General features: G+C 59.4%; 98 protein-coding genes and 3 pseudogenes (2 of these 101 running past the window's edge). 55 read left to right on the top strand and 46 right to left on the bottom strand.

Annotated elements, in window-relative coordinates:
* On the bottom strand, nucleotides 1–657 hold the 5' portion of the coding sequence (lptF, locus tag QWI18_RS06945; RefSeq protein ID WP_369318489.1) for an LPS export ABC transporter permease LptF. 462 nt of this gene lie to the left of the window's left edge; 657 of the gene's 1,119 nt are visible here — the first part of the coding sequence; its start codon is at nucleotides 655–657; its stop codon lies off the left edge, out of view.
* A gap of 305 nt (nucleotides 658–962) precedes the next feature.
* Between lptF and QWI18_RS06950 the strand changes: the two genes are divergently transcribed.
* From QWI18_RS06950 to rlmF, 5 genes are all read left to right on the top strand, one after another.
* Nucleotides 963–2,453, top strand: a complete 1,491-nt coding sequence (locus tag QWI18_RS06950) for a leucyl aminopeptidase (RefSeq protein ID WP_296308722.1) — start codon at nucleotides 963–965, stop codon at nucleotides 2,451–2,453.
* Nucleotides 2,454–2,510: 57 nt separating this feature from the next.
* Complete coding sequence (locus QWI18_RS06955; RefSeq protein ID WP_133772097.1) at nucleotides 2,511–2,939, top strand: DNA polymerase III subunit chi; 429 nt, start codon at nucleotides 2,511–2,513, stop codon at nucleotides 2,937–2,939.
* 7 nt (nucleotides 2,940–2,946) lie between these two features.
* Nucleotides 2,947–3,387 (top strand): DNA polymerase III subunit chi, encoded by a 441-nt coding sequence (locus QWI18_RS06960; protein ID WP_369318490.1) that lies wholly within the window; start codon nucleotides 2,947–2,949, stop codon nucleotides 3,385–3,387.
* 174 nt (nucleotides 3,388–3,561) lie between these two features.
* Nucleotides 3,562–6,408: a valine--tRNA ligase gene (locus QWI18_RS06965; RefSeq protein ID WP_296308729.1), complete on the top strand. Its 2,847-nt coding sequence runs from the start codon at nucleotides 3,562–3,564 to the stop codon at nucleotides 6,406–6,408.
* 172 nt (nucleotides 6,409–6,580) lie between these two features.
* Complete coding sequence (gene rlmF, locus QWI18_RS06970; RefSeq protein WP_369318491.1) at nucleotides 6,581–7,618, top strand: 23S rRNA (adenine(1618)-N(6))-methyltransferase RlmF; 1,038 nt, start codon at nucleotides 6,581–6,583, stop codon at nucleotides 7,616–7,618.
* 98 nt (nucleotides 7,619–7,716) lie between these two features.
* Here rlmF and QWI18_RS06975 read toward each other — a convergent pair whose 3' ends face one another.
* Nucleotides 7,717–7,998, bottom strand: a complete 282-nt coding sequence (locus QWI18_RS06975) for an HU family DNA-binding protein (protein WP_037014905.1) — start codon at nucleotides 7,996–7,998, stop codon at nucleotides 7,717–7,719.
* A 354-nt stretch (nucleotides 7,999–8,352) separates the two neighbouring features.
* On the opposite strand from QWI18_RS06975, the gene yejK reads away from it, so the two are divergent.
* Entirely contained in the window at nucleotides 8,353–9,354 is a 1,002-nt protein-coding gene (gene yejK, locus QWI18_RS06980) for a nucleoid-associated protein YejK (RefSeq protein ID WP_369318492.1), read from the top strand.
* Nucleotides 9,355–9,379: 25 nt separating this feature from the next.
* Nucleotides 9,380–9,730 (top strand): glutaredoxin family protein, encoded by a 351-nt coding sequence (locus QWI18_RS06985; RefSeq protein ID WP_065991995.1) that lies wholly within the window; start codon nucleotides 9,380–9,382, stop codon nucleotides 9,728–9,730.
* A 15-nt stretch (nucleotides 9,731–9,745) separates the two neighbouring features.
* Here the strand turns inward: QWI18_RS06985 and QWI18_RS06990 are convergent, their stop codons facing one another.
* Entirely contained in the window at nucleotides 9,746–10,762 is a 1,017-nt protein-coding gene (locus tag QWI18_RS06990; RefSeq protein ID WP_369318493.1) for a hypothetical protein, read from the bottom strand.
* Between the two features lie 1,017 nt (nucleotides 10,763–11,779).
* Between QWI18_RS06990 and QWI18_RS06995 the strand changes: the two genes are divergently transcribed.
* Both QWI18_RS06995 and QWI18_RS07000 read left to right on the top strand, forming a co-directional pair.
* Nucleotides 11,780–12,220: a hypothetical protein gene (locus QWI18_RS06995; RefSeq protein WP_369318494.1), complete on the top strand. Its 441-nt coding sequence runs from the start codon at nucleotides 11,780–11,782 to the stop codon at nucleotides 12,218–12,220.
* A gap of 90 nt (nucleotides 12,221–12,310) precedes the next feature.
* Nucleotides 12,311–13,288 (top strand): hypothetical protein, encoded by a 978-nt coding sequence (locus QWI18_RS07000; protein WP_192132669.1) that lies wholly within the window; start codon nucleotides 12,311–12,313, stop codon nucleotides 13,286–13,288.
* A gap of 42 nt (nucleotides 13,289–13,330) precedes the next feature.
* Here QWI18_RS07000 and QWI18_RS07005 read toward each other — a convergent pair whose 3' ends face one another.
* The 8 genes from QWI18_RS07005 to QWI18_RS07040 all read right to left on the bottom strand — a co-directional run bounded on the left by QWI18_RS07005 (nucleotide 13,331) and on the right by QWI18_RS07040 (nucleotide 20,973).
* Nucleotides 13,331–14,263: a glutathione S-transferase family protein gene (locus tag QWI18_RS07005; RefSeq protein ID WP_369318495.1), complete on the bottom strand. Its 933-nt coding sequence runs from the start codon at nucleotides 14,261–14,263 to the stop codon at nucleotides 13,331–13,333.
* A 49-nt stretch (nucleotides 14,264–14,312) separates the two neighbouring features.
* The gene (locus QWI18_RS07010; protein WP_296314948.1) at nucleotides 14,313–14,654 is read right to left on the bottom strand and encodes a GIY-YIG nuclease family protein; all 342 of its coding nucleotides are present in this window, start codon (nucleotides 14,652–14,654) and stop codon (nucleotides 14,313–14,315) included.
* 46 nt (nucleotides 14,655–14,700) lie between these two features.
* Complete coding sequence (locus QWI18_RS07015) at nucleotides 14,701–15,186, bottom strand: nuclear transport factor 2 family protein (RefSeq protein ID WP_065991979.1); 486 nt, start codon at nucleotides 15,184–15,186, stop codon at nucleotides 14,701–14,703.
* Between the two features lie 88 nt (nucleotides 15,187–15,274).
* Nucleotides 15,275–16,582 carry a CynX/NimT family MFS transporter gene (locus tag QWI18_RS07020; RefSeq protein ID WP_369318496.1) on the bottom strand — a complete coding sequence of 436 codons (1,308 nt, stop codon included), beginning with the start codon at nucleotides 16,580–16,582 and terminating at the stop codon, nucleotides 15,275–15,277.
* 229 nt (nucleotides 16,583–16,811) lie between these two features.
* The gene (locus QWI18_RS07025) at nucleotides 16,812–17,576 is read right to left on the bottom strand and encodes an amino acid ABC transporter ATP-binding protein (RefSeq protein ID WP_037014923.1); all 765 of its coding nucleotides are present in this window, start codon (nucleotides 17,574–17,576) and stop codon (nucleotides 16,812–16,814) included.
* Nucleotides 17,577–17,586: 10 nt separating this feature from the next.
* A complete protein-coding gene (locus QWI18_RS07030) occupies nucleotides 17,587–18,684 on the bottom strand; it encodes an amino acid ABC transporter permease (RefSeq protein WP_369318497.1) in 1,098 nt (365 codons plus the stop codon).
* Nucleotides 18,685–18,694: 10 nt separating this feature from the next.
* Nucleotides 18,695–19,876 carry an amino acid ABC transporter permease gene (locus QWI18_RS07035; RefSeq protein WP_369318498.1) on the bottom strand — a complete coding sequence of 394 codons (1,182 nt, stop codon included), beginning with the start codon at nucleotides 19,874–19,876 and terminating at the stop codon, nucleotides 18,695–18,697.
* A gap of 65 nt (nucleotides 19,877–19,941) precedes the next feature.
* Complete coding sequence (locus tag QWI18_RS07040; RefSeq protein ID WP_065991973.1) at nucleotides 19,942–20,973, bottom strand: amino acid ABC transporter substrate-binding protein; 1,032 nt, start codon at nucleotides 20,971–20,973, stop codon at nucleotides 19,942–19,944.
* A gap of 489 nt (nucleotides 20,974–21,462) precedes the next feature.
* On the opposite strand from QWI18_RS07040, the gene QWI18_RS07045 reads away from it, so the two are divergent.
* Together QWI18_RS07045 and rhlB are read left to right on the top strand one after the other, a co-directional pair.
* Complete coding sequence (locus tag QWI18_RS07045; RefSeq protein ID WP_369318499.1) at nucleotides 21,463–22,119, top strand: alpha/beta hydrolase; 657 nt, start codon at nucleotides 21,463–21,465, stop codon at nucleotides 22,117–22,119.
* A gap of 114 nt (nucleotides 22,120–22,233) precedes the next feature.
* Complete coding sequence (gene rhlB, locus QWI18_RS07050; RefSeq protein WP_369318500.1) at nucleotides 22,234–23,700, top strand: ATP-dependent RNA helicase RhlB; 1,467 nt, start codon at nucleotides 22,234–22,236, stop codon at nucleotides 23,698–23,700.
* A 58-nt stretch (nucleotides 23,701–23,758) separates the two neighbouring features.
* Here rhlB and QWI18_RS07055 read toward each other — a convergent pair whose 3' ends face one another.
* The 8 genes from QWI18_RS07055 to QWI18_RS07090 form a co-directional block, all read right to left on the bottom strand.
* The gene (locus tag QWI18_RS07055; protein ID WP_065991957.1) at nucleotides 23,759–24,418 is read right to left on the bottom strand and encodes a DUF799 domain-containing protein; all 660 of its coding nucleotides are present in this window, start codon (nucleotides 24,416–24,418) and stop codon (nucleotides 23,759–23,761) included.
* On the bottom strand, nucleotides 24,415–24,750 hold the full coding sequence (locus QWI18_RS07060) for a DUF4810 domain-containing protein (protein ID WP_192132844.1): 336 nt from the start codon (nucleotides 24,748–24,750) through the stop codon (nucleotides 24,415–24,417). Before QWI18_RS07060 ends, QWI18_RS07055 begins: the two co-directional genes overlap by 4 nt.
* A 59-nt stretch (nucleotides 24,751–24,809) precedes the next feature.
* Nucleotides 24,810–25,460 carry a CsgG/HfaB family protein gene (locus QWI18_RS07065; protein WP_083233272.1) on the bottom strand — a complete coding sequence of 217 codons (651 nt, stop codon included), beginning with the start codon at nucleotides 25,458–25,460 and terminating at the stop codon, nucleotides 24,810–24,812.
* Between the two features lie 307 nt (nucleotides 25,461–25,767).
* A complete protein-coding gene (moaE, locus tag QWI18_RS07070; protein WP_065991953.1) occupies nucleotides 25,768–26,217 on the bottom strand; it encodes a molybdopterin synthase catalytic subunit MoaE in 450 nt (149 codons plus the stop codon).
* A gap of 1 nt (nucleotide 26,218) precedes the next feature.
* Nucleotides 26,219–26,464: a MoaD/ThiS family protein gene (locus QWI18_RS07075; RefSeq protein ID WP_369318562.1), complete on the bottom strand. Its 246-nt coding sequence runs from the start codon at nucleotides 26,462–26,464 to the stop codon at nucleotides 26,219–26,221.
* Nucleotides 26,465–26,466: 2 nt separating this feature from the next.
* The gene (gene moaC, locus QWI18_RS07080) at nucleotides 26,467–26,952 is read right to left on the bottom strand and encodes a cyclic pyranopterin monophosphate synthase MoaC (protein ID WP_065991948.1); all 486 of its coding nucleotides are present in this window, start codon (nucleotides 26,950–26,952) and stop codon (nucleotides 26,467–26,469) included.
* Nucleotides 26,953–27,100: 148 nt separating this feature from the next.
* Nucleotides 27,101–28,495, bottom strand: coding sequence for a PhoH family protein (locus QWI18_RS07085; protein ID WP_065991946.1), 1,395 nt, complete (start codon nucleotides 28,493–28,495; stop codon nucleotides 27,101–27,103).
* Nucleotides 28,496–28,810: 315 nt separating this feature from the next.
* Nucleotides 28,811–30,064, bottom strand: a complete 1,254-nt coding sequence (locus QWI18_RS07090) for a polysaccharide deacetylase family protein (RefSeq protein WP_369318501.1) — start codon at nucleotides 30,062–30,064, stop codon at nucleotides 28,811–28,813.
* Between the two features lie 183 nt (nucleotides 30,065–30,247).
* Here QWI18_RS07090 and yaaA point away from each other — a divergent pair, with 183 nt between their 5' ends.
* The 14 genes from yaaA to QWI18_RS07160 all read left to right on the top strand — a co-directional run bounded on the left by yaaA (nucleotide 30,248) and on the right by QWI18_RS07160 (nucleotide 49,295).
* A complete protein-coding gene (gene yaaA, locus QWI18_RS07095; RefSeq protein ID WP_065991940.1) occupies nucleotides 30,248–31,027 on the top strand; it encodes a peroxide stress protein YaaA in 780 nt (259 codons plus the stop codon).
* Between the two features lie 997 nt (nucleotides 31,028–32,024).
* Entirely contained in the window at nucleotides 32,025–33,341 is a 1,317-nt protein-coding gene (locus QWI18_RS07100; RefSeq protein WP_065991938.1) for a nucleotide sugar dehydrogenase, read from the top strand.
* Between the two features lie 129 nt (nucleotides 33,342–33,470).
* Nucleotides 33,471–34,952, top strand: a complete 1,482-nt coding sequence (alg8, locus tag QWI18_RS07105; RefSeq protein WP_065991936.1) for a mannuronan synthase — start codon at nucleotides 33,471–33,473, stop codon at nucleotides 34,950–34,952.
* 53 nt (nucleotides 34,953–35,005) lie between these two features.
* Nucleotides 35,006–36,178, top strand: a complete 1,173-nt coding sequence (locus QWI18_RS07110; protein ID WP_065991934.1) for an alginate biosynthesis protein Alg44 — start codon at nucleotides 35,006–35,008, stop codon at nucleotides 36,176–36,178.
* A 2-nt stretch (nucleotides 36,179–36,180) separates the two neighbouring features.
* A complete protein-coding gene (algK, locus tag QWI18_RS07115) occupies nucleotides 36,181–37,593 on the top strand; it encodes an alginate biosynthesis TPR repeat lipoprotein AlgK (RefSeq protein ID WP_065991932.1) in 1,413 nt (470 codons plus the stop codon).
* Nucleotides 37,590–39,095: an alginate export family protein gene (locus QWI18_RS07120; protein WP_065991930.1), complete on the top strand. Its 1,506-nt coding sequence runs from the start codon at nucleotides 37,590–37,592 to the stop codon at nucleotides 39,093–39,095. The genes algK and QWI18_RS07120 overlap by 4 nt, the downstream gene beginning before the upstream one ends.
* A gap of 27 nt (nucleotides 39,096–39,122) precedes the next feature.
* Nucleotides 39,123–40,772, top strand: a complete 1,650-nt coding sequence (gene algG, locus QWI18_RS07125; protein ID WP_369318502.1) for a mannuronan 5-epimerase AlgG — start codon at nucleotides 39,123–39,125, stop codon at nucleotides 40,770–40,772.
* Between the two features lie 13 nt (nucleotides 40,773–40,785).
* A complete protein-coding gene (locus tag QWI18_RS07130; RefSeq protein WP_065991928.1) occupies nucleotides 40,786–42,225 on the top strand; it encodes an alginate O-acetyltransferase in 1,440 nt (479 codons plus the stop codon).
* Nucleotides 42,226–42,232: 7 nt separating this feature from the next.
* Complete coding sequence (locus QWI18_RS07135) at nucleotides 42,233–43,378, top strand: mannuronate-specific alginate lyase (protein ID WP_369318503.1); 1,146 nt, start codon at nucleotides 42,233–42,235, stop codon at nucleotides 43,376–43,378.
* Between the two features lie 233 nt (nucleotides 43,379–43,611).
* Nucleotides 43,612–45,174: an MBOAT family protein gene (locus QWI18_RS07140; RefSeq protein ID WP_369318504.1), complete on the top strand. Its 1,563-nt coding sequence runs from the start codon at nucleotides 43,612–43,614 to the stop codon at nucleotides 45,172–45,174.
* 10 nt (nucleotides 45,175–45,184) lie between these two features.
* Nucleotides 45,185–46,360, top strand: coding sequence for an alginate O-acetyltransferase (locus QWI18_RS07145; RefSeq protein WP_369318505.1), 1,176 nt, complete (start codon nucleotides 45,185–45,187; stop codon nucleotides 46,358–46,360).
* Nucleotides 46,361–46,393: 33 nt separating this feature from the next.
* Nucleotides 46,394–47,050 carry an alginate O-acetyltransferase AlgF gene (locus tag QWI18_RS07150; RefSeq protein WP_065993158.1) on the top strand — a complete coding sequence of 219 codons (657 nt, stop codon included), beginning with the start codon at nucleotides 46,394–46,396 and terminating at the stop codon, nucleotides 47,048–47,050.
* A gap of 205 nt (nucleotides 47,051–47,255) precedes the next feature.
* Nucleotides 47,256–48,710, top strand: a complete 1,455-nt coding sequence (locus QWI18_RS07155; RefSeq protein ID WP_065991920.1) for a mannose-1-phosphate guanylyltransferase/mannose-6-phosphate isomerase — start codon at nucleotides 47,256–47,258, stop codon at nucleotides 48,708–48,710.
* A gap of 237 nt (nucleotides 48,711–48,947) precedes the next feature.
* Nucleotides 48,948–49,295 carry a hypothetical protein gene (locus QWI18_RS07160; protein WP_192132642.1) on the top strand — a complete coding sequence of 116 codons (348 nt, stop codon included), beginning with the start codon at nucleotides 48,948–48,950 and terminating at the stop codon, nucleotides 49,293–49,295.
* Nucleotides 49,296–49,667: 372 nt separating this feature from the next.
* Here QWI18_RS07160 and QWI18_RS07165 read toward each other — a convergent pair whose 3' ends face one another.
* Complete coding sequence (locus tag QWI18_RS07165; protein WP_369318506.1) at nucleotides 49,668–52,340, bottom strand: RHS repeat domain-containing protein; 2,673 nt, start codon at nucleotides 52,338–52,340, stop codon at nucleotides 49,668–49,670.
* Nucleotides 52,341–52,625: 285 nt separating this feature from the next.
* Here QWI18_RS07165 and QWI18_RS07170 point away from each other — a divergent pair, with 285 nt between their 5' ends.
* Both QWI18_RS07170 and QWI18_RS07175 read left to right on the top strand, forming a co-directional pair.
* Nucleotides 52,626–53,090: a multidrug transporter gene (locus tag QWI18_RS07170; protein ID WP_065991909.1), complete on the top strand. Its 465-nt coding sequence runs from the start codon at nucleotides 52,626–52,628 to the stop codon at nucleotides 53,088–53,090.
* Nucleotides 53,091–53,123: 33 nt separating this feature from the next.
* Nucleotides 53,124–53,948: an SDR family oxidoreductase gene (locus QWI18_RS07175; protein ID WP_296311719.1), complete on the top strand. Its 825-nt coding sequence runs from the start codon at nucleotides 53,124–53,126 to the stop codon at nucleotides 53,946–53,948.
* Between the two features lie 195 nt (nucleotides 53,949–54,143).
* On the opposite strand, the gene QWI18_RS07180 is transcribed toward QWI18_RS07175, so the two are convergent.
* From QWI18_RS07180 to QWI18_RS07195, 4 genes are read right to left on the bottom strand one after another with little or no spacing between them, the layout of a single operon-like run.
* The gene (locus QWI18_RS07180; RefSeq protein WP_296311722.1) at nucleotides 54,144–55,028 is read right to left on the bottom strand and encodes an HlyD family secretion protein; all 885 of its coding nucleotides are present in this window, start codon (nucleotides 55,026–55,028) and stop codon (nucleotides 54,144–54,146) included.
* A 3-nt stretch (nucleotides 55,029–55,031) separates the two neighbouring features.
* Nucleotides 55,032–55,232: a DUF1656 domain-containing protein gene (locus QWI18_RS07185; RefSeq protein ID WP_065991906.1), complete on the bottom strand. Its 201-nt coding sequence runs from the start codon at nucleotides 55,230–55,232 to the stop codon at nucleotides 55,032–55,034.
* Nucleotides 55,222–57,420 (bottom strand): FUSC family protein, encoded by a 2,199-nt coding sequence (locus tag QWI18_RS07190; protein ID WP_369318507.1) that lies wholly within the window; start codon nucleotides 57,418–57,420, stop codon nucleotides 55,222–55,224. Before QWI18_RS07190 ends, QWI18_RS07185 begins: the two co-directional genes overlap by 11 nt.
* A 22-nt stretch (nucleotides 57,421–57,442) precedes the next feature.
* A complete protein-coding gene (locus QWI18_RS07195; protein WP_369318508.1) occupies nucleotides 57,443–58,954 on the bottom strand; it encodes an efflux transporter outer membrane subunit in 1,512 nt (503 codons plus the stop codon).
* 181 nt (nucleotides 58,955–59,135) lie between these two features.
* On the opposite strand from QWI18_RS07195, the gene QWI18_RS07200 reads away from it, so the two are divergent.
* Nucleotides 59,136–60,083, top strand: a complete 948-nt coding sequence (locus QWI18_RS07200; RefSeq protein ID WP_133772022.1) for a LysR family transcriptional regulator — start codon at nucleotides 59,136–59,138, stop codon at nucleotides 60,081–60,083.
* Nucleotides 60,084–60,188: 105 nt separating this feature from the next.
* Nucleotides 60,189–61,163: a 2-hydroxyacid dehydrogenase gene (locus QWI18_RS07205; protein WP_369318509.1), complete on the top strand. Its 975-nt coding sequence runs from the start codon at nucleotides 60,189–60,191 to the stop codon at nucleotides 61,161–61,163.
* Nucleotides 61,164–61,223: 60 nt separating this feature from the next.
* Here QWI18_RS07205 and QWI18_RS07210 read toward each other — a convergent pair whose 3' ends face one another.
* Nucleotides 61,224–62,123 carry a DMT family transporter gene (locus QWI18_RS07210; RefSeq protein WP_065991895.1) on the bottom strand — a complete coding sequence of 300 codons (900 nt, stop codon included), beginning with the start codon at nucleotides 62,121–62,123 and terminating at the stop codon, nucleotides 61,224–61,226.
* A gap of 133 nt (nucleotides 62,124–62,256) precedes the next feature.
* On the opposite strand from QWI18_RS07210, the gene QWI18_RS07215 reads away from it, so the two are divergent.
* Entirely contained in the window at nucleotides 62,257–63,135 is an 879-nt protein-coding gene (locus QWI18_RS07215) for a helix-turn-helix domain-containing protein (RefSeq protein WP_369318510.1), read from the top strand.
* On the opposite strand, the gene QWI18_RS07220 is transcribed toward QWI18_RS07215, so the two are convergent.
* From QWI18_RS07220 to QWI18_RS07230, 3 genes are all read right to left on the bottom strand, one after another.
* Nucleotides 63,132–65,489 carry a TonB-dependent siderophore receptor gene (locus QWI18_RS07220; protein WP_369318563.1) on the bottom strand — a complete coding sequence of 786 codons (2,358 nt, stop codon included), beginning with the start codon at nucleotides 65,487–65,489 and terminating at the stop codon, nucleotides 63,132–63,134. The genes QWI18_RS07215 and QWI18_RS07220 overlap by 4 nt on opposite strands.
* Before the next feature lie 72 nt (nucleotides 65,490–65,561).
* Nucleotides 65,562–66,545 (bottom strand): FecR domain-containing protein, encoded by a 984-nt coding sequence (locus QWI18_RS07225; protein WP_369318511.1) that lies wholly within the window; start codon nucleotides 66,543–66,545, stop codon nucleotides 65,562–65,564.
* The gene (locus tag QWI18_RS07230; RefSeq protein ID WP_192132623.1) at nucleotides 66,542–67,147 is read right to left on the bottom strand and encodes an RNA polymerase sigma factor; all 606 of its coding nucleotides are present in this window, start codon (nucleotides 67,145–67,147) and stop codon (nucleotides 66,542–66,544) included. Before QWI18_RS07230 ends, QWI18_RS07225 begins: the two co-directional genes overlap by 4 nt.
* A 293-nt stretch (nucleotides 67,148–67,440) precedes the next feature.
* On the opposite strand from QWI18_RS07230, the gene QWI18_RS07235 reads away from it, so the two are divergent.
* The 3 genes from QWI18_RS07235 to QWI18_RS07245 all read left to right on the top strand — a co-directional run bounded on the left by QWI18_RS07235 (nucleotide 67,441) and on the right by QWI18_RS07245 (nucleotide 69,324).
* Nucleotides 67,441–67,863 (top strand): HPF/RaiA family ribosome-associated protein, encoded by a 423-nt coding sequence (locus tag QWI18_RS07235; RefSeq protein ID WP_065991892.1) that lies wholly within the window; start codon nucleotides 67,441–67,443, stop codon nucleotides 67,861–67,863.
* Between the two features lie 539 nt (nucleotides 67,864–68,402).
* Nucleotides 68,403–68,732: a DUF3509 domain-containing protein gene (locus QWI18_RS07240; protein WP_065991891.1), complete on the top strand. Its 330-nt coding sequence runs from the start codon at nucleotides 68,403–68,405 to the stop codon at nucleotides 68,730–68,732.
* A gap of 247 nt (nucleotides 68,733–68,979) precedes the next feature.
* Nucleotides 68,980–69,324, top strand: a complete 345-nt coding sequence (locus tag QWI18_RS07245; RefSeq protein ID WP_065991889.1) for a YXWGXW repeat-containing protein — start codon at nucleotides 68,980–68,982, stop codon at nucleotides 69,322–69,324.
* An 87-nt stretch (nucleotides 69,325–69,411) separates the two neighbouring features.
* On the opposite strand, the gene QWI18_RS07250 is transcribed toward QWI18_RS07245, so the two are convergent.
* Complete coding sequence (locus QWI18_RS07250) at nucleotides 69,412–69,858, bottom strand: phosphate-starvation-inducible protein PsiE (RefSeq protein ID WP_065991885.1); 447 nt, start codon at nucleotides 69,856–69,858, stop codon at nucleotides 69,412–69,414.
* 420 nt (nucleotides 69,859–70,278) lie between these two features.
* Here QWI18_RS07250 and QWI18_RS07255 point away from each other — a divergent pair, with 420 nt between their 5' ends.
* Nucleotides 70,279–70,545, top strand: a complete 267-nt coding sequence (locus QWI18_RS07255; RefSeq protein WP_369318512.1) for a YebG family protein — start codon at nucleotides 70,279–70,281, stop codon at nucleotides 70,543–70,545.
* Between the two features lie 56 nt (nucleotides 70,546–70,601).
* Here the strand turns inward: QWI18_RS07255 and QWI18_RS07260 are convergent, their stop codons facing one another.
* Nucleotides 70,602–71,624 (bottom strand): Glu/Leu/Phe/Val dehydrogenase, encoded by a 1,023-nt coding sequence (locus tag QWI18_RS07260; RefSeq protein ID WP_192132620.1) that lies wholly within the window; start codon nucleotides 71,622–71,624, stop codon nucleotides 70,602–70,604.
* Nucleotides 71,625–71,819: 195 nt separating this feature from the next.
* Between QWI18_RS07260 and QWI18_RS07265 the strand changes: the two genes are divergently transcribed.
* Nucleotides 71,820–72,623, top strand: a complete 804-nt coding sequence (locus QWI18_RS07265; RefSeq protein WP_369318513.1) for a SirB1 family protein — start codon at nucleotides 71,820–71,822, stop codon at nucleotides 72,621–72,623.
* Here the strand turns inward: QWI18_RS07265 and QWI18_RS07270 are convergent.
* Entirely contained in the window at nucleotides 72,620–76,096 is a 3,477-nt protein-coding gene (locus QWI18_RS07270; RefSeq protein WP_369318514.1) for a DUF6543 domain-containing protein, read from the bottom strand. The two genes, QWI18_RS07265 and QWI18_RS07270, sit on opposite strands and share 4 nt — an antisense overlap.
* 389 nt (nucleotides 76,097–76,485) lie before the next feature.
* Here QWI18_RS07270 and QWI18_RS07275 point away from each other — a divergent pair.
* Nucleotides 76,486–76,701, top strand: a pseudogene (locus QWI18_RS07275) (tetratricopeptide repeat protein); the annotation flags it as partial.
* On the opposite strand, the gene QWI18_RS07280 reads toward QWI18_RS07275, so the two are convergent.
* Nucleotides 76,702–80,151, bottom strand: coding sequence for a DUF6543 domain-containing protein (locus tag QWI18_RS07280; RefSeq protein WP_369318515.1), 3,450 nt, complete (start codon nucleotides 80,149–80,151; stop codon nucleotides 76,702–76,704).
* A gap of 606 nt (nucleotides 80,152–80,757) precedes the next feature.
* On the opposite strand from QWI18_RS07280, the gene QWI18_RS07285 reads away from it, so the two are divergent.
* Nucleotides 80,758–81,156, top strand: a complete 399-nt coding sequence (locus tag QWI18_RS07285) for a hypothetical protein (protein WP_192132610.1) — start codon at nucleotides 80,758–80,760, stop codon at nucleotides 81,154–81,156.
* Between the two features lie 52 nt (nucleotides 81,157–81,208).
* Here QWI18_RS07285 and QWI18_RS07290 read toward each other — a convergent pair whose 3' ends face one another.
* From QWI18_RS07290 to QWI18_RS07300, 3 genes are all read right to left on the bottom strand, one after another.
* On the bottom strand, nucleotides 81,209–81,733 hold the full coding sequence (locus QWI18_RS07290; RefSeq protein WP_369318516.1) for a hypothetical protein: 525 nt from the start codon (nucleotides 81,731–81,733) through the stop codon (nucleotides 81,209–81,211).
* A gap of 184 nt (nucleotides 81,734–81,917) precedes the next feature.
* Nucleotides 81,918–82,826, bottom strand: coding sequence for an SDR family oxidoreductase (locus QWI18_RS07295; RefSeq protein ID WP_369318517.1), 909 nt, complete (start codon nucleotides 82,824–82,826; stop codon nucleotides 81,918–81,920).
* Nucleotides 82,827–83,044: 218 nt separating this feature from the next.
* Entirely contained in the window at nucleotides 83,045–83,500 is a 456-nt protein-coding gene (locus tag QWI18_RS07300) for a flavodoxin (RefSeq protein ID WP_192132606.1), read from the bottom strand.
* A gap of 340 nt (nucleotides 83,501–83,840) precedes the next feature.
* On the opposite strand from QWI18_RS07300, the gene QWI18_RS07305 reads away from it, so the two are divergent.
* The 7 genes from QWI18_RS07305 to QWI18_RS07335 all read left to right on the top strand — a co-directional run bounded on the left by QWI18_RS07305 (nucleotide 83,841) and on the right by QWI18_RS07335 (nucleotide 87,822).
* Entirely contained in the window at nucleotides 83,841–84,446 is a 606-nt protein-coding gene (locus QWI18_RS07305) for a hypothetical protein (protein WP_065991868.1), read from the top strand.
* Between the two features lie 187 nt (nucleotides 84,447–84,633).
* Complete coding sequence (locus QWI18_RS07310) at nucleotides 84,634–85,203, top strand: antibiotic biosynthesis monooxygenase (RefSeq protein ID WP_065991866.1); 570 nt, start codon at nucleotides 84,634–84,636, stop codon at nucleotides 85,201–85,203.
* A gap of 232 nt (nucleotides 85,204–85,435) precedes the next feature.
* Nucleotides 85,436–86,146, top strand: coding sequence for a dihydromonapterin reductase (gene folM, locus QWI18_RS07315; protein WP_065991864.1), 711 nt, complete (start codon nucleotides 85,436–85,438; stop codon nucleotides 86,144–86,146).
* A 20-nt stretch (nucleotides 86,147–86,166) separates the two neighbouring features.
* Nucleotides 86,167–86,727, top strand: a complete 561-nt coding sequence (gene folE, locus QWI18_RS07320; protein WP_192132604.1) for a GTP cyclohydrolase I FolE — start codon at nucleotides 86,167–86,169, stop codon at nucleotides 86,725–86,727.
* A 3-nt stretch (nucleotides 86,728–86,730) separates the two neighbouring features.
* Nucleotides 86,731–87,102, top strand: a complete 372-nt coding sequence (gene folX, locus QWI18_RS07325; RefSeq protein WP_065991860.1) for a dihydroneopterin triphosphate 2'-epimerase — start codon at nucleotides 86,731–86,733, stop codon at nucleotides 87,100–87,102.
* An 89-nt stretch (nucleotides 87,103–87,191) separates the two neighbouring features.
* Entirely contained in the window at nucleotides 87,192–87,488 is a 297-nt protein-coding gene (locus QWI18_RS07330; protein ID WP_065991857.1) for a DUF1244 domain-containing protein, read from the top strand.
* Nucleotides 87,481–87,822 (top strand): HopJ type III effector protein, encoded by a 342-nt coding sequence (locus QWI18_RS07335; protein ID WP_065991855.1) that lies wholly within the window; start codon nucleotides 87,481–87,483, stop codon nucleotides 87,820–87,822. The genes QWI18_RS07330 and QWI18_RS07335 overlap by 8 nt, the downstream gene beginning before the upstream one ends.
* 85 nt (nucleotides 87,823–87,907) lie before the next feature.
* Here QWI18_RS07335 and trxB read toward each other — a convergent pair whose 3' ends face one another.
* Nucleotides 87,908–88,870, bottom strand: a complete 963-nt coding sequence (trxB, locus tag QWI18_RS07340) for a thioredoxin-disulfide reductase (RefSeq protein ID WP_296311850.1) — start codon at nucleotides 88,868–88,870, stop codon at nucleotides 87,908–87,910.
* Between the two features lie 384 nt (nucleotides 88,871–89,254).
* Between trxB and cysZ the strand changes: the two genes are divergently transcribed.
* From cysZ to QWI18_RS07365, 5 genes and pseudogenes are all read left to right on the top strand, one after another.
* Nucleotides 89,255–90,010, top strand: a complete 756-nt coding sequence (gene cysZ / locus QWI18_RS07345) for a sulfate transporter CysZ (protein WP_369318518.1) — start codon at nucleotides 89,255–89,257, stop codon at nucleotides 90,008–90,010.
* 388 nt (nucleotides 90,011–90,398) lie between these two features.
* Nucleotides 90,399–92,714 (top strand): annotated as a pseudogene (locus tag QWI18_RS07350) (type VI secretion system Vgr family protein); the annotation flags it as partial.
* 1,690 nt (nucleotides 92,715–94,404) lie between these two features.
* Nucleotides 94,405–95,079: a DUF2931 family protein gene (locus QWI18_RS07355; protein ID WP_296306659.1), complete on the top strand. Its 675-nt coding sequence runs from the start codon at nucleotides 94,405–94,407 to the stop codon at nucleotides 95,077–95,079.
* 237 nt (nucleotides 95,080–95,316) lie between these two features.
* Entirely contained in the window at nucleotides 95,317–95,988 is a 672-nt protein-coding gene (locus QWI18_RS07360) for a DUF2931 family protein (RefSeq protein ID WP_369318519.1), read from the top strand.
* Between the two features lie 93 nt (nucleotides 95,989–96,081).
* Complete coding sequence (locus QWI18_RS07365; protein ID WP_369318520.1) at nucleotides 96,082–97,194, top strand: hypothetical protein; 1,113 nt, start codon at nucleotides 96,082–96,084, stop codon at nucleotides 97,192–97,194.
* 185 nt (nucleotides 97,195–97,379) lie between these two features.
* Here the strand turns inward: QWI18_RS07365 and QWI18_RS07370 are convergent, their stop codons facing one another.
* The gene (locus QWI18_RS07370; protein WP_192132598.1) at nucleotides 97,380–97,937 is read right to left on the bottom strand and encodes a hypothetical protein; all 558 of its coding nucleotides are present in this window, start codon (nucleotides 97,935–97,937) and stop codon (nucleotides 97,380–97,382) included.
* 279 nt (nucleotides 97,938–98,216) lie between these two features.
* Here QWI18_RS07370 and QWI18_RS07375 point away from each other — a divergent pair, with 279 nt between their 5' ends.
* Nucleotides 98,217–98,522 carry a hypothetical protein gene (locus QWI18_RS07375; RefSeq protein WP_192132596.1) on the top strand — a complete coding sequence of 102 codons (306 nt, stop codon included), beginning with the start codon at nucleotides 98,217–98,219 and terminating at the stop codon, nucleotides 98,520–98,522.
* Between the two features lie 169 nt (nucleotides 98,523–98,691).
* The gene (locus QWI18_RS07380; protein ID WP_192132594.1) at nucleotides 98,692–99,858 is read left to right on the top strand and encodes a glycosyltransferase family 1 protein; all 1,167 of its coding nucleotides are present in this window, start codon (nucleotides 98,692–98,694) and stop codon (nucleotides 99,856–99,858) included.
* Between the two features lie 173 nt (nucleotides 99,859–100,031).
* On the opposite strand, the gene QWI18_RS07385 is transcribed toward QWI18_RS07380, so the two are convergent.
* From QWI18_RS07385 to QWI18_RS07395, 3 genes are all read right to left on the bottom strand, one after another.
* Nucleotides 100,032–101,135, bottom strand: a complete 1,104-nt coding sequence (locus QWI18_RS07385; protein ID WP_192132593.1) for an NADH:flavin oxidoreductase — start codon at nucleotides 101,133–101,135, stop codon at nucleotides 100,032–100,034.
* 124 nt (nucleotides 101,136–101,259) lie between these two features.
* Entirely contained in the window at nucleotides 101,260–101,742 is a 483-nt protein-coding gene (locus QWI18_RS07390; RefSeq protein WP_065991844.1) for a glutathione peroxidase, read from the bottom strand.
* A 114-nt stretch (nucleotides 101,743–101,856) separates the two neighbouring features.
* Complete coding sequence (locus tag QWI18_RS07395) at nucleotides 101,857–102,342, bottom strand: peptidylprolyl isomerase (protein ID WP_065991842.1); 486 nt, start codon at nucleotides 102,340–102,342, stop codon at nucleotides 101,857–101,859.
* Between QWI18_RS07395 and QWI18_RS07400 the strand changes: the two are divergent.
* From QWI18_RS07400 to QWI18_RS07410, 3 genes and pseudogenes are all read left to right on the top strand, one after another.
* Nucleotides 102,311–102,672: pseudogene (locus tag QWI18_RS07400) on the top strand (DUF3565 domain-containing protein). The gene QWI18_RS07395 and the pseudogene QWI18_RS07400 sit on opposite strands and share 32 nt — an antisense overlap.
* 94 nt (nucleotides 102,673–102,766) lie before the next feature.
* The gene (gene pta / locus QWI18_RS07405; RefSeq protein WP_192132591.1) at nucleotides 102,767–104,860 is read left to right on the top strand and encodes a phosphate acetyltransferase; all 2,094 of its coding nucleotides are present in this window, start codon (nucleotides 102,767–102,769) and stop codon (nucleotides 104,858–104,860) included.
* A gap of 81 nt (nucleotides 104,861–104,941) precedes the next feature.
* Nucleotides 104,942–105,841 (top strand): acyltransferase, encoded by a 900-nt coding sequence (locus QWI18_RS07410; protein ID WP_369318521.1) that lies wholly within the window; start codon nucleotides 104,942–104,944, stop codon nucleotides 105,839–105,841.
* Nucleotides 105,842–105,908: 67 nt separating this feature from the next.
* On the opposite strand, the gene QWI18_RS07415 is transcribed toward QWI18_RS07410, so the two are convergent.
* Nucleotides 105,909–106,610 carry an OmpA family protein gene (locus tag QWI18_RS07415; protein ID WP_369318522.1) on the bottom strand — a complete coding sequence of 234 codons (702 nt, stop codon included), beginning with the start codon at nucleotides 106,608–106,610 and terminating at the stop codon, nucleotides 105,909–105,911.
* A gap of 423 nt (nucleotides 106,611–107,033) precedes the next feature.
* Between QWI18_RS07415 and QWI18_RS07420 the strand changes: the two genes are divergently transcribed.
* Nucleotides 107,034–108,233, top strand: a complete 1,200-nt coding sequence (locus QWI18_RS07420; RefSeq protein ID WP_369318523.1) for an HD-GYP domain-containing protein — start codon at nucleotides 107,034–107,036, stop codon at nucleotides 108,231–108,233.
* 24 nt (nucleotides 108,234–108,257) lie between these two features.
* On the opposite strand, the gene QWI18_RS07425 is transcribed toward QWI18_RS07420, so the two are convergent.
* From QWI18_RS07425 to QWI18_RS07445, 5 genes are all read right to left on the bottom strand, one after another.
* Nucleotides 108,258–108,548: a helix-turn-helix domain-containing protein gene (locus tag QWI18_RS07425; protein ID WP_369318524.1), complete on the bottom strand. Its 291-nt coding sequence runs from the start codon at nucleotides 108,546–108,548 to the stop codon at nucleotides 108,258–108,260.
* Nucleotides 108,545–109,867 (bottom strand): type II toxin-antitoxin system HipA family toxin, encoded by a 1,323-nt coding sequence (locus QWI18_RS07430; RefSeq protein ID WP_369318525.1) that lies wholly within the window; start codon nucleotides 109,865–109,867, stop codon nucleotides 108,545–108,547. Before QWI18_RS07430 ends, QWI18_RS07425 begins: the two co-directional genes overlap by 4 nt.
* 114 nt (nucleotides 109,868–109,981) lie before the next feature.
* Nucleotides 109,982–112,744, bottom strand: a complete 2,763-nt coding sequence (locus QWI18_RS07435; RefSeq protein ID WP_369318526.1) for a LuxR C-terminal-related transcriptional regulator — start codon at nucleotides 112,742–112,744, stop codon at nucleotides 109,982–109,984.
* A 370-nt stretch (nucleotides 112,745–113,114) separates the two neighbouring features.
* Nucleotides 113,115–114,479 (bottom strand): DUF1329 domain-containing protein, encoded by a 1,365-nt coding sequence (locus QWI18_RS07440; protein ID WP_369318527.1) that lies wholly within the window; start codon nucleotides 114,477–114,479, stop codon nucleotides 113,115–113,117.
* A gap of 14 nt (nucleotides 114,480–114,493) precedes the next feature.
* On the bottom strand, nucleotides 114,494–115,343 hold the end of the coding sequence (locus QWI18_RS07445; RefSeq protein WP_065991819.1) for a DUF1302 domain-containing protein. 1,073 nt of this gene lie beyond the right edge of the window; only the last 850 of its 1,923 coding nucleotides appear in the window; its start codon lies off the right edge, out of view — the gene reads right to left on this strand; its stop codon occupies nucleotides 114,494–114,496.

The raw sequence follows: 115,343 nt of genomic DNA on the forward strand, positions 1-115,343 counted from the left end.
GCCGTCGTAGCGATAGCCGTTATCGAGAATCAGGTAGCGCGAGCCGTCGGGCTTGATTTCCTGCCGGCCTTTTTCCGCCACCAGCACGGTGATGCCGTGGTCTTTCTTCTCGTCGAGTTTCTTTTCGGAGATGAACACGCCACCCAAATTGATGCGGTCGTCGCTCATGGTTTCGGTGTAGGTCACGCGGCTGCCGTCACGCAGCAGCTGGAAACGACCCGGCACGAGCGTGTCGAATTCGGTCATCGCGTCCTGCTTGTTGATCAGCAGCTGGAACTGGGTCGCGCCCTGGGGGGCGAGGCTGAAGCTGAGCCAGGCCACCAGCAGTGACACCAGCGCAGCCGGCGCCAGGGTGATCAGCAACAGACGTTGCTGGCTCATGCCGGTGGCGGCCAGTACGGTCATTTCGCTTTCGAGGTACAACCGGCCGTACGCCAGAAGAATCCCCAGGAATAACCCCAGCGGGAGGATCAGCTGCAGGAAGCCCGGCAGACGGAAACCCATGATCAGAAACAGCACACCCGGATCGAGTGCACCCGATGCAGCCTGGGCCAGGTATTTGATGAAGCGGCCACTCATGATGATTACCAGCAGCACAGCACTGACAGCGCTCAGGGTAACCAGCACTTCTCGGGACAGGTAACGGAAGACAATCAAACCAGACACTCCAGGGTTGTCACGCTAAGGCGGCATGACAATGAAATGGATCAGCCATGATGCGCGCGACGGCGAACCACCAAAAAAATATGCGGCATTATCCTGTGATTGGGTGTGTCTGTCACTGCGCGCGCGGGATACTTCTGTAACCGGCACACCGGCGCACCCGGACGGGGTTGTCATCCATTGGCTCGCAGGGTCAAACTGCGGGCCTTGCCGCAGGCATGCCGGTGTAAATACCTCTGCGCCGCTGCCGAGCCGTGTGCTCAAGTGCGATAACTCACAGTTTATTCGGGGACCCCGACATGGAATTGGTTGTTAAAAGCGTCAGTGCAGAAACCTTGAAGACCGCCACACTGGTGGTCGCTGTCGGTGAAGGCCGCACGCTGAGCGACACCGCGAGCACCCTCGACACCCTGAGCGGCGGCGCCATCAGCGCTGTCCTCAAACGCGGCGACCTGTCGGGCAAGATCGGCCAGAGCCTGTTGCTGCACAGCCTGCCCAACCTGAAAGCCGAACGCGTACTGCTGGTCGGTTCGGGTAAAGAGCCGGAATTGAACGATCGTCAGTTCCGCAAAATCATCAGCGGCGCACTCAGCACCCTGAAAAGCCTGGGTGGCGTTGATGCCGGTTTCGACCTTGACCAACTGAACGTCAAGAATCGCGATGTTTATGGCAAGAACCGCCTGCTGGTCGAAACCCTGGCCGATGGCGAATACGTCTTCGATCGCTTCAAGAGCCAGAAAGTCGATCCTCGCGCCCTGAAAAAAATCACCCTGCTGACCGCCAAAGCCAACGTCGCCGACGTTGAACGTGCGGCCAAACACGCACAGGCCATCGCTGCCGGCATGGCGGTGACCCGCGACCTGGGCAACATGCCGCCGAACATCTGCCACCCGACCTATCTGGGCGAGCAGGCCAAGGCGATGGGCAAAGCCAACAAGGGCCTCAAGGTCGAGATCTTCGATGAAAAAGACATCGAAAAGCTGGGCATGGGCTCGTTCCTCGCGGTCGGTCAAGGCAGCGCTCAGCCGCCACGCCTGATCGTCATGCAGTACTCCAACGGCAAGAAAAGCGAAAAGCCTTTCGTGCTCGTCGGCAAGGGCATCACCTTCGACACCGGCGGGATCAGCCTCAAGCCGGGACTGGGGATGGACGAAATGAAGTTCGACATGTGCGGCGCGGCGAGCGTGTTCGGCACGTTGAACGCCGTGCTCGAACTGCAACTGCCGATCAACCTGGTGTGCATCGTCGCGGCAGCTGAAAACATGCCGAGCGGCAACGCAACCCGCCCGGGTGACATCGTCAAGACCATGAGCGGCCAGACCGTCGAGATCCTCAACACCGACGCCGAAGGCCGTCTGGTGCTGTGCGACGCGCTGACCTACGCCGAACGCTTCAAGCCACAGGCCGTTATCGACATCGCCACGCTGACCGGTGCTTGCGTCGTCGCGCTGGGCGGTCACACCTCGGGCTTGCTGGGCAACAGCGACGCCTTGATCAGCCAAGTGCTGGAAGCCGGCAAACGCGCCGACGACCGTGCCTGGCAACTGCCGTTGTTCGATGAGTACCAGGAGCAGCTGGACAGCCCGTTTGCCGACATCGCCAACATCGGCGGCCCGAAGGCCGGCACCATCACCGCGGCCTGCTTCCTCTCGCGCTTCGCCAAAGCCTACGAGTGGGCGCACCTGGACATCGCCGGCACGGCATGGCTGAGCGGCGGCAAGGACAAGGGCGCAACGGGCCGTCCGGTTCCGCTGCTGACCCAATACCTGATCGACCGCGCCGGCGTTTAAGCCGCTGCCAACGCGCTGGCCTCCCCGGTCGGCGCGTTCAGCGTTCTGGAATCACCCATGACCCAAGTCGATTTCTACATTCTGCCGAGTGCCGACCCTGTCGCGCGCCTGGACTTCGCCTGCAAACTCACCGACAAGGCCTGGCGCCTCGGCCATCGGGTGTACCTGCATTGCAGCGATGCCGGGCAACGCGAGGAGCTGGACGCCCGACTGTGGCGCTTCCGGGGCGAAGCGTTCGTGCCCCATGGCTCGGTCGAGGACGATCAGGACGCTCCGGTGGCGCTGGGTATCGGCAGCGACCCCGGCCAACATCAGGATCTGCTGGTCAATCTTGACCTGCGCATCCCGGAATTCTTCAAACGATTCGCGCGTGTCGCCGAGATCGTTGTCGAGGACCCAGCCATCCGCCTCGCGGCACGCGAGAGTTTTCGCTTCTACCGCGAACAGGGCTATCCTCTGCAAGATCACCGGCTGCAGCGTCTTTGAGCACACGATGGATAATTCAAAACACCTGAAAGATTCAGCGCACCTGCTGGATGACCTCGAATCGATTCGCCAGCTGTTGGGCGATGACCCGGCCCAGGCTCCCCTGCTGACCGAGTCCGTGCACAGCGACGAGCAGATCCCGCTGCTGTTTGACGTGGTCACCGGCCAGGTCGTGACGCTCGATGAGCACGATGCCAACCTCAATGACATTCCCCTGCTCACGCCCGAGCCGGCCGCGGCGGTTACACCTGCCGCACCTGCGGCCAACGCTTCGACCTCCAAGGCGCCGAACGCTGACGCGCTGCTGCACCTGGATGGGGAACTGCGTGCCGCTGCGCAGTTGATCATGCAAGACGTGATCGACGACTTCGCCCCACACATCGAGAACGAAATCAAACGCCGTCTGGATGCGCGGATGGAACGGCTGTTGAGTCAATACAACAGCTGAACCTGTCCTCTTTCCGACCCGGGATCGCGGGTAAGCGCAGTCCTACAGGTGCCCGCGACGATTCCGGGCATCACCGCTCGTAGCACCCGACCTAGCGCTTGTAGCTTGACGCCGCCTTGAAAAGCTATACTCGTCGGCTTTTCCGACTCAAAGCAGATCAGGTTCCCGCCTCGCATGGACAAGACCTACCAGCCGCACGCCATCGAAACTTCCTGGTACCAGACCTGGGAGTCCGAAAACTATTTCGCTCCGCAAGGCGCGGGCGACTCGTACACCATCATGATTCCGCCGCCGAACGTCACCGGCAGCCTGCACATGGGCCACGGTTTCAATAACGCGATCATGGACGCCCTGATCCGCTTCCGCCGCATGCAGGGTCGCAACACCCTGTGGCAGCCGGGCACCGACCACGCCGGTATCGCCACGCAGATGCTGGTGGAGCGCCAACTCGAAGCCTTGGGTCAAAGCCGTCACGATCTGGGTCGCGACAAATTTCTCGAAAAAGTCTGGGAGTGGAAGGATCAGTCAGGTGGCAACATCAGCCGCCAGATCCGTCGCCTGGGCTCGTCGGTCGACTGGAGCCGCGAGCGCTTCACGATGGACGACGGCTTGTCCGAAGCCGTTAAGGAAGCCTTCGTGCGCCTGCATGAAGACGGCCTGATCTACCGTGGCAAACGGCTGGTCAACTGGGACACCAAGCTGCACACCGCAATCTCCGACCTCGAAGTGGAAAACCACGACGAGAAAGGCCACCTGTGGAACCTGCGCTACCCGTTGGCCGATGGCGCAAAGACCGCTGAAGGTCTGGACTATCTGATCGTCGCGACAACCCGCCCGGAAACCATGCTCGGTGATGCGGCCGTTGCCGTGAACCCGAACGATGAGCGCTACAAGGCGCTGATCGGCCAGTTCGTTGAGCTGCCGCTGGTAGGCCGTCGCATTCCGATCATCGCGGACGACTATTGCGACCCTGAGTTCGGCACCGGCTGCGTGAAGATCACCCCGGCCCACGACTTCAACGACTACGACGTCGGCAAGCGACACAACCTGCCGCTGCTGAACATCTTCGACAAGAACGCTGCCGTTCTGCCCGCTGCCCAGGTATTCAACCTCGACGGCACGCTGAACGACACCGTCGATGGCACCCTCCCCGCCGAATACGCCGGCCTCGACCGCTTCGAAGCGCGCAAGCAGATCGTGGCTGCGTTCGACGCCGCCGGCCTTTTGGTCAGCGTCGACGACCACGCCTTGAAAGTACCGAAGGGCGACCGCTCCGGGACCATCATCGAGCCGTGGCTGACGGATCAGTGGTACGTGTCGACCAAGCCGCTGGCCGAACCTGCCATCGCCGCCGTTGAAGATGGCCGAATCGCCTTCGTGCCCAAGCAATACGAAAACATGTACTTCTCCTGGATGCGCGACATTCAGGACTGGTGCATCAGCCGTCAGCTCTGGTGGGGCCACCGCATTCCGGCCTGGTACGACGAGTCCGGCAAGGTCTACGTCGGCCGCGACGAAGCCGAAGTCCGCGCCAAGCACAACCTCGGTCCTGATGTTGCCCTGCAGCAGGACAACGACGTGCTCGACACCTGGTTCAGTTCCGGCCTGTGGACGTTCTCCACCCTGGGCTGGCCGGAGCAGACCGATTTCCTGAAAACCTTCCACCCGACCGATGTACTGGTTACCGGTTTCGACATCATTTTCTTCTGGGTCGCCCGGATGATCATGCTCACCATGCACTTGGTGAAGAACGAAGACGGCACGGCGCAGGTGCCGTTCAAGACCGTGTACGTTCACGGTCTGGTGCGAGATGGCCAAGGCCAGAAGATGTCCAAGTCCAAGGGCAACGTCCTTGATCCCCTGGACATCATCGACGGCATCGAGCTTGAAGCCCTGGTGCAGAAACGCACCTCCGGCATGATGCAGCCCAAGCTGGCCAAGAAGATCGAGAAGCAGACCCGCGACGAATTCGCCGACGGCATCGCCAGCTACGGCACCGATGCCCTGCGCTTCACCTTCTGCTCGCTGGCTTCCACGGGCCGTGACATCAAGTTCGACATGGGCCGCGTCGAAGGCTATCGCAACTTCTGCAACAAAATCTGGAACGCCGCGCGCTACGTCCTCGACAAGGGCGAGGACTGCGGTCAGAACGGCGAGGCGTTCGAGCTCTCGCTGCCGGATCGCTGGATCATCTCGCAGCTGCAACGCACTGAAGCCGAAGTAACCCGCCAGCTGGATCAGTTCCGTTTCGACCTCGCGGCGCAGGCGCTGTACGAGTTCATCTGGAACCAGTATTGCGACTGGTACCTGGAGCTGTCCAAGCCGGTTCTGTGGGACGAGACGGCGCCGATCGAGCGTCAGCGCGGCACCCGTCGCACGTTGGTGCGCGTGCTGGAAGTCGCACTGCGCCTGGCGCATCCGTTCATGCCCTTCATCACCGAAGAAATCTGGCAGCGCCTCGCGCCGCTGGCGGGCGTTGAAGGCAAGACCATCATGCTGCAACCATGGCCGGTGGCGAATGAAGCGCGCATCGACGTCGCAGCAGAAGGCGACATCGAGTGGCTCAAGAGCCTGATGCTCGGCGTGCGCAATATCCGTGGCGAAATGAACATCGGCCCGGGCAAGCCGCTGCAGCTGTTCCTCAAGAACGTCAGCGCCGAAGACCAACGCCGCCTGAACGAGAACGAGCACCTGCTGAAGAAGCTGGCCAAGCTTGAATCGTTCACCGTGCTGGAAGCCGGCGCTGAGGCACCCCTGTCGGCGACCGCACTGGTCGGTGAGATGGAAGTGCTGGTACCGATGGCCGGCCTGATCGACAAGGACGCCGAACTGGCGCGTCTGGACAAGGAAATCCAGCGTCTGCAGGGTGAAGTGCAGCGGGTGGGCGGCAAGCTGTCCAATGCCGCGTTCGTCGACAAGGCGCCGCCTGAGGTGATCGCCAAGGAACGCGCGAAGATGGCCGAAGCGGAACAGGCGCTGGGCAAACTGGCAGAGCAGCACGCGCGGATCGCGAGCCTGTAATCCGATCAGATCAGCCGGCCTGAATTGCAGGCCGGTTGACGACCATGACCCCTGTAGGAGTGAGCTTGCTCGCGATATCGGTCTATCAGCAACCCAACCGTTGACTGACACACGATGATCGCGAGCAAGCTCACGCCTACAGGGGTTGTGCTTTCATGAGAATGCATCACCGATGACCAGCCCCGACGCCCCCAAACCGCCACGCAATCCCCCGCGCAAGAAAGCCAAACCTGCTCAACAGGCCAAGCCTTCCACGCCACGCGAGAAAGCCACTCTGCACCCGCGCAACCGCCATCAAGGCCATTACGACTTTCCGCGCCTGATCAAAAGCAGCCCCGAACTGGGCACATTTGTGATCCTCAACCCCTATGGCAAAGAAAGCATCGATTTTGCCAACCCGGCAGCCGTGAGGGTGTTCAACCGCGCCTTGCTTAAAGCGTTCTACGGCATTGCCCATTGGGATATTCCGGCGGACTACCTTTGCCCGCCAATCCCGGGACGGGCGGACTACCTGCACTTTCTCGCGGATCTGCTGGCGGAACGCAACGACGGGGTCATCCCGCGCGGGGCGTCCGTCACTGCGCTGGACATTGGCACCGGCGCCAACTGCATCTACCCGCTGATCGGTCAGGGCGAGTACGGCTGGTCGTTCCTGGGCTCGGACATCGACAAGGTCGCCCTTGCCTCGGCAACGACCATCGTCAAAGCCAACGGCTTGAGCAAGAGCATCAGCTTTCGGCATCAGACTGACCAAAAGCACATCCTGACCCACTTGCTGCAGCCCGATGAGCGCTTCGACATCAGCGTGTGTAACCCGCCCTTCCACGCCTCGGCTGCGGAAGCGTTGAGCGGCAGCCAGCGTAAATGGCGAGCCCTTGGCAAGGCAGATCCCAAACGCAAATTGCCGGTGTTGAATTTCGGCGGTCAGGCGGCGGAGTTGTGGTGCGAAGGGGGCGAGGCGCGCTTTGTGACCCAGTTGATCAGCGAAAGTGCGCACGTCGCGAAACAGGTGCTGTGGTTCAGCACGCTGGTGTCCAAAGCGTCGAATCTGCCGCTGATTCAGAGCGCCCTGAAAAAAGCCGGTGCGGTTGAAAGCCAGACGGTCGAAATGGGGCAAGGGCAGAAACAGAGTCGCTTCGTTGCCTGGACCTTCCAGGACAAGCCGCAGCAAGCCGCCTGGCGGGCAACGCGTTGGGTTTCACCGCGCTAGGTCGCCGACGACCGAAGCGATAACCGAATCGCAGGCACAAAAAAACCGTGTCCGGATCGCTCCGTCACACGGTTTCCTCAACCAAGCAGCGTTTTCGCTTACTTGTTGACCGAGTCAGTCAGTACTTTGGCTGGTACGAACTTGACGACTTTCTTGGCAGCGATTTCGATGGCTGCGCCAGTCGAAGGGTTGCGGCCAGTGCGTGCTGGACGCTCGGTGACTTTCAGTTTGCCGATGCCTGGCAGAGTGATTTCACTACCGTTTTCCAGTTGGTCAGCGACGATTTGACCCAATTGGTCGAGAGCGTTGCGCGCGGTGGTTTTCGGCGCGTCGATTGCTTCTGCGATATCGGCGATCAATTGGTCTTTAGTCAGAGCCATGGTGGTGTTCCTTCCCTATCAAATTCGAATGGTTTGCAGAGTGTGGTACAGACGCGAAATGTAGATACTGTAAACGGCCTTTGGTTCGGCCGAACGCCCACAAACTGCACGCCTGGCGCGCTTGGGCGCTCAGGACCGGGCAAAACTAGCACAGCGCAACGCAAATATCCGCCCCTACCTACCCATTTGGTCAGCTTTATCGCCCGAGAGGCGTAAAAAAGTCATATTAATGGGCTCAGGTCAGCGTTTTCGGCCCTCCCAGAGCGTTCCGCCCCCCGTCTGCGGTACACTTGCCGACTTTCGCACGGGCCTGGTCTGGTCCCGTTCAGTTCCACTTCAGCCGCCGAGAATTCCATGCCGATCCGTCACGCCATCGTCCACCTGATCGACAAAAAACCTGACGGCACGCCCGCCGTGCTCCATGCCCGGGACTCGGAACTCGCCGAATCGCAGGCCATCGAGAACATGCTGGCGGACCTTAACGAGAGCTATAACGCTAAACAGGGCAAGGCCTGGGGTTTATTCCATGCCGAATCCGGCGCGCACCCGTTCAGTGGCTGGCTGAAGGAATACCTGGATCAGGGCAAGGATTTCACCCAGTTCAGCCGCATCGCGGTCGAGCATCTGCAGAAGCTGATGGAAGAGTCGAACCTGTCGGTCGGCGGTCACGTACTGTTTGCGCACTATCAACAAGGCATGACGGAGTACCTGGCAATCGCGTTGCTGCACCACAGCGAAGGCGTGGCGGTAAACGAGGCGCTGGACGTGACGCCGTCGCGGCATCTGGACCTGGGTCAACTCCACCTTGCGGCCCGCATCAATATTTCCGAGTGGCAGAACAACAAAGCGTCCAAGCAGTACATCTCGTTTATCAAAGGCAAGAACGGCAAGAAGGTTTCCGAGTACTTCCGCGACTTCATCGGCTGCCAGGAAGGCGTCGACGGACCGGGCGAGACCCGCACCCTGCTCAAGGCTTTCAGTGATTTTGTCGAGAGCGAAGACCTGCCGGAAGAATCGACCCGCGAGAAAACCAAGGCGCTGGTCGACTACGCGAGCAGCCAGAGCAAAATGGGCGAGCCCATCGCCCTGGAAGAGTTGTCGGGCCTGATCGACGAGGATCGCCCGCGGGCTTTCTACGATCACATCCGCAACAAGGATTACGGCCTGTCGCCCGAGATCCCGGCCGATAAGCGCACGCTCAATCAGTTCCGTCGCTTCACTGGCCGCGCCGAAGGTCTGTCGATCAGCTTTGAAGCGCACCTGCTGGGCGACAAGATCGAGTACGACGAAGAGAAAGGCACGCTGATCATCAAAGGGCTGCCCACTCAGTTGACCGATCAGCTCAAACGCCGCTGACCCCTGCCGAGGAGCCGAGACCCACATGTTCGTTCGTACCCTGAAGAAGTGCTTGCTCGTCATGCTGGTGGTGGTCGTCTACCAGAACTGGGGCAAAATCGAAAACCTGGTTCACCCCTCCTCCGCGTTGTCGGAGCAGGCGCAGGCCAATGCGAAGGTGACGTTGTACGCCACGGACTGGTGTGGCTACTGCAAACAGACCCGGCGCTTTCTCGACAGCCAGGGTATTCGCTATACCGAGTACGATATCGAGAAAGACGCCGCAGGGCGCAAAGCCTATGAAGCACTGGGTGGCCGCGGCATTCCCCTGATCGACGTGAATGGCACGTTGATCAGGGGGTTTAGCGAAGAGCAGATTCTGGCGGCGTTGAAGTAGGCTCTCCAAGACTGATTACGGATAAGCGCCTGCCACCTGATCGCCGGCCAGAAACTGAAATCGCTCAGAGGCCGCTGCGTTAAAGTCGATTCGAAGAATAGGCACGTGTTTTCCGGTGTTGGCCATCTTCTGCTGGAACGCCTTGGCGTCGGATAAAGCACCTGGTTTCGCTACGTCGTAGAAGAACGCGACAGTCCACTTGCGCATCGCTTCGTTTGCCACGCTGACCCATTCCGTCCCACCCCAATTTTTGAGCATGACTTCGTTCCAGAAGCTTTGGCCCGAAATGCTGTTATGCGAGGCTATCGAGTTACGCCAGCCTTGCGCGTTGTCAGAGCTCCACGAACATTGGTTATAGTTGACCTGGTTATGCTGACGGAAGTCCCATTCCCACTGCGCCGAGGTGGTATATCCAAGCTTTTTATCGCAGATACCCCAAGGCGCATAGCTGGGGTAACCGACGCCCCCGGGCACTCCCTCGTAATTACATCCGCCATACGGCCTGTTCATCGTTCGCGTTGTCCAGGCATCGAATGGATAAACACACGTGACGGCTGGATCCTGCTCAGGATTTGCAACGTGCAAGTCGGTTATCCCGGGCACCGCCCCGGCCAAAGTGTCTGCCGAATTGAGCAATATGAACCCGGCACGTTTGAAAAAGCCGGAGGTATGAAGATCATGCCTGATCCACGAAAAAGAAGTCCCCTGCAATGCAAGCGCCGTCGGACTGGCCTCCCACGGCATGAAATTTCCGTTATCCGTAGTCCTCAACAAAACCCCGGTGCAAAAATAGTAGCCCCGTGATGCCCCTGTGTTGTAGTCGATACAAGAAGTCGTATCTTCGTTGTAATTCATGTTAATCAACGCGGCGATACCCACACCATCACTGAGCTCTGTCTGTTTAGCCGCCCTCGGCGCAAGTGCAGACGGCCCGCCGGGTGCAGGGGGAGGCTCGACATCCTTGGTTACCTGAGATGAACACCCCGCCAACAGCGCCAATACAAGCGCTGCAAAATATGACTTCCTTTTCATGTCACTCTCCTGATGGCCCATCGCTCAGTACAAAAACTAATTGAATCGTAGGCACGCTTTCTTCGACCTTCTAGATTTCTTGGCGATAAGACTAATTGCAACTCGCTATATGTCGAAGCCCGAAGCCAAACCCGGCGCACCCTTGCAAACAACTAACGAGCAATTCGCTATATCAACATACGCTGATATTTCGATTGCACTAGCGCATCAATCAAACGCCGCATCCGAGGCGACCAACCTTACTTGGCGCTGTAATCGCTAGTTTGTTTCGCGATGTAAACCCAACGCCTATAAGCCTGCGACTGCCACAGGCACTTAGCTTCGAAATAAACAACCTGCCCCCTAATCGCCAATAGCGATCAAAAGGCAGCCAACGGCTGATTGACAACTCATACCCGCCCTCACTAAGGCCTGAGTTACAGACTTGACAAACATCCGGAAGATTACTTAATTCAAATGACCCTTACTCTGATGGATCAGACGTCATGAAGCCTCTTCCCGGCGCACTCGCCTTACTTTTATCTTTTTTAGTGGGTTGCAGTACAGCCGTGCGTCAAGCCGACACCCCTGAAGTCAATGTCCCTCAAACCAACGTCCCTGCGACGAGAAGTGTGGCGCCTCGTGTGGCTAGCACCTATATCTACAATCCCCCCCTTGCGCCATCGGTGGGCTTGCCTCTACTGAATAAAAACTACAATGACAACTCAACAGCGTGCAGCGGAAACCAGCCGTTATTTCGATGCTCAGGCGTGTTTTTAAGAACTGTCGATAACGGCAACTTCGACCCCTGGACTGCCAGCGCGAGTGCCAATGCGCTCGGTTCCTCATCCTTCACCTGGCTGAGGCACGACCTGAGTACCAAAACCCTTTATCACCGCGCCGGATACATCCGGATGAACCCCGACGACATCAATAAGTATTACTCCGACGGACAGGCCAACTGGTCCGGGGTCAATTGCCTTTATCCTTTTGACGCCTACACGGTCAGAAAACCCCGAAACTATAACGGGTGTGACTTTGAGCGCGCACCGGGTGCACCCGGCACCCCCAACCCATTACATTGTATGGGGCTCATGCGACAACAAACTCGGCTATACCACCGCTGCCCAATGGAATGCTCACTATCAAAGCAACGGCCAAACTGAGTATTCGCAGTGTTCCTGGTCGTCCGGCAAAGCCAGCAACTGGATGGCGATGATTGCTTCCCATGAAAGCTTTCCGGCCAAAACATCGTGGAACGAGATTCTGGTGCCGACGGTTGGAGTCATCGAAGATGTTTTAGTGATGGCGTTTTTCTACGACGTCAATAAACCCGGTGCGCGCGATGACGCCCGGGCTTTCCAGTCCAAACTGGCAAGCAAAAAAGCCAGGCGTGTGCCCATCTACTCCATCAACTTTAATGCCGCACCCTCGAGTCGTTTCGGGTACTCGGCGAGTGACCAGATTGCTTATCCGTGAAGGCAATGACGTTATCGAACGCTGAGCAACTTCATGCACGGCGCTCATTCCACATACCAGGACTATCAACGCGCTAGAAGGATTCCGGCCATGATCCGTCAATTAACAAGTCGCTATGTGTTAATGCTCACGCTGATACTGAGCGCTTGCTCCAATCAGCCCCTTCCCCCGATGGAGCCACCACCGCCTGCGCCATCAACAACACAGGCGCCGGCCTATGCTCCCCGCGCACAGTTGCAGAAACCCGAGCAAGTTCTCGCCGACGTCAATAAAAACTACAAAGAAACCATCACGGATTGCCGTGAATACGGCACCAACAAACCACGTGGCCATTATTATTGCAGCGGCGTAACGTTGCGGACGGTGGACGACGGTAATTTCAATCCCTGGATGTACAGCTCAAACGCCCTGGCGATAGGCGCGACTTCTTATTCATGGCTACGCAGAGGCGTGATTCAGACCCGGTTGTACCATCCTGCAGGGTTTATCCTGCGCAACCGCATCGATGCCATTGCATACGGTCTGCCGGGGCTGGAATCCGGCTTTATCTGTCTGTATCCCTATGACGCGTCGACGTCGACCGCCAACGGCCATAAGGGCTGCGGCTACCGGGGCAAGCAGTACCCGCCCAGCGCACCAGCGAAGCCTGACGATGATAATTCTGCTTACGCGTGGGGTTCTTGCGAAGGCATGAACATCACCACCGCAACCCAATGGGATCAACACTTTCAAAGCGTTGGCCAACAGATGTACAGACAGTGTTCCTGGAACATCGACAGTCAGCACGGTTGGAACAACATGATTGCCTCCAGAGATGACTTCCCTCAACACCAGTCAGTCTGGAATGAAATTTTGCTCAACAACTTAGGCGGCGGCGAGCAGATGCCAAAGTACATCGCCGCCTATTTTTATGACGTGAGCAAGGCGGGAGGGCTGGCCGCCGCCCGAAACTTTCAGGTGAAGATGAATAACGCCGGCTACAACGTGCCAATCCTGCGGCTGAACTTCGCCAATGCCGGCGGGGATATCTTCAGCTACAGCGCTGCGGACCAGGCCGTTGCGCAGTAGCTGAAACACCCCGGCTCATGAATGACGAGCCGGGGTCTGTTTTCAGGCGGCTTTGATTTGAAAACCAACGCGCGGGAAGTGCACATGCACGGTACCCGCGCGTTCATCTTCACGACGCAGGATGATCTCTTCGCGGCCGCTGAACACCAACTCTCCCGCCACTGCATCAACGCCGTAATCCACGGCAGACACGGTGACCTGCTGGCCGACGGTAAAACCGTTGGGCTCGCTGAAATCTTCGTCAGGCACCGATGCCGGGGTAGCCGCACGCGCGATTTCAACGGCATCGCCCGAACTCAACTCGCTCGGTGCACCATGGCCGAATCCAATAACGCGCTCGTACCAGTTCAACACCGCCGGGTAGGCGTCCACGAGGGGGGATGTGACAGGCGTTTGCTTCAGGAACCACAGGGTGTGGGCCACCGAGAAATCGGCAATCGAGGGCGCGCCCAAGAGGAAATCACCGTTGCGCTCCAGCTGGGTTTCCAGACGCGCCATCAGCGTCGGCCATTGATGCTGAGCCACTTCCAGCGGCACGCGATTGGCGCTGCCGCCATCGAACAGCGTGGCGCGGTCGGCAACGAATGCCTTCACAGCCTCAGGCGGGACTTTGGCGAAACGCACAGCGAGGGAGGCCGGTTGAAACACCAGGCTGACAGCGTGCAGGAACAGCACCGAATCCGCCCAGGCCGCGAGGCTGGCCGCCGTGAACTCCTGGCCTTCGGGATAAAAGGTCGGCGAAGACTTTTCCTGCTCCAGCCGGCGCGCGATCAACGCGGTGTCGCAGTAGATGTCGGCGCCCACTTGCAGAACCGGGGTTTTGCGATAGCCGCCGGTGAGGGGCATGAGGTCGGGCTTTGGCATGATCGACGGGATGATGACCGAGCGCCATGACAGGCCTTTGAAACCCAGCATCAGTCGGGCTTTCTCGGCGAACAGGGACATTGGATAGTGATGAAGAATCAACTCAGACATGCTTCGGGCCATCCGCAGGGGGAAAGCCCCAGCTTAGCCTCCTGCACGCTTACGGCATACCCGCTCGGCCTGATGGCGTGGCATCACTCGGCTGGATATAGGTGGCAGCCAGGCATTCCTTGGCGCTTTTGCGCAGCTTTTTGATCAGGCGCTCCTGCCGCAATGCGTCGCCCTTGTCGCGGCAAGCTTCGACGTAAACCAGCGCCACCGCCGGGCTGGAGCTGAAGAAACGCGCGCCTTTGCCGCTCTGATGTTGAGCGAATCGGCGCTGCGGGTCATTGCTGATACCGCAGTACAAAGAACCGTTGGCCGCGCGCACCAAGTACACGAACCAGGATTTGACCGGCACGGCTTCGGGCACAGGTGCGGTGGCGATTTCGGCGTCAGACATGCAGGACCGTGGCGCATTAGCGAGGGGAGCGGATTTTAACAAAGCGTCAGCGACTGGCCTGAAAAGCCTTCAGCCCTTTCTGGCCCTGTGCACGGATGGCATTTTGCACAAACGGCGCCCAGCCCAGCAATGCACCTCGCGTACCGAGGGCCTGACGCGCCCAGCGCCACAGATCGAACTGATCGTGGTGTTCGCAGATCTTGCCGTCGCGAAAAACAAACCGCGCCTGGATGTCGTTGACCACCGTGCGGCCGGTCTGGCTGAACAGGTAGGTCGCGACCCAGTGGGCAGCGCCCGTCGTGGCGTCGGCACGGACGTGATCGAACACCACCGAAAAGTCACGGGCGCGGGACGTCAGCATGCGCCACATGTCGCCGGCATCCCGCCCGTGCAACTCGCCAAACACCGGGTCGGAAAACACCACGTCTTCGCTGTAGCACGCGGCCATCGCCTCGGCGTCCAGACGACTGAACGCCTCGTAAAAGCGCGTGATCAGCGCGCTGTTGTGTTCGCTGGTAAAGGTCTCGCTCATGGGAACGCCGTCCATGGAAATAGGATGCATGCACGATAAGCGGCCGCACTGCGTTTTGCCACGGGCATTCGCAGGGGAAATGCCGGCCTCAGACTTTCTCGCTGGTGACGCCCACGTACAGGGCGCGCCCGGCGCCAAGGCCAGCGATGATCGCGGCGATGCCGATGATGCCGAAGATCCAGCCCACCGAGTCCCAGTTGCCGGTCCAGTCATGCACGACGCCCACCGCGAAAGGCCCGAGCGACGCCAGGGTGTAGCCGAAGCCCTGGGCCATGCTCGACAGGTTCGCGGCGACGTGGGAGTCCCGCGAGCGCAACACGATCAGGGTCAGCGCCAGGCTGAACGTCCCGCCCTGGCCCAGCCCAAGCACGATGGCCCAGGCCCACAATTGCTCAAGCGGTGCATACAGACAGCCGAACAGACCCGCCAGGGTCAGCAGCATCACCAGCACAATCGCGACCCGCTGATCCTTGCCTCGCGTTGCGAGCCATGGCGCGGTCAGCGAGCTGACCAGTTGCACCATGATCGAACCGGACAACAGCAGCCCGGCTTCAGTGGCAGTCAGTCCGCGCCCGATGAGGATCGACGGCAGCCAGCCAAACACGATGTAGGCCAGCGACGATTGCAGCCCCATATAAAGGGTGACTTGCCAGGCCAGAGGATCGCGGCGCAAACCGCGCACCCGGTAGGCCACCTGATGCTGACCATGACGCTGACGCGTTTGCGGCCACCAGAAGATCGCGGCGAGAATCGCCGGCACGATCCAGAAGCCCAGGCCTAAGGTCCAATCGCTGCCATTGCCGTTACCCAGCGCCTCGCTAAACGGAACCGTTGAACCCGCCGCAACGGCAGCGCCCAGGCACAGCGCCATGGTGTACACGCCCGTCATGGCGCCGGCCTGTTTGGCGAAGTCGCGTTTGACGATGCCGGGCAGCAATACCCCGATGATACCAATGCTGGCCCCGGCCATGATGCTGCCCGCAAACAGACCGAACTCGCCGAGCGAGCTGCGCAGAACGATCCCGCACGCCAGGGTCAGCAGAATGCCGAGTACCACGCGCTCGCTGCCGAACCGTCGCGCAAGAATCGGCGCAAGCGGTGCAAACAGGCCCAGACACAACACCGGCAGCGTGGTTAGCAAACCGGCCGTGGCCGCAGAAAGCCCCAGGCTTCGTGACACTTCGCTCAATAATGGCGCCATGCTCGACAACGCCGGACGCAGGTTCAGCGCCACCAGCACCAGGCCCAACAACAGGAACCACGGGCGCTTCAGGACGGGGTGTAGCTGCTGAACTTGCTCGTCATCGGCTTCTGCATCGATCAGCAGTTGGTCGATGTCGTGAGGGGTCGAAGCATTGGAACGGGAACTGCTCGCCGTCGGCGCCTTGGTCGTCATGGGATTCTCGTGGGGGGCAGGAGGATGTAACAGCGCATTGCGCAAAGCAGTAATCCTGTTGGAGATCGGCAGAGAACACAAGTTTTACGGGGATTGGGTACAGTTTTGCGGTGTCGTAAGCCCACACCCCTCAAACATGATGACGCCGCTGATCTATCTGCCAGCAATCTCCCACAAAGTAAAAAACCCGGGCACTTGGGCCCGGGCTCTTTGTGAAGCGGCTACTGACTCAGTGCAGAATCTGACTCAGGAACAGGCGCGTGCGATCACTCTGCGGATTATCGAAGAAGTCGTTTGGCGCGGCTTGCTCGACGATTTCGCCTTTGTCCATGAAGATCACGCGGTTGGCCACGGTGCGGGCGAAGCCCATTTCGTGGGTCACGCAGAGCATGGTCATGCCCTCTTCCGCCAGGCCGACCATGGTGTCGAGCACCTCTTTCACCATTTCCGGGTCGAGGGCCGAGGTCGGCTCGTCGAACAGCATGATCTTAGGCTTCATGCACAGCGCGCGGGCGATCGCCACACGCTGTTGCTGACCGCCGGAGAGCTGACCCGGGTATTTGTGGGCCTGCTCCGGAATACGCACGCGCTCCAGATAATGCATGGCGATTTCTTCGGCCTTGCGCTTGGGCATCTTGCGCACCCACATCGGCGCCAGCGTGCAGTTCTGCAGGATGGTCAGGTGCGGGAACAGGTTGAAGTGCTGGAACACCATGCCGACTTCGCGACGAATCGTCTCGATCTGCTTCAGGTCCGAGGTCAGCTCGGTGCCATCCACCACGATGCGACCCTGCTGGTGTTCTTCCAGACGATTGAGGCAGCGAATGGTCGTCGACTTGCCCGAACCCGACGGACCGCACAACACGATGCGCTCGCCCTGACGCACGTTCAGGTTGATGTCTTTCAACACGTGGAACTGGCCGTACCACTTGTGCACGCCTTCCATCCGGATCATGCCTTCGGCGCCCAGAGGCTTACTGATAGCTTCACTCATCACAAAACTCCTAACGCTTGTGGCCTGTGTCCAACTTACGCTCCAAATGCATGGAGTAGCGGGACATGCCGAAACAGAAGATCCAGAACACCAGGGCCGCGAACACGTAACCCTCGGTCGCCATGCCAAGCCACTTGGGGTCGGCGGCAGCTTGTTTGACGCTGTTGAGCAGGTCGAACAGGCCGATGATGATCACAAGGCTCGTGTCCTTGAACAATGCGATCACGGTGTTGACCAGACCGGGAATGACCAGCTTCAAGGCCTGCGGCAGAATCACCAGCCCCATGCGCCGCCAGTAACCGAGACCCATTGCCGCAGCCGCTTCGTACTGACCTTTCGGAATGGCCTGCATGCCGCCTCGAACCACCTCGGCCACGTACGCCGACTGGAACAGGATCACGCCGATCAGTGCGCGCAGCAGTTTGTCGAAGTTCATGCCTTCAGGCAGGAACAACGGCAGCATCACCGACGACATGAACAGCACAGTGATCAGTGGAACGCCTCGCCAGAACTCGATGAACGTCACGCACATCACGCGGATGGCCGGCATTTCGGAGCGACGCCCCAAGGCCAGCACCACACCCAGCGGCAACGCGCCGGCGATACCCACCGTGGCGATCACCAGGGTCAGCATCAAGCCGCCCCACTGGCTGGTGGCGACCTGATCCAGGCCGAACACGCCGCCATGCAGCAGAAAGTAGGCAATGATCGGGTAGATGAACAGAAACGACAGGCCATAGATCGCCTTGCGCGGCATCACTTTGATGAACAGCGGCGCCACGCCGATGATCGCCAGCCAGACGGTCAGATCAACCCTCCAGCGCAGTGCCTGCGGGTAGTAGCCGTACATGAACTGGCCGAAGCGCTGTTCAATGAACACCCAGCAGGCGCCGGCCTTGGTGCAGTCGGCGCGCGTGGTGCCGACCCAGTTGGCATCGAAGATGGCCCAGCTCAGCAGCGGTGGAACAACCAGCCAGATCAGGTAGATCGCGAACAGGGTCAACAGCGTGTTGATCCGGCTCGAGAACAGGTTCTGGCGCATCCATGCCACCGGGCCGAAGACTTTGCTCGGCGGTGGCATGTCGGGTTTGAAAGTATGGGATGTCATGCGCGTTTCCTCACCGCTCGATCAGCGCAATGCGCTTGTTGTACCAGTTCATCAGCAGGGAAATGCTGATACTGATCGCCAGGTACACGCTCATGGTGATGGCAATGACTTCGATGGCCTGACCGGTCTGGTTGAGCACGGTACCGGCGAACAGCGAAACCATTTCCGGGTAACCGATACCGGCGGCCAGCGACGAGTTCTTCGCCAGGTTCAGGTATTGGCTGGTCAATGGCGGGATGATCACCCGCAGCGCCTGCGGAATGATGACCTTGCGCAGCGTCGGGCCTGGACGCAGGCCCAGCGAGCGAGCTGCTTCAGTCTGGCCATGGCTCACGGACTTGATGCCCGAGCGCACGATTTCAGCGATGAATGCCGCCGTGTAAACCGTCAGCGCCAGCGTCAGCGCCAGCAGTTCAGGGATCAACACCCAGCCGCCCACGAAGTTGAAGCCTTTCAGCTCAGGCAGTTCCCAATGCACCGGTGCACCGAAGATCAGCGCGCAGAGCGTGGGAATCACGATGAACAGCCCAAGGCCCGCCCAGAACTTGTGAAACGGCACGCCCGTGGCTTCGAAGCGCTTGTTCGCCCAGCGCGTCATGAACACGATGGCGACAATGGCCAGTGCCACGCTGATCACGAATGGCCACGCCGCATCGGTGGCAATCGCGGCCGGCATGTTCAGGCCACGGCTGCTGACGAAGAACGAACCGAGAAACCCGTGGGCCGCCCGCGGACCCGGCAGGGTCAGGAACACCGCGAAGTACCAGAACAGGATCTGCAACAGCGGCGGAATGTTACGGAAGACTTCAACGTAAACCGTTGCCAGTTTGTTGATGATCCAGTTGTTGGACAAACGCGCGACGCCGACGATGAAACCCAGCAGGGTCGCGAGGATCACGCCGATGAACGTCACCAGCAGCGTGTTGAGCAAACCGATCAGGAAAACCCGCGCGTAGGTGTCCGACTCCGTGAACGGAATCAGGTGCTGCGCGATGCCGAAGCCGGCACTGTTTTCAAGGAAACCGAAACCTGAGGTGATACCCCGGTGTTGCAGGTTGGTCTGGGTGTTATCGAACAGATACCAACCCATCGCGACTACGGCGACAACTGTAATTATCTGAAATAGCCACGCACGCACTTTAGGGTCGCTGAGGCTGAGCCTCTGCTTGGGTGCGCTGATTTGATTTTGCATGGAGTGCCCCGGAAGAAATGCAACAAAGCGCCCGGCTACGATTTACGCAGCCGGGCGCAGGTCAATCAACGCACTGGTGGTGCGTATTGAATGCCGCCAGCGTTCCACAGAGCGTTCTGACCGCGAGCAATCTCCAGAGGAGTGCCTGCGCCCAGGTTCTTCTCGAACATTTCGCCGTAGTTACCGACTTGCTTGACGACCTGCACGACCCAGTCTTTCTTCAGCTTCAGCTGAGTACCGTAGTCGCCGTCGGCACCCAGCAAGCGGGCCACGTCAGGGTTCTTGGTCGACTTGGCTTCGGCTTCAACGTTTTTCGAGGTGACGCCTGCTTCTTCCGCGTTCAGCAGCGCGTAGCCGACCCAGCGAACGATGGTGCTGAAGTCTTCATCGCCACGGGCGACAACCGGGCCCAGCGGTTCTTTGGAGATGGTTTCAGGCAGAACGACGTAGTCCTTCGGCGAGGCCAGCTTGGAGCGCTGTGCGTAGAGCTGGGATTTGTCGGAGGTCAGTACGTCGCAACGACCGGATTCCAGCGACTTGGCGCTTTCATCGGAGGTGTCGAACGTGATCGGGGTGTACTTGAGGTTGTTGGCGCGGAAGTAGTCCGACACGTTCAGCTCAGTGGTGGTACCGGCTTGAATACAGATCGTCGCGCCGTCCAGCTCCTTGGCACTTTTCACGCCCAGCTTGCTGTTGGCCAGGAAGCCAACGCCGTCGTAATAAGTGACGAAGCCCGGGAACACCAGACCCATGCTCGCGTCGCGGGAGCTGGTCCAGGTGGTGTTACGCGACAGAATGTCGATTTCGCCGGACTGCAGCGCAGTGAAACGCTCTTTGGCGTTCAGCTGGCTGAATTTGACCTTGGTCGCGTCGCCAAACACTGCGGCAGCAACAGCGCGGCAGAAGTCGGCGTCGATGCCCTGGATCTTGCCGCTTGCGTCCGGAACCGAGAAGCCTGGCAGACCGTCACTGACGCCGCACTGAATAAAGCCCTTCTTCTGAATGGCGTCCAGCTTGGCACCCGCTTGAGCGAACCCGGTCAGACCGAGCGCTGCAGCGGCGGCCACTACAGCCAGGGTGGATTTCAACATCTTCATTCGAACCTCCAGTTTGCTCTTTGTTGTGTAGGAGCCTCAGCCCCGTCGCACCCTTGTGAGGCATTCATAACCCGTGCTGGCTTGTTTTTGGGTCATGCGACGTCGAACCCGTTTACCGCCACCGACGCCAGGCATCTGGTCATCGCGTGTTCGGCATGTGGCGAGCCCAGCAGACTGAAGCCCCATGATGTCCTTGAACCCCGAGGTTCAAAGCGAATCGTGCCGGGAATCCTGTTCGATGATTCCTTGCTGCCTCTGACGCAACACTCGGCTGTCTGCTTGATAGCCTATTAGTGTTACCGCCCGAGGTGAGCGCCTTCACTCCGCGGGTTGTGTAGCAAAGCCCGTACCACCATGCTGGCAATGTCGAATTAGCGACAGGTCAAGATCAAAACTTGTAACCTTGCGACATCTTTCAAACGCCGCCAACAGCCCGACGCACCGCCTTAAAGCGCTGCGCCGACGGCATCGCACACTAATGGAGCACACATGTCTGAACCGTTGATCCTCGAACCGGAATTGGCAGTCGATGCCTGCGTGATCTGGCTGCACGGCCTGGGGGCTGATCGCTACGATTTCCTGCCGGTGGCAGAGATGCTGCAGAAGACGCTGAAGACCACGCGCTTCGTTCTGCCGCAGGCACCGACCCGGGCCGTGACCATCAACGGTGGCTACGCAATGCCCAGCTGGTATGACATCAAGGCCATGAGCCCGGCCCGCGCCATCGACAGCGACGAGCTGGAAGGCTCGGCGCAAGACGTCATCAAGCTGATCGAACAGCAGCGCGACAGCGGCATCGACCCGGCCCGAACCTTCCTGGCCGGGTTTTCCCAAGGCGGCGCCGTGGTGTTGCACACCGCCTTCCTTCGCTGGGAAGGCCCCCTTGGCGGCGTGCTCGCGCTGTCCACGTACGGACCGACGTTCAGCGACGAAATGCGTCTGTCCGCCAGCCAGCAACGCATTCCGGCCTATTGCTTGCACGGCAGCAATGACCCGGTGGTTCTGCATGCCATGGGCCGCGCGGCTTACGAATATCTGGAAGCGCAGGGCGTCACCGTGACATGGCAGGAATACCCAATGGAGCACGAAGTGTTACCGCAGGAAATTTCCGACATAGGTGTCTGGCTCGCGGATAAGCTTCGCTAGTCCACTCATTTGATCCTTCCAATTGCGCTGCGGATTTGCTAGGACACTACGCTGCGCCGGGTTCTTGCTTTACACTCCCCGGCGTACATTCCTAAATCAATCGATGAGATCACCGTGCTCAAAGCACTTAAAAAGATGTTCGGAAAAAGCGAGGCTGAGCCGCTCGCGCCGGCTGCTCCCCTCTCCGTCCCCCAGCGCCAGACCGAAACTGTCTCGCGGGAACCGTCAGCAGCAGAAGTGCACGCGCCAGTGCCAGAGCATTCGGCAGCCGCTGCGCCGGTCGTCACTTCGCCTACCAGGGCAGAACGCCCGCGCCGTGAACGTGCGCCCAAGCCCGTCGTCATTCCCTGGAAACCCGAAGACTTCGTCGTCGAACCCCAGGAAGGCAAAACCCGCTTTCACGATTTCCCTCTCGCCCCCGAACTGATGCACGCCATTCAGGACCTGGGTTTCCCGTACTGCACGCCGATCCAGGCGGGCGTTCTGGGTTACACCCTCAAAGGCCGCGATGCCATCGGCCGCGCCCAGACCGGCACCGGCAAGACCGCCGCGTTCCTGATTTCCATCATCACGCAGCTGACCCAGACGCCTCCGCCGAAAGAGCGCTACATGGGTGAACCCCGCGCGCTGATCATTGCGCCGACTCGCGAGCTGGTGGTGCAGATCGCCAAGGACGCCGAGGCGCTGACCAAATACACCGACCTCAACGTGATGACGTTTGTTGGTGGCATGGATTTCGACAAGCAGCTCAAACACCTCGAAGCGCGCCACTGCGACATTCTGGTCGCCACGCCTGGCCGTCTGCTGGACTTCGCCCAGCGCGGCGAAGTGCACCTGGACATGGTTGAAGTCATGGTGCTGGACGAAGCCGACCGCATGCTCGACATGGGCTTCATCCCTCAAGTGCGCTCGATCATTCGCCAGACCCCGCACAAGGGCGAGCGTCAGACGCTGCTGTTCTCTGCCACTTTCACCGACGACGTGATGAACCTGGCCAAGCAGTGGACGACAGAACCGGCGATCGTCGAGATCGAGTCGCTGAACGTCGCCAGCGATACCGTCGAGCAACACATTTATGCCGTCGCCGGCGCCGACAAATACAAGCTGCTGTTCAACCTGATCAACGACCACGGTTGGGAGCGGGTGATGGTCTTCGCCAACCGCAAGGATGAAGTGCGGCGTATCGAGGAGCGCCTCGTGCGTGACGGCATCAATGCCGCGCAGCTCTCAGGCGACGTGCCCCAGCACAAGCGCATCAAAACGCTGGAAGGTTTCCGGGAAGGCAAGATTCGCGTGCTGGTGGCCACTGACGTCGCGGGTCGAGGAATTCACATCGACGGCATCAGCCACGTGATCAACTTCACCCTGCCGGAAGTACCGGACGACTACGTACACCGCATCGGCCGGACCGGTCGTGCGGGTGCAGATGGCGTGTCGATCAGCTTCGCCGGTGAAGACGATTCGTATCAGCTGCCGTCGATCGAAGAAAAGCTGGGCCGCAAGATCAGCTGCGAAACGCCACCGACCGTGTTGCTGCGGCCAGTCGTGCGCGTGCAGCGGGCGGTTCCTGCGGCGGAGTAAGCCGCAAAAAAAAGCGCAACCCTGGAAGGGGTTGCGCTTTTTTTGTGCCTGATCGGTGTCAGTCAGTGCCGTAACGAGGCGAACGCGGGCCATATAACAGACCTGCTGGCTTGCCGGCCGAGAGCAAACGCTGGCTGGCGATACCGGCGATAGGATGGCCTGCATCGGTTGAGCTATTGATGATCTGCTTGACCGCCGCAGTGATCAGCATGCCAACCAACCCGCCGCCGCTATTGTTGCCGCCTTCATCACTGGACGCACTGGCAGTGCCGGTCCACAGCGTCGTTCCGCTGCGCAGGTCGACCAGCTTGGCGGTGGCCGCCACGATCGTTTGACTGCTGATGACCATGTAACTGGTGCCGTACTGCGTCACCTTGACGTACATCGCCGCATCCGCACCGAAGATTTCCCGCAGTTTGGCCGGGGATGTTTCCTGAATCTCGTTTGCGCTGGTCAGGCCGTTCTGCTTGAACGTCTCGTCGACCAGTGCCACTGGCAAGACGTAGTAACCGGCCTCCGCCAGCGGGAACGTGACTTGGGACAGCAGGCTGTATGTCGCCTTGACGTCGGGTGACTCGTTAACCGGTGGCAGCACCAGGATCGAGCGGGGTTTGCTTTCCTTGAAGGCCGAATAATCGACGGTCTTCGGCGCTACGCAGCCGCCCAGCAGGGTGGCTGCAAGCAGGCTGGCGGCCAGCGTCAGATAACGTGCGCTCATTTGGAGGCGACTCCTGTCTTGACGTTTCTAAGCAGAAAATCCATGTAGGTCGCCGACTCGGGGAACAGCCCCTTCTCGGTCCGAAACTCCTGCACCATCTGATCATCCTTGCCCAGACTGCCGTACAACATGCCCAACTGAGCGTGGTAGCCCGGTGGCGGATTGCCGTTGGTGGAACGTATCTTCTGCAGGTCTTCCTCCAGCTTGGCGACTTGGGCCTCTTTGGATTCACCCTTGAAGTATTCGTAGACCTCGGGCTGATAGCTGCCCCACTGGTACAGGGTCTTGGGTTGTTGAGCGCAGCCGGCAAGCCACAGGCTTGCTGCCGCCATCGCGATTAACCGGAACTGACGGGTACTGTTTTGCATGTGAAACGAACTCCCTGTAGTGATCAGTTGGCAACCGGCTTCCAGCCACCGGCATCAATCGCCCGCACCATGTTGTTGACGGCTTCGCGCATGGCCAGATCCAGCACCTTGCCGTTGAGCGTCGAGTCATAGCTGGCAGTCCCGCCGAAACCGATGACCTCGCGGTTGGACAACTGATACTCGCCCGCGCCCTGAGTGGAATACACCACCTCGGACGTGCTGATGTTGACGATATTCAAGGCGACCTTGGCGTAGGCGATCTGGGACTTGCCACGACCCAGCAAACCAAACAGTTGCTGGTCTCCTACTTCTTTACGGCCAAACTCTGTGACGTCACCGGTCACCACATAATCAGCCCCACGGAGCCGCTGCGTTGTCTTTTTGATCGCCGCTTCCTGGCCGATCTCGGCCATGTTGTCGCGGTCCAGCACGTTGAAGCGATTGGTCTGCTGCATGTGGGTGATGAGAATGGTTTTGGCCTGTCCGCCAAGGCGGTCAACGCCGTCGGAAAAGATCCCGCGCATGTAGCTTGAACGGTTATCGAACTTGCCCACCGCGATCGGCGTACGTACGCCGGCGTAGGGAGTGTTGTAACTCTCGACCTTTTCCACCGGCATCGCCCGCGAGCTCTCCGTGGCACAACCGCTGACTACAACCAGCGTTGCCGCTGCCATCCCTGAAACGAACACCTGCTGCAATCGGTTCACACCCACACTCCGTATTTTCAGATTCATGTCCGTCCGTTGGCCTCAACTGCGCCTGCTCAGGCACGGTTGATCGCCCGCAAGGTGCGGTGATTTGGGGCAAACGGAGGGGTTTTGACGAGATTGACGCGCAGGAACCGGAATACGGTTCCTGATAGACGAGCTCATTCCCTGAGGGATATCACAGTGATATCAATCCGGCCGCAATGCTAAGACGCCAGCTTACTGGCGTCAACCACTCTAAACAGCGCCTGTTTAACGGGCCTCTCAAACCGGCTTATTTCCAGCGATCCGCGGCCTTGTGGTCACTGTCGCGGCCCTCCACCCAACGGGCCCCTTCTGACGTGTTTTCCTTCTTCCAGAACGGCGCTCGGGTCTTCAGGTAGTCCATGACGAAGTCGCAGGCTTCGAATGCCGCCTGGCGATGGGCGCTGGCGGCTGCGACGAACACGATAGGCTCGCCCGGTTTCAATTCGCCCACCCGGTGAATCACTTCCAGCTTGAGCAGCGGCCAGCGCTGCTGCGCTTCATCGACGATCTTGAGCAGCGCTTTCTCGGTCATGCCGGGGTAGTGTTCAAGGAACATCCCTGCCACTTCAAGGCCGTCGTTGAAGTCGCGGACGTAGCCGACAAAGCTGACCACCGCACCCACGCCGACGTTGGCGTCGTGCATGGCATTCACTTCCGCGCCGGGATCGAACGCTGCGGCTTGCACTCGCACGCCCATATCAGCCTCCGGTGACGGTCGGGAAGAACGCCACCTCGTCGCCCGGCTCAACAGGCGTGTCCAGGGAGCACAGCTCCTGATTACGGGCGCACATGATGCCTTTCTCGCTGAGCACCTCCCACACACCACCGCGCGCGAGCAAATGCTGGCGCACGGCGTCGATGGTGGCGAACGCGCCTTCGAGCGTCTCACTCTCGGTGCCGAGGGTTTCGCGAAAACGCGCGAAGAACTGGACTTGCACGTGAATGGTCATTGGGCGTTCACCTGCTCGTCGGCGATGAAGTGCCCGCTTTTGCCACCGAGTTTTTCGAGCAGTCGCACGTGCTCGATGGTCATGCCTCGGTCCACGGCCTTGCACATGTCGTAGATGGTCAGGGCGGCGATGCTGGCGGCGGTCAGCGCTTCCATTTCCACGCCGGTCTGGCCGGAGAGTTTGCAGCGGGCAAGGATATGCACGGTGTCAGGGCTTTCGGCGGTGAGTTCGACCTTTACGCCCGTGAGCATCAACGGGTGGCAGAGGGGAATCAGATCGCTGGTTTTCTTCGCGGCCTGAATGCCGGCGATGCGTGCGACGGCAAATACGTCACCTTTGGGGTGCCCGCCTTCGACGATCATTTGCAGGGTTTCGGGCAGCATGCGCACGCGCGCTTCGGCCACGGCTTCACGGAACGTCACGTCTTTTTCAGTGACGTCGACCATGTGGGCGCGACCTTGGGAATCGAGATGAGTGAGCACGGGATGACTCCTGAACAGGAGCGGGGATTGTAGGGAGTTATGGCTAGAAGCCACAAGCTGCAAGCTGCAAGCTGCAAGCTAACGACCTTAAGCGGACGTCGGCTTGCAGCTTGAGGCTAGAAGCTTGAAGCTTGAAGCTGATGTCACGTTACAAATGGCTCTCCGCGTATTCAGCCAGGATCGAGCGTGGAACACCTTGCAGACTGATGTGCACGCCGTTGGGGAAGTCCTTGAAACGCTCCGTCAGGTAGGTCAGCCCCGAACTGGTGGCCGACAGATAAGGGGTGTCGATCTGCGCCAGGTTGCCCAGGCAGACCACCTTTGAACCGGCGCCGGCACGGGTGATGATGGTTTTCATCTGGTGCGGCGTGAGGTTCTGGCATTCATCGATCAGGATCAGGCTCTGCTGGAAGCTTCGGCCACGAATGTAGTTGAGGGATTTGAACTGCAGCGGCACCTTGCTCAGGATGTAATCGACGCTGCCATGGGTGTTTTCATCGTCCATGTGCAACGCTTCCAGGTTGTCGGTGATCGCGCCAAGCCATGGCTCCATCTTTTCTGCTTCGGTGCCGGGCAGAAAACCGATCTCCTGGTCCAGCCCCTGCACGCTGCGGGTGGCGATGATGCGGCGATAACGCTTGCTGACCATGGTCTGCTCGATGGCAGCGGCCAGGGCGAGAATGGTCTTGCCCGAACCGGCCGCGCCGGACAGGTTGACCAGATGAATGTCCGGATCGAGCAGCGCGAACAGCGCCAGGCCTTGATAGATGTCGCGCGGCTTCAGCCCCCATGCTTCCTGATGCAGCAGCGGCTCTTGATGCATGTCCAGCAACAGCAACTCATCTGGCTTGACGCCTTTGACCCAACCGACGAAGCCTTGCTCATCGATGATGAATTCGTTGATGTGCACAGACGGAATCTGCTCGATCATCTGCACTTTGTGCCAGGTACGGCCGTGATCCTGGCGGGTATCGACCTTGCTCACCCGGTCCCAGAAAGAGCCGGTCATGGTGTGGTAGCCGCGGGACAGCATCGACACGTCGTCGACCAGTTGGTCGGTGCTGTAATCCTCGGCCTCGATGCCGCAGGCACGTGCCTTGAGGCGCATGTTGATGTCTTTGGTGACCAATACGATGCGCGTGTCCTTTTTCCGCGCATGCAGGTCAATCAACTGATTGATGATGATGTTGTCATTGAGGTTGTCGGGCAGCACCCGGTTGGGCTCTTGCCGCTTGTTCATGAGGATGGACAGATAGCCCTTGAAAACACCTGTACCGCGATCGATCGGTACGCCTTTTTCGACCTCCTCCGGGGTCGCTTCGCCGAGTGTCTTGTCAATCAAACGGATCGCCTGCCGACATTCGGCAGCCACCGAGTGCTTGCCCGCCTTGAGCTTGTCCAGTTCTTCGAGGACCGTCATGGGGAGTGCAACGTGGTGTTCTTCGAAATTCAGAAGCGCGTTTGGATCATGGATCAATACGTTGGTATCGAGCACGTAAAGGATTGGCTGGTTAGAGGAAGGGGTGCGTCCGTGGTCATCCATACTCGCTCACCTTTGTAGTAGCCGGGTGGCGCAACACACAGCGATGTTGCGTCACGAAAAGGCCGCCGAGGCTTTCCCCTTGAGGCAGGAGAAAATTGCGCAAAGTGGGGTCTGGAATGACGCCACCTGTGTTGCAGGGTTCGGCGGTCTGTTGTCGTAATACCGCAAAACCGATGACATAAAAACGCGTTTCAGCGCTTTTTGAAGTTTATTTTTCAGGGGGCGAATTAGGCCTTGGCGGATGGGGCAACCGCGTTTAAAGTCGGAAGTCCGGTCTGGGATAAATCCTCAGAAATTTCCGACATCTCCCCCTCTCTATTCCTTTTCTTTCGCGGCCGGCGCCGTCTGATCTGTCGCTGCACCCGGCTGCTCGGCGGGCTCTTCTGCGGCGTCATCGTCTGGCGTGTCATCTTCCTCATCCGGCACATCTTCTTCGTCCGCCAACTGCTGCGGATAAATATGGCAATCCTCCCAGATCACACCGCTTTGCGCGGTATTGGCCATCAGCCATGGGACCGCCTGTTGCGGCTTGTCCGTGCTGTCATGAAACACCACATTGCCGCGCCGCCACAGCAGCATCAGCGTCAGCACCCGGTTGGCAGCCTGCTCGGCGCTGATGCGTCCGGTGCTGTCCTGGGAATCGATGTTCCACAGCGACACCCGCAGCTGCTGATCGCGGAAGAACGGCGCGCTGTCGGCACGACGATGCCCGTAAGGCGGACGGAACAGCGGCACGAAATTGTCCGGCAGCACCTGCTGAACCAGCGCGGCCGTGCGCTGGATGGAGTCTTGCCAGTCGCGCCAATGGGCATGGGACCTGAACTCCCAGCCTTGCAGGCCGACGCATTGCTGCCGGTAGACGTTTTGCAGCGCTGGCGCTGAAGTGCTGTCGAGACGACTTTGCAGGCTTTTGCCCAGGACGAAGAAGGTCGCGGTGATCTTCTGTTGGCGCATGAAGTCAGCCAGCCAGTCCGTGGCCCCATCAGCAACCGTCGGACCGCTCTCGAAATTGAGCAGGAAGGTCCGGTCCGGCATTTCTTCGCCGCTGAGTTCGTCGGAGTTATAGCGCTCGATCTCGCTGCTGGTCTGCGGGAACAGGGCGGCCATGCGCAACAGTTCGTTGAGATAACGCTGGCTGAAGGCATCGGCCGGCGCCGCCCACTGCGCATAGAAGGAATCATCGGCCACTTTGTATTCGGCGGCGCGCTGACGCAGCATCGGCACGTCGTCGACCAGCACGCAGAACGAGGCGTCGGCTTCACAGGTTTTTTCAGCGAATGTCCAGTTCTCGAACAGGCGCGTCCACAACCGTGTGCGGATCAGGTTCACCGTCGGCAGGTTGATCTGGCGCAGCCCCAGGCGCGCACTCAGCTGGGCATCGCTGAGCTTTTCGCTTTCCAGCAATTGATGGGCGAAGCTGAGAATCTGGGCGCGAGAAGCGACGTCGAACAGCTGCGGCGTTTCCAGAGCCTCCGGCCAGACTGCGCGATCCAGCATCGCGATATCCCCCGTGGCCGCCTGTGCGTTGAGCCCCAGCAAACAGGCTCCGATCAATAACAGCATGCGCAAAACGACGTGCTCCCAATCCTTGATAAAGAGGCCGAAAACCGGCGAGGCACTATAGCGGATTTGCCCAGGGCCAGATGGCCGGATTCGGGCACGGCTTCCGTAGGAACGCGCCTATCGACACCATAGCTGGAGTGAACCGCACGCAACCCCTAGAATCGCCCGACGATTAAAGGAGACCTGCCCATGCTGATGGTGATTTCCCCAGCCAAAACCCTCGATTTCGAAACGCCGCCTACCACCAAGCGCCATACGCTGCCGCAATTTCTGGATCATTCTCAGGAGCTCATCAGCCAGCTGCGCGACCTGACCCCCGCGCAGATCGGCGAGCTGATGCACCTGTCCGACAAGCTCTCGGGCCTCAATGCTGCCCGCTTCGGCAGCTGGGATCCGGCGTTCACCCCCAAAAACGCCAAACAGGCACTGCTGGCATTCAAGGGCGATGTGTATACAGGGCTCGACGCCGACACCCTGAGCGGACCCGATCTGACTTACGCCCAGAAGCACCTGCGCATGTTGTCCGGGCTCTATGGGTTGCTGCGCCCCTTGGACCTGATGCAACCGTATCGGCTGGAAATGGGCACAAAACTGGCGAACGCCAGGGGCAAGGATCTTTATGCATTCTGGGGCGACCGCATCAGCGAGTGGCTGAACGATGCGCTGAAAGAACAAGGCGACGACGTGCTGCTTAACCTTGCGTCGAACGAGTACTTTTCGGCGGTCAAGCGGCCGGCACTTAATGCCCGCGTGATCGAAACCGAGTTCCGCGACCAGAAAAACGGCCAGTACAAGATCATCAGCTTCTATGCCAAGAAAGCCCGGGGCATGATGACCCGCTTCGTCATTTCCGAGCGCATCAGCAAGCCCAAAGACCTGGCCCAGTTCGATGCCCACGGCTATCGATACAGCAAAGAACTGTCCTCCCCGGACAAGCTCATTTTCCTGCGCGATGAGCAAGATGCCTGATTGGCACCTGCCCTTTCCTGCGACCAAATGCCTGCCCGTCTTCAACCAATGACGGGCATCGCGACGCCATTTCATCCCTACTTCAGTGCACTGCTCAGCGCACATTTCTCGTGATTTTAGTGCGAGCAGGCAAACACCATCATTCGAATGCGTCTGTCCATCCAACCGAAAGCAAACAAAAACAGTGACTCTGTTCGCAAATTCCCACACTTACTTAGTTCATAAGCTACAGTTTGCACGGACGAACGGTAGTGCTGACAGCTAATTGGCGCCAACTAACAGTCGAAAACTAACGGCTCTTTTTTTTCTCAAAAAATTAACAACTTTTTTTGCAGATTTCGGCTCGTGAATTTGAACTAGTGACACCCCACCCTGCAGGCCGGCCAAAGCCTTATAAACTAAGGCTCAAACCTTGATCGCCAGCCCGCTGGATCCCGCCAGAAAGCACCGAGTGTTACGAAAAATCTCAAAAAGAGGACGAGCGGCCCGGAACTTATGGGGATTGCCCACGCTCCTACATCCCGTAACAATTCTCGTCCCCCATGTAGGACATCTCTTACATGGCACATGGACAGATCTGGAAGTTGCTTCTCAACGAAGTTAGACCCTTGGGTCAAGTGGTACGTACAAGGAGTCACGCACCAAACTAGTTGAAGTGAATTGAGCTAGCACCATTCGGGTGCCCGCAGTCGTGAATCGGGGCAGATTCATCGGGAGACGGCCAAAAGCCTTGTCCTTGATCGCCTGAGCACGACGCGCAAATCATCCGTCGGAGTGCCTGCCACATCCCAGATCGGGAACCTATATAAATATGTATGGGCTACTCGACACTTTTGATCTGTAAGATTCGGGTTTACCTTTCATCCAGGTAACTCACCCTTAATTCTGCCTGTGCTTGTCACGCGACATTCATTTGCCGTGCGTACGAGTGCGCGAAAAGTTGTAAGACAGTTTTTATATTCGGCCAACTAATGGCGTAAACATTGAGGAGATTACTATGCGTATCAGCATCTTTGGTTTGGGCTATGTCGGTGCAGTCTGCGCAGGCTGCCTCTCGGCGCGTGGTCATGATGTTGTTGGCGTGGACATCTCCGCTGCCAAGATCGATCTGATCAACAAAGGCAAGTCGCCAATCGTTGAGCCAGGTCTGGGCGAGTTGCTGGAAACCGGCATCAAGACCGGCAAACTGCGTGGCACCACCGACTTCTCCGAAGCGATCCGCGACACTGACCTGTCGATGATCTGCGTCGGCACGCCAAGCAAGAAGAACGGCGATCTGGAGCTGGACTTCATTGAATCGGTCTGCCGTGAAATCGGCTTCGTACTGCGTGACAAGAGCACCCGTCACACCATCGTCGTGCGCAGCACCGTTCTGCCAGGTACCGTCGCAAACGTTGTCATCCCGATCCTCGAAGACTGCTCGGGCAAGAAAGCCGGCGTTGACTTCGGTGTCGCGGTCAACCCTGAATTCCTGCGTGAAAGCACCGCGATCGCTGACTACGACCATCCTCCGATGACCGTTATCGGCGAATTCGACAAGGCGTCCGGTGACGTTCTGCAATCCCTGTACGAAGAACTCGACGCACCGATCATCCGCAAGGACATCGCCGTTGCCGAAATGATCAAGTACACCTGCAACGTATGGCACGCGACCAAGGTCACTTTCGCCAACGAAATCGGCAACATCGCCAAGGCAGTCGGCGTCGACGGCCGCGAAGTGATGGACGTGGTCTGCCAGGACAAGGCTCTGAACCTGTCGCAGTACTACATGCGCCCAGGCTTCGCTTTCGGCGGTTCCTGCCTGCCGAAGGACGTGCGCGCCCTGACCTACCGCGCCAGCACTCTGGACGTTGAAGCACCTCTGCTCAACTCCCTGATGCGCAGCAACGTTTCCCAGGTTCAGAACGCTTTCGACATCGTTGCTGCCAGCGACACTCGCAAAGTTGCCCTGCTGGGTCTGAGCTTCAAGGCCGGTACCGATGACCTGCGCGAAAGCCCACTGGTCGAGCTGGCAGAAATGCTGATCGGTAAAGGCTACGACCTGAGCATCTTCGACAGCAACGTCGAATACGCTCGCGTTCACGGCGCCAACAAAGACTACATCGAGTCCAAGATCCCGCACGTTTCATCCCTGCTGAACTCGGACTTCGACGCGGTCATCAACAACTCCGACGTGATCATCCTGGGTAACCGCGACGAGCGCTTCCGTGCACTCGCCAACAACGCGCCAGCCGGCAAGCGTGTGATTGACCTGGTGGGCTTCATGAAAGGCACCACCACCGAAAACGGTCAAATCGAAGGTATCTGCTGGTAACACACAGCGAGCTGCAAGCCACGAGCTGCAAGTTTCAGGCTTCATCCCTCCCGTCCCAGGCGTCAGCGCCTGCGACGGGAGGTTTGAAGCTTGCGGCTTGAGGTTGCAACTGACTTAGGGATACACACTATGCAAAGGCTGAAGCACGGCTTCCTCCAGGCCGCAGGTTGGCTGTTTTATCTAACTTTGCTGGCTGCCATTGCCATGGCGCTGCCTGCATCGCTGTTTGACTCGCACTCCAAAGATTTCATTTTCCTGATCGGTATCGTCGGCATCTGGCGCTACTCGATGGGCGCAACGCACTTCGTGCGCGGCATGATCTTCCTGTACATCGTCTACCCGCACCTGCGCCGCAAAGTGCGCAAGCTGGGCAAGGCCGCCGATCCGTCCCACGTGTTCCTGATGGTCACCAGCTTTCGTATCGATGCGCTGACCACCGCTCAGGTGTACAGCTCGGTGATTCGCGAAGCCATCAACTGCGGCTTCCCGACCACCATCGTGTGCTCCCTGGTGGAAATGTCCGACGAGCTGCTGGTCAAGGCACTGTGGGCCAAGTACAACCCGCCGGAGCACGTCAAGCTAGACTTCGTGCGCATCGCCGGTACCGGCAAGCGTGATGGTCTGGCGTTCGGTTTCCGCGCCATCTCCCGCCACATGCCGGACGACCGCTCCGTCGTTGCGGTGATCGACGGCGACACCGTTCTCGCTGAAGGCGTTGTGCAGAAAACAGTTCCGTGGTTCCAGCTGTTCGGCAACGTCGGCGGCCTGACCACCAACGAATTCTGTGAAGTACGCGGCGGCTACATCATGAGCGAGTGGCACAAGCTGCGTTTCGCTCAGCGTCACATCAACATGTGCTCGATGGCGCTGTCCAAGCGCGTGCTGACCATGACCGGCCGTATGTCGGTGTTCCGCGCCACCGTGGTGACGGACCCGATGTTCATCGCTGACGTGGAAAGCGATTCGCTGCAGCACTGGCGTCTGGGCCGCTTCAAGTTCCTGACCGGCGACGACAAGTCCAGCTGGTTCAGCCTGATGCGCCTGGGCTACGACACGTTCTACGTGCCGGATGCCGCCATCAACACCGTTGAACACCCGCCGGAAAAGAGCTTCCTGAAAGCCAGCCGCAAGCTGATGTATCGCTGGTACGGCAACAACCTTCGGCAGAACTCCCGTGCGCTGGGTCTGGGCTTCGGTCGTCTTGGGGTCTTCACCAGCATCGTGCTGTTCGACCAGCGCGTATCGATGTGGACATCGATCCTCGGCCTGACCGTTGCCATGCTGGCAAGCCTCAAGTTCGGCATCGAATACCTGCTGGCTTACCTGCTGTGGATCGGTATCACCCGTCTGATCCTGACCCTGCTGCTGTCGTGCAGCGGGCACAAGATCGGGCCGGCGTATCCGATGATTCTCTATTACAACCAGATCGTCGGCGCACTGATGAAGATCTACGTCTTCTTCCGTCTCGACCGACAGTCCTGGACCCGACAGGACACAAAACTGAGCCGCGACATGGCCAGCTTCCAGGGTTGGTTCAACACCTGGTCGTCGCGGACCATGACTTTCTCGGCTGGCAGCATCTTCGTTGCCGTGCTGCTGACAATGGTCTGACCGGGCCTTTGACCGAAACAATGGATCAACTCGATTAATCAGGAATTACCACCATGAATACAGCCGTGAATGCCAATGTCGTACATGAATCCGAAGCCCAGCGTCAGCACGCACGGGTCAAGATCCCGGCCAAACTGCGACTGCTCAATGGTCAGCCGAACGCCCCGCTGGTGCGTGTCGAAGACCTTTCCGCAGGCGGTCTGAGCTTTGTCGCTCCTGCCAACCTGCGTCCAGGCGTCGGTGAAGTCATCAAGGGTCGTCTGCAGTTCCTGATCGACAACCTCGGTCTGGCAATGGACGTCGACCTGCAAGTGCGCACCATCGATTCGAGCACCGGCCGTGTCGGCTGCCAGTTCCAGAATCTGGAATCCCAGGACATCTCGACGCTGCGTCACCTGATCACCTCGCACCTGTCGGGCGACCTCATCAGCATGGGCGAAGTGCTGGCGACCCTGCAGCGCGACAACTTCACCAAGGCCCGCAAATCCAAAGATGGCGGCAGCGGCCTGAGCGCCTTCGGTCGCCTGCGCGCCGTGACCTTCAGCGTCGGTATCTTCGCTGTCGGTTTGATTGCGTTCGGCTTCGTCGCGAAATCGGTCTACGGCATGTACTTCGTCAGCCACTCCACCTCGGGCCTGGTCAGCGTCCCTAGCCTGGATGTCACCATGCCTCGTGAAGGCACCGTGACCAGCCTGGTAACGCCAAACGGCAACGTCGCCAAAGGCGCTCCGCTGGCGACTTTCAACACCAGCATGCTGGACATGTTGAAAGGCAACCTGGACCCGGACGAAATGCAGCCGGCCAAAATCGAAGAGCTGTTTGGTCGTCAACTGGCCGGCACCATGACCAGCCCGTGCGATTGCGTCGTGGCCAAGCAACTGGTCGCCGACGGTCAGTACGCAAGCAAAGGTCAGGTCATCTTCCAGATGGTCCCGCGCAACGTTGCCGCCAATGTCGATGCTCGCTTCACCTACCGTCAGTTCGCCGATGTACAGCCGGGCGCTCGCGTGACCTTCCAGGTTGCCGGCGAAGACGGCGACCACAGCGGCAAGATCGTCAGCGCCACGGCTCTGAGCCCTGCTGACCTGTCTTCCGACATCCGCGTTCAGATCCAGCCTGACGAAGCCATCAACAGCAGCCTGGCAGGTCGTCCGGTTGAAGTGGTAAGCACCCGCGGCCCGTCGCTGAACTGGTTGATCGATAAAGCCACGGCGGCAGGTTTCTAAACATGGCTAGCCCACTACGAAGCTTGTCAGCCCCTACAGTGTTGAGCCTGGCGATCGCTATCGGTTTGGGCGGCTGTGCCGGCCTGCCCGATCAGCGCTTGGCCAACGAAGCCCTGAAACGCGGCGACACCGCGATGGCGGAGCAAAACTATCGGCAACTGGCGGACCTGGGCTATAGCGATGCGCAGGTCGGCCTTGCGGACATCCAGGTGGGTACTCGCGACCCCGAGCTGATCAAGCAGGCCGAGGCGACGTATCGCGCTGCTGCCGCCACTTCGCCTCGGGCGCAATCGCGTCTGGGCAAGTTGCTGGCGGTCAAGCCGAACTCCACCGAAGCCGAGCAACGTGAAGCCGAAGGTCTGTTGAAGAAGGCCTTCGCCAATGGCGAAGCCGGCACGCTGATCCCGCTGGCGATGCTCTATCTGCAGTACCCGCACACGTTCCCGAACGTGAATGCGCAGCAGAAGATCAACGAATGGCGCGCGACCGGTTACCCGGAAGCGGGTCTGGCCCAGGTGCTGCTGTACCGCACCCAGGGCACCTACGACCAGCATCTGGCTGAAGTCGAAAGCATCTGCAAGCAAGCGCTGCGCACCACTGACGTTTGCTACACCGAGCTGGCGACGGTCTACCAGAAGCGCGGCGAAGCCGACAAACAGGCGGCGCTGATCGAGCAGATGCAAAGCGGCTACGCGATGGGCAGCGTGCCTGCCATGCGGGTCGACAGCGTCGCTCGCGTGCTGGCGGATTCGACCCTCGGCAAGCCGGACGAAAAGACCGCGCAGTCGCTGCTGGAGAAAGTTGCCCCTGGTTACCCCGCTTCCTGGGTCAGCCTGGCGCAATTGCTGTACGACTTCCCCGAGCTGGGTGACGTCAACAAGATGATGGAATACCTGGACAACGGCCGTGCTGCGGATCAACCCCGCGCCGAACTGCTGCTGGGCAAGCTGTATTACGAAGGCAAGCTGGTCTTGCCGGATGCGAAGAAAGCCGAAGAGCACCTGACCAAGGCGGCTGCGACGCAAATCTCCGCGCATTACTACCTGGGTCAGCTGTATCGCCGGGGCTATCTGGGCCATCCAGACCCGCAGAAAGCGGTCGACCAGTTGCTGACCTCCGCACGCGGTGGCCAGAACAGCGCCGACTTCGCCCTCGCGCAGTTGTTCTCGCAAGGCAAAGGTATCAAGCCTGATCCGGTCAACGCATGGGTCTTCGGCCAGCTCGCACTGGCCCAGGGCACACCGCAAGCGACGGATCTTGCGCAACAACTGAACGAACAATTGCCGCCTGAGAAGCGCGCCCAGGCGCAGAGTCTTCTCCAGCGAGAACAGCAGGTCCGCGGCACAACCGCGCAAAACGCGTTGGCCTTGCAGACACTGCAAGAAGAAAAAGACGGCGGGGACGCACCTCTATGAAGCTTAAGTTGAACCCTCTGATGGCGGCCGGATTCGGCCTGGGCTTCTCCCTGATCTGGGCCACGCCGACACTGGCCGCCCTGACCGACACTCAGAATTTCGGCATCGAAGTCAAAGCGACCGGCCAGATGGAAGACGACCGTGACCTCGGCACCCGCAGCGGTGGCGACGTCAACGGTGTCGGTCTGGATCTGCGTCCGTGGGCGTATGGCGAGTGGGGCAACTGGAGCGGTTACGCGATGGGCCAGGTCGTCACCGCGACCGACACCATCCAGACCGACCCGCTGGACCAGCAGGTCACCGACGCAAACGGCCAAAGCGCCCAGCGCTCGCGCAGCACGTCGAACAGCCGCAAAGTCGATGACAGCTACGCGGCCCTGCGAGAGTTCTGGATCGGCTACAGCGGTTTCACGCCCTACCCCGGCGAGATCCTGAAAGTCGGTCGTCAGCGTCTGCGCAATGACGATGGTCAGTGGCACGACACCAACATCGAAGCGGTGAACTGGACCTTCGACACCACCCTGCTCAAGGCAGAAGTGGGCGCCGCCCAGCGCTTCAGCGAATACCGCACCGACCTGACCGAACTGTCGGCACAGGACAAGGATCGCTCGCATCTTTATGGCGACGTGGAATACCAGTGGACGCCGGGCCAGTGGGCAGGCGTTCGTGCGCACCACAGTCATGACGGCGGCAGCCTGAAACAACAGGGCTCGGCCATCGACGACCTGGACAAGACCTCGCGCGGCGACCTGACCTGGCTGGGTCTGCAGGCCAACAGCGATGCGTACAACTACCGCAACCTGAACACCGTCAACTATTGGGGCAGCCTGACCTGGCTGACCGGCGATCGTGACCGCATCGGCACCACCTATGACGCCATTGGCGATCAGTACGTGGCCGGTGAGAAGAACAGCGAAAACGTCAACGGCTGGGCGACCGACCTGGGCCTGCGTTTCCGTCTGGACCCGATGTGGCAAGTGGGCGGCGCCTACTCCCGCGCCAGCAAGAACTACGAGCAGAACGGTCTGGAAAGCAACCGCTCGAACTGGACCGGTACCCGCTCGCGCGTGCATCGCTTCGGTGAAGCGTTCCAGGGCGAAATGGCCAACGTAGAGTCCGGCTCGCTGTTCGCTTCGTGGCAGATGCAGGACGAGTACGACGCCTCGCTGATCTACCACAAGTTCCGTCGTGTCGACGGCCATTCGGGCATCGGCGGCGCGGGTATCAACCCGGCTCAGGAAAATGTCGACTCCGATGGCGTCAGCACATTCGCCTCGCTGCCGCTCGAAGACGGCCGCAAGGACCTGGGCCAGGAAATGGACCTCGTCGTCACCAAGTACTTCAAGCAAGGCCTGCTGCCTGCTGCGGTGAGCCAGTCGTTCGACGAACCGTCGGCGCTGATTCGTCTGCGTGCAGGCGTGTTCAAACCGGGCGATGCGTATCACAGCGGTGTAGATGATTACATGCACCGCGCCATCGTCGACGTCATCTGGCGCTTCTGATGCAAGCCGCGATAGGAGTGCAATGAGATGAACAGTCAAGCAAGCAGATTGCGTCACCGGGCATGGCCGCATGCCCTGCTGGAAAGCTCTGTGCTGAAATGCGCAGTGTTGAGCAGCGTCATGCTGCTCTCCAGCACTGCGGCCATGGCCAACAACCCGTTGCCGGTTCCTGCCCCTGCGGCGCATCCGGCGGATGACAAGGAAGTGGTGGTCAAGGGCCTGCATCAGGCCAAGACCTACACCATCAGCAGCCCGCCCATCGAACCGCTGTTGATGGACAAGCCCAAGCTGCCTGACCTCTCGGGTTACACCGAGCAGGCCATGCAGAAGAAGATCGTGCGCAGCAAGCCGGGCAAGGTCGCGATCAAACGCATGATGCAGGAAGACTCGCTGAAGGAATTCATCGGCGGTGACAACAAGATGGCCGAATGGGTAGCCCGTCAGCACGGCATTCCCCAGGCCATCTTCATCGAAGACGGCTACATGACGTTGCAGGACCTCGCGAAAAAGGTGCCTAAACAGTACCTGAGCGAGACCTCGCCGGGCGTGTTCCTGGCTCGTCTGCCGATCGTCGTGGGCAAGAACGGCATCCTCGAAGTCGACAAGAAAACCACCGAACTGCGCCTGTCTCAGGACGCCGGTGCGTTTCTGGTCAACGACAACCTGCTGTTCATGTCGGACACCAAACTGACCGGCTGGAGCGAGAAATCCAACGGCCCGTCGACGTTCAAGGCGCCGAAGGAATTCCGTCCGTTCCTGCTGTCCTGGGGTGGTACGCAGACCTACATGTTCAACACCAAAGTGGCGAGCCTGGGTTACAACAACAGCAAGTCGTACGGGATCAGTATTTCGCAGTACACGCCGAACATGAAGGCTCAGATGAACCGCGCCGAGCCAACCGGCTGGATCGTCAACTCTGAATTCTCGGACATGTGGTACGGCTTCTACTGCTATGAAACCCGTGACTTCGTGGTCAAGGGCAGCACCTACCACGACAACATCATCTACGGCATCGACCCCCATGACCGTTCCCACGGTCTGATCATTGCCGAAAACACGGTGTACGGGACCAAGAAAAAGCACGGGATCATCGTCTCCCGTGAGGTGAACGACAGCTTCATCATCAACAACAAAAGCTACGACAACCACCTGTCCGGCATCGTCCTTGACCGTAACAGCGTGAACAACCTGGTGGCGTACAACGAGATCTACCGCAACCACACCGACGGCATCACCTTGTATGAGAGTGCCGACAACCTGCTGTGGGGTAACCGTGTGTTCGCCAACAAGCGTCACGGCATCCGGGTTCGCAACAGCACCAACATCAAGCTGTACGAAAACCTGGCCATCGGTAACGGTTTGATGGGCGTTTACGGCCACATCAAGGACCTGTCTGACACTGACCGCGACATCAAGCTCGATCCATTCGATGCCGAAGTCTCGCTGATCATGGTCGGCGGCGAACTGACCTCCAACGGTTCAGGCCCCCTGTCCATCGACTCGCCTCTGAGCGTCGAGCTGTACAAGGTGTCGATGCTTGCACCGACCAAAGCCAGCGGGATCAGCTTCAACGGTGTACTGGGCGATCGTCAGGACGAAATCCTCGATCTGCTGGTGCGCCAACAGAAAGCCGTGTTGATCGACCCGGTCGAAAGCCAGAAACAACTCCGGGACTGAGGAAGATATTTCTATGCACGCACATTTGATCAAACTGCTCAGCCTCTCGGGCCTGACCGCTGCACTGTTCGCCGCCAGCAATGGCGCGTATGCAGCGGACACCACAGCCCCGACCTTCACTGCCGAGCCTTGCTGCAGTCTGTGCCCAGAAGCGCATGACGAAAAAAACTACGTCAGCCGCTATCAGCAGAACTTCACCACGCTGGTTCAGGCCCAGGGCGACTGGCTGTTCCGGACCCGTGAAGACCTGCGCACCGAATTCGATACCACGCCTGAAGGATATCGCCGCATGCAAATGCTGCACGACGCCTTCAAGAGCAAGGGTGTAGAGCTGGTGGTCGTGTACCAACCCACCCGCGGGCTGGTTGATCGCAACAAGCTGTTCCCGGCCGAACGCGACAAGTTCGACTACAACACCGCACTGCGCAACTACCAGGCCATGCTCGGTCGTTTCGCAAAAATGGGCTACACCGTGCCTGACCTGTCGCCGTTGACCAACGAGCAACAGGCCCACGATTTCTACTTCCGCGGTGACCAGCACTGGACGCCGTACGGCGCTCAGCGCACGGCTAAAATCGTCGCTGATTCCGTGAAGAAGATGCAGGCCTTTGCCGGCGTTCCGCGCCGTGAATTCGAGACCCATTTGTCAGGTCGCATGGGCAAGAAGGGCACTCTTCACAATATGGCCGGTCAATTGTGCGGCACGAGCTATGCCATCCAGTACATGGACCAGTTTGAGACGGAACCCAAAGGCGAAGCAGCCGACGGCGACCTGTTTGGTGACTCCGGCAACCCGGAAATCACCCTGGTCGGTACCAGTCACAGCGGCAAGAACTACAACTTTGCCGGCTTTTTGCAGGAATACATTGGTGCTGATGTGCTGAACGTCGCCTTCCCGGGCGGCGGCCTTGAAGGTTCGATGCTGCAGTACCTGGGCAGCGAAGACTTCCAGAAACACCCACCGAAGATTCTCATCTGGGAATTCTCGCCGCTTTATCGCCTCGACCAGGAGACCATCTATCGCCAGATGATGTCGCTGCTGGACAACGGCTGTGAAGGCAAGCCGGCAATCATGAGCACTAGCACCACCCTCAAACCAGGGATCAACGAGTTGCTGGTCAACGGCAAAAACGGCATCAAGGATGTGCGCAACGGCAGTAATCAGATCGACATCAAGTTCGCCGACAACTCGGTGAAAACCCTTCAGGCGCGCCTCTGGTACATGAACGGTCGCCACGAAGACTTGAAGATCGAGAAACCTGAAACATCTGAAACCGACGGGCGCTTCTCCTTCGAACTGCGCGATGACAAAGACTGGGCTGACCAGCAATTGCTCGCACTGGAAGTGCAGGGTCCGGAAGCGGGCACTGCGCCACAGCAGGTCGAAGCGAAAGTATGCAAACGCAACGTGTTCCCGAATGTCGCGCATCAAACCGCGCAAGCCGGGTTATGAGGCTCCTATGCACACTCCAAAACTGATGCTCCCTACCCTTCTGTCGCTGGCGATGATGTCCTCGGCACTGTTCGCCACCGGCGCCAGCGCTGCGTCGACACTCGTGCCGCCGCAGGGTTACTACGAAGGTGTCGAGAAATTCAAGACAGGCCAGGGCAAGTTCAGCTGTGACTCGATCCCGCAGCCTTACACCGGTCCGCTGCAGTTTCGCAGCAAATACGAAGGCTCGGACAAGGCCCGCGCAACGTTGAACATGGTTTCGGACCAGGCGTTCCGTGATGCGACCAAAGACATCACCACCATGGAGCGTGCCACCAGTAAGGTGGTGATGCAGTACATGCGTGACGGTCGCCCGGAACAGCTCGATTGCGCGCTGAACATGCTGACCACTTGGGCCAAGGCCGATGCGCTGGAGTCCACCGACTTCAACCACACCGGCAAGTCGATGCGCAAATGGGCACTGGGCAGCATGTCGTCCGCTTATCTGCGCCTGAAGTTCTCCGAGTCGCACCCTCTGGCTACCCGCCAGCAGGAGACGCAGGTCATCGAAGCCTGGTTCAGCAAACTGGCGGATCACGTGGTCAGCGACTGGAACAATCTGCCGCTTGAGAAGACCAATAACCACTCGTACTGGGCCGCTTGGGCCGTGATGTCCACGGCAGTGGCGACCAATCGCCAGGACCTGTTCGATTGGGCCGTGAAGGAATTCAAGATCGGCGCCAACCAGATCGACCCGCAAGGTTTCCTGCCGAACGAGCTCAAGCGCAAGCAACGCGCGCTGGCCTACCACAACTATGCGCTTCCGCCGTTGGCGATGATCGCGAGTTTCGCCCAGGCCAACGGTGTCGATCTGCGTCAGGAAAACAACGGTGCGCTCAAGCGTCTGGGTGATCGCGTCCTGGCTGGCGTGAAGAATTCGGGCAGCGAATTCGCAGCACGTGACGGCGAAAAGCAGGACATGACGGACCTGAAAACCGACATGAAATTCGCCTGGCTGGAACCGTATTGCTCGCTGTATGACTGCGGCCCGGATGTGCTTGAACAGAAACACAAGATGCAACCATTCAAGAACTTCCGCCTCGGCGGCGACCTGACCCGCACTTATGACCCGACGCACGACAAGGGTGACAAGGGCGACAAGGGCGGTTCCTGAGAGCAGAGATTCCGGCCGGGTTTGCCATGGTGTGATCCACAGCAAACCCACTGTAGGAGTGAGCTTGCTCGCGATAGCGGTTGATCAGTCAGAGCGGCACCGACCGGGCTGACGTATCGCGAGCAAGCTCACTCCTGCAAAGAGTTGGCAGATGCATGTTTCACCCCTCCATTTTTCGTGGGGGGTTTGGGGGGGCTTCGGCCCTTGATGTTGGACAAATGGAGAGGTAAAGGATGGTTTTCTCATCCAACGTGTTCCTGTTCCTGTTCTTGCCGGTGTTTCTCGGCTTGTACTACCTGAGCGGGCAACGCTATCGCAACCTGCTGCTGCTGGTCGCCAGCTACGTGTTCTACGCGTGGTGGCGAGTGGACTTCCTGGCACTGTTCGCAGGTGTGACGCTGTGGAACTACTGGATCGGCCTGCGCGTAGGCGCTGCCGGGGTCAGAACCAAACCGGCACAGCGCTGGCTGCTGCTCGGCGTGGTGGTCGACCTGGGCATCCTTGGTTACTTCAAGTACGCCAACTTCGGCGTGGACAGCATCAACGCGATGATGACGTCGATCGGTCTTGAGCCGTTCATCCTCACCCATGTGTTGCTGCCGATCGGTATCTCGTTCTACATCTTCGAGTCCATCAGCTACATCATCGACGTCTACCGTGGGGACACCCCGGCGACGCGCAACCTCATCGACTTCGCAGCATTTGTGGCGATTTTCCCGCACCTGATCGCAGGACCGGTGCTGCGTTTCCGCGACCTGGTGGACCAGTTCAACAACCGCACGCACACCCTCGACAAGTTCTCCGAAGGCTGCACGCGGTTCATGCAGGGTTTCATCAAGAAGGTCTTTATTGCCGACACGCTGGCGGTGGTCGCCGACCATTGCTTTGCCCTGCAGAACCCGACCACGGGTGACGCCTGGCTCGGCGCGCTGGCGTACACCGCTCAGCTGTACTTCGACTTCTCCGGCTACAGCGACATGGCCATCGGCCTGGGCCTGATGATGGGTTTCCGCTTCATGGAAAACTTCAAACAGCCCTACATCAGTCAGTCGATCACCGAGTTCTGGCGTCGCTGGCACATCAGCCTGTCCACCTGGCTGCGTGACTATCTGTACATCACGCTGGGCGGCAACCGTGGCGGCAAAGTCGCGACCTACCGCAACCTGTTCCTGACCATGCTGCTGGGTGGTCTGTGGCACGGCGCCAACATCACTTACATCGTCTGGGGTGCCTGGCACGGTGTGTGGCTGGCGATTGAAAAAGCCATCGGCCTTAACACTGCGCCCCGCACGTTCAACGTTGTTCGCTGGGCCTTTACCTTCCTGCTGGTGGTCATGGGCTGGGTCATCTTCCGCTCGGAAAACCTGCACGTTGCCGCCCGCATGTACGGCGCCATGTTCAGCTTCAGAGATCTCGGTCTGTCGGAGCTCAACCGCGCCAGCCTCACCGGCCTGCAAGTAGCAACGCTGGTCGTGGCATACATCACCCTCGCCTTCTTTGGCCTGCGTGATTTCTACCGCAACCGTGCGCCGTCCAAGCCGACCGACAAAGCCGTGCAGGCCGATGGCCCTGCCGCTGCCGAGCCTGGCCTGATCAAGGCCGTGCCGGGCGACAAGCCGGGCAGCATTCATCAACCGGGTTACATCGTCGGCACCGAAGCGCAGGTTCAGCCTGCCTACTGGACCGCCGACTGGTCGCGCTATGCCATGCGCGCCCTGATCCTGCTGATGTTCGTTGCATCGATCCTGAAACTCTCGGCGGCCAGTTTCTCGCCGTTCCTTTACTTCCAGTTCTGAGGAGCCTGACATGACCCGTTCATTACGTTTCCTCTACATCTTCCTGTTCCTGGCGATTCTGCTGGTGCTGGGTCTGTGGTCGTTGCGCAGCTTCGTCGGCTTCTCGACGTCGAAGGAAACCACCGTGCTGAATGGTCACTGGACCAAGGCGGTGGAAACCCACTACGACGAAGCATTTCCGATCAAGCGTCTGGGCACCAACCTTTGGGCGGCGCTGGACTACAAGCTGTTCAACGAAGGTCGTCCGGGCGTGATCTTGGGCAAAGACCAGTGGCTGTACACCGACGAAGAGTTCGACGCCGTTGCCAACAGCGAGCAGAACGAAGCAGACAACCTGGCAATCATTCAGGGCGTGCGTGACACCCTGAAAAAGCAAGGCACGCAACTGGTGCTGGCGATTATCCCGGCCAAGACCCGTCTGTACCCGGAGCACGTCGGTGACAATAAGCCGTCGACGCTGCACACCGATCTGTATCAGCAGTTCCACGCTCAAGTGAATCAGGCCGGCATCCTCGCCCCTGATTTGCTCACGCCGCTGCAAAGCGCCAAGGAGAAGGGCCAGGTGTTCCTGCGCACCGACACCCACTGGACGCCGATGGGCGCGGAAATCGTCGCCCAGCAGTTGGGTGACGTGATCAGCAAGCAAGTGCCGCTGAACGTTGAACCGCAGAACTTCGTCACCGAAGCCAAGACGACCGAACCCTACAAGGGCGATCTGACCAACTTCCTGCCGCTGGATCCGCTGTTCACCAACCTGCTGCCCAAGCCGGATGACCTGCAGCAGCGCAGCACCAACCCGGCTCAGGCTGGCGCCGAAAGCGATGATGCCCTGTTCGCGGACAATTCCGTTGCAGTGGGTCTGGTCGGCACTAGCTACAGCGCCAACCCCAACTGGAACTTTGCCGGCGCGCTTAAACAGGCCCTGCACGCAGACGTCGTGAATTACGCCGAAGACGGCCATGGCCCGATCCTGCCGATGCTCAAGTATCTGCAGACCGACGCCTTCAAGAGCAGCCCACCGCAGGTGCTGATCTGGGAATTTCCGGAACGCTACCTGCCCGCTCACAACGACCTGACCGAGTTCGACCCACAGTGGATCGCTGAACTCAAAAAGGCCCGTGACCCCCAACAGAATCTGGCGGACAACGCCAACAACTCCAAGTCGCCCACCCGGGCGCAAAACTGAGAGGACTCTTTGACTATGACTTCGCAGAACCCGATGCCAGTTCGTTCGAGCAAAACCAACCTGCTGAAAACCTGCGTGCTGGCCGCGAGCCTGGGCTTCGTCTCCCTTTCCGCCTTCGCCGGTGGCGATGCCGCCCTGTATGGCCCGACCGCACCGAAAGGCTCGACCTTCGTGCGTGTTTACAACGCCAGCAGCAGCGAAATCTCGGCCAGCGTCGGCAACACCAGCCTCAACGAAATCGGCCCATTGGCCAGCAGTGACTTCGGCTTCATGCCACAGGGCGACTACACGGCCAAAGTCGGCAGCCAGTCCCTGCCGGTGAAACTGGCCAGCGATCACTACTACACCATCGTCAACAACACTTCGGGCGCACCTCAGCTGGTTGAAGAGCCTCCGTTCAAGAACAAGCAGAAGTCCCTGGTTCGCGTACAGAACCTGAGCGACAAGGCGCTGACCCTGAAAACCGCTGATGGCAAGACCGACGTGGTCAAGGCTGTGTCTGCCAAGGGCACCGGCGAGCGTGAAATCAACCCGGTCAAAGTCAGCTTCGCGCTGTTTGACGGCGACAAGAAAGTGGCTGACCTGAAGCCGGTTGCACTGGAGCGCGGTGAAGCCGCCGTTCTGTACGTGACCGGTAGCGGCAGCAGCCTGTCGCCAGTCTGGGTCAAGCGCCCGACCGGCACTCAGTAACAGATTCGAACCTGGCCGAGAGGCCGCAGGCAGCGCGCGGGATTACTCGCGCGCTGCCACGGATTTACGGGATTAAGCGTTCGGCGTCAGGCACTGCGGAGCAAGCAGACCGCCAAGAGGACGCCGGGCGATGCAAGACAAAAACCAGAAAGACCGAAAAGACCTACAGCCCATTCGAACGATTTTTGCTTAACGGAGAAACAAAATGATTCCAGTGATCTTGTCAGGTGGTAGCGGTTCCCGACTCTGGCCTCTTTCGCGTAAACAGTTTCCTAAACAGTTCCTGGCGCTGACCGGCGAACACACCCTTTTCCAGCAGACCGTCGAGCGCCTGCAATTCGACGGCATGCAGCACCCTGTCGTGGTCTGCAACAAGGACCACCGCTTTATCGTCACCGAGCAGCTCGGTGCGCTGGGTCTGGAAACTCAGGCCGTCATCATGGAACCGTTTGGCCGCAACACTGCGCCAGCCGTTGCCATCACCGCGATGATGCTCGCCAACGAAGGTCGCGACGAGTTGATGCTGGTCCTGCCAGCCGACCACGTGATCGACGATCAGAAAGCCCTGCAACGCGCACTGGCTTTGGCCACCGTCGCTGCAGAGCGCGGCGAAATGGTGCTGTTCGGTATCCCGGCGACCAAGCCTGAAACCGGCTACGGCTACATCAAGTCCACCGCCGATGCCTTGCTGCCGGAAGGCGTCAGCCGCGTTCAGCAGTTCGTCGAAAAGCCTGATGAGCAACGCGCTCAGGAATTCGTCCAGGCCGGCGGGTATTACTGGAACAGCGGCATGTTCCTGTTCCGTGCCAGCCGTTATCTGGAAGAGCTGAAAAAGCACGATCCGGACATCTACGACAACTGCCTGCTGACCCTCGAGCGCAGCAAGCAGGAAGGCGACAGCATCTCCCTGGACGAGGCGAGCTTCGCCTGCTGCCCGGACAACTCCATCGACTACGCCGTCATGGAAAAAACCCAGCGCGCGTGCGTCGTACCACTTGATGCGGGCTGGAGCGATGTCGGCTGCTGGTCGTCCCTGTGGGACGTGCACGCCAAAGACGAGAACGGCAACGTTGCCAAGGGCGACGTCGTTATCCAGGACAGCCGCAACTGCATGATTCAGGGCAACGGCAAACTGGTCACCGTGATCGGCCTGGACAACATCGTTGTCGTCGAAACCAAAGACGCCATGATGATCGTTCACAAAGACAAGGTTCAGGGCGTCAAGCAACTGGTCAACACGCTGAACGAGCAAGGCCGCAGCGAAACCCAGAACCACCTCGAAGTCTATCGCCCATGGGGCTCGTACGACTCCGTGGACATGGGCGGCCGTTTCCAGGTCAAGCGCATTTCCGTCAAGCCGGGCGCCAGCCTGTCGCTGCAGATGCATCACCACCGCGCTGAGCACTGGATCGTCGTATCGGGTACCGCTCAGGTCACCTGCGACGACAACGTGTTCCTGCTGACCGAGAACCAGTCGACCTACATCCCGATTGCCTCGGTTCACCGTCTGCGCAACCCAGGCAAAATCCCGTTGGAAATCATCGAAGTTCAATCGGGTAGCTACCTGGGCGAAGACGACATCGAGCGTTTCGAAGACGTCTACGGCCGCTCCACCCCAGGCATCGAAGCCGGCGTGAAGACCCAGACCATCGCCCGTTAATACCGCTTCACCCAGTAGTACCAGCCCCCGTCAATCCTCTGCGTATTCCCCATCCGCAGAGGGTTTTCGGGGGCTTTTTTTATGATCTTTGCTGCACCCGTCGGAGTATTCGCCCCCATCATTATCGCCAATTCATCTTGGTACTGTCATTTGTAACAGTATTCAGAAGGTCGGATGGGTCGTACTTTAAGGACGAGGTCAATTCACACTCAAATGCAATTACAAGGATGATGAATCATGAGTGCTAACAGCAAAGCATACCCAACGCCCGTCTTCGACCGGCCAAATTACACGCTTGTTCGCGGTGAGGATGTGGAGGCCGTTTTCCCGCCTTACCCGACCAAGGCTCAAAATGAAATTACCCACATCAACTTCAAAGCGCTTGGTAAGGGCGATTCTGGTGAGTACGATGTCGGCCCTACGATTCTCCAGCCTTTTAATTCCAACGGGGAGACAAGGGCAAGATTTCCCGCAAGCTCCTTCGATATTATTAAAGGTAAAGAAGTGTTTTTGACCGCAGAGCCGACTAACGCCACTGGCCACGGCACCGTCACGAACGAAAAACCTTATTTGTTCGACAAGTAACTTGTGGTTGCGGAGACTGCGCACGATGAGGTGCCAGTCTCCATCACCATGTTGACCCTGCCAACACGCATGCTTTCAGACACTCCGTTGTGAGGGTCAAACCGGGTTCGCCATCGAGCCGGCTCCTACGGATCAAGGTTGAAACATACAAACCATCATTAGCTCAAGCCCCTCCCCTTTCGGTACGACGCCCTCATCTGCAATCGCAAGATCGACACGATGATTTCCGGCGCCGTACTCCTGTTCACCTGGCTGGTCCTGCTTCTGCGTTATCCCTCCAAAGCGTTGCCCCGTTTCCCTGCCAACTGCACACGAACCTGCCTGGGCTGACCGGCCACAGTCACGCCAAATGACTGAATGTTGACCTATTTGTCAGACCTGCCTGCGCAACCATCTTTCAGGAAATCGGGTGGCGTTGACCAACGCGGGAAAAGTGTCTGCATTCATCCGTAACAGCGAGGATCTCACGCTCCCATTGCCCACAAAGGTGGCCTTGCGTTGATGCCGGTTAGCCGCGTCATCTGTTAAACCTTGCATGCTGGTCTCGTATACAGGAGCACTGCCATGCTTCTCGTAAGGACCTGATCTGACAACTCGCGACAAGGACCTTCTTATTTGTTTGCTCCAGCCTCCGACAGCCTCAGGGGTAGCATCGGCCTCGAGTCTCGGCTGCTCGTAATAATGGCTATCAACGGTGAAATTGACTGCATGAGAAGTTTCATGGATCAACGTCCAGGCAACATTGAGCACATGATCCTGCTCAAGATGGGTGCGTGAAACTCCGAAGCTCTTGACCACATCTTCGAACTCTCCCGCCAGTAAAGTACGTCCCTTAAGCCTGGATGGACCGTCAAAAAGCTCGATATCAAGGTCCGCGTGCGGCTTACCGAATGCCGTCAACATGTTCCTATAACTGTCGAGGCTTTCTACGACGGCCTCTATCGTGTCAGCGCGAATGGGTGCCGGCAGTTCACCAAACGTCGCGTCGAAGGCCTTGACTACATCCTGGCGGGGTGACGCTTCGCGAAGTTGATCACGCGTTCCAGCCACCAGATAACTTGCAGCGTCCAGCGCCTGCCTCATCTTCGCCTGCTGTGGCGGGCTGAAATCCCCCATTCCTGCGGCTACCACCACGACCTGAGGAACATCGTATGGGGCTGCGCCTTGGGAGTCGCGATAGCGGATCGGTGAGTTACTGCAAAAGCAAAACAGATTCACCCCGCCTTGTTCACCCGTCGGATCCGGATTGATCCAGCGCATCAGCCACGGTGCGTAATACCGCAGGCCATAGTAGTAAAGCCCGGTCGCATCCCGCTCTTTTCCTGAATAACGCACGGTTTTGTAGTGCGCTTCAATTTGGCATCGGCCTGCCCACCAGGCTGTGCCTCCAAAGGGGTAATAACTTTCCTGACTGATCAACCGGCATTGCTGATCCAGCTCCATCAGGCTTGACCCCAAATGATCACTCAGCGTGTAGCGCGTCTGATCGTTGCCTATCGTCTCCGGTTTGCCCTCTACCCAATGCAGAACCCGCACCGCGTTGCGTCCACCGGGAGCGGTGATGACGTGCAGCGTTTCGCCAGTCGCGCTATTGGCGCGGATTTCCAGGCCCGGCAGATAACGTACGTCGTTCACATGGACGACATTTTTAGCCTGAACCGTCCGAATCTTGCGCACACGCAGGCCGGTTGCGTCATAGACGTAAACCTCACTGTCATCCGCTCCCGAAGGCCTGGCCACCAGGGTTACCCTGCGCAACTGGTTACGCGGGTTCCACTCAATGTTTTGCCCGGGCGCCAGCCGCTGCAAATTACCGTTGGCATCGAATGCGGCAGCAATCTCGGCGTCAGTTGGCGGCGTGTCAGTCAGTTGAGCCAGACACCGGTTGCTACCGTTGGCCGCCGCCAGCCATTGCGAATGATCTTGCACGCCAACGTGACTGCGCTTGAGCAAATTGCCGCCCGCATCGTATTCGTAGTTCTGTCGGTAATTCGTCAGTCGGGAGGGGTCGATCGGCGATTGGAACACCGCGAGATCCGGGCCTCGATTGACCGACGCCAGCTCCCGACCGGTGGCCTCGATGAGTTGATACAGCGTGTCGTACGTGAATGTGCTGATGGACTTGGTGAGCTGATTGACGAAATGGCTTTGAGGGAGCGAAGCATCTGCAATGCTGATCACGTTGCCGACCGGATCGTAGGCGTAACGCAGATCCTGCCGTCTTTCCCCATCGGGAAGCGTCGACTGGACGTTCACCAGACGAGCGTCTTGTGTTGAATAAGCCGCAGAGGTGACGACGCCATTTCCGGCGGTTTCTGAAACCGCGCGATTGAAGGCGTCGTATTGAATATCGCCCACCAGCGTTTCCGCTGGCAGGCCGGCCAGCTGCAAGCGGGTTTGCTTGAGCAGCCCGGCGACGGTCTGGGCAAAAAACTGGGTGTTTCCCATGGCATCGCGCTGTTCGGACATTTCGCCTGTGGGAGCGAATCGCCAGGCCATCCGGGCGCCGTCTCCGGGTTCCAGAAGCTGGTCGCAAGCTTCGGCGGCGTCCGGCCAACTGGACATGTTCGGATCATTGAGAAAACGCCGCGCCTGCGAGAGCGCATTCCGGTTTATATCGAACGACGTATTGCACAGCGAGCCGGCCGGATCGTAATGCCTGACGATTTGATTGCATTGGTTGGCGTGATGCTCATCAGGCCCTCCATAGCTCAAGCGCTCGACGCAGGTTCGCGCCGTACCGTCCCGTGCGCCCTGCTCTTCAAACAAGGCAGTCGGCCGCAGCTGCTTGTCGTATTCGACCCGCTGAACCACTCCGCGTCCGTCCCAGCCCCCGTCACGCTGCCCGCCTTCCCCCACTGATTGAAGGCGCCACCCCGCATCGACGCTCTCATAAAGCAGCCGCTCCCCGCTGAGCGAGAAGACCACACTCACATTGCTCGTCGCGTCCGATGCCAGATCGGCGGCAGCCCATAGTCGTGGGTCCCAACGCGCCGTTTGCCTTCCTGCGGGGTCATAGGCAAGGCGGTCAACCCGCGCGGTCATGGGCGCATCCGTTTGAGCCACGTAGAAGGACACCGTACGAACAGGTAGCCTGCGCGGCTCTATTACCGTGAGTGTCGGAGTATGGGTATGTAGCGAGCAGGAGTGAGCCATGACCTGTGCAATCCGTTGCAGGAAATACCCTAAGACTAGTTTGGCTCCGGATTTCTGACTGACCGCCGGTCCGGCTGGACGGTTGCGCTGAGCGGTTCGGTTGAGCCCAATCCATTAGCCCAACTCCTCCCCTTTCGGTACGATGCCCTCATCTGCAATCGCGAGATCGACACGATGATTTTCGGCGCCGTACTCCTGTTCACCTGGCTGGTCCTGCTTCTGCGCTATCCCTCCAAAGCGTTGCCTGTTTCCCTGGCTGCCGCAGTCGGGCTGGGCGTCGTGGCGGCGTTTGTGGTCTGGGAAGACAGCCGCGACGAACAGCGCCTTGAGCGCCTGCAATTGCGCGTGGACTATGCGCCGCAACAGTGTCCTACGGGGCGTCCGCTGCTGGTACTGATCGATAACGGCAACACCGTTTCGCTCAGCGAACTGCGCTGGAAAATCGCGGCCTACGCGCCGGGCGATACCGTCAATCTGGCCGAAGACACGTACACCGCGCCGCGTTATCGCGGGCCGGGCGATTTGTTGCCCGGCAGTCAGTGGCAGGATTGCTTGCCGATGCCACCGTTGCGCCCAGGTTACCGGCCTCAGACCCTCGAGTTTCGTGCCGAGCGCCTGCAAGGCACGTTCTCCGGCTGAGCGCCGCCTTTCTCTTTTTTCAAGGACTGAACCATGTCTGTGGTGTTGATCACCGGTTGTTCCAGCGGCATTGGCCGTGCCATGGCGGATGCCTTCAAAGCGGCGGGCCATGAAGTCTGGACAACCGCACGCAAGCCGGCCGACGTGCAAGCGCTGACCGCGGCAGGTTTTCGTGCCGTGACGCTGGACGTCAATGACAGCGCTGCGATTGATCGACTGGTTTCCGAGCTGGATCAACACGGCAAAGGGCTCGACGTGCTGATCAACAACGCAGGCTACGGTGGCATTGGCCCGCTGCTGGATGGCGGTGTCGAGGCCATGCGCAGGCAATTCGGGACCAATGTGTTTTCCGTGGTCGGCGTGACGCGCGCGCTGTTTCCGATGCTGCGCCGCAACAAGGGGTTGGTGGTGAATATCGGCAGCGTTTCGGGCGTGCTGGTCACCCCATTCGCGGGCGCGTACTGCGCGTCAAAAGCCGCCGTTCATGCCATGACTGAAGCACTGCGCATGGAACTGGCACCCTTCGGGATTCGGGTGATGGAAGTCCAGCCCGGCGCTATCGATACCCACTTCGCACAAAACGCCAGCCACGAGGCCGAGCAGGTGATTCACCAGGATTCGCCGTGGTGGCCGTGGCGTGAAGGCATCCGCGCCCGGGCCAATGCGTCACAGGGCAACCCGACACCCGCTGCCGACTTCGCCCGCGACGTGCTCGACGCCGTGCAACGCAGCCATCCACCGCGCCTATTGCGCTCCGGCAACGGCAGCCGCGCGCTGCCCCTGATGGAACGGCTGCTGCCCAAGGCATTACTGGAGTGGATTCTGAGCAAGCGCTTCAAGCTGGATAAAAAAGGCTGACACCACCGCCGGCTTCTGTAGGAGCGTGGCTTGTCCCGCGAACTGGCGCGAAGCGGCAGCAAGACCAAGCGCCCCGGTTATAACTGATGCACCGCAATCACTGTTATTACTGTCGCTGCGCAACAGATCGCGGGACAAGCCACGCTCCTGCATCCTCCGGCGCGACACATCTGGCGTATCGCGCAGCTCAACGTGCTATCGCATTGAATCTTGCGTTTCGGGATTCACAATCACCGTGCACGTAATCCCCGCCGCCAGCACCACCCCTTCCGGCACCTGATCCAGGTGGATGCGCACGGGCACGCGCTGCGCCAGTCGTACCCAGTTGAAGGTCGGGTTGACGTCGGCGATGAGTTCGCGGCTCTCCGGGTTGTCGCGGTCGTAGATGGCGCGAGCGATGCTTTCGACGTGGCCCTTCATCACCTCTCCGCTCATCAACTGCATGTCCGCCGGATCGCCAATCCTGACGTGGGGCAGCTTGGTCTCTTCGAAGAAGCCGTACACCCAGAACGAGTTCCTGTCGACGACGGCCATCTTCGCTTCGCCGATGCGCGCGTAGTCGCCGCGATGCACGTTGAGGTTGGTGACGTAGCCGTCTACCGCGGCCAGCACCTTGGTGCGTTGCAGGTTCAATTGCGCGGCTTCAAGCTGCGCGACCGCCAGTTGATAATCCGCCTGGGCAGAGGTGGCGATATTGCTGGCGTCCTCGCGGCTTTCGGCGGAGATCACCAGGGCGTCCATGTCCTTGCGTCGATTGGCGTTGACCTTGCGCATCTCCCACGTGGCCTTGCGCGACGCCACCATGGCCTCGGCCTGCTTCACTGCCAGCTGATAATGCTCAGGGTCGATCTGCATCAACAGGTCGCCTTTTTTCACTGGCTGGTTGTCCTTCACCGGCACATCGATCACCACGCCGCTGACATCGGCGGCGACATTGATCACGTCGGCGCGCACCCGGCCGTCGCGGGTCCACGGCGTGTCCATATAATGAATCCACAGCAGCCGGCCGATCCAGATGGCCAGCGCCAGAATCAACAAAGTCGCGATCAGACTGAAGAGCTTTTTCATCTCAACCAACATGCCTCAACGGTAAACAGTGAGCGCCATGGCGCCGAAAATGCAGCTGAACAGGCTCAGACGCAGCAGCGCCGGATGCCAGAAGAAACGGTAGAGGTCGAGGCCGGACATGAACCGGTCCAGCGCCCAGGAAAGCACCATGGCGACCAGAAACATGACGGTCACGGTCGGCATGTAAACGCCGTGGAAGGCGAGTTCACGAGGCATTGAGTTGTCCTTGCGGCGAGGCCACAGACGCCGGCTCTGACGGAACGCCCGCCAGCGGCGATTGCGGGTCCAGCAGGCAGGTGCGGATGAAGTGCAGGTAGCTTTTCACCCGGCGCAACGCCGAGGTGTCGAAGTGCGGAGCAAAGGGCTCGTCGGTGTTCTGCACGCAGATGATGGCGTGATCGACGGCCGACAGGCTGCGCGCCAGATTGTGGGGATCGGGCTGGATGAACAGACGAATCAACGAGCGGCCCATGGCGCGAATCGCCTGCCGCCAGGGCTGCCATTCGGCGTAACTCGGGTGCACCGGCAGAATGGCCTGCTCGCGGCGCAACTCGATGATCGCGTGGCCGATCTCCAGCACCACGAACATCCAGCGCAGCAGGTTGCGTTGCACCTCGGGCTTACCGGCGGCCAGGCCATAGGCCTGATGCATCAGGTCACGGGTGCGGCTTTCGAAGCTGGAGCGAATCCCGCGCAGCGGCGCGCTGATGGCGAAACTCACTTGCTGGCGTAGATTGCCTTCCAGCCGCTGCCACAGCCAGCGACTGTTCGGCGGCAGAATGATCGCCCCCGCCGCCGCACACAACAGCATGCCGAGGACCATGGCGATGTAGTCATTGATGAACGCATACGGGTTGTAGACCGTGAGGTTGTCCGGCGCCGAACCGATGCTGAAGAAAATCAGCAGCCCCAGTCCGTATCCCACCCATTGCGGCCGTGTGGTCAGGAAGGTGCCGAGCACGAACACCGGCGCCAGCACCATGCACAACAGGGGGAAACCATCGATGCGCGGCAGCACGAAAAAGGTGATGAAAAACCCCAGCAGCGCACCCAGAAAGGTCCCGCACGCCATCTGAAACGACATGCGCCTCGGGTTCGAGGTCGTCGCGGAAAGCGCCACCGTGGCGGCGGACACCAGGGTCATCGACGCGCCGCTCGGCCACGCCGTGGCCACCCAGTACACCGACATGACCGCGAGAATAAAGGTCGCGCGCACGCCGGAGGCCAGCGAAGACAGCCAACTGGTGGTGGACACGAAGGGCTCGACCCATTTCTCCCGCGCATGGCGGTGATCGGCCAAAGACGCATGGGTCTGGGCGTAGTCGTGCATGTCGTCGACGAAGCGATACAGCAACTCGTAAGCGGTATGGAAATCCAGCAGGTCGGCGTCGCTGGGCTCGGTCTTGAAGAACTCGGCCCGCAGGCTGCGCACGTGGTCGGGCAGGTCGGCCTTGTACACGCTCAACCGATTGGCGAGCAGTGCGGCGTCGGCGTTGGTCAGCGCGCGCCCGGCGAAGGGCTCCAGCAATCCAGTCAGCGCATTCAGGCCAGGCTCGATGGCCTGAACAGCTGGCGTCACGCCCCGCCGACGGAGGCGTTCGAGCAACTGATGCAGGGCGTTGAAGCGCGTGGTGATGGTCATGAATTCGCTGTTCAGGCGATTCAATCGACCGTTGCGGCGGCGCATGTGCGGGTCTTCGAACACGGTGACCGCGCGCAGGCCTTCGAGCCCTACGGCATCGGCGATGAAGCGCACGTTACTGGCCTCGAACGACGCCGGATCGCTCTCGCCGCGCAGGCCGGTGATGACGAACTGAGCGAAGGTGCCAAAGCGCTGATACAAGGTGTTGCGCATCGCCGCGCCGACGCTTTGCGGCAGGATCGCGGCGCTGACCAGTGTCGAGCAGACGATGCCGAGGGAGATTTCCAGCACCCGCCACATGGCGGCCATAAACGAGGTGTCCGGGTGAGCGAGCGCTGGCAGCCCGGTCATCGCGGCGGTGTAGCCGGCCAGCACAAAACCGTAGGCGCGGAAGTTGCGATAGCGCGCGGCGCCGGCGCAGCAGAAGCCGACCCAGATCGCCAGACTGCCGAGGAACAGCTCGCTGTTTTGCGCGAACAGTGCCATCAGCGTGACCATGACCACGGAGCCGGCGAGCGTGCCGAGCAAGCGGTAGAAACTCTTGGCGAACACCTGACCGCTCTGGGGCTGCATGACGATGAACACGGTGATCATGGCCGTGCGCGGCTGCGGCAGTTCCAGGCGCATGGCGATCCAGTACGTGAGGAATGCCGCAGTCAGCACCTTGCTGATGTAGATCCACGTCACGCCATCGCTGCGCGCCCAATCGTTGAGGCCTCGACGCCACTCCAGTGACCTGAGCCAGTTAAAAGCGGCGTTCATCGCCAGGCCCTGCCGGAGCGTTTCATTGATCAAACACCGCCAGCGACGCCGGCGTTTTCGGCACGGCGGTCTTTGCCGGTGCGGGAGAATCATTGCCGGCCATCAACCCGCCGCCCAGCGCCACCACCAGCTCAGCATGCACCGTCAGACGTTCGGCCTGGACGTGTTGCTGCACCTGCTGCTGATGGAACAACAACGTCTGCGCGTTGAGCACATTGAGGTAATCGGTCAGGCCGCGTTTATAGGCAACCATCGCGATGTCGTAGGTTTTTTGTGCGGCGGCCACTGATTGATCGGCGAACTGCTGTTGCTTGTCCATCGACTCACGACGAATCAGCTGATCGGAGATGCTCTTCAGCGCCATCACCAGGGTCTGGTTGTACTGCGCGACAGCTTCGTCATAGCCCGCCGACGCCACGCCCAGTTCGGAACGCAAACGCCCACCGTCGAAGATCGGCAAGGTGATCGCCGGCCCCACGCTGTAGTTGAATTTCTTGCCGGCGAGGAATGCCAGCATGCCGCCGCCAGTGGCCATGTAACCAAGGCTGCCCATCAGATCAACGTTCGGATAGAAGCCGGCATGGGCCACATCGATGCCTCGCGCCTGCGCCGCCACTCGCCAGCGGCTGGCGACCACATCCGGACGCTGCCCCAGCAATTCGGCGGGCAGCGCGGAGGGCAACGTCAACGCCGCGTTCAGTGACAGCGTCGGCCGCTGCAGACGTGCGCCCTCGCCCGGTCCTTTGCCCGCCAGCGCCGCGATCTGATTGCGGCTCAGGGCAATCGCCTCGTCCAGGGCGTCAATCTGACGATGGGTTTCGGGCAGCGGGGTTTGCGCCTGGCTGACTTCAAAATGGGTGCCGATGCCGCCGTTCAGACGACGCTGGGCCAGATCAACGATCTGCTGCTGTTGCGCGAGGGTCGCTTCGGCGATGTCGCGCTGGGCGTAGTTGAGCGACAGCTGGATGTAGGCGCGGACGATGTTGTCCTGCAATTCCAGCTGCGCCTGACGCTCCTGGGCCGCGCTCAGGTGCGCCATGTCCAGCGCCTGTTCGGAGTGATTGCTTTCCTGGCCCCACAGGTCAAGGGAATAACTCAGGCCCAGCGAAGCGTTGTTGTCCCACGTGCTGGTGTTCGACATCTCACCCGGGCCGTAGAACTGATCCGTCGGCCAGTTGTGTCGTTTCAGGCTGCTGTCGCCGGAGATGTGCAGGGATTCCGCCGACTCCGCGATGCCCGCCATGGCCTTGGCCTGACGCACTCGCGCGGCAGCGATCGCCAGGCTGGGGCTGCCCATCGCGGCCAGTTCGATCCAGCGATTGAGTTGTTCGTCGCCATAGGCACGCCACCACTGACCAGCCGGCCAGTGGGCGTCTTTGTCGGCCGCCTTGATGGCGTCGTCGGTGGCCAGCGCGTCGGGCGACAACGCTGTGCCTTGTGGGGCGATTCCGCCAGTTCCGATGCAGCCGCTGATGAGTAACGTTAAAGCGCACACACTTAGGGATTTGAGCCCTCTGACGAGACGACGCGGCACTGCTGCAATTACCTGAATGGAGGGGGAATCGATGATGCGGCGATTCTAGGGGGCGTCTAGCCCGGCGATAAGCCGGGACTTCTGCGAATCTTTGTTACGGAACCGGAGATAATCCTTTGGTATGGCTGACATGGATCAGTTACTTCATGTCACAATTTGCTATCTCATCTGAGAACGGCCAATGGACACTCTGCAAAACATGCGCGCCTTTACTTGCGTGGCGCAAGCGGGCAGCTTCACCGCTGCCGCTGCTCAACTGGACACCACCACCGCAAACGTTTCGCGCGCTGTCTCCAACCTCGAAGCCCACCTGCAGACCCGGCTCCTCAACCGCACCACGCGACGCATCGCCCTGACTGAAGCGGGCAAGCGTTACCTGCTGCGCTGCGAGCAGATTCTCGGTTACGTCGAAGAGGCGGAAGCCGAAGCCAGCGACGCCCATGCGCGTCCGGCCGGGCAGCTGAAAGTCCATTCGATGACCGGCGTGGGCCAGCATTACGTCATCGACGCGATTGCCCGCTACCGGCGCAATCACCCGGACGTGTCGTTCGACCTGACCATGACCAACCGCGTCCCGGACCTGCTCGAAGAGGGGTACGACGTGTCCATCGTGCTCGCCAGCGAGCTGCCGGATTCGGGCTTCGTCTCCCAGCGACTGGGCATCACCTACAGCATCGTTTGCGCCTCGCCCGCCTACATCAAGGCGTTCGGCATGGCGCACCGGCCGGCTGATTTGCTCAATCATGCCTGCCTGCGCCTGGTCAGCCCGGTGTTCCCGCTGGAAAAGTGGGCCTTCGACGGCCCCGAAGGCCAGGAAACCGTGACCATCGGCAACTCGCCGTTTCTGGTGAATTCGGCCGACGCCATGCAGGCGGCGATCAGCAGCGGCATGGGCATCGGCATTCTGCCGATCTACTCGGCCATCGAAGGCTTGCGTAACGGCTCGCTGGTGCGGGTATTGCCCCAGTACCGGTCCCACGAGCTGAACCTGTACGCGATCTACCCGTCGCGGCAGTACCTGGATGCGAAGATCAAAACCTGGGTCGAGTACCTGCGCGGCTCGCTGCCGGAAATCATGGCCGCCCATGAAGCGGACCTGCAGACCCATGTATTGCCGGAGACGGTTTAACGCTCTGCCGCAACGGGCAACGTATCCATCCACCTCGCCAATCCCTCGGCAAGAATGTTAGCGTGCTACGTAATGCCCTTCTGAACTGCCGAGAGAAGCTATCCGATGAAAAAGACCGTCCTTGCCTTCAGCCGCGTGTCTCCGGAAATGGCCGAGCGCCTGCAGCAAGACTTCAACGTGATCATCCCCGACCCGAAAAAGGGTGATCTGAACGCGCAGTTCAACGAAGCCCTGCCCCACAGCCACGGCATGATCGGCGCTGGCCGCAAGCTGGGGCGCGAACAACTGGAGAATGCAAAGCAGCTGGAAGTGGTGTCGAGCATTTCGGTCGGTTACGACAACTACGACGTCGACTACCTCACCGAACGCGGCGTCATGCTGACCAACACCCCCGACGTGCTGACGGAAAGCACCGCCGACCTGGGCTTCTCGCTGATCATGAGCAGCGCCCGCCGCGTCGCCGAACTGGACGCCTACACCAAGGCTGGCAACTGGAAACGCAGCATCGAGGCGCCGCACTTTGGCACCGATGTCTACGGCAAGACGCTGGGTATCGTGGGCATGGGCAATATCGGCGCGGCAGTCGCACGGCGGGGTCGTCTGGGCTTCAACATGCCGGTCCTGTACAGCGGCAACAGCCGCAAGATCGCCATCGAGCAGGAACTGGGCGCGCAATTCCGTACGCTGGATCAGTTGCTGGCCGAGTCGGATTTCGTCTGCCTGGTGGTGCCGCTCAGCGAAAAGACCCAGCACATGATCAGCACCCGCGAGCTATCGCTGATGAAGAAGAGCGCCATTCTGGTGAACATCGCCCGCGGCCCGATCGTCGACGAACCGGCGCTGATCAAGGCGCTGCAGGACGGCACGATTCGCGGCGCCGGCCTGGATGTCTACGAGAAAGAGCCGTTGGCTGAATCGCCGCTGTTTGCGCTGAGCAATGCGGTAACGCTGCCTCACATCGGCTCGGCGACTGACGAAACCCGTCAGGCCATGGCCGACCGCGCCTACGCCAACCTGCGCGCCGCGCTGTTGGGCGAGAAGCCGCAGGATCTGGTGAATGCGCAGGTGTGGAAGGGCTGAGCTCACTGTGACGATCGTTCCCACGGTCCCAGTGGGAACAATCAAAGGTTTCAGCCCGCCTTAAGCCAGCTTCGCCCCCACAGGCACAATCACCCTGGGCTTCCTGAACACCAGCACGTTCCCCGCCATCACCAACACCAGCCCCATCAGCGCGGGGGCGGTCCATTGATAGCCTTCGGCGAACGCCGATACATTCAACGCCACCACCGGGAACAGCACCGTGCAATACGCCGCGCGCTCCGGGCCCATGCGGCCGACCAGGGTGAGATAGGCGGTAAAGCCAATCACCGATCCCGGCACCACCAGATACAACAGCGAGCCGATGTACCGCGCGTTCCACTCAAACCCGAACGGCGTGCCGCTCAGCAGGCAATACACGCACAGCATCGTCGCGCCATACAGCATGCCGTAGGCATTGGTGGTCAGCGGACGCAGGCCGGCCTTCTGTTGCAGGCTGGAGAGCATGTTTCCCGCAGAGAAACACAGCGTGCCGAGCAGGGTCAGCGCTAGACCGATCAAGGTCTCGCGGCTGGCGCTGTGCCCGGCCAATTCCGGCCAGAACAGGCACGCCAGCCCCATCAGCCCCAGCGTGCCGCCCAACACGACGTTGCGCGCAATTTGCTGCTTGAAGAAGATTCGGGCGTTGAGCGCGTTCCACAATGTCGCAGTGGAAAACACCACCGCCACCAGACCGGTCGGAATCCACTGGCTGGCGGTGTAGAAGCACATGAAATTTACGCAGAACAGGCACAGCCCCTGCGCCAGGCAGATGAGCTGCCCGCGGCGATTGACCTTCTGCAGTTTCCCGGTCCCTAGCAACAAGGCGAAGAGGATGAGCGCCGCGAGGCCAAAGCGGTAGACGATCGACACCGGGATGGCGACCTCGCCCAGTTGCAGTTTCAAGGCGATCCAGGTCGTGCCCCAGATTAAAACGGTCAGCAGATACAGCGTGATGTTCATGTCGAGCTCCCCAGTGAGGCCTCAGTCTGGCGGCGCGGGTCTGCCCTCACTTGCAGAAACTTGCGCATTTGATCGTCACCCCGCTGGCAGGGGGCAGCGCTCGGAGTAGGATGCGAGGCGCAGAGGAGTCCCCATGTCGTCACTTGAAACCATCCAGGTCTTTCAATCCCTGAACAGCTCGCCCCACGCGCAGCTGGAGAAGTGCGCGCCTCTGGGCGACGGGGTGATGGCGGCGCTGTGGAACAACCGTCATGACGCGCAGAACTACCACGCGCCGACGCACCACACGCTGTCGTGCTACATCGACGGCGGCACGGGAACATTCCGCCGCGATCAGCCGGGCAAGAAAGGCGCTCCGGACAAGATCTGCACGCTGCCCGCCGGCCATCAGTCCTCCTGGGTGGTGAACGGTGAAATCCGTCTGGCGCATTTGTATATCAGCCCCGAACAGTTCGCCCTCAACTGCGTCACGCTGCTGGATCGCGAGCCACGCCAGTTGGCGTTGCAGGAGCACACGTTTCTGGATGATCCGCTGCAGGCCGAGCGTTTTCATCGCGTGATCCGCATGGACTGGCGAGAGCCCGGCGAGCGCATGCTCACCAGCAGCCTGGCCCATGAGCTGCTCGACCACATGGTTCTGCGCCAGGTCGGGCTGCGTGAAGGGTTGCGTTTGAAAGGCGGACTGGCGCCGCACCTGCGCCGGCATTTGGTGGAGTTCATTGAGCTGAACATGGCCGAGCCCTTAAGCCTCGGGCAATTGGCGGGCATGTGCGCGTTGTCGGAATACCACTTCGCGCGGATGTTCCGCGAAAGCTTCGGCCTGCCGCCCCATCAATACCTGCTCGCCCGACGCCTCAACCGAGCCCGCGAACTGCTGCGCTCGACCCGCAAGCCGTTTGGCGAGATCGCCCTGGAATGCGGCTTCGCGAGTGCCAGCCACTTCAGCAACCGGTTCAAACAGTCAGTCGGCGCGACGGCGGGCGAATACCGGGCTGCGTTTGAGTCGCGTTAAAACTCCAGTGTCGTCGCCATCACCACCTGCCGCGAATCCCCCAGGGACACGAAATAACGGCTCACCGCCGAGCTGTAGTAGGTGCGATCAAAGAGGTTTTTCACGTTCAGCTGGAACTTCAATTTCTGCCCGTCCAGACGGGTTTCGTAGGTCGCGAAGGCATCGGCGACGGTGTAGCCCGGCAGATCAAAATCATTGTCCGGATTGCCCGGGCGTTCGCCGACGTAATGGGCGCCCGCTCCCGTCCGCAGCCGATCCGCGCCCAGCACCGCGCCAAAGTCATACACCGCCGAAACCGAGCCGCTGTGCCGGGGTACGTTCTGCAAGCGGTTGCCCTTCAGGGTCGGATCATCAACCACCCAGGCCTCGGTGAAGGCATAGCCGCCAATCAGACTCCAGCGATCTGACAGCTGCCCGCTCACGTCCAGCTCCACACCCCGCGAGCGCACCTGACCCGCCGTGGTGTACACCGTGTTCGCCGTCAGCGAGTCGAAATTCGCCACCAGCACGTTGCGCTTTCTGATGTCGAACAGCGCCAACGTCGCACTGATGCCATCTGAGGAATCCCACTTGGCGCCCAGCTCCCACGCTTTCGATTCTTCGGGCAGCGTCGCCGAATCCAGCACGGTGCCCCCCGCCAGCGTAGCGATGCTGGAGTTGGGCTTGAACGCCTCGGTGTAACTGCCATACAACGAAAGCTCATCGCTGTAGCGGTAAACGAGGCCCGCTCGGGGAATCCACTTTTGCCCGTTCAAATCGGTATTGCGCGTGAACGGCGAGCCTTTGCCAGCCTGCTGATCGAAGACTTGATAACGCGCGCCCGCGACGAAAATCCAGCGATCGGTGAGGTGCACGGAGTCCTGAGCAAACACCGAGTCGCTGCGCAGGATATCGAGCTGATGGCTGTCCGCCGCACTGACCTGAGTGCCCTCCGCTTCCTGGCCATACACCGGATTCACGTAGCTGAACGTGCTCTGGCTTTTCTGGCGGATCAGCTCACCGCGCGCGACTTTGCGGTATTCGTCGTCGACGCCCATTAGCACCTCGTGCCGCAAGCCCGCCAGCGAGGTGTCGCCGCTCAACGTGAGCGTGGTGAAGCGATCCGTGCTCAGGGCGTTGCCGGTCCCGTCGATGGAGCGGGTCAGCGTGCCGGTGGCCGGATCGACGGCGGTCACGCGCACCTGACTGGCGTCGTAGGTCTCGCGGTTGTAGCTGTAACCGAGGTGGCCTCTCCAGGTGTCGTCGAAGGTGTGATCGACCTCGAATCGATACAGGTCCGAGCGCCCTTCCATTGTGTTGAAGGGCTCGTCCAGACGCCGGGTCGCGGGGATGTTCAACGGACGGTTTGTGCGAGGATCGATTGCCGTGCCGCGATCAAACGGCGAGAGAAATTCCCGGTGTTCGTAGGACGCCAGCACTTCGGTGTCATCGCCATACCAGGCGAGCGATGGGGCGATCAGCGATTCACGGTGTACGCCGTAATTGCGCCAGTAATCTTCGTCTTCGTGGTCGACGATCAAGCGGTATGCCAGCCCGGTGGACGCCCCTTCAGCGCCATCAATCGCGCCGGTGCTATCGAACGTTCCGCCGCTGCCGTTTTTGCCTGCGCCGTAGCTTGAACCCCGTGCCGTCAGCGAGTTGGCCGACTGTAACTGCGGACGCTTGCTGACCACGTTGATCACCCCGCCGGGGTCCTGAATGCCATACAACAGCGACGCCGGCCCCTTGAGAACTTCGACGCGCTCGGCGGTGACATTGAGGTTGCGGCCCTGGACCACCGGCATCCCGTCGCGCATGATCGAACCGTCGCGATTCTCGCCAAAACCCCGCTTCATCAGCGTGTCCTGTGTGCTGCCGAGGGTGTTGCCCTGGGTTACGCCACTCACGTTGGCCAGCACATCGTCGAGATTGCGCGGCGCCTGATCCCTCAACACCTGCGCCGGAACAACGCTGACCGCCTGCGGGGTTTCAAGGCGCGGTGTCGCGCTGCGCATCACCGATGTCACTGCAGGCGGCTGATAGCTGTAAACGGCACTGAGAGTGGAGTCGATCTGCGTCGCGCCAAGGGTGACCGCACCCTCGACGGGGCGGGATTGCAGCGTGAAGGTGTCGTCTGTGGCACGGCGGAATGTGAGGCCAGACGTGCCCAGCAGAATACGTAACGCCTGTTCCGCACTGAACGAGCCCATCAATGCCGGGGCATCCACCGCGTAAGGCACGTCCTGGGTGTAAATAACCCCCTGCCCTGTGACTCGACTGAAATCCCTGAGCGACTGGGACAGCGGTTTGGCCGGAATCGAAAAGTCGTAGGCCGGCGCGGCTGCCTGAGCGCAGGCGCTCCAGACCGCTACCACCGAAAAGCCAAACCCACTTCTCACATCGATCACCCCGTTTGAATGCGATACACCTCAACAGCTCGCCTGCGATCAACGGATCACAATGACCCGCCCGAGCGCTTGGTATTGCTCAAAACCAACCACGGATTTCAACGCCGCCAGCACGGCCTGCGGATCGCGGCTCGGGAAGCTGCCGCTGACGGTCTTCGCGGCCAGTTGGTCGTTGAGCAAAATGATCCGGCCCGGGTAATAACGGTTCAGGTCGCTGATCACATCAGCGAGGGGGGCGCGGGCGTAATTGAGCCAGCCCTGACGCCAGGCCAACTGGCTTTCGCTGTCGACAGACTGCGGAGCGCCGGTTCGCTCACGGTCATAACGGACCCGCTGACCTGCCGTCAGGATCTGCTGCGGGGCATCGGCGGCCGCTTTGACCCCGACACGTCCCGACAGCACAGTGACTTGCGCACCAGGCGGCTGCAGCCGTACTTCGAATTGCGTGCCCAGCACCCGGGTTTCGCCACGTCCGCCATCGACCACAAACGGCTCGCCGGTGTGGGTAACGTGAAAGAATGCGGCGCCACGGCGCAACTCGACGTGCCGCTCTCCGTCGCCAAAATGCACGGCGATTGCGCTGTCGGCGTCCATCGTTACCTGCGACCCGTCTGACAGGATCAACGTCCGGACCTGCCCCGGCGCCGACACATAATCGGCATTCAAGTCCTCTGCCCAGCGCTGGGGATTCCAGCCCAGCCCCGCGCTGATCATCAGCACCAGACACGCCGCCATCGCCAGCGCCGCTCCCCTGCGCGGCAGCCTGCGCGGCTTGGGTGCGTTCATTTTCCGCAGCAAGGCATTGAGTGCGGCGGCGTCTTCGCTGGCCAGTGTGGCGGCAGGCTCTTCGCTCAGTTCCCACACGACCTGAGCCTGGGCGTACGCTTCGGCATGAGCCGGATCAGCGTGCAACCAGCGGCTGAAGCGCGCCTGATCGGCAATCGTCGGCTGGTTGTGCAACACACTGAGCCAATTCAGGGCCATGGAATGGGGATCGGCAGTCGGATCAGGAACGGCATTCATCGGCGTATGCCCCCGGATTTCCCGGCAAGCGGCGCAACCCGAGTAACGTCCTGATTGATGCTCGCCTTGCAGACCTGCAGGGCGCGCATCATGTGTTTCTCCACGGCACTCTGCGAAAGGCCCATGGCCTTGGCGATTTCGGCGTACTTGCGCCCGTGGATTCGGTTGAGCAGGAAAATCTGCCGGGTTTTCTCCGGCAATCCGCGCAACGCCGCTTCGATGTGGCGCAGATCGTTGCTCGCTTCCAGCGCCGCCTGGGGTTCGTCAGTCTCGGTCCAGTGCGATTCCGGCAGCCGCTCATCGCTGAGCCGGGCGCGGGTGCTTTCATTGCGCAGATGGTCAATGGCGATATTGCCAGCACAGCGCAGCAGGTAGGTGTTGAGCTCCTCGACCTGCACCAGCGGACGTCGCCAGAACCTGAGAAACAAGTCCTGCACCAGATCCGCCGCCGTCGCCCGACAACCCACCCTTCGGCTGACCAGCGCCTCCATTTGCGGACGCTGGGACAGAAACACCTCCAGAAACCGCGCGCGTGCAGCCTTCGGAGTCTCGTGGTCGAGGTCCTGGCACACTGAGTTCAAGGACGGAGGCGGATCGATCATGATTCAGGCACGGGCTGGGGGAGGATGCGAGGCGCGATATTAATGATAAATATTCTCATGCGCAAAAGATGTCCGACGAATCTCGCAACAAATCTGCAGCGGCCGAAGGTTGCCCCCAAAAAGGCGCGGCCCAGCAAAACTGGACTTGCCGGTCGAGTTCCCCCTTTCGCGAAATATATTCTCGGTTCCAAGGGGTTGAATTGTTCGTGGATCGGCGCCAACACTGTGAATGAGGGCAGACGAAAAACACCTCGTCCAGACTCTCCCGAGCAAGCCAAAGTAAGGGAAGAACTATGCAAATCCAGGTCAACAGCGATAACCACATCGAAAACAGCGTCCGTCTGGAGGAGTGGGTACGAACCACGGTTGAAACTACGCTCGAACGATACGAAGAGGATCTGACCCGCGTTGAGGTCCACATCAACGACGAAAACGGCGACAAGCCAGGCCCGCATGACATCCGCTGCCAGATGGAAGCCCGGCCAAAAGGACACCAACCCATTTCTGTGACCCACAAGGCCGATTCGATCGATCAGGCAGTGGATGGCGCAGCGGTCAAACTGGACCACGCCCTGGAACATCTTTTCGGAAAACTGCGCGGCAACAAACGCGGCGCGGCTCCGGTGATTGAAAGCGATCTGGATGACGAGCCGGTCAGTGCTGACGCGTTGCTCGAAGAAGAATTTCTCGAGAAGGACGAAGCGTTGCACGGCTGATGCAGCAGCTCTGAAACACTGAACGACTGAAAGAGGGGCTGGCCTGGAAACGGGCCCGCCCTTTTTTTGCGCCGTCGTCAGGCAACCAGCGCTTGAATGGTGAGCCGCGCTAAACGGGTGGCTGATTCAAGCGGCCGACCTTTCGCACACAAAGAACGCATGAGGCGCGCAAATGGTGCCGAGCGGGAATGGGCCAAGCCCTTGGCCAGTACAAGACGGACGCTGAAACCATGAACTGCTTCTCGTTTCCGGGCCCTTGGGTCCAGCGATCGGGACCATTTACACCTTTCGTCCGTTGTGGCCCAAACCCTGCAAGCTTTGTATCGTCGAGCTTACACCTCACCTGCACGCCGCAGGCCTGCTGGCCTCGGACGCAGTGACTCGCTCAATACGACGACGTTTCAACGGACCACTGATGGAAATCACCGCGATTTCAGCGAGCGCGGCCAGGGCAGGAATCGTTAACCGTTGATCGGCTTCGAGAACTAAAGGGATTCACCCCCAGTCAATTCATGCAGATCGTTAACAGGTAACAGGCCATGGATAACCCTTTTCAACTGATCACCGACGCCTTCCATCCCGACTACCGAGTCAACCTGAGTATCCAGGGCCTCGACGGGACCATCATGCTGACGCTGTCGAATGAGTCAGGTGTGGTCGCCAAACGGCTGATCAGTGCCGAGCAACGCAACTCGCCCAAGCGGCTGCGCCGTCTGATCGAAAGCATCCAGTTCGGCATCGCCATCGAACAAGGCCATAGCGCCATCAAGATCCTGGCAGCCATGACGGATGGCGACCTCAAACAACTCTCGCCTCCGCCTACCCGAACCCGCTTCCTTGGCCGTCCGCAGTTGACTGCCGGCCTCTGATTTTTTGATGCGCAGGGCATGAGGCGATAGTGATTGCCTCTCCAGCGCAGTCTTTTCGCGGCATCATTCTCGACCCGCTCCGTCCCCCGCCGACGATCGCCAACGTGCCTGTAATGCCCGCCGATTCAGCCCTCAGACAGAAAGCACCTGCTACAACGAACCTGTAGCAACAAACCTGTAGCAAGCCGGCTGCCCCGTTACATAACAACGGCGAGCAGCAGAGTCTGGACAAGTCTGAGGTGACGATATGTCTCTACGATACATAGCGCTGATTGGCGCGCTGGCGCTCGCGACCGGCTGCGTGGAAGAAAGAGTGGTGCACGAACGCCGAGTGGTCGACCGACCCGCGCCCCGCGCCGAATACGTCGAAGTCGTCGCCCCGCAAGCGCCGCCCGTGCGCGTGGTCGAAGAAGAACCGGCTCCGCGCCCGGGCTATGTCTGGTCCCGCGGCTACTGGCGCTGGAACGGCAACCGCTACGTCGCCGAACACGGCCACTGGGAAGCGGTACGGCCTGGCTATCGTTATCAACATCCGTACTGGGAAAGTCGAGGCGATGGCTGGCATTACCATGTTGGGGTGTGGGTGAACTGACCGTTCTTCGCACATGAAAATGCCCCGCTGAGACGGGGCATTTTTTGATTGGATCACCGATGGCCTGGCTCTGACTCAGTAGATGGCTTACTCCACTTTCTCCTGCACCGACGGATACCTCGACGAGGAATACCTCACCACCAGAATCGAGAACGCCAGCAACAGCACGCCGCCGCAGACATAAATAATCCCCAGATCCGGCGCTTTGTGATGGGACACGTCACTGATCAGCAAGCGGATCAAGGCGGTCACCCCAATGTAGAGCAAGAACCGCAGCGGCATGTGGTTCGTCTTGAAATAGATCCCGACCATCGCGCCCAGTTCGAGGTAGATGAACAACAGCAGAATATCGTCCACCGCGATGTAGTCCTGCCCGAGCATGCCGATGAACGCTTTTATCGCGGCGTATGCGGTGACTGCCCCAATACCGAACAGCGCCAGATAGTGAAACGCTTCAACGGCCAGATTACCCAGGCTGTTGGCGCCGCCGTGAAGCTTCGCCCGCATCCGATCTGCCCATCTCACACCAGCCATCCCTCACCTCCCCTGACCAAAACAAAAGTGTTCATAACGAGCGCTGCGATTGAGCGCAGCGGTGGATCTGTCGACGCAGGGCGTTGGCCGCGTTGATGTTCACGATGTACTTCCTTGGGTGATCCGGACGGGATGATGCGCCGCGCGCATGACGATTTGCCCGTGCGCAGCCTGGTTGTAGGCAAGCATTAATAGGGCCATCGGCTAAGGTTGAGAACGTGACCAGATGTCGCAAGGCTGCGCCTGGTAAAAAAGTGAGCGCCCACCCCCTACCCAAGCCGAGGCGATTCACCTATGCTGCGCACTGTATAAATACACAGTAAAAAGACGGAGCACGCTGTCTTTGCATCATCCGTCGGCCGAAGCGTTGAGCGCCCGGGCTGATCCCTTACAACTCTGGAAATGACGACGAGGCCAACAATGGCTGTTGAAACCCTTTACCGCAGTACCCGTGATTTGGAGACTACGTTCGTGGACCGCAAACTCGCCGATGCCCATGATCAGATGCTGGAACTGGCAGAGCTGCTCACCGATGTGCTGATGAAGAACGTCGCCGGGCTCTCCGAAAAACACGCCGAAGACGCCAGTATTTTCATGGCGAAGAACCGCGCCGTCTTCGCTGCCGCTTTCAAGAGCAACGCCCTTGCCCTCAACGAGCTGGCACCCGCGGCGGAGCAGACTGAGTAATCAGCCCAGCGACTTTGGCTTCAGCCAGTTGAAGGCAGATTTGCCACGAAGGCGATTCACTCCATGTCCAGCAGCCGTTCTGCCAGCTCATCCGCCACCCGCGCGGGTGAGCGCTTTTCAGCTTGCGCATGGGCGAACACCTCGGTCAGCCGCGTGCCGATCTGAGACAGATGCGCGGTGATGTTACCCGGGCTTTGCCCCTGATGATGCAGCGCGACATAGATCAGGCCACCGGAATTGATCACGTAATCCGGGGCATACAGAATGCCGCGCGCCTCCAGTTGGTCGGCGATCGCGGCACAGCTCAGCTGGTTATTGGCGCCACCCGCGACGGCGGCGCAGCGCAACTTGGTGACACTGTGGCTGTTGAGTACGCCGCCCAGCCCGCACGGCGCAAGGATGTCGCAAGGCGTGCTGAGCAACGCTTCGCTGGCAATCGGCTTGGCGCCCAATTGCTCCATGGCGAGTTGCACCTTGCCACTGTCCAGATCTGCGACCAACAACTCGGCGCCCGCCCCATGGAGCTGTTCCGCGAGCGCATAACCCACATGCCCCAATCCCTGAATGGCCACGCGCAAACCTTCAAGGTTATCGCTGCCCAGCCTGGCCATGGCCGTGGTCCGAATCCCCGCGTACAAACCCAATGCGGTGTGCGCAGAAGAGTCGCCGGCCGCCGTGGTGCCGGTGACATGCTGAGTGGATTGGGCTATGCAGTCCATGTCCTCTCTGGAAGTGCCACTGTCCATGGCCGTGACATAACGTCCGTCGAGGGTCTGCACGAACCGTCCGAACGCCTCGAACAGGGCAGCGCGATCAGGCACGTGGGCCGGGCGCATGATCACGGCCGTTCCACCGCCCAATGACAATCCGGCGAGCACGGCTTTGTAGCTCATGTTCCTTGCCAGCTGGATGGCGTCCTCGATGGCGCTCTCTTCGTTTGGGTAGGAGAGGTAGCGACAGCCCCCCATCGCCGGACCTTTCTGGCTGCTGTGGATCGCGATCACCGCTTTCAGGCCGGTGCGCGGCTCAACCATCATGTGCAGTGATTGCACGCGTGAGCTTTGCATGAGAGCGAACATGGGCACTGCTCCCCTTTTTCGTACTGGCGAGTATAGGCGCTGAATGAAAAAAAGAAGGTCGGGCCGAGCGGATCCGGACGACAGACTGCCGTTGGCCACGCGCGATGAATCAACGCTGGACGAAGGCAGCGGCCAAGGCTAAAACAGAGTCATCCTTTAATTCTTCTCAGCCGTCTTATCCTGCCGGAGAAGTCGATGAATCCGCGCCAGCAATGCATTGCCTGTCTAGAACGAAACCCGCCCTCCACATTCGACGCTGCGGTATGGATCGCTGCGGAGCACGACGGGGAGGTTGATGTTCAGGTTATTCGCGATCAGCTCGCCGCACTGGAGCGCAGTGTCAGTGCGGCATTACCTTTATTGCCGGTCGCCGAGCTTGCCCAGCCCTTGCTTCGGCAACTGGCGACGCTGGGGTTCCAGCAAGACGATGCCGCTCAGCCCAAACCCCAGGCTGCCTTGATTCACAAAGTGCTTGAACGTCATCGCGGCCAGCCGCTGGGGCTGGCGCTGGTTGCGCTGGAGATAGCGAGGCGACTGGAGATTCCCCTCGAAGGCGTGAACTTCCCGGGGCATTTTCTGCTGCGGGTGCCCGGCGCCGACCATACCCTGGACCCTTGCGGCGGACGCAGGCTCTACCCCAAGGACTGCCGTGAGTTGCTCCTGCGTCAGTTCGGCGCGGACATGCCGCTCAAGGCCGAGCACATGAAAACCGCGACGCCTGCAGCCATGCTTCAACGCCTCTCGCGAAACCTGCGCTATCTGCATCAGTTAAACGATGATTTGCTCGCGGCACTTAAAGACGCAACCCGCGTGATGGAACTGGGCCAGGCCAGCACCAGCGATTACCTCGCCCGTGCCAGCCTGTACCAGCATCTGGACTGCCCCCAGGCCGAACGTTTCGACCTGGAGCATGCGTTGATGTTGAGTGATGACCCGTTGCAGAAGTTGCGCCTGACGCAGCGTCTGCAGTCTCTGCCGAGTGGGCGCGCCATCCATTAAACGGTCTGGGCTGCCAGTTTTTTTACCGCCCACTGACCGACTTTGATGACCAGTGCCTGATCATGAGTCAGGACTGTCTTGACGCCGGTGCCTCCCAGTATTGATCCAAAGACAGCAGATCCAAAAAACCAGGACGCGGTCGCGCGGTCTCCGTCGTGATAGGCGAGCAAGCCTCGTTGTATATCGATGGCGGTGTGAAGCACTGTCCATGCAAGCGCTCCACCGGGAAACGGCATCAGCAGCACGGAGCCGAGTAACCTTACAACCGAATAAACCTTCTCGACCCAGCGCTCCGTCCGGCTTTTGGTCTGAGCATCGACATCGGCAATGATGCGACTGATTTGTTCGTTGTAAAGATCATGGATGTCAGTGATTCGATCGGTATTCTGGTGCTCCCTGTTTTCAACGCGGACCCACTGCACCGGGAGATTGCGGTCCATGGCATCGAAACGAGACCCCACACTCGGCTGCCCTTTGTAGGGAACACGAAGGTAGTAATAGTGGCGCATGTCAGGCGAGCGCATAAGTTGCACGTAGTCGGTCACCTTTCGGAAGCTGACGCCATCGGGAGCATCAGGGGTATATAACAGATTGAAGTCGCCATCCGAGGAGCTGAAATCCCGGAGCATATAAACACCTTGAACGATGTAACCGGCAAAGCGGAACATTGAAGCGCTGCTGCGGCTGATACGGCGTTGCAGCCCCTCGTCTTTGTCGAGCACCTGCTTATCCAGCGAAACAATCAATGGCACCAACCATTGATATTGCGCAGTGGATAAATTGCCTTTCAAAAATTCTCGCATCGCCGCTGAGCGCATATCGAACTGCAGACGCCTGCCAAATAACGCCCTGCGATAGCGATACTGCTCGTGAGAGGTGTCCAGGAACTCTCTCCTGATCCACTGGATGTAACGCTCACCCAACGCCGCTTCCCGCAACGATTTGTCCACTCGTTGGACGAAGTACAAGGGCAGCGCCCTGAGGTCCTGCCCTACCGAGGAGTACATCGGCGCCGCAGGAGTAAAAGCGTACTGGTCGGAAAACCCTTCCATGAACAGGCTGGTCAAGGACCTCAGCCGCGTGTACGCACTGAAGTCCGGATTCGCGACGTACGCAGCGTTCTCCAGATCCACGAAGATCGTATCGGTATCGACGCGCTCGTTGATGCCTTGGCTGGCAATGTAGTCATTGAGCAGCTTGCTGCCTTCGCTCCTGGCGAATTGCTCGAAAGACACCATCGCCTGCGTTGTGTGCACAAACGCCTTGTTCAGTTCGCTGACCCGATGATCAAGCAATGCAAGGGCGCCACGGTTCGCATAAGCAGTTTCCATGGTGAACCCCAACAAATCAGCATCATCCCGAGTCAGCGTCCGGTCGACCTTATGACGAATTGCATCTGAGAGACGATCTTCGAAGTTGTCCCCTTCCAGCTCATGGAAAACGACACTGGACTCATCCCACAACGTGCCCTTGAGACGAACTTTTTCCAGAAAATCGGAATGGTCAGCCTCGGCGGTTAAAGCCGTCTGGTCTTGCACATAATTGCCGCCCGCATCGGTCGCCAGCCAGCTGCCGACTTCGAAGGACAACTGGCGCCACGAGCTGAACCCGAACATATCCTGGCCGCCTGGCGCACCGGGTGCGTAAAGAACGTAATGATCGTCGCCTGCCGCATCCTGCTTACGGAACACCAGCAGATCTTTGAAGCGCATGCCGTTGACAGCCAGTTTCAGGCTGCCCAGCGTCATCACTGCACCGTCTTGAATAATGTCGGCGCGCACCAGATGGATGAGGTCCTGGCTTCGGTCGTCCATCAGATGGCCTTGCAGCACAGCAGCCCAAGCACTCAGCGCCAACGCGGCGTCTCGCCTGTGGGTCAGGGCTCGCAAGGTCTCTTCATGGGTAAACTGCGCCCTGAGCTGCTGCAGGTAACGGCGCTGCACATCCAGCTCATCAAGCATTGTTTTCACAAACTCGAATGTAAACGCAGGATTCGAATACGCATCAGGGACCATCACCTTGCCGGGACCTGAAACTGCCGGCAGGCCATGCATCGCGAAATCAAGCAGCGACTTGCGGTGGTTCGCCGAAAAAGTGCCGCCCTGAAGGTCGAACTCATCCGGCACGCTGATCATTATTTGCTGCGCGTCGATCGAATAGCCCAGATGCCTGCGCACATAGCGATCAATCTCATGACGGGCAAATACTTCCAACGATTCCAGCCCCTCAAACAGCGCATCAACTGCACGCTTGCGTTCGCTGAATTGGTTATTGAGGTTCGCATAGTGCTCGCGCTTCTCGGGGGCCGCGTATTTAAGCCATTGAGGCTGAGTGAGATCCTCGGCACGAATGGAAAGGCTCCTGAATCGGTGCCCCATCCCTTCATCAATATGAGCACACACCTGCACTTCACTGACTTTTTTCAAAAAGGTGTGATTGCCCTCGCTGTTCGCTCTGGCCTGTTGCACCAGAAACTCGAAGTCCATGGCCTGCTTGTTACGAAGTCCCTGAACATGGCAGTGCAGCAGTGGCTCGATACAAGGCTCGTATTCAAGATCGTCGTTGCCGAAAACGTGATTTTCGGGCAATCCCGCAAGATCCGATAAATAAAGGTTTTTCAGCAACGGCTCCTTACCCGATGGCCAGGACAGTCGCCGAGCCAGCTGGCTGTTGAGCTCAGAAAAAGACTCATACCGCTCAACTCCGCCTGCGGCCATGACCAGATAACAGGGTCCGGAGGCGTGGCGGACATCGACCGCCTGTTCATCCTGCGCGACCGCGAAGACCGAGAGCAGCGGTGCTGTCATTTCGCGCGGCAGACGCAGGGATATCTTGAAAAGCCCGCCAGTGGGTTGGTGACTCAATGCATGCAGCAGGCGTTTTTTTTCCTCGTCGTTGAGTCGCTGCTCAATAACCTGAAACTCAATGTCGTGCTTGAGTGCCGAATGATGATGCGCACTGACGATTTCGTGGCGCGCCGCACTTTTGCCGCCCGCCGGGGAATGCTCACGGCTGTCCCATGCCCAGCCAAGCGCCGCGTGATAAGCCCCGGGAAACATCGCCAGCACTTGGCCAAAAATACTTTTGATCGTGGAGAAATCTTTTTCTGCCACCAGGTGCTGCACCTCGGTGCTGTCGTGGCGGTAATACAGGCGCTGGGAATCTTGATCGAAGGCGCTGGCCCCTTGCGTCATTGCCTGAATCAGGGCATCAGTAAGTGAACGCGAACTTTGCACCGCTCCGGACGCGGACGCGGTGTTCAGAAAAATAATGTCCGGGTTCCACACTGATACATTCCCGCGCAGAAAGCTTGAAAGGCGGTCAAAAGCGACATCACGAAGCGAGGGGAGCTTGTCCAGTACCGAGGTGCATTGCGAGCACGCCGTGGTAAAGGCGAGAAAGTGCCGGGTGGTGGCGTGCTGCTGAAGCGCACCTTGGTTATTGAAGGGAATTGCAGCAGATAGATCATTCATGGATACAGCTCCGATAAAGAACCGTCACGCCCACCGGCATCCGGCCAATGGGTACAACGTGAGCGGTTCGAGCGGGCTATTTTCCGACGTTTGCTCAGCTTGGTAAGCGGTACATATTGCTTGGCTCATGAGGCTGGACGGACGCAGTTCGCAGGAAATGAACACCGTACTCGACTGACTGGAGTCTTCTCCTACTGTTGAGATGTCAGAGTGCACAGCGGAAATCCAGCCGTCTGCGACACCCGAAAACATCGATGGGCGCATTCAAAGTTGAGGGTTTGAAGTCTGATGAATGACTGATTTTTCTTAATGGCTGAAGCAGTCACTCAACGCTGTATTGTTAGCGCCTGAATCAACGTTTGGTTTGCGCTGCTGCGATTGCTGATGGGCTTGCCTCAGTCAAGAGCGCCAATCGAGTGATAGTACTGGGCCAGGCCAGCACCAGCGATTACCTCGCCCGTGCCAGCCTGTACCAGCATCTGGACTGCCCCCAGGCCGAACGTTTCGACCTGGAGCATGCGTTGATGTTGAGTGATGACTCGGTTCAACGGGTGCGACTCACTCAATGTCTGGTTCAGCTCCCCGGAATGGGTGCGCTGCATTGATCATTGGAACTGCGGCAGCCCAACCGACGACGGCTTTGACGTCTTGCCCAGGCGCTTCAATTTCTCCGCCTTACGGATCTTGCGGACTTGCTTGGCGGTTTTGTAGGCGCCCTTCGCAGCATCGATGAAGTAGCGTTTCGCGCGTTCATGGTTGCCGTCCTGGTAGGCGTAAATGCCCCGAAACAGATCGACCGTCGCGTGCAGGGCTGTCCACACCGCTTTGGTTTTCGGGTTCAGATTTGCAACATAGCCGCCGTATTTGCGAACAAAGTTGTACGTCTTGAGCAAGCGCCGCTCGTTGACACTCTCGGTCTGAGCATCAATGTCCACCATCAAGTGGGTCACGATGAAGTCGTGCAGATCTTCGAAGTTCCTGACCGACGGCACTGAGCGAGCAACCTTGTAGAATGTGTTCCCCACCATGGGCGACTGTTCAAGTTTTTGCAGCAATGGGCCGATGGTGCCCTGAGCCCTGAAGTTCGCGCGGTCGTAGTAATACCGGTTCATGCCAGGGCGCGACACCGAGCGAACAATGTCGTCCTCCTGACGAAACAGATGACCATCAGGCGCGTCAGGCGTATAGGCCAGCGTCCCAAAGCGGGCGTGGGTGGCGTCCGGTTTGAAGAGGTAGATATCGACAAGTGTCTTGTGCTCCATCACCAACCGATGAAACGTTCCCGGAGTCTCCACCGTATTCCCGACAATGCTGCCATCCAGCCCTGCAATCATCCGTACGAGCCAGTTGTACTGATCGAGCGCAAGGCGCCCGGCGACATATTCGTCCAGCGCGTCACGGCGCATCTGGTAATGAGTCTTGCGGGAGAACAAGGCGACGATCGTCTCGGGCGGGGAATTGGAAATGCTCCAGGTATGTCGGCGCAGCTGCGTCAGGTACTCATCCGCGTAATTTGAGCCGCGGATCATGCTGTCAACGATTGCGCCGGAAAGAGCGGACAGGTCCTGGCCGATGGATGAGTACAACGTGGCGGCGGGGTGAAAGGCGTACTCTTCCTCCGAGTAACCCACCATGAACAGATCTGTCAGGCACTTGAGCGTGGTATAGCGGCCAAAATCGGGCTGACCCTCAGCCGTTGCGTTCTCCAGATCGCAGAACACGGTATCCGGGTCGATACTTCCCGGTATGCCGGAGGCCCTCAAGTGCGCAGTGATCAAGCGTTCGCATTCACGTCGGGCCGCTTCACGCCAAGGCGTGATGCCGAATTTGTCGTAAGCGGCATTCAGTGCCTCAATCCGGTGGTCCAGCAACACCTGCGCGGTCCGCTGCTGATCGGTAACGTGCTGCATCCGCGCACTGGACACACTCGGATCCCGCGCCAGAATCTGCTCGATCTTGTAATAACTCAGGCCCGACAGCGCATCCGTGAGGAAGGAGCCATTGATGGAGATGAACTGCACGCTGTCGGCAGTCCACTCCGAGGGCACCAACTGAACTCTCGCGATATAAGGGACGACGTGATGATCCGGGTTGACGACCGTTTGATCCAGCAAGTACTGCGCGCCCTGTGGGGTCGCCAGCCAACTGCGGATTTCAAACGACAATTCACGCCAGGTGGAGAAATCGAACAGATCGCGGCCGCTCGGGTGGCCGGGCGCATAAAGCACATAGAATTCATCCTTGCCGCGGATCTCACGCAGAACAACCACATCCTCGAGCCTCCGGTTGCCGCCCTTGAGATACAGGGCTCCGATTTTCAACGTGCTGTCTCTGCCTAGATTGGCCTGCACGCGCTCAATCAGCGCCTGGCCACGTTCCGACAGCTGCCCTTGCAGCGTTGCCGCACAGGCACTCAATGCGATATCGCTCGCGCGCAAGGCACTCAGGGCTTTCAGGGTGTCCTGCTCGCGGTAGCGACGCTCCAACTCGAGCCCGTAGCGGCGCTTCAAATCGAGGTCTCGCACCAAGCGGCAGACAAAATCGAAATTCAGGCGTAGATGGGAGTACGCGGGGTCAATCTCAATACTCGGCCCCAGGCGAAGCTCGACCTCGGGCATGCCTTCGAGGGCAAATCCAAGCAATGTATTCGTGTAAACGCTTCTCAGCGGCGCATCAGCGAAGGACATTTCATCCGGTAGATTGATCCTCAGGCTGGAAGGATCGAACGTATAGCCCAGGTGCTTCATGAGGTAGGCGGCGATTTCTCGACGCGCATGGATTTCAGCCGTTTCGGTGCCAACCAGTTGCGCCTGCACACGCTCTTCACAACGCGCCTGCTCTTGCGCGAGCGCGTCATAGCGCTGACGGTCAACAGCAGGGGCGGACATGAGCCAATCCGGCAGGCTGCGCTCCTGCACGAATGCCAGCAGCGCCAGATAGCGAACATTCAGGGCCTGCTCCAGATCATCCAGGCGGCTGACGTCGTCGAACATCCGCAGCAGTGCCTGCGAGTCGCCACTGCTCAGCGATGCCTGGGCACTGAGGTGATCGAAGTCATTGATCTGTTTCTCTTGCAAGCTCGCGATAAAGCGCGCAGCGGGCGTATCGTTTAGCGGCGAGTAACTCAGCTGCACCGAGCCCGGGGCGGCCTCGGCGATCAGCAACTGGTGTTCGAGCGAGAGGTAACCCGCCAAGAGTTCGCGTGAGTCCTCTTCGCCAAGGCGGTGATACAGAGAAGCCTCCATCGCCCCAAGCGTAGCGAACTTTTCCACCCCGCCCGCAGGGGTCATGAGGAACACGGGTGAGCTGTTTCCATCGGCAGCCAGGGACGAGCTGTCGGTATTTTCAGCGGTTGCCACAAAAGCGCCGATCAGCGGGAGCGCAGCGCCTTCCGATGTGCGCAACGACAAGGCATAACGACCTTTGCAATCGACATCGTCAACCACCTGTCGCAGCCGAGTCCGGTCCGCCCCGTCCAGCTCACGTTCGCCGACGGCCAACTGGATGGCATGGTGGAAAACCCAGGACTGCAGCTTCTCCAGCACAACATCGCGCGTACCCGTCACAGCGTCCTCGCCGGGAATGGGCGTGAAGGTCTGCTCCTCGAAGGTCCAGTACTCGTCGAGACTGAACTTGAAGAAACCCGGCAGCTTGCTCAGCAGGCTCGGAAACAGCGTCCTGATGGCTTCGATGTCCCAGCCCGGCAAGGCGTGAGCAGGATGAGCAGAGTCTCGACGGGTGGACACCACGGCCTGTTTATCGTCGAGGTACGCGCGGTCCCCGATAAAGGCGTGCAGCAGCGCCTGAGTCAGCGCAAGCGGCTGCGGATCAAACCCGGCCGTGTTTTTCCTGTGAATGAACAGCGCGTCAGGGTTTGGAAACCGGGTGCTTCGAGCAAGGGCGTCGACCAGCATCTGCCTCGCTGCCTCCTGCAAGGTGGGGGCTTGGCGCAGTTGCTCGACGATCGACGCCGACAGCTCGCCTTCGCTTTTTGCATGATCGAGCAGGGAGCCCGCATTCTGGCGGGCACTGTTTTCAACAGAACGATGAGTCATCTTTACAGCTCCAGGATAACCATCCACGCCACCCAGGCATCCAGCCAAAGTGTGAAAAACGTGAACAGTCCAAATGAGCTGTCATCTAACCCGCTGAGTCGCAGAACGATGGAATAACTATTGATTGAGATGAGCGACAGGCGCCGACCCGTTGTGCAGGAAATAAAGTTGAACATCGCCTCTTTGTGGTGCCGTCCTACTGTTGCTGTGGCGGTAACACTGCTTGTCACAAACTGCGCTTTTTCGCTTACAGCAAACCCCTTAACCTTCGCGCCATCCGAGCAGCCCCTCACCCTCTGCCAACCGTGGCAAAGGAAGGGGGTGCTCAATCGTCGTCACCGACGTTGTGTTTTGAAGCTCCTGGATTCAACGTCTTATTTGGCCGCTGCGATTGCAGCGGCTTTTTTTTGCTTTGGGGTCAGTAACGATTTCCGGAAGCCTTTTATGCTTGAGGGTCCATCCTTCCGCTCAAAAACAAAGCTCAGAAAAATCCCACAGCATGTCTAGCGACATTCCTACGCAACGTTCTGTTTAAACATTAGTCATCGGCGAGGTGGAGACACCACGCGACGATACCCAACAAAAAATGGCTAATGGAGCTCTAATATGTTCAAGAAAAAAATGACCTCACTGATTCTGGTGGCAAGCCTGGTGTCGCTTGCTGGTGCAACTGCTGCGCAACCTATTGCAAGCACGATGAATTTCTGCACGAAAGTTTCGGGCGCTATACCGGCCGGCACCGTAAACCCAGGTGAGCAACAGGTGATCTATGGTCCGTACACGGTCACATGCGGGACGACTTCCCATCACTTCAATGTGACCGGCGCTTCAGGACAAGTTCCTGTGTTCGTCCAACAGCTTCAAGGTGGCAGTTGGTCTTCGGTGACTGGTAAAACGTACGACCCATCAGGCTTGTTCGGCGCTGGCACATTTCGACTGGTAATCGATAACGTACAAAGTCCTGTGCCGACCAGTTACTCAGGGAGTTACGTCGTCCCCATGTAACAGCTGAAAGCTTGGGGCACTCTAGTGGTGCCCCACGCCCGAACTCATATCCTCAGGCGCGAATATTCACCAATGAACGCTCGCGAGGTCGCTTAGCATGCTCCTCCAGCGCCATCAGCACAGAAACCGCGGTGTTCAAATCCACCACGGCGCCTTTTGCCATCTCATTGCCTTGCTTGATAGCGCCCTGCAGTCGAACAAAGTGGTCGGTAAAAAATTCGTACGCATTGACCTCCTTGTCGATATTGATTTCTTTTCCCAGCGCATCGAACTCGACATTGATGCCGCCCAGAGTGCCAATAAGGTCTCCATCAATAATTCCTTGCTCGGCCAGTAGAGCGCCGATATCCCTCAACTGCCGGTTACTGGTCTTACGCGGATCAAATCCAGCCAGATTGATGTTCAAGCCCTCCAGCTTTTTAACATCAGGAATGCTCTTGTCCGCCCAGTACTGACGTACTTTCTGCTTCACCGCTTCCTCTTGAGGGTTGAGGCCGGAGCGCACGTTAAATTGCTTGTCCGGGACAGCGCTGTATACCCTCAGCCGCTCTTGCACCTTACTCAAATTGCCAATCATAAAACCTCCTGAAAATCGGTTGATCCTCAGGCATGTCGGGCGACTGGGGGCGGGGTTTAGGCTGAAAAAGTGAAGACGGAATCATTGCCTCATTCAGAGACCGTTCCTACGTCGCGGCAAATAACCTTCCTACAAAAACGGCCAGTTCGATCGCCGAACTGGCCGCTTATTGATCAAAGCCTGATCAGGCAAATCTCTGCAGATTGGCCATCATTTCCTTGAGCGCTTCGACGTTGTCAGCAGGATGCACCGCATCGCTGAAGTCACTGATGGTTTGCCATTGCGCCGCGACGTCTTCCGGCGAAAAGCCTGCGTGCGGGTCGAATCCGGCGCCCAGGCTGCGCTCCCAGCGGACCTTGCCGATCCAGCCGCCGCCTACTTCATACAGGCCGGCGCTGTCCTGACACTGCTCGCTGCCCAGGTACACCACGAGTGGGCTGACCAGTTCAGGCTTGAGCAGCTCGAACACGCTGGCGGGGATCAGGCCTTCAGTCATGCGTGTGCCGCCGGTGGGGGCGATGGCGTTGACGAGGATGTTGTTCTTGCGCCCTTCAACCGCGAGCGTGCGCGTCAAACCATATAGACCGAGTTTGGCCATGCCGTAGTTGGCCTGACCGAAGTTGCCGTAAATGCCGGAAGTGGACGAGGTGAAGATGATACGGCCGTAGCCCTGATCCCGGAGATGGGGCCACGCTGCGCGGGTGACTTTGTAGGCGCCTTCGACGTGGACGCGGTAAACCAGGTCCCAGTCGGCGTCTTCCATTTTGGCGAAGCTTTTGTCGCGCAGAATGCCGGCGTTGTTGACCACGACGTCGACGCGGCCGAAGGCATCCAGAGCGTTCTGCACGATCTTGTCGCCGTCGGTGACCGAATCATGATTGGCAACCGCTTCGCCGCCCGCTTCACGGATTTCCGCGACCACCCGATCCGCCGCCGAGGCATTGGCCCCTTCGCCATGGGCCGAACCGCCGAGGTCGTTGACGATCACCCGCGCGCCGTGTTTCGCGAACAACAATGCGTGGGCTCTTCCCAACCCGCCGCCCGCACCGGTGACGATTACCACTTTGCCTTCGAAACGTACGGACTCGCTCATGCTGCTCTCCCCGATGATGAAGCCGGCGCTGCGCCCACGGCCCCTGACTCATCAGGAGCCATGAAGGGCAGCAGACGCGGGCGTGATGGTCATCGAGTGTCAACGACTCGGCGCCGGGTCACAATCAACAGGGGACACGCTGAATGGTGGTCGATAACGCCGGGGGATGGCTCTGTCATGCCTCGGCAGAGACGGGCATGGGCGCGCCATTCAGCTATTCAGCTATCAAGCCGGCCGATGAACTCCGCCAGCCACGGCTCGGCATCGCTTTCCGGGGTCACGGTTTCGCTGGCATCGAGTCGCAGCATTTCCTGCACCTCGCGGATCCCCAGTTCGCCGAACAGCTCGCGCATCAACTCGCCGCCCGCACAAAACGTGTCGCCATAACTCGCGTCGCCCAGGGCGATGACGCCGCCAGGCAGCCCGCGCCATCCTGCAGGCAGTACGTCACGGATCTGGTGATAGAGCGGCTGAATGTTGTCCGGCAGCTCGCCCATTCCGGTGGTGGAGCTCACTGCCAGCAGAGCCTGGGGTGCAAAGGCCTGCAGATCGGCAAGGGCAGCGCGCGGATTGAACAGCACCTCGTGCCCTGCATCCTTGATGATCTGTTGGGCGTGGCGAGCGACCTCTTCAGCCGAGCCATACACCGAGCCCGCAATAATCGCGACTTTCATGGGTTAATCCTGTGACGGGTAAAATCGTGCGGCATTATGCCCCAGCGCGGCGCGATGATGCCTGATAGGAGCGCCAGGTGATCAGAGCACCGCTGATGCAAATGGTTTTCAACGATGTCGGTCATCTCCTGTCCTATACTCTCAAGCAGTTCACGTTCAGATCGTCGCCGCTGATCCACAGCACGCCGAGTGAAAAGCCTCAAGTTAAGTGATCAACGGGCACACGCTCGGCTAGAGATGAAAATCCTGAAAGAGTAACATCCTGCAACTGACGAACGGTCGCAACCAACATGCGAACCATCTGTCTGCTCTCTCAATAACCGGTTAATCGAGCTTGGCCATGCAGCGCGACAATATCCTCACGCCGGATGAACTGGAGTTTATCCAGAACATGCAGCACAACCCCACGCTGAATTTGCGAGACAAATCCAGCAGTCTGGTGGTTAACGGCGGCGTGCAGATTCAAGATCTGCTGACCCGTCTCGCTGCCCATGAGCAAGTCACGATTCAGGCCCAGTTCGATAATCAGCAAATGACCTTCCCGCTGCATCTTGTCGAAGACGAGTTTCACGCGCTGCATCTGGAGCTGGGTGCGCCAAGCATCTTCGAGGAAGGCCCGCGCATTCGCCCATGGCGTCTGATCCTGCCTGAGCCGATTCCGCTGGAGACCGCAAAGGGCTCGCTCACCGCACTCTGGGTTCATGAAATCTCGTTCAAAGGCATCCTGCTGGAGATGCGCAAGCAGACCAAACCGCCGAAGTCATTCGCCGCGTGGTTCACGCCTCAGGGCTATGCGCCCATCGCCTTGCGTGGCAACTTCGAACGCCTGAACCATCATGGTCTTGCGGCGTATCGGTTGAGCCAGAACAGTAAAGAAGACACTGAACGTCTGCGTCAGTACATCCTTCAGGAACACCGCAAGATTCACCCCTCGATGCACCTCTAGGATTGCCTGATCAGGCGATCCCTCCCGGCACCCTCTTCCGTCCGACCAACACCTCTGGCGTTATCGCAGGTTTCAGGAATAATCCTTGCTTGCTTTTCCCAGTGAAGCTGACGCATCGCCACCACCCCGGCGACCTGTCATGTGATTTCCCTACCCGGGAAGTTCACTTGTTTATCGGAGATACACAATGTCTACCTCACCCGTCACGCTGATGGTTGCCCGTCGCGTCGCCCATGGCCGCTATCAAGAGCTTATTGCCTGGCTGCATGAAGGCGAACAACTCGCTACAGACTTCCCCGGCTATCTAGGGTCAGGTGTGCTCGCTCCTCCGCCCGGGGATGACGAATTCCAGATTATTTTCCGCTTCGCCGATGAAGCCACCATGCACGCCTGGGAGCATTCTGCCTCCCGACGCTCCTGGTTGGTGCGCGGCAGTGGCTTGTTTGCCAAGAATTCTGTGCACCGGGTGAGCGGCATCGACGGCTGGTTCGGCGCCGCTGGTCAGCGTCCGCCGCGCTGGAAGCAAGCCGTTGCCATCTGGCTGGCGTTCTTTCCGGTGTCGCTGATCTTCAACTTTGTGCTGGGGCCACTGCTCGGTCAGCTGGAGCTGTTCCCGCGCATCATGATCAGCACGTTGATCCTCACGCCGCTGATGGTGTTCTGGTTCATTCCGCTCTCGACCCATCTTCTGGCGGGGTGGCTGCACAGCAACGTGCCTGCTCAGGTCAGCGGAACAGAGCCGGCATCTACCCGCTAGCGCTCAGCGACAAACGCTTTCCCGATCTGGACGCCGCCGACCTGCGATACAGCGGCCCGGCGTGGCGCCGTTTCAAAAAACATGTACAGCCCTGTCGGTGTTGTACAAGAACCGACCGTTGGGGTAACTTTGCCCCACGGTCGTTTTCGATGGTGCACGCGAGCATCCACTGTTCGCCATTCAGCACCGACTCGCCCGACCTTTCTCCCCCGTTGATGAATGCGTGACGACCATGGCCTGCTCCCCTGCCCCTGTCTTGATCACTGGCGCCAGCCAGCGCGTCGGCCTGCATTGCGCCGAGCGTCTGTTGGCGGAAGGCCAGCCGGTGATCATCACCTACCGCAGTGAGCGGCCGGGCGTGCAACGCTTGAAGGCGCTGGGCGCGGTAATACTTCAGGCTGATTTTTCGTCGGAGACGAGCGTGCTGGATTTCATCGCCCGACTCAAAGAGCAGACCGACAGCCTGAGGGCCATCGTGCACAACGCGTCCGACTGGCTGGCCGAAACGCCGGGGGACGAGGCGGATGTGTTCATGCAAATGTTCAACGTCCACATGCTGACGCCTTATCTCATCAATCTGCACTGCGCCGAGCTGTTGCGGCGCTCGGAGACGGCCGACATTATTCACATCAGCGACGATGTCACCCGCAAGGGCAGCAGCAAGCACATCGCTTACAGCGCCAGCAAGGCGGGGCTGGAAAACCTGACCCTGTCCTTCGCAGCCCGATACGCGCCCCATATCAAGGTCAACGGCATTGCCCCGGCCATGCTGATGTTTCAACCCGACGACGATGCGGCATACCGCGCGCGCACGCTGGAAAAATCGGCACTGGGGATCGAACCCGGCGCCGAGGTGATTTACCAGAGCCTGCGCTATCTGCTGGATAACCCCTACGTCACCGGCACCACTCTGACCGTAAACGGCGGACGGCACGTCAAGTAAGCCGCCCCGAGGAACCATTGATGACCCTGTCACTGCCACAGCATTACCGTGAAATCCTCGTCGGACTGGGTGAAGATCCTGAACGAGAAGGCCTGCTGGATACGCCCAAGCGCGCGGCCAAGGCCATGCAGTACCTGTGTCATGGCTACGAGCAGACACTGGACGAGATCGTCAACGGCGCGTTGTTTGCCTCCGCGAGCGACGAGATGGTGATCGTCAAAGACATCGAACTGTATTCGCTGTGCGAGCATCACCTGCTGCCCTTCATTGGCAAGGCCCACGTCGCGTATATCCCCACCGGGAAAGTCCTTGGCCTGTCGAAAATCGCGCGCATCGTCGATATGTTCGCGCGGCGCCTGCAGATTCAGGAAAACCTCACGCGGCAGATCGCCGATGCGATTCAAGACGTGACCAAGGCCGCAGGCGTGGCCGTGGTGATCGAGGCTCAGCACATGTGCATGATGATGCGCGGCGTTGAAAAACAGAACTCGACCATGAACACCTCGGTGATGCTCGGCGCCTTCCGCGAGTCGACCACGACCCGCATGGAATTTCTGCAATTGATCGGACGGAGCAAGTAGTCCATGGCAAGACTCGAACCCGGCACCGCACGCATCAGGGTCAAAGACCTGTGCCTGCGTACGTTTATCGGCATCAACGAAGCCGAAATTCTCAACAAGCAGGACGTGCTGATCAACCTGACGATCCTGTACGCGGCGCAGGAAGCGGTGCGCGACAACGACATTGATCACGCGCTGAACTACCGGACCATCACCAAGGCCATCATCCAGCACGTGGAAAGCAACCGCTTTGCACTGCTTGAGCGCCTGACCCAGGAAGTGCTCGACCTGGTGATGACCCATGAGGCGGTGCAATACGCCGAAGTCGAAGTGGACAAGCCCCACGCGCTGCGTTTCGCCGAGTCGGTGTCGATCACCCTGGCGGCAGCCCGCTGATTCCTTCGCTCGCCGGTGAAGGCCCACGCTTGCCCGGCCTGCCTGCCACTCTTATCATCCGCCCATCTTTACTTCCCACAGAGCACACCATGACCGAGCAACAACGTCTTGAACTCGAAGCCGCCGCTTTCCGCCGTCTGGTTGCGCACCTGGACAGCCGCAAGGACGTGCAGAACATCGACCTGATGAACCTCGCCGGTTTCTGTCGCAACTGTCTGTCCAAGTGGTACAAGGCCGAGGCCGACGAGAAGCACATCGACATCACGCTCGATGACGCCCGCGAAGTGGTTTACGGCATGCCGTACAGCGAGTGGAAATCCACGTACCAGAAAGAAGCCAGCACCGAGCAGCAAGCTGCGTTCGCCAAGGAACCCAAGCATGACTGACCTGCCCGGCCTGCGCGCCAGCCTCGCCAGCGGCAATCATCTGTTCGCAGACACCCTGGCCTTCATCGCCGCGCATTACGACTATCAGCCTCAGGCGTTCAGCAACGGCCCGGTGGAAAACGCCGCTGGCCAGAACGAAGGTTCGTGCAAGACCCTCGGCCTGGCGCTGCTGGAAGGCCTGAGCGATGAAGAAGCGCTTCTGGCTTTTGGCGAGCACTACCGTTCTGTGCTCGATACACCGGACGGTTCGGACCACGGCAACATCCGCGCGCTGATTGCCAACGGGCTGGCCGGTGTGAAGTTCTCAGCCGAGCCGCTCAAGCCCAAGGCCTGACCGCGCGCTCGACGCTGATGGGGCCGTTTGCCCGATATAAAAAAACCGGCTCAATGAGCCGGTTTTTTTGCAACTGGAGGTCAGGTCAGAACGAAACGTTCGCCAGGCCGTCCAGGTAGCGCTCGACGTCCAGTGCCGCCATGCAGCCTGCGCCAGCCGAGGTGATTGCCTGACGGTAAACATGATCCGCCACGTCGCCGGCCGCGAAAACACCGTCAACGCTGGTGGCTGTCGCATTACCTTCGCGACCGCCTTGAACGACCATGTAGCCGTCTTTCAACGCCAACTGACCGTCAAACAAGCTGGTATTCGGCGTATGGCCGATGGCGATGAATACGCCGTCGACGGTCACTTCGGAATAGGTGCCGTCATTGTTCTTCAAGCGCGCACCGGTCACGCCCATGTTGTCGCCCAGCACTTCGTCCAGGGTGGCGTTGAGTTTGAGCTCGATCTTGCCCTCGGCAACACGTGCATGCAGTTTGTCGATAAGGATCTTCTCGGCGCGGAAGGTATCGCGACGGTGAACCAGGGTGACCTTACTGGCGATGTTGGCCAAGTACAGGGCTTCCTCGACGGCAGTGTTACCGCCCCCGACCACTGCGACCGGCTTGTTGCGATAGAAGAAACCATCGCAGGTCGCGCAGGCCGACACACCTTTGCCCATGAACGCTTCTTCGGACGGCAGACCCAGATAACGGGCGCTGGCGCCGGTGGCGATGATCAGCGCGTCGCAGGTGTAAGTGGCGTTGTCGCCTTTCAGGCTGAACGGTTTGCCTGCCAGATCCACTGCATTGATGTGATCGAAAACGATCTCGGTCTCGAAACGCTCGGCGTGTTCACGCATACGCTCCATCAAGGCCGGGCCGGTCAGGCCATGGGGGTCGCCCGGCCAGTTGTCGACTTCGGTGGTGGTGGTCAATTGACCGCCCGCCTGCATCCCGGTGATCAGCAACGGCTTGAGGTTGGCGCGCGCGGCATAGACTGCAGCGCTGTAACCGGCAGGGCCGGAGCCGAGAATAATCACTCGCGAATGACGTACATCAGACATGACACACTCCTATTGACCGGCCATCGTTATGCGTGGTCGGAGTCACTGGGTCTGAACCGGCGTACCGGTTGAGAGGGTTGGGACTGACGGAGCCTGTGGCTACACGGGGCGCCCGCCGATCCTGAAAACGAGAAGCTGCCACTCGGGGCACAGCAGCGGTAAAAGTTGGCCGCAAGCTTATCGGGGCGGAGAAGATTAAGGAAATATCGTTTCACAATCCAGCTCATAGGCCAGCCCTATGTGCGTCCTCCGCTTTGCACATGCAGTCCTGCATAGACTTTATCGCTGCACGATTGTTTCAGCGAATGTCGCACCTGCAGCGGCGCTTCCGCCCTCGTCGCAAAGCCGGTAAGGTCGGCGCGATATCACTGCCTGGAGGCACACATGCCTGCACCCGTCCTGTCTGGCCCTCAATACCTGCGCGAAGGCCTGAAACTGGTCCTTAGTCCTGGCCTGCGCCTGTTCGTGCTGCTGCCGCTGGCGATCAATCTGGTGCTGTTCAGCGCCATGATCTACTTCGCCGGCCACGAATTCAGGCTCTGGGTTGACTCCTTCATGCCGACCCTCCCCGGCTGGCTCAGCTTTCTCAACTACATCCTGTGGCCGTTGTTCGTGGTGCTCGTGGCGCTGATGGTGTTCTTCACCTTCACCATGATCGCCAACATCATCGCCGCGCCGTTCAATGGATTTCTCGCCGAGAAGGTGGAAGTGGTGTTGCGCGGGACGGACGATTTTCCTGCCTTCAGCTGGGGTGAGCTGGCGGAAATGGTGCCGCGCACCCTGAGCCGGGAAATGCGCAAACTGGGCTACTTCCTGCCCCGCGCCATTGGCCTGTTCATCCTTTCGTGGATCCCCGTGGTGAACCTTGTCGCCGCGCCGCTGTGGCTGATGTTCGGCGTGTGGATGATGGCTATCCAATACATCGACTACCCCGCCGATAACCACAAAATGAGCTGGCAAGACATGCTCGCCTGGCTGCGTGCCAAACGGTGGCAAAGCATGAGTTTCGGTGGGATTGTTTATCTGGTGCTGCTGATACCGGTGGTCAACATCCTGATGATGCCGGCGGCGGTGGCAGGAGCGACGTTGTTCTGGGTGAGGGAGCGTGGTGCGGAGACGCTGGCGGAGCGCATTCGCTGATGCAGAGAAAAGGCCTCGATTGAGGCCTTTTTTATACGCACGCTTTTTTAAACGGGACGATCAGCGCGCTGGGAATCCAGGGTTGCTGCCGACTATTCGACGTATTTTAAGCAGCCCGTTTCCGGAAAGCTGGCTCGCGCCACATCAAACTGCACAACTCTGCTTCCGCCTTCAGCCGGGAGCGTCGGGCGGCTCAAACGCCGTGCCCCTTGCGATCTGTGTAGGGCATTTCCTGATCTCCATTAGGACGCGTCCGGTTCGTGTTTTGCCTATGGAATGACGGTGAGGAATGCCTCATCTTCGCCCGCTTCAGCCCCTGTCATGGATGAGTTGATCGGTTCTTTATGGACCGGTCGGGGGTGCATTCTCCTGCCAGGGACGCTCATTCATGCTCACCGTATTGCCGCCTTTTTTCGATCACAGTCGCCATAAACTCGTCGTTCATAACCTGCCGGTGGCGCTTGATGTGCTGACGTTTGAGGGTGAGGAGCGGCTGAGTCAGCCCTTTCATTACCGCGTGGAATTTACCTCGGTTGAACGGGACATCGGCGCCGAGCGGATGCTCGGGCAGGATGCGCAGTTCAGTCTGCATGCGGCGGCCCACACGTTGCCGACTGCGATTCCAGGCTTGCCGGTGCCTTCGGTTAAACCGTTGCGCACGTTGCATGGGGTCATCACCGGCTTCAAGCGCCTGTCCGGTTCCGCTGATGAGGCGCGCTATGAAGTGACACTGGAGCCGCGACTGGCATTGCTGGGGCGTGGAAAGCAGTTTCGGATTTATCAGCATCAGTCGGTGCCGCAGATTGTCGAGAGCATTCTGCGCACACGGCATGATTTTGAGGGGCAGGATTTTCTGTTTTCGCTGGTGCGGGAGTATCCGAAGCGTGAGCAGGTGATGCAGTACGGCGAGAGCGATCTGGCGTTTGTTTCGCGGCTGCTGGCGGAAGTGGGGATCTGGTACCGCTTCACTAACGATGAGCGATTGGGCATTGCGGTCGTCGAATTTCATGATGATCAGCGTCATTACGTTCGCCCTCGGATCAGTCTGCCCTACCGGCCCCAGTCGGGTTTGGGCAGCAGCGGCGCGGATGGGGTCTGGGGTTTGCAGTCCAGTCATGGAGTGGTGGAAAAGAGTGTTCACTTTCAGGCTTATCACCACCGTGACGCCAGTGCTTGGCTGGACGGGGATGTAGATCAGACGCGTGGGGATTCCACGACTTATGGCGAGGCGTATCACTATGCCGAGCCGTACAAAGTGCTGGGAGACAAGCTCGATCAGGATGAGGATTTAGAGGGCGAAAGCGGGTTCTTCTACGCCCGCCTGCGGCATGAGCGGTATCTGAATAACCAGACGCGGCTGACCGGGATTAGCAGCAGCGCTTCGTTGGGATTGGCGCAGGTGCTGGCGATTTCCGGTGGTGCGCCTCAGGCGTTTGAGCCGGGTGCTGTGATCACGCGATTGCATTTGCGTGCAGCGCGGGATCGAAGCTTTGAACTGAGTTTTGAGGCGATTCCGTATTCCGAAAGCGTGTGTTTTCGGCCGCCTTTGCTGGCAAAGCCTGCGATAGCCGGCACCGTTCCGGCCTGTGTCACCAGCTCGCTGGCCAACGATCCCTATAGCCACATCGACAGCGAAGGCCGCTACAAGGTCAGCTTTCTGTTCGACCGCGACAGCTGGAAACTGGGTGAGGAAAGCCTGTGGTTGCGCCTCGCCCGCCCCTATGCCGGGGATACCCACGGACTGCACCTGCCACTGATCTGCGGCACCGAGGTGGCGATTGCCTTCGAGCAGGGCGACCCGGACCGGCCCTACATCGCCCATGCACTTCACGACAGCCGACATCCTGACCATGTGACGCTGCTGCGCAGCGATTACAAACGCAACGTCCTGCGCACCCCTGCCAACAACAAGCTGCGTATGGAGGACAATCGCGGCAAGGAACACATCAAACTCAGCACCGAGCACAGCGGTAAGAGCCAGCTAAACCTTGGGCATCTGGTCGACAACGAGAAAGACAAGCGCGGCGAAGGGTTTGAATTGCGCACCGACGGCTGGGGCGCGATTCGGGCGGGGCGCGGGCTTTTCATCAGTGCGGATGAACAGACCAGAGCCCACGGTCAGCAGCTCGACATGGACGCTGCAATCGACCAGCTCGAAACCGCGCTGTCCCTGGCCCGCACCATGGCCCAGGCTGCAAAGAGTGCGGGCGCCATTCCCGCCGATACGAGCGGCCAAACTCAACTGAACGATGCGCTGACTCACCTCACCGAGCCCGGTCTTCTGCTGCACGCACCGGCCGGCATTGGCATGGTCAGCCCCGAAGCGATCTGCCTGTCCTCTGGTCGCGAAAGCGTCGCCATCACCTCGTCACGCTCAACCGACCTCAGCGCCGGACGCAACATCACCGGCACTGCCGAAGGTGCAATCAGCCTGTGCGCCGTCACCAAGGGCCTGCAACTCAAAGCGGTTCAGGGCGACCTGCAAGTGCACGCGCAAACAGGCGCACTGCACGCACTGGCCAACAATGACATCAAGATTGAAAGCCTGGCCGGCCGGATCGAAATCAGCGCCCCGAAAGAGCTTGTTTTCAGCTGCGGCGGAGCCTTCATCCGCATCAAGGATGGCGAGATCGAGCTGGGTGCGCCCGGCAACATCTATCACCGGGCCGCTTATGTGTTGAAGGCCGGTGCCACCACGCTTACGACTCCGGTGACGCCAATACCTTATGGCTATGGGGCGGGGTACACCCTGGTCGATGCGCAACAGGCCGCCGCCCGTTTCGTCCGTTACCGGATCACCACGCAGAACGGCGAGGTGTTCAGCGGCGTGACCGACAAGGACGGTAAGACCATGCCCGTCCACACAATGTTGCCTGGAAACATCGCGATCGACTTTCCACGGCCCGAAGAATGGCTGACACCGCGTCCCGCACCTGAACTTGAGGAGGAAGAAGAGGAAGAGGTTGAACTGGAGCAGTTGATCACGTTGCGCATCGGCATGTTCTTCGATGGCACGGGTAACAACCGCGATAACAGTGAAAAAGCACGCGCTTGCTACGCCCGTGACGTGAATCTCGCAGAGGCAGCGCCTGACATTGTCGCGTTCTGCCAGAAGCACGGCTTTGATGGCAATGGCGGCGCACCGGACGACAGTTTCGGGAATGACAGCAGCAATGTGGCGAAGCTGTTTGAGCTCTACAGAGACGACAGCGACAAGCAAATTCCAGATGAGGAGATAGAGGCCGCACTTCGAGTCTACGTCGAAGGCATTGGCACGAGCAGCACGAAAGGTGACTCGCTGTATTCCCAAGCCACCGGGCTCGGCGCGCAAGGGGTCAGAGCCCGTGTTGAAGAAAGTCCCGGCCTGTTTCTTGAAACACTACGTAAGTTTGAACAGAACAATCCCAATAAGCGCATACAACGCATCGAATTCGACATCTTCGGATTCAGTCGAGGCGCTGCAGCAGCAAGGGATTTCGCAAATGAGCTGCTAAAAGGGGAAGAAAGCATTCTTGCAGCAGCCCTGCCTACCGGATCGCCCGTTTTGGCTGACAGGTTCGCTTGGCAGCGTCAAAAAGATTTCTGCATCAACTACATCGGCATTTTTGACACCGTGGCCGCCATTGCGGACTGGATGCACGGAGACTTCAACGGTAATAACGCCATCAACCCCGGAATCGATATTCGGCTGGCGCCGGGTACTGCGCGAAAAGTTGTACACCTCGTTGCCAAAGACGAGCGCCGCTTTAACTTTTCGTTAAATCAGGCTGGCGGTACCGAGATCTCTCTCCCAGGCGTGCATTCTGATCTGGGCGGCGGATACCTGCCCGATATGGTCGAGCGCGTGATGCTGAGCAAACCTCGCAACAACGAAATCGCTAAAAACGCACCTAACCACAGCGCTGTCAGTTATCAACTCACCCAGCAAGACTTGCAACAGGTCGAAGCGATCTACGCCAACTACGCCCTGCCGCTGGAAATCCGCACCTGGCATGTCGACGTCACCCACAACGCCAAAGGCGATGTCTCTCACACCAAGCGGGTTTATGCCGCAGTAAGCTGCCAGCGGGAAGTGCGCAACGATCTGGCGCTTGTTTACCTCAGGATCATGCGTGAGCTGGCGGTGCAGCATAGCGTGCCGTTTCGAGAAGTTCCTGACGAGGATAAACGGCTTGCCTTGCCTTCTGAGCTCCAGCCTATCCACGAGAAACTCAAGGCTTATGCGTTGGGAAAATCCAGCTCCTACGGTTTAAGCCCAACCGAAGAGGCATTGCTCTACCAACGTTACATTCACCTCTCTGCTCACTGGAATCCCGTCACTAACCCATCGGCTGAACGCGACACGCTGTTCACCAACCGGCCTGGCGAAAACTACCTGCGAACGGTGCATCTCAATGAATAAGCTCGTCCTAGGCGTCGCACTGATACTGCTGCTCACCAGTTGCACGACTGCTAGCAGCCGGTCAATGCCATATGACGCATGGCGCCTTGGCTTCTTCGCTCCCGATTACATGGAGGTCTGGATTGAGACAGCCAATGTGTTGGATAACAGCGGTTATGTAATTTTTGAAGCAGGCAGGGGGATACCCTCAATGACGTATCCCCGCGCTTTTAGCAAAGGGATTCCCGAGGTGTTCAAGGGCGACCCGAAGGGGTGGCCAGAGCGCCCCGGATGGGGCGCTGGGAAATACGTCAAGCGCGCAGACCTACCCAAAGAACTCTATATCCGCTGGCAATCGCTGGTTGAACCGCAGATTTATCACGCCCGTATCGATATTCCGGAGTCAATGAGGAAACTTATGCTTAAAGGAGAGAAAACCTTTTGCCGTGCCGATGCGAAATGGATCACCGATTACCGCAAAGCCATTGTCATCGGCCTGGCACCGGGCGGCATTGTAAAAGTTTGGGTAACAGGCCCCTGCTTGTCTCCCATTGAAGTTAAGAGGGTGCAGGCCACAGTTGATCCGACCGGGCCAAGTGACGGCTTATCTGATGGCAAGTTCGTTCAGCCATCGGCTGAGTCCAGAGCCTATGTCGAGAAATTCGGCATTCCGTATGGTTCGTGGTGAGAAATTAATGAAGGTGTTCATTGCTGGATGGACTACCGCCCGTTGCAGGGGAGCTCACCGCTTACGGGTTAGGGAAGTCCAACACCTACGTATTGAGTCCGGCCGAAGAGACATTGCTCTATCAACGCTATGTCTAGCTCTCCTACCACTGGAATCCGGCCAATGACTGGAACAGTAAATTCGATACCGTATTCATCAATCGCCCAAGTGATAACGGTCTGCGCATGGTGCATCCCAATGAATAAACTTTTGTTGCTAGCCCTGTCCTTGATGCTGCTCACTGGCTGCACTGCCGCAAACAGTCGCTCAATGCCATACAACGCGTGGCGCCTGGGTGTATTTGCCCCTGATTATACGGAGGCCTGGATTGAAACAGTCAATGTCCTAGACATCAGCGGTTATGTCAGCTTTGAAGCAGCCAGAGGTGTGCCGTCTATCGGCTATCCAAGAGCGCGAAGCAAGGGTCTACCAGACAAATTCAAAGGCGATCCCAAAGGCTGGCCCGAGCGCGTGGGATGGGGCAAAGGCAAATATCTCAAAGCTGACCTTCCTAAAGAGATTTATGTTCGCTGGCAATCACTGCTCGAACCACAGATCTATCACGCGCGCATCGACATCCCCGAATCAACCCGAGAGATCATGCGCAAAGGCGAAAAAGTATTTTGCCGTGCCGATGCGAAATGGATCACCGACTACCGCAAAGCCATCGTCATTGGCCTGGCACCGGGCGGCGTTGTAAAAATTTGGGTAACAGGCCCCTGCTTGTCTCCCATTGAGGTCACGAGGGTTCAGGCCAAGGTCGATCCGACCGGGCCAAGTGACGGCTTATCGGGTGGCAAGTTCGTTCAGCCATCGGCTGAGTCCAAAGCCTATGTTGAGAAATTCGGCATTCCATATGGTTCATGGTGAATAGTCGCTCTGAAATTCAGTTACCAACATCGATGGCCAATCATTCAAAGAACTTTTCTCAGCGCTTGAGGCGCGACATATGAAAGGGATGTTATGAATTTACTCAAGTTAACGGGCAGTTCTAGTTTCAAATTCTGCCTTATCGTTCTCCTATGGGTAATCGCGACTTGCACTCGCGCTGAAAGCCAAGCGTTGGAAGGACGATATTACCTGTACGGCGTGATGGAAATGGCGGCTGGACTGCAGCTGGAAAAAGACGGCACATTTACGGCGGGAGTCGAATATGGAAGTGCCAGTGGCTATGCAAAAGGGAAATGGTATGTCGAAGACGACGTCCTGACGTTAGAAAGCGAACCCACTCTTCGACCCGCTCATGAGCTTGCCTTCGACTCATTCAGGGAGCGGCCCAGGGATGCACTCTTGGAATACGCCATCCAGAATAAATACTCTCCATTGGATTTCTGGACAAGTCACTACATTTTGGAAATGCGTTACGCTCGTTACCGTGAGCCTCCTCGCATCAAGCCGGAGTTCGTCCACTTCCAATTTGACCATGGGCCCGCTGCCTCTATAAAGCTCACACCTGACCCATCGTCCCGTGCACTGCTTCACTACGACCCCGACAGGACAATTACAAAAATGGGGCTCAGTACTTCTCAAATGGCCACCCCGACACGCTGGTTCGACGTAGCACCCAGTAGCCGCATGTTCAACCTTTGGTGGAAAAAACCAACGAAGCAGCCGATCACTTACACAGAACCTGATGAGTTCACTTTAGCTGAGGCCCATCGAAGACTCGAAGAGCAAGATGCTCAGCAAATCGACACTCACTACCTGGTTGAAGTCTTTCATTACGATCCGATGAAGCCGCCTCCCATTAAGCCGATGACGGTGTATTGGCAATTCAAGGACGGATCGACCGTATCGAGTGTCTGGACGGATTCGGGTCAAGAAAGGATAGCCCTGCCCTACCAGGCCAACAAAGAACTGGAGAAAGTTGGCATGAGGATGGAGGGGGCGACCGAAGCCATTGAGTGGTTTGAGGTTACCCCGGAGGCGAGGTGGCTAATCGTAGAGTGGGACGCCAAGCCCGACCCGGCATTCGGAGCGCTATCGGATCTGTTTCAGTATCTGCAACTGGACGTCGCGCCCGGCTGCCTCGCTTTGGAGATAGGCGGCAGCACAGGTTGCTTCCGGCCTGGGTGACCCAGCGCGACCTGCTTGGCATGCTACTCGTAAGGCGGTGGCGGGAGCGACGTTTTTTCGGGTGAGGAGGCGTGGGGCGGCGACGCTGGCAGAGCGCATTCGCTGATGAAGAGAAAAGGCCTCGGTTGAGGCCTTTTTTGCGTGAGACGCAGGGGTTCTATCAGTGTAGCCACTCGCTCATCTGGCTAAAGGCCACGGCTGGAAAAATACATTCTGATAGCTTCAATCATGACAACGATGATTATCACAACGACCCAGCACATTAAGCCCAGCATCGCCCATACACCTTCACCGAAGGTAGAACCACACTTGCAGTTACCCTCGGCGTCGCGGTTCAGCTGGTTAATGAACGACTGCACTCTGAGCATGATCAGGAACTGTGCGAACGTCGAAATGACGGATATCCCTAGCGGGATAAGCCCAAGGCCTGCCGAAGCGACGCCTTTCGAACCTGTTGCGATGTTGTGGACGAACACAACAAGTGACGGGGCGAGTGCCAGAAGAATCATACCTGCCGCAAGCGTGCCCCAATAAGGCATCCCCCGCTGCCCTTTCTCCTTCAGCAAAGCGTCAACCTTGCCAAACATGAATGGCATATAAATCAGTCCGAAAATGGCGCGCGGGACCGGCCAGATCGGTTTCGCCGAATACGCTTTGTACCGCGACCAGTTTTTGTAATACCAGTAGAGCCCATACAACCCGCAAGTGATGAACATCATCACCGTCAGCTTGACCAGCGACACGGTTTAAAACGGCGGGCCGATTGTAGGCAAAGCCGTCAAATCGGCAACAGGTGGCGCGTTGAATTGCTCGGACACAGTGTTTCCTCCAGAAGTGAGGCGACGCATGCTAAAGGCGGAAACACTCTTTTAATCAACCTTGAGAAAATCAGGACGATTCCTACGACAGTATTCGCCACGTCCCACAGCCTTCCTGTTTAACCATGGGCATGCCCACTCCGGGCGAGCATTTGCCGCCGCGTTCGATCGCCCGGCGTGTTCATCAGCAGGAGTTAGATGCCCATGGATTCAACCCCACTGAACACCCTGATCAAAACCACTGTCAGTCCTGCGTCCTTTGCAATGGACCGACAGAAGAAGCCGGAACCCCATGCCCCCGCGTTCATGCAGGCACTGGCGCAGGCGACTCAGCCGTTCGTTTCGAACACCCTCAAAGCTGAATCCGCGAACCTTGCCAGGCCCGCAGAACCCCGTTCGCACCTGCAACTGACCAGCCTGAACCCGCTGCAGACCCATTACGTGCCAGAACCGGCTGCCTTCGAACGCATCGGCGAGTCGAGGCTTGTGCCCTTCACTGTTGGTGGCTGACGCGTCCCGTGTCACCGCAGTCTTATTCGAACCTGACCGGGTCGTATGTCGCTCTTAAATCGGTCAGGTTCGAGCGACGCCAATTCCAAATCCCGGCCAGTCATTTGCAGTCACAAATCCATCACTGAACCGCCACACAAGCGCAACGACCCCCTCAGAAACTGATGTCATGAGTAAATCCCTGCGCATTACCCTGATCACCGAAACCTATGCCCCGGAAATAAACGGCGTGGCCAACACGCTCAGCCGTTTGTGCGACGGTCTGCGCCTGCGGGGGCATCGGGTTGAGGTGATTCGGCCACGGCAAAGCGAGGACGAGCTGCGCGCGGCCGGGGAGGATTTGATGTTGTGCCGTGGCTGGCCGATTCCGGGGTATCCCGGGTTGCAGTGGGGGCAGTCGTCGATGCACAAACTCCTGCGTCGATGGCAGCGCAATCGTCCGGACGTGCTGTATATCGCCACGGAAGGCCCGTTGGGGCTGTCGGCGCTGCGTGCCGCACGGCGACTGGGGATTGCCATCGTCAGCGGTTTTCACACCAACTTCCAGCAATACACCCGGCAGTACGGGCTGAGCTTCGTCACTCGCCTGCTGACGACCTACCTGCGCTGGTTTCACAACCGCTCCAACGCCACCCTGGTGCCCAGTTTCACGCAGAAATCCGAACTCGAACGCCGAGGCTTCGAGCGATTGGAGTTGCTGTCCCGGGGCGTTGATTGCCAGTTGTTTCACCCGTCGAAGCGTTCGAGTGCGCTACGTGAAAGCTGGGGCCTTGAACCGGGCGATACGGCAGTCCTGCATGTGGGACGGCTGGCGGCGGAGAAAAACCTGGGGCTGCTGAAAATCACCTTTGACGGACTGGTGAGCACCTATCCCGAGAAAAACCTGCGCCTGGTGATTGTCGGCGACGGACCGGTCAGGCCGACGCTGCAACGTCAGCTCCCGAACGCCATCTTCTGCGGCACCCAGCGCGGGGATTCGCTGGCGGCGCACTATGCGTCGAGTGATCTGTTTCTGTTCCCGAGCCTGACTGAAACCTTCGGCAACGTCGTGCTGGAAGCGTTGGCGTCAGGGCTGGGGGTGGTCGCCTATGACGAAGCCGCAGCGGCCCAACATATTCGCCACGGCCACAATGGCGCGGTGGCGATGCCCGGGGATGAGGAAGGGTTCATCGACGCCGCACGCTGGATGCTGGAAGATGAAGAAACCTTGCGTCGGGTCAGGCTGAATGCCCGGCAACACGCGAGTCGTCAGGGATGGGCCGGGATTATCGACTCATTCGAGACTTATTTGCGCGCTGCGAGCGAGACGCGGGATGGGGTTGTTTTGGGGGTGTGAACGGGACAGTAGCGACCCAGCGATGGGTGCAGTCAGGGACAGATTAATTTACGGTGAAGCGCTGTAAATAAATCAGTCCCTTTTCTTGTCCCTTTTCTTGCAAATAAATCAGTCCCTTTTCTTGCAAATAAATCAGTCCCTTTTCTTGCATTTCCTTCACTAGTCCCTTTCCTTCACTCCAATCGGCTCAGGGCTTCGCGGCTGAACGGCAAGATGTCGTGCTCGCGGCCTTCCTTCACTTTCATGGCCCAGTCCGGGTCGACCAGCAGCGCACGGCCGACTGCGACGAGATCGAACTCCTCGTCACCCAGACGCTTGAGCAGGTTTTCCAGGCTCGCGGGCTGAGCGACTTTGTCGGTGTTGACCATGAACTGCAGAAACTCGCCGTCCAGTCCGACACTGCCCACCGTGATGGTAGGTTTACCGGTGAGCTTGCGCGTCCATCCGGCCAGGTTCAGGTCGGAGCCTTCGAACTCAGGCTCCCAGAAACGCCGTGTCGAGCAGTGGAAAATGTCGACGCCTGCGTCGGAAAGGGGCTTGAGGAACGCGTCGAGCTCTTCCACCGTTTGCACCAGCCGTGCGCTGTAATCCTGCTGTTTCCACTGCGAGTAACGAAAGATGATCGGATAATCCGGGCCCACTGCTGCTCGTACGGCCTGGATCAGTTCGATGGCAAAGCGTGAGCGGTGCGCGAGGTCTCCGCCGTACTCGTCGGTGCGCTGATTGGTGCCTTCCCAGAAGAACTGATCGACCAGATAGCCATGGGCGCCATGGATCTCGACGCCGTCCATGCCGATGGCCTTGGCGTCTTTCGCCGCCTGGGCGAACGCCGCGATGACCTCGTCGATGTCTTGCTTGCTCATGCCATGAACGACAACGTTGCCGTCCTTGAGCTTCTCGGTCGGGCCATAGGCCGGCACCGTGCCATCCGGCTCAGTGCCCAGCCGACGCACAGCGCCCACGTGCCAGAGTTGCGGCACAATCTTGCCGCCTTCTGCATGAACCGCTTCCACCACTTTGCGCCACCCCTCCAGCGCCGCGTCGCCGAAGAACTGCGGCACGTTGGGGTAGCCATTTGAAGCCTTGTGCCCGACCGTGGTGCCTTCGGTGATGATCAAACCAACGCCCGCAGACGCACGACGACGGTAGTACTCGATGACGTTGGAATTGGGTACGCCGCCGGGTGAAAACGAGCGGGTCATCGGCGCCATGACGATGCGCGTCGGCAACTCGAGGCTGCCCATATGGAAGGGTTTGAACAAGGCTTGAGCAGGCATGCAGGCGTCCTCGGCATTCTGGAAATATGATGAAGGTCATACAGAATGAGCCGAAGCGCAGGTGATACGAAGCACTATTGACTGGAGTGATTAAGGCTCAGAAGACGCGCAGCAAAGCGAAATACTAGGGCAGCGCCTTCTCGATCGCGCTCACCACCTTGGCGTCATCCGGGAGCGTACTTGGGGAGAAGCGTGCCAGAACGCGGCCATCCTTGCCGACGAGAAACTTCTCGAAATTCCAGGTGATGTCCCCGGGAAACTCGGCGCCTTCGCCTGCGAGCATCTGGTACAGCCGATGCCGGTGCGGTCCGTTGACGTCGAGCTTGTCGCCCAGCGGAAAGGTCACGCCGTAGTTCAGCGAACAGAACGCCTGAATCTCTTCCTGAGTACCGGGCTCCTGACCAGCGAACTGATTGCACGGCAACCCGAGAACGCTGAAGCCTTGATCCTTGTACTTCTGGTACAGGGTTTCCAGCCCGGCGTATTGCGGGGTCAGGCCACATTTTGAAGCGACGTTGACCACCAGAACCACTTTGCCCTTGAGCGGCGCGAGGGGTAGCTCCTGGCCATCCAGAGCCTTCAATTTCAGCTCGTGAAATACACTCATGACGACTCCCCTAGAAACCCTTGGCCGAAAAAGGCGCCCTGTCAGACTGCAAAAACAAATGTTTTCACAAGACCGCGAGGACGCCTGGCCAGCTCACTCAGCTTAGCAGGACAATCAGTGGTGATGACCACCTTCGCCGTGCACGTGACCGTGGGCCACTTCTTCTTCGCTGGCATCGCGGATGTCGACGATCTTCACATCGAAGTTCAAGCGCTGACCGGCCAGTGGGTGGTTGCCGTCGACGGTGACGTCGTCGCCGTCCAGATCACGGATGGTCACGATCTGCATCTGGCCGTCCGGAGCGGAGGCATGGAACTGCATGCCGACTTCCAGTTCGTCGACACCTTCGAACATGCTGCGGTTCAGGGTGCTGACCAGTTCGGCGGAGTATTCGCCGTACGCATCTTCAGGCTCGATGGCCACTTTCAGTTCGTCGCCGACCTCCTTGCCATCCAGTGCCTTTTCCAGACCCGGGATGATATTGCCTGCACCTTGCAGGTAAACCAGCGGCGCGCCGCCGGCAGAACTGTCGATGACCTCACCAGCGTCATTGGTCAGGGTATAGTCGATGGAGACAGCCTTGTTGGCGGCGATCGGCATGGGGCGAGACCTTTTGCAAATAGATATGAGCGGCCAAGTCTAACCAAGCAGTCGCGCGAAAGCGAACGCAACTCAGACGGACGGCCCCGATTGGAATCCCCTAAAGCTCCCTCCCCCCACTCAATCATTACCGGCTTTGTTCAGGACGAGGACGGTCATTGGGTGGTTGAACTGTCCTGCGGTCACACCCAGCATTTGCGCCACGACCCGCCTTGGCAATCCCGGTCCTGGGTGCTTGATCCGGCGCAGCGCCAGGCAACAATCGGCCAGTCCTTTCACTGCGGCTGGTGCGCGTCGGGGTCAGATAACGATAACCTTGGGCCCCCTTGAGACGCTGCGACTGAACAGCGTCCTGGTTTATCCGGTCCGATGGCTGAATTCATAGCGCCATGACCCTTGCACTGCTCATTTTCGAGAAGCCCGCATGCAGACTTTCTTTATCGCGCCCACAGATTTTGGTGTGGGCCTGACGTCCATCAGCCTAGGGCTGGTGCGCACCCTGGAGCGTGCCGGGCTCAAGGTTGGTTTTTTCAAGCCGATCGCCCAGCCTCATCCCGGGGACGTGGGCCCCGAACGCTCCACTGAACTGATCGCCCGCACCCACGGCCTCAAGCCGCCCAAGCCATTGGGGTTGAGCCACGTCGAGCGCATGCTCGGCGAAGGCCAGCTCGACGATCTGCTGGAAGAAATCATCCAGCTGTATCAAGAGGCCTCGATTGGCCGCGACGTGCTGATCGTAGAAGGCATGGTCCCGACCCGCAGCGCCAGCTACGCGGCGCGGGTCAACCTGCACATGGCCAAGGCGCTGGACGCGGAAGTCATTCTCGTATCGGCCCCGGAAAACGAAGTGCTGACCGAGCTTTCCGGCCGCGTGGAGCTGCAGGCGCAGATGTTCGGCGGCCCGAAAGATCCGAAAGTGCTCGGTGTGATCCTCAACAAGGTCCGCACCGACGAGAGCATGGAAGCCTTCTCGGCACGGCTCAAGGAGCACTCGCCACTGCTGCGCAGCGGTGATTTCCGCCTGCTCGGCTGCATTCCGTTTCAGGCAGACCTGAACGCACCGCGCACCCGTGACGTCGCCGACCTGCTCGGTGCGCAAGTGATCAACGCCGGCGATTACGAACAGCGGCGCATGTCGAAGATCATCATCTGCGCCCGCACGGTGCTCAACACGCTGCAACTGCTCAAGCCGGGCGTGCTGGTGGTCACACCGGGGGATCGTGATGACATCATTCTGGCCGTGAGCCTGGCGACGCTGAACGGCGTGCCGTTGGCCGGACTGCTGCTGACCAGCGACACCCTGCCCGATCCGCGCATCATGGACCTGTGCCGAGGCGCACTGCAGGCCGGGTTGCCGGTCCTGTCGGTGAGCACCGGTTCCTACGAGACCGCGACGCAGCTCAATCAGCTGAACAAGGAAATCCCCATCGATGACCGCGAACGCGCGGAGATCATCACCGATTTCGTCGCCAGCCACCTCGATGCCAACTGGCTGCATCAGCGCTGCGGCACGCCGCGTGAGATGCGCCTGTCGCCCGCAGTGTTCCGCTATCAACTGATCCAGCGCGCCCAGGCGGCAAACAAACGTATTGTGCTGCCCGAAGGCGCAGAGCCATTGACCGTGCAAGCGGCGGCCATTTGTCAGGCCCGCGGCATTGCCCGCTGCGTGCTGCTGGCCAAGCCCGAAGAAGTGAACGCCGTCGCGCGAGCCCATGGCATCGAACTGCCGCCGGGGTTGGAGATTCTCGATCCGGATCAGATCCGCGAGCGCTATGTCGGGCCGATGGTGGATCTGCGCCGCAGCAAAAACCTCAATGCGCCGATGGCCGAGCAGCAACTGGAGGATCCGGTGGTGATCGGCACCATGATGCTGGCCCTCGACGAAGTAGACGGGCTGGTGTCGGGGGTGATCCATTCGACCGCCAACACCATTCGGCCTGCCTTGCAGCTGATCAAGACGGCGCCAGGCTGCACCCTCGTTTCATCGGTGTTTTTCATGCTGTTTCCGGAGCAGGTGCTGGTGTACGGCGACTGCATCATGAACCCGCACCCGACCGCCACCGAGCTGGCGGAGATCGCCGTGCAGAGCGCGGATTCGGCCGTGGCGTTCGGCCTGTCACCGCGGGTGGCGATGATCAGCTACTCCAGCGGCAATTCCGCCAGCGGCGAAGAAGTGGAAAAGGTACGAGAGGCCACGCAACTGGCGCGCGAGACCCAGCGTGGTTTGTTGATCGACGGGCCTTTGCAATACGATGCCGCCGCCAACGAGCACGTCGCCCGGCAACTGGCGCCGGACAGCCCGGTGGCGGGTCGCGCCAATGTATTCGTGTTTCCGGACCTGAACACCGGCAACACGACGTACAAAGCGGTGCAGCGCAGTGCGGATTGCGTAAGCCTCGGCCCGATGCTGCAAGGCCTGCGCAAGCCGGTCAATGATCTGCCGCGCGGCGCTCAGGTCGACGACATCGTCTATACCATTGCACTGACGGCGATTCAGGCGGCCACGTTGCCGCAATAACATTGCGCTGCAATATCGCTTGCCCACAATAACCCCGCCGGGACCCACCGGCGGCCGACTGCCCCCCGGAGTTCGATTCACATGGATTTCCTGCCCGCCCCTTTGCGCGGCGTCATCGCCTCGTTGCTGTTGGCGCTCAACACAATTCTCTGCTGCACGCCGCTGTTCGTCGTTGCCATCTTCAAGCTGTGCCTGCCCTTCCCGGCCGCGCAAAAGGTGACCGACTGGCTGATGAGCCACATCCACGAAGCGTGGATCAGCAATAACAACGCCTGGATGGACGTGATCGGCCACACCCGCTGGCACCTGAGTGGGCTGGACAGGCTGGACTATCAGCACTCGTACCTGGTAACGAGCAATCACCAGAGCTGGGTTGACATCATGGTGCTGCAGTACGTGCTCAACCGGCACATCCGCCCGCTCAAGTTCTTCCTCAAGCAGGAGCTGATCTGGGTGCCGGTGATTGGCCTCGCCTGGTGGGCGCTGGGCTTTCCGTTCATGAAGCGCTACAGCAAGGCTTATCTGGTCAAGCACCCGGAAAAGAAAGGCAAGGACCTCGCCACCACCCGCCGCACCTGTGCGAAGTTTCGCAACAATCCGGTGGGCATTTTCAACTTCGTCGAAGGCACGCGCTTCACCGAAGCCAAGCACGCACAGCAGAACTCGCCATTCCGTTACCTGCTGAAGCCCAAGGCAGGCGGCATCGCTTTTGTGCTGGACGCCATGGGCGAGCAGCTGGAATCCATCGTCAACGTGACCATTCATTACCCGGCCGGTCGGCCAGGGTATTGGGACCTGCTCTGCGGCAACGTGCGCGAAGTGGTCGCGCATTTCGAAGAAGTGCAGATCCCGCCGCAGTTCATTGGCAAAAGCTACGACCAGGACGATGCCTACCGCCTGGAGTTTCAGCAGTGGATCAATCGGTTGTGGGAAGACAAGGACGCATTGCTCGCGCAGATGCATGAACAGTATCCGGGTTGAACGCTTGTAGGCCCCGATGCAAAAACCCCGGCTCACTGGCCGGGGTTTTTGGTTTCACGTCACGCGGTTACTGCTGTTGTTGGTATTGCTGGCCAGGAATCGGCTTGAGGTTGACCTCAACGCGGCGGTTCTGGGCGCGACCGTTGACGTCGGCGTTGCTGGCAATCGGCGAATCAGGACCGGCACCGCGCACCGACAGGTGAGCCGCATCAACCCCTTGGGAGGTCAGGTAGGTCGCGACGCTCTGGGCGCGCTGCTGCGACAGGTCCATATTGTGCTGACGGCTGCCGGTGCTGTCGGTGTAGCCGACGATCTCAATCATGTTCTGGTTGTACTGCTTCAGCGAACCGGCCAGGTTATTCAGCGGCGAGTAAAAGCTGCTGGCAATGGCTGACGAATCAGTGGCAAACGTGATGTTGCCCGGCATCACCAGTTTGATGTTGTCGCCCTCGCGTTGAACTTCAACGCCGGTGTTGGCCATGCTGGCGCGCAGTGCAGCTTCCTGCTTGTCGGCGTAGTAGCCGTAACCGGCAGATGCCGCGCCTGCTACGGCAGCGCCAATCAGCGCACCTTTGCCACGGTTGTTGTGATCGATGGCAGCACCGGCGACGGCGCCGGCCAATGCACCCAGGCCGCCATACTTGGCGGTCTTGCTCATGCCGCCGGAGTTCTGCGCCTGCCCCTGATTGTCGTATGGGTTCTGCGTTGCGCATCCGGAAAGCACGGTCAGTGCGGTGGCAGCAATGATCAAACGGCGAAAGGTCAACATCAAGGAGAGCTCCTGTTTTGCTTTTCTACGGCCAAACATAAAGGCCGACGATTTGGGCAATTAGAGCATGCACCCCGTCAAAAATTCCTTAACGCGGGCTGAACCGCCAGTGCACGACCAAAGGCCGCATTTCTTTACTCACAAAAGCAAATATTTAGGTGCGTTTTTGACATGCTGTTCATCGTATTTATTGACTGATCCGAACCTTGGTGGTTGCCCATAATCTACATAAATCATTGATGCAGATGCGTTTATGGCAGCGCCACCCTAATGCACCCAAAATTTAACAGGGTTTAATTTCTCCAGCGCTTTCCTATACTGGCAATGCGCAAGTACTGGAAAGCGCAGTGATGAAGCACTCAACAAAGATCGCTCTCACTTTCAGGTAAGGCAGCGCTGTATAACCGCGCAAGAGCTGACTCTATGCTAAGAAAAATCCCCGTTTCCGACCTCACGCTGGGCATGTACATCCACGAGTTCTGCCGCCCCCGGATCAACGATCCGTTCTGGACCGCGCACGTCGAACGCGAACTCAGCGACGACGCGGTGTTGCGGCACATTCAGGCGTCGACCCGTGAAGTCTGGATCGATACCCATCTTGGCAAAAGCCCTGCCGACAGCTCGCCAGCCGAACAGACCTTCCCTGATTGTCCCGACCCATCCGAAACTGCGCCGTGCAGCCTGGAAATGGAACTGACCCGCGCGCGCCTGATTTGTGGGCGCGCGAAAGCGCTAGTGATGACCATGTTCAGCGATGCCCGGATGGGCCGGGCGATGAACACCGAAGACGTCGATCTGTTGGTGGAGGAAATTGCCACGTCCGTGATGCGCCACCCCCACGCACTCATCAGCCTGTCGCGCTTGAAGACGACCGATGAGTACACCTACATGCACTCGGTGGCGGTGTGCGCATTGATGGTTGCGCTCGCGCGGCAGATGGAGCTGGATGAGGATCAGGTGCGTGAAGCCGGCGTCGCCGGGCTGATGCATGACGTCGGCAAAATGATGATCGACTCGGCCATTCTCAATAAGCCTGATCGCCTCACCTACGAAGAATACGAAGTCATGAAGCACCATCCGCAGGCCGGTCTGGAAATCCTCCAGGGCTGCGAGCGGGTGACCCGACTGGTGATGGACGTGTGCCTGCATCATCACGAAAAAATCGACGGAAGCGGTTATCCCCACGGGCTGAAAAGTGACGAGATCAGTCTGCTGGCGAAAATGGGCGCTATCTGTGACGTCTATGACGCGGTGACTTCGGACCGGCCCTACAAGAAAGGCTGGGACGCCGCGCATTCGGTTCGCGAGATGGCGTCCTGGAAAGGCCACTTCGATGCGACGGTATTCCAGCACTTCGTCAAGACCGTCGGTATCTACCCCGTGGGCGCGTTGGTTCGTTTGAAAAGCGAGCGTCTGGGCGTGGTGGTCGAGCAGGATGAAAAGTCCCTGCTGCACCCGAAAGTGAAGGTTTTTCTGTCTACCCGGACCCGCATGCCCTTCGAGCCGCACGTCATCAACCTCGCCTGCCCCTCGGTAAGCGATGGCATCCTCAAGTTCGAACTGGCTGAAGACTGGGGCCTTCTGGACGTGGTCAGCATGTGGGCGGGTCAGCCCGCCGCCTGAGTGTGCCGTCGGGCCGATCATGCATCAAAGGCTGGTCGCCGCCGGCTTGGGTCGCAACGGGATAATGCCGACCTGCATGCCGAAGGGTCTGAACACCGCGTTGAGAGTCTGCACCGTCGGATTCCCCTCGTCCTGCTCGATCTGGCGCAGCGTGCGCAACGAGATTTTGCACATGCGCGCGAACTGTTCCTGGCGCAATCCCGTGATTTCGGTCCGCAGCCGTTTGACGGCAGCGCCCATCGAAACGGCCCCGTCCAAAAGCTGCCCCCGAAGTTCGTCGAGGATGATGCCGCGCTGGCGTATGTCGTCGTTCATCGCAGGCCCCATCCCTTGAGCGTTGTATCCAGCTGCCCCAGCCTGATCCGTGGATGATTCAAGGTCTTTTGCGGCAAGCCCATTTCATTCAGCAAATCAGGCAATGCCCGCAGGCGTTCGGCATCGGTTCTGAGGCCCTCAAACAATTCGTCGGGGTCGGCCCATGCGGATAACGCCTGGCAGGCCTCACGCCAGTCCACTTCGCCGGCGCGTTCGATGGGGTCAGGCCATTTGGTGGTGCGCGTCACGCCTTCGTCGTCCATGACCATAGGCGCCAGGTCGTAAATCGGCGCCAGAGCGAGTCGCTGTTCATCGCGCAGGATCGACGTGTTGCGCCCATGGTTGTCGCTGTTTCCCAGAATCTGATTGATCAGGTCGCGCCTTACGTACTCGGCAACCATTTGAGGGATGCCCCCCTGCTGAGCATTCGCCGACCAGGCGTTAGACAGCGCGGCGACGGCTTGCACGTGCGTCATGTACGCGCCGGGGCGGGTGATGTCGGCGAGCGAGTACACCGATTCGACAGCCAGCCGGCGCACGCCCTGTTCATCGACGCTGCGGTCGAAGCGTTTCATCCACAGGCTGGGCTTGCGGGCCTCTTCAAGGCTCATGCCATCACAAGGAACGGTGTATTCACCGATGCGTTGGAGGGCCTGGTAATAGCAAAACTCGCTTCTGAGAATGGTGCGATCCGTCTCGTTGCCTTTGTTGCGACAGAATTTCACGAACCAGTGTTGACGGACTTCGCTGTCGGCGAGCGTTGCATCAGGGTGCATGAGTCCTGCGGTGTCCTCGGCCAGCAACAGCTTCGGCGCCTCGCCGCCCGCTCCCGTCGCACCTCCTACGGCTGCGCCTTGTTCATACGCGTATTCGAGAAAGCGGCTGTCCCGAGCAACGACCTCACTCCGGTCAAAACCGATGCTGCTGGCCTTGGGCAAAGCTTCGAACGATTCCTTGATCCGCAGATGCCCGACGGGCGCAGGGGTGCAGCGCTGCAAGAGCACCAGATCGGCCGGGGTGTTTTCGCCTTCAGGCACTGCCAGACGCGCCAGCAGGAAACGGCGCGCCGCTCCTGCGGGAACGATGTCATGCAAAAACGCCGGCAGCCCCGCCGTTCTGAACAAATCCCAGCCCAGTGGAATTCGAGCGCTTACGGATGGCGAGGTGGGACGATCAAGCGCATCGAGGTGGTCAATTAGAAATGCCTGCTCATACGCAAAGCTGCACGGGCTGTTCTGCCCTGACTCTGGCTTCTCGATGTCGAAACGCATCGCATCGTGCCATCGTCCCGACAGGTAGAGTTGGAGGGTCAACTGCATGACAGGGCGCTCGGCAATTTAATGCCTAAACCTTAGGGCCTGAGCGCATAAAAGGCAATTAAATGCCTAAAATGGGTAGTATTTGAAAAAAAAGGGTATTTAAGTGCCGATCCCTCAGCCCAGCAGTCCTAGCTCTTGCGCCCGGGCCACTGCTTGCGTGCGTCGCTCGACGCCCAGCTTGCCGTTGATGTGGCTGGCGTGGGTTTTGACGGTGTGCAGGGAAATGAACAAGCGCTCGCTGATCTCCTGATTGGAACAGCCTTGCGCGATCAACTGCAGCACGCTGAGTTCTCGGGCGCTGAGGTGGTCGCCGCCGTTGCAGCCGAGCGGTTCAGGGGTGACGCGCAGGCATGGCAGCCTCTGACCGGGAGCAGCTTCAGGCAGTTGCTGAAGCAGGTAATCGACCAGCCGGCATGGGGGGCGTTTGTGCAGTTGCTCGCGCAGCCAGTCGGGATGACCACGAATCAGGCGCTGGAAGGGCAGAACCGCACCGCCCGAGGCGAGCAGAAGGCTCTGTTGAAACAGCTCATCTGCCTCGGGCCCGCGTGATGTGTCGAGCAACAACAGGATGCGCTGACTCAGCGCATTGAGTCCGAGCAGTCCTGCGCCGATCCGCCGGGCGTACTCCACCAGACTGAGCAGCCGCGCCATTGCCTCTTCGGTACGGCCCTGAACGTGGTCAAGAACCGCCCGCAGCGTTTCGATCTGTTGAGGCAGTTGCGGCGAGCATTCGGGGGCGGCGGCAGGTTGATTGCCGCCATAGGTCTGTCCCAGTCGCAGCAGCCAGGCGTCAGCCAAGTCGATGCGGCCCTGGGCCAGCCAGAGCTCGCATTTGGCGAGAGTGATCATTGCCAGGTAATAAACCGGCGGCACGTCCCAGATGTGCATCAGCCGCTCGGCCTCGGCCAGCTCGGCGAAGGCTTCGGCGTAGCGTCCTTCGCGCCCCTCCATTCCGGCAATCACGCAGTGGCCGATCAGCACGCTGATGTCACGGCAGGCGCGCGCCTCGGCGAGTCCGGCGTTCAAGCGCTCGCGGCCTGCCTCCGGTTGAAGGCACTGCACCAGCAGATAACCTTCGTACAACGTCAGTCGCGCGCGCACCGCGTATAACTTTTGTGAAGACAGGCCGTTCAAACGTCTCAAGCCCTGGCGCACCTCCTCCATCGAGCGAAGCGTTTCGCCACGGGCCTGCAACGTGCGGGCCCGGTCGTAGTGCGCCAGTGCTTCAAACAACGGATTGGCCACCCGTTGCGCCAACTCCAGGGCGTCACGGTTCAGCGCCCGGGCGCGCCATAAATCTCCATCGGCAATGGCCAGATTCGCCAGCGTCGACAGGCACAGCAAACGCTGACCGTACCGCTTGGGCGGCAGACTGACCAACGCTTCGCTGCAATAACGCCGGGCCGTCTCACTGTCGCCGCGGCCTCGGGCGATGATCCCGCTGAGCGCCAGCCACTGCGCCAGCATCGAATTTTGCGCCGTCGCGGAAGGGGCCGGCAGGAATCGACTGAGGTGATTGCCCAGCTCCTCGGCCGCGTCCAGCTGACACGCCAGGCCCAGGGCCCAGGCGTACAGCACGATCAAACGCGGCGTGCTGACCAGCAGGCTGTCGGGCAAGTCCATTTTCCAGCGCAGCAGCATGCCGACGTTTTGCTCGGCAAGCAGTTGTTCTTCGGACAGGTTCTGCACCAGATTGGCCGCCACATCCAGATGTCCCGCGCGCAACGCCTGCTCGATGGCTTCGTCGAGCAGCCCCTGGTCGCTGAACCAGCGGCAGGCATTCAGGTGCACGCGCCGTTGTTGCGGCGTGACACTGGGTCCGGCACGCGCGCGCAGCAGGTCAGAAAACAAATGGTGATAGCGAAACCAGCGACCGTGCTCGTCCAGCGGGACCAGAAACACCTGATGCGCTTGCAGGTACCCAAGCATCTCATCGCTGTCATGACTGTCACGTGCGGCGTTGCACAGTGCACCGCCGAAGCGCTCCAGACAGGCGGTTTCATAGAGAAAAGCCTGAACGTCAGCAGGCAAGCAATCAATGACCTCTTCGAGCAAATAATCACGGATCAGCCCTTCCCCGCCGTTGAGCCCTTGGGTCAGCGCGTTACTCCCCGCTTCGTTGGCGGCCAGCAGCCAGAATCGCAGGCCGGCCACCCAACCTTCACTGCGTTGCAGCAAGGCGTGCAGTGCTTCATCGCTCAAGCCATGGCGCTGCGGATCCAGCACCGCCAGCGACTCGTCGTCGGTCAGACGCAGGTCCTGCTCGGACAACTCCAGCAATTGACGGGACAGCCGCAGCCGCGCCAGGTGCCAGTTCGGCCTCTGCCGGCTGGTGACCATGATGTTCATGCCCGCAGGCAGATGATTGAGCAGAAATTGCAGGCAGCGATCCAGCACGGGGCCCTGCACCAAGTGATAGTCGTCGAGCACCAGCAGCAGCGGTTTGCTCAGCATCAGGTGCATCGCCAGTTCGTCCAGCAAACCGTCCAGCCACTCTTCGAAGGCAAACGGCTGGTGACGCTGACGCATCTTCAGAAGCCCGAGCGCCTGGGCGCCGAGTTGGGGGAAAAATTGCTGGAGACCGCAGAGAAGACGTTCGAGAAACCGGCCCGGGTCGCTGTCCCGGTGGCTCAGACCCAGCCAGAGGTTCTGCCACTGATCGGGCAGGCTCTCGCAGAACTCCACCGCCAGTGAGCTTTTACCGAACCCGGCCGGCGCGCTGACCAACAAGAGGCGCCCGGACAGACCCGCACTCAGCCGCTCGCACAATCGAGGTCTCGATACATAACCTTCAGGCAATGGCGGACGGAAGAAACGGCCTTCCAACGCAGTGACGGCGTGATTTGCGAATCCTTGCAAACGCGACAGATCAGTCATGGCCGGCTCTTGTTGGAGTGCTTGTTGTTCGGCGTTCAGATGTCGGGAGACTAGCGGCTATGGGGAACCTTTTGAACATTGTTAGACGAAAGACTGTAAGAAAACGTATCCCATCAACAGGGCGAATGTTGGTTTATATGTCCGGGGAGGTACGTTCGGCGCCGTCGGGGGGATGCGGCGTGTGGCAAAGGATCGCTGCGCAGGTCGCCTGAAGGCGGGACTCTGTCAGCGCGGGCAAAAAAACACCCCGATCGCTCGGAGTGTTTCCTTTCTGCTCCATGGGGATCAGCCATAGGGTAAGACAGCGGAGGACTTCAGTGCGCTGTAGCTGTGATCAACATTGCACGCTCTCCGCTTGTACGGTCAGCCGTTAGCGCACGCCTTCCTGGCGCAGCGCGTTGGGCGAGAAGTCGCTGGCAGTGGCGGTAAAGCCGAAGTCGTAAGCCCTCTTCTCTTCGTTCTTCATGCCCAGCGCCAGATAGCGGCCTGATTGCAGGTCGTACAAGGCTTCAAGGGCGTACCACGGCACTTGCTTGTCGTAGTAGTTTTCGGCATGGGCTTCAGCCACGCGCCACAGTTGACCACGACCGTCGTAGTGATCGATGACCGCTGCCTGCCAGGTGTCTTCGTCGATGAAGAAGTCACGTTTGGCGTAGATGTGGCGCTGGCCTTCTTTCAGCGTAGCAGTCACGTGCCAGACACGACGCAGCTCATAGCGCGCCAGGTCCTGATTGATGTGGCCGGCCTTGATGATGTCGGCGTATTTCAATTTCGGATCGTCGAGCTTGTAGCTGTCGGACGCGATGTACATCTCTTGTTTGCCGATCAGCTTCCAGTCGTACCGATCAGGCGCGCCGTTGAACATGTCGAGGTTGTCGGAAGTACGCAGGCCGTCGGCGGCGGTGCCCGGCCCGTCATAGGACACTTGCGGCGCACGGCGTACACGACGCTGCCCGGCGTTGTAGACCCACGCCGCACGCGGCTCTTTGACCTGATCGAGGGTTTCGTGCACCAGCAGCACCGAGCCTGCCAGACGCGCTGGCGCCGTCACTTCCTGCTTGAAATAGAACAGGATGTTGCCCGGATTCTTTGGATCGAAATCCTTCATCTTGTCGCGAAAGACGAACTCATCGTGGAAATACACCGGGTTGAACGAGCCGTTGGTCTGCGGCGTGGCCTGGGTGACCAGACGCGAGACGCTGCCGCCGCGATATCGGGTGATGTGGTTCCAGATCACCTCGAGGCCATCCTTCGGAATCGGGAACGGCACCGCAGTTTCGAAATTCTCCAGGCCGTTGCCGCCGCCCACCAGCTTGGTCCTGGTGGCGTTGTTCTTGATCGCAGCGAACACGTCAGCGGGCACAGTGGCGCCACGGTGGGACGGGTAAACCGGCATTTTGTAGGTGTCCGGGTAGCGCTTGAACATCGCGTACTGGCCCGGGGCAAGTTTGTCCTTGTACTGGTCCACGTTCTGCGCCGTGATGGTGAACTGCGCTTTTTCACTGGCGTACGGGTTGGCCAGGAAACCTTTGTCGTCCACCGCGCCCGCGTTGGTCGGCATCGGGCTCCAGGCCGGGATGGTGTTGGCAGCGTTGCCGGCTTTTTCCGCGCCCATTGGCGTCAGCGTGGTGCCCAGCTTGGCGGCTTCGGCGTCGGACACCGCCGCCATCACGCTGGTCGCCAGCAACGACAGCCCCAACACGCCCACCTGCAACAGACCCTTCGTGATTTTCATTTTCATTATTGTCCTTAGAAGTTCATGCCGAAGCTGAGCGCTACGAAGTCGCGGTCGTCCACGGTGGTGTACTTGCCGTCGAAGAAGTTGGTGTAGGAAAGGTTGGCGGTGTAGGTGTTCTGATACTCGGCGTCGAGGCCCAGACTCACGGCCTTGCGACCTTCCTCGAAGTTGCCGCCAGGGCCTGGCGAGTAGCCGTCGACGTCGTGGGACCAGGCCACGCTCGGGCGCAGGTTCACACCGGCGAAGACGTTGTTGTAATCCCAGATGGCGCGGGCGCGGTAACCCCACGAATCGGTGGTGGTGAAGCCATCGTTTTCGCAGTAGCGGCTGAGGTTGTTCTGCGCGGCAGCGCCCAGGGTGCTGGCGTTGAGGGTCTGGCACTGACCACCCGGAAGAGGGCCAGGGCCATAGCTCGGGTCGCGGCCATAACGCAGTTTCGAGGTGCTTTCCAGGCCGCCGACATGGGTCCAGCCGACCTCACCCACCACGGTCAGACGTTCGGCGCCCATCACTTGGTCGAAGAAGTGCGTGAAAGTGGTCTGCGCCTGGCTGATTTCCTTGCGGCGATAGCCTTTCTGGTCCTGGCCGGGTGCGCCCTGCAGCAGCGACACGTTCGAGTTCAGCGGCGACAGGCCGGAATACAGAATGTCGGTGGTGTTCAACTGCACCGGTGCGTTCGGGCGGTAGCTCAGTTCACCGCTCCACGCCGTGCCGGTGGGCAAGGTGGTGGAGAAGCTCAGGCCGAACAGGTGGATGTCTTCCGGGTATTCAACGTAGTAACTGGAGTTGCCGGCGACCACGACGGGCAACAGGGTTGGCGCGAGGGCCGCAGCAACACCCCGAGGAACGCCATTTGCCGCC

It is taken from the genome of Pseudomonas sp. W2Oct36 (genome assembly GCF_041060465.1).
In the GTDB taxonomy this organism is placed as follows: domain Bacteria; phylum Pseudomonadota; class Gammaproteobacteria; order Pseudomonadales; family Pseudomonadaceae; genus Aquipseudomonas; species Aquipseudomonas graminis_B.

Excerpts from the sequence above, each read along its gene's own strand:
- QWI18_RS07040 (WP_065991973.1), bottom strand. The coding sequence starts at position 20,973 with ATGAAGATGTTGAAATCCACCCTGGCTGTAGTGGCCGCCGCTGCAGCG.
- QWI18_RS06985 (WP_065991995.1), top strand. The coding sequence starts at position 9,380 with ATGTTCGTTCGTACCCTGAAGAAGTGCTTGCTCGTCATGCTGGTGGTG.
- QWI18_RS07425 (WP_369318524.1), bottom strand. The coding sequence starts at position 108,548 with ATGAACGACGACATACGCCAGCGCGGCATCATCCTCGACGAACTTCGG.
- QWI18_RS07100 (WP_065991938.1), top strand. The coding sequence starts at position 32,025 with ATGCGTATCAGCATCTTTGGTTTGGGCTATGTCGGTGCAGTCTGCGCA.
- QWI18_RS07045 (WP_369318499.1), top strand. The coding sequence starts at position 21,463 with ATGTCTGAACCGTTGATCCTCGAACCGGAATTGGCAGTCGATGCCTGC.
- algG (WP_369318502.1), top strand. The coding sequence starts at position 39,123 with ATGAACAGTCAAGCAAGCAGATTGCGTCACCGGGCATGGCCGCATGCC.
- folX (WP_065991860.1), top strand. The coding sequence starts at position 86,731 with ATGGCAAGACTCGAACCCGGCACCGCACGCATCAGGGTCAAAGACCTG.
- QWI18_RS06955 (WP_133772097.1), top strand. The coding sequence starts at position 2,511 with ATGACCCAAGTCGATTTCTACATTCTGCCGAGTGCCGACCCTGTCGCG.
- QWI18_RS07030 (WP_369318497.1), bottom strand. The coding sequence starts at position 18,684 with ATGACATCCCATACTTTCAAACCCGACATGCCACCGCCGAGCAAAGTC.
- QWI18_RS07185 (WP_065991906.1), bottom strand. The coding sequence starts at position 55,232 with ATGCCTCGTGAACTCGCCTTCCACGGCGTTTACATGCCGACCGTGACC.
- QWI18_RS07200 (WP_133772022.1), top strand. The coding sequence starts at position 59,136 with ATGGACACTCTGCAAAACATGCGCGCCTTTACTTGCGTGGCGCAAGCG.
- QWI18_RS07110 (WP_065991934.1), top strand. The coding sequence starts at position 35,006 with ATGAATACAGCCGTGAATGCCAATGTCGTACATGAATCCGAAGCCCAG.
- QWI18_RS07010 (WP_296314948.1), bottom strand. The coding sequence starts at position 14,654 with ATGTCTGACGCCGAAATCGCCACCGCACCTGTGCCCGAAGCCGTGCCG.
- QWI18_RS07375 (WP_192132596.1), top strand. The coding sequence starts at position 98,217 with ATGGATTCAACCCCACTGAACACCCTGATCAAAACCACTGTCAGTCCT.
- QWI18_RS07145 (WP_369318505.1), top strand. The coding sequence starts at position 45,185 with ATGACCCGTTCATTACGTTTCCTCTACATCTTCCTGTTCCTGGCGATT.
- QWI18_RS07310 (WP_065991866.1), top strand. The coding sequence starts at position 84,634 with ATGTCTACCTCACCCGTCACGCTGATGGTTGCCCGTCGCGTCGCCCAT.
- QWI18_RS07330 (WP_065991857.1), top strand. The coding sequence starts at position 87,192 with ATGACCGAGCAACAACGTCTTGAACTCGAAGCCGCCGCTTTCCGCCGT.
- QWI18_RS07210 (WP_065991895.1), bottom strand. The coding sequence starts at position 62,123 with ATGAACATCACGCTGTATCTGCTGACCGTTTTAATCTGGGGCACGACC.
- QWI18_RS07060 (WP_192132844.1), bottom strand. The coding sequence starts at position 24,750 with ATGGCGGCAGCAAGCCTGTGGCTTGCCGGCTGCGCTCAACAACCCAAG.
- QWI18_RS07395 (WP_065991842.1), bottom strand. The coding sequence starts at position 102,342 with ATGCCGATCGCCGCCAACAAGGCTGTCTCCATCGACTATACCCTGACC.
- QWI18_RS07235 (WP_065991892.1), top strand. The coding sequence starts at position 67,441 with ATGCAAATCCAGGTCAACAGCGATAACCACATCGAAAACAGCGTCCGT.
- QWI18_RS07380 (WP_192132594.1), top strand. The coding sequence starts at position 98,692 with ATGAGTAAATCCCTGCGCATTACCCTGATCACCGAAACCTATGCCCCG.
- QWI18_RS07175 (WP_296311719.1), top strand. The coding sequence starts at position 53,124 with ATGTCTGTGGTGTTGATCACCGGTTGTTCCAGCGGCATTGGCCGTGCC.
- QWI18_RS07250 (WP_065991885.1), bottom strand. The coding sequence starts at position 69,858 with ATGGCTGGTGTGAGATGGGCAGATCGGATGCGGGCGAAGCTTCACGGC.
- QWI18_RS07205 (WP_369318509.1), top strand. The coding sequence starts at position 60,189 with ATGAAAAAGACCGTCCTTGCCTTCAGCCGCGTGTCTCCGGAAATGGCC.
- QWI18_RS07270 (WP_369318514.1), bottom strand. The coding sequence starts at position 76,096 with ATGAATGATCTATCTGCTGCAATTCCCTTCAATAACCAAGGTGCGCTT.
- QWI18_RS07160 (WP_192132642.1), top strand. The coding sequence starts at position 48,948 with ATGAGTGCTAACAGCAAAGCATACCCAACGCCCGTCTTCGACCGGCCA.
- folM (WP_065991864.1), top strand. The coding sequence starts at position 85,436 with ATGGCCTGCTCCCCTGCCCCTGTCTTGATCACTGGCGCCAGCCAGCGC.
- QWI18_RS07290 (WP_369318516.1), bottom strand. The coding sequence starts at position 81,733 with ATGATTGGCAATTTGAGTAAGGTGCAAGAGCGGCTGAGGGTATACAGC.
- QWI18_RS07385 (WP_192132593.1), bottom strand. The coding sequence starts at position 101,135 with ATGCCTGCTCAAGCCTTGTTCAAACCCTTCCATATGGGCAGCCTCGAG.
- QWI18_RS07140 (WP_369318504.1), top strand. The coding sequence starts at position 43,612 with ATGGTTTTCTCATCCAACGTGTTCCTGTTCCTGTTCTTGCCGGTGTTT.
- QWI18_RS07165 (WP_369318506.1), bottom strand. The coding sequence starts at position 52,340 with ATGACCGCGCGGGTTGACCGCCTTGCCTATGACCCCGCAGGAAGGCAA.
- QWI18_RS07225 (WP_369318511.1), bottom strand. The coding sequence starts at position 66,545 with ATGAATGCCGTTCCTGATCCGACTGCCGATCCCCATTCCATGGCCCTG.
- QWI18_RS07190 (WP_369318507.1), bottom strand. The coding sequence starts at position 57,420 with ATGAACGCCGCTTTTAACTGGCTCAGGTCACTGGAGTGGCGTCGAGGC.
- QWI18_RS07025 (WP_037014923.1), bottom strand. The coding sequence starts at position 17,576 with ATGAGTGAAGCTATCAGTAAGCCTCTGGGCGCCGAAGGCATGATCCGG.
- QWI18_RS07240 (WP_065991891.1), top strand. The coding sequence starts at position 68,403 with ATGGATAACCCTTTTCAACTGATCACCGACGCCTTCCATCCCGACTAC.
- QWI18_RS07150 (WP_065993158.1), top strand. The coding sequence starts at position 46,394 with ATGCCAGTTCGTTCGAGCAAAACCAACCTGCTGAAAACCTGCGTGCTG.
- QWI18_RS07265 (WP_369318513.1), top strand. The coding sequence starts at position 71,820 with ATGAATCCGCGCCAGCAATGCATTGCCTGTCTAGAACGAAACCCGCCC.
- QWI18_RS07440 (WP_369318527.1), bottom strand. The coding sequence starts at position 114,479 with ATGAAAATCACGAAGGGTCTGTTGCAGGTGGGCGTGTTGGGGCTGTCG.
- rlmF (WP_369318491.1), top strand. The coding sequence starts at position 6,581 with ATGACCAGCCCCGACGCCCCCAAACCGCCACGCAATCCCCCGCGCAAG.
- cysZ (WP_369318518.1), top strand. The coding sequence starts at position 89,255 with ATGCCTGCACCCGTCCTGTCTGGCCCTCAATACCTGCGCGAAGGCCTG.
- pta (WP_192132591.1), top strand. The coding sequence starts at position 102,767 with ATGCAGACTTTCTTTATCGCGCCCACAGATTTTGGTGTGGGCCTGACG.
- QWI18_RS07300 (WP_192132606.1), bottom strand. The coding sequence starts at position 83,500 with ATGAAAGTCGCGATTATTGCGGGCTCGGTGTATGGCTCGGCTGAAGAG.
- QWI18_RS07170 (WP_065991909.1), top strand. The coding sequence starts at position 52,626 with ATGATTTTCGGCGCCGTACTCCTGTTCACCTGGCTGGTCCTGCTTCTG.
- QWI18_RS07410 (WP_369318521.1), top strand. The coding sequence starts at position 104,942 with ATGGATTTCCTGCCCGCCCCTTTGCGCGGCGTCATCGCCTCGTTGCTG.
- QWI18_RS07285 (WP_192132610.1), top strand. The coding sequence starts at position 80,758 with ATGTTCAAGAAAAAAATGACCTCACTGATTCTGGTGGCAAGCCTGGTG.
- QWI18_RS07280 (WP_369318515.1), bottom strand. The coding sequence starts at position 80,151 with ATGACTCATCGTTCTGTTGAAAACAGTGCCCGCCAGAATGCGGGCTCC.
- QWI18_RS07260 (WP_192132620.1), bottom strand. The coding sequence starts at position 71,624 with ATGTTCGCTCTCATGCAAAGCTCACGCGTGCAATCACTGCACATGATG.
- QWI18_RS07430 (WP_369318525.1), bottom strand. The coding sequence starts at position 109,867 with ATGCAGTTGACCCTCCAACTCTACCTGTCGGGACGATGGCACGATGCG.
- QWI18_RS07360 (WP_369318519.1), top strand. The coding sequence starts at position 95,317 with ATGAATAAACTTTTGTTGCTAGCCCTGTCCTTGATGCTGCTCACTGGC.
- QWI18_RS07305 (WP_065991868.1), top strand. The coding sequence starts at position 83,841 with ATGCAGCGCGACAATATCCTCACGCCGGATGAACTGGAGTTTATCCAG.
- QWI18_RS07015 (WP_065991979.1), bottom strand. The coding sequence starts at position 15,186 with ATGAGCGAGACCTTTACCAGCGAACACAACAGCGCGCTGATCACGCGC.
- moaE (WP_065991953.1), bottom strand. The coding sequence starts at position 26,217 with ATGGGCGTGCGAGTGCAAGCCGCAGCGTTCGATCCCGGCGCGGAAGTG.
- yaaA (WP_065991940.1), top strand. The coding sequence starts at position 30,248 with ATGCTGATGGTGATTTCCCCAGCCAAAACCCTCGATTTCGAAACGCCG.
- QWI18_RS07355 (WP_296306659.1), top strand. The coding sequence starts at position 94,405 with ATGAATAAGCTCGTCCTAGGCGTCGCACTGATACTGCTGCTCACCAGT.
- QWI18_RS06965 (WP_296308729.1), top strand. The coding sequence starts at position 3,562 with ATGGACAAGACCTACCAGCCGCACGCCATCGAAACTTCCTGGTACCAG.
- QWI18_RS07255 (WP_369318512.1), top strand. The coding sequence starts at position 70,279 with ATGGCTGTTGAAACCCTTTACCGCAGTACCCGTGATTTGGAGACTACG.
- QWI18_RS07365 (WP_369318520.1), top strand. The coding sequence starts at position 96,082 with ATGAATTTACTCAAGTTAACGGGCAGTTCTAGTTTCAAATTCTGCCTT.
- QWI18_RS07435 (WP_369318526.1), bottom strand. The coding sequence starts at position 112,744 with ATGACTGATCTGTCGCGTTTGCAAGGATTCGCAAATCACGCCGTCACT.
- QWI18_RS07295 (WP_369318517.1), bottom strand. The coding sequence starts at position 82,826 with ATGAGCGAGTCCGTACGTTTCGAAGGCAAAGTGGTAATCGTCACCGGT.
- QWI18_RS07000 (WP_192132669.1), top strand. The coding sequence starts at position 12,311 with ATGATCCGTCAATTAACAAGTCGCTATGTGTTAATGCTCACGCTGATA.
- QWI18_RS07230 (WP_192132623.1), bottom strand. The coding sequence starts at position 67,147 with ATGATCGATCCGCCTCCGTCCTTGAACTCAGTGTGCCAGGACCTCGAC.
- QWI18_RS07135 (WP_369318503.1), top strand. The coding sequence starts at position 42,233 with ATGCACACTCCAAAACTGATGCTCCCTACCCTTCTGTCGCTGGCGATG.
- QWI18_RS07020 (WP_369318496.1), bottom strand. The coding sequence starts at position 16,582 with ATGACGACCAAGGCGCCGACGGCGAGCAGTTCCCGTTCCAATGCTTCG.
- yejK (WP_369318492.1), top strand. The coding sequence starts at position 8,353 with ATGCCGATCCGTCACGCCATCGTCCACCTGATCGACAAAAAACCTGAC.
- algK (WP_065991932.1), top strand. The coding sequence starts at position 36,181 with ATGGCTAGCCCACTACGAAGCTTGTCAGCCCCTACAGTGTTGAGCCTG.
- QWI18_RS07335 (WP_065991855.1), top strand. The coding sequence starts at position 87,481 with ATGACTGACCTGCCCGGCCTGCGCGCCAGCCTCGCCAGCGGCAATCAT.
- QWI18_RS07085 (WP_065991946.1), bottom strand. The coding sequence starts at position 28,495 with ATGGATGACCACGGACGCACCCCTTCCTCTAACCAGCCAATCCTTTAC.
- QWI18_RS07065 (WP_083233272.1), bottom strand. The coding sequence starts at position 25,460 with ATGGCAGCGGCAACGCTGGTTGTAGTCAGCGGTTGTGCCACGGAGAGC.
- QWI18_RS07245 (WP_065991889.1), top strand. The coding sequence starts at position 68,980 with ATGTCTCTACGATACATAGCGCTGATTGGCGCGCTGGCGCTCGCGACC.
- QWI18_RS07055 (WP_065991957.1), bottom strand. The coding sequence starts at position 24,418 with ATGAGCGCACGTTATCTGACGCTGGCCGCCAGCCTGCTTGCAGCCACC.
- QWI18_RS06960 (WP_369318490.1), top strand. The coding sequence starts at position 2,947 with ATGGATAATTCAAAACACCTGAAAGATTCAGCGCACCTGCTGGATGAC.
- QWI18_RS07130 (WP_065991928.1), top strand. The coding sequence starts at position 40,786 with ATGCACGCACATTTGATCAAACTGCTCAGCCTCTCGGGCCTGACCGCT.
- folE (WP_192132604.1), top strand. The coding sequence starts at position 86,167 with ATGACCCTGTCACTGCCACAGCATTACCGTGAAATCCTCGTCGGACTG.
- QWI18_RS06950 (WP_296308722.1), top strand. The coding sequence starts at position 963 with ATGGAATTGGTTGTTAAAAGCGTCAGTGCAGAAACCTTGAAGACCGCC.
- alg8 (WP_065991936.1), top strand. The coding sequence starts at position 33,471 with ATGCAAAGGCTGAAGCACGGCTTCCTCCAGGCCGCAGGTTGGCTGTTT.
- QWI18_RS06990 (WP_369318493.1), bottom strand. The coding sequence starts at position 10,762 with ATGAAAAGGAAGTCATATTTTGCAGCGCTTGTATTGGCGCTGTTGGCG.
- QWI18_RS07420 (WP_369318523.1), top strand. The coding sequence starts at position 107,034 with ATGCTAAGAAAAATCCCCGTTTCCGACCTCACGCTGGGCATGTACATC.
- QWI18_RS07120 (WP_065991930.1), top strand. The coding sequence starts at position 37,590 with ATGAAGCTTAAGTTGAACCCTCTGATGGCGGCCGGATTCGGCCTGGGC.
- QWI18_RS07155 (WP_065991920.1), top strand. The coding sequence starts at position 47,256 with ATGATTCCAGTGATCTTGTCAGGTGGTAGCGGTTCCCGACTCTGGCCT.
- QWI18_RS06975 (WP_037014905.1), bottom strand. The coding sequence starts at position 7,998 with ATGGCTCTGACTAAAGACCAATTGATCGCCGATATCGCAGAAGCAATC.
- trxB (WP_296311850.1), bottom strand. The coding sequence starts at position 88,870 with ATGTCTGATGTACGTCATTCGCGAGTGATTATTCTCGGCTCCGGCCCT.
- QWI18_RS07415 (WP_369318522.1), bottom strand. The coding sequence starts at position 106,610 with ATGTTGACCTTTCGCCGTTTGATCATTGCTGCCACCGCACTGACCGTG.
- QWI18_RS07005 (WP_369318495.1), bottom strand. The coding sequence starts at position 14,263 with ATGTCTGAGTTGATTCTTCATCACTATCCAATGTCCCTGTTCGCCGAG.
- QWI18_RS07035 (WP_369318498.1), bottom strand. The coding sequence starts at position 19,876 with ATGCAAAATCAAATCAGCGCACCCAAGCAGAGGCTCAGCCTCAGCGAC.
- QWI18_RS07180 (WP_296311722.1), bottom strand. The coding sequence starts at position 55,028 with ATGTTGGTTGAGATGAAAAAGCTCTTCAGTCTGATCGCGACTTTGTTG.
- QWI18_RS07390 (WP_065991844.1), bottom strand. The coding sequence starts at position 101,742 with ATGAGTGTATTTCACGAGCTGAAATTGAAGGCTCTGGATGGCCAGGAG.
- QWI18_RS07215 (WP_369318510.1), top strand. The coding sequence starts at position 62,257 with ATGTCGTCACTTGAAACCATCCAGGTCTTTCAATCCCTGAACAGCTCG.